Origin of the sequence: Thermosphaera sp., from assembly GCA_038827615.1 — an archaeon.
In the GTDB taxonomy this organism is placed as follows: Archaea; Thermoproteota; Thermoprotei_A; order Sulfolobales; family Desulfurococcaceae; genus Thermosphaera.
Genome location: JAWBNK010000001.1, coordinates 224658 through 337661 on the forward strand (window position 1 = coordinate 224658; position 113004 = coordinate 337661).

Sequence of the window (113004 nt, forward strand, 5' to 3'; positions counted from 1 at the left end):
AACAGAGAACTATTTCTTCTTTAATGCTCTTCCCCTCAATAATTCGTCAACAAGGACGAGGACTCCATTGATTATTAGATATATTGCTATCAAGATCGCAACTAGATCCGGCCAAATCCATATTATTATGCCGAACAATAGCATTATGATACCGATCAACAGTCTCGGGGCGCTAATACCTAAGTACTTTCTTAGCATCTCGTCAACGGCCCTCTCAGCCAATACACATCCCCTCGTTTTCAACTACTCCAGTATTTTAATTAATGTTTTGCATGGTTATATATATCTGTCAACGGCCCTTAGCATGTCGTCAATGGAGGAGAGGAGTGAGTGAACCACGGTAAACGTAGCTAAGGCGTACACCAGTATCGAGAAATTGATTCGGACTACCAAGCCATCAAAAAGGTGTTCAATTAACCCGTGGTTCAGAGCTGTTAAAAAGACGTATACGATAATAACGCTCCTGAGTAGTTTGAAACCAATTGAGATGGGATGATGTTTCAACCAGCCAGTGATTACGGAGAGAATTATAACTATTGTGAAGTACAAGGATATCCAGGCAGCATCCAGCCCTAAGTCAAGCCCCAGACTCCTTAAAACCGCGGGGATCAATATTAAGTATACAGTGTATTGAACTGCTCCAACAAAAACCTCCTTGAATGCGTTGACCGCGATCTGCTTAGTTTGCTTCATTGACTTTTTCAAACACTCTCACCGCTTCTTTTGAACTCTAATTCAACAGGATATAGTCCCCCTATCGTGAACGACAATTTATTCGGCTCCTCCATATAACTACAGTCCACGGTTACGTTTTTCACGGAGCCCTTTTCCAAGTCTCCGATCAGGATGCTATGATTCCCCATCCATAATGTGAAATTCTTCAACAATACAGTACCCTCGTAGTGCACATTTATTTGGCAATGGTCTGCACCTCTAACGGGTTCTATTTTGAAGATCTCACTGCTTGCGCTTGAAACATCCTGTACAAACGCTACTAGGGGATAGGTTAATCCGACGATCGTAAAAGACAGCAGTATCATTAGCCCTGCTTTGAAGACTCCATACGTATTGAAACACCTTTTTCAATCCTGCGGAGCTCGAGAAGCGTGTGGACCCCGTTTTTCAGGGTTAAACCCCCAGCGTATATGATTAGTCCTATGAAGCCAAGCCTTGCCACTAGGCTAAGTAGCTCGGTTAGAATGCTCGTCATCGCTTCATCAATATTGGATTGAGAGATTATGGGTGTATAAGTATAAAATTGTATTATGGCCAGGGATACGCCGAGTCCGACTAGAATTATCCCAATCGCGATCAATAGAATGCTTAAATTCTCGGGTTTCAAGATTTCACTCTCGAGTCTCTTATATATGGAGTCGAGTATTTAAACGGGGTTGAAAGATTTTAACCCCTGGGAAGCATCATTAAATCTTGACTCGGATAGAGGGCCCGTCGTCTAGCCTGGTAAGGACGCCGCCCTTACAAGCCCTGCTGGGAGAGGCGGAGGCCCGGGGTTCAAGTCCCCGCGGGCCCATTCAAGGTGTTCGGCCTTGCTCGGGCAAAAAGATCCTGAGGGATATTATATCGTGAAAATCAGAATAGACGACTTCAACAGGATAATCAAGCACTTAGATGACAAATGTCTAATCCAAGAACACGGAGGCTTCGTCTTGGTGAGGACAAAATCCAGGAGAACAGCTTTTAAGATTTTGAAAGCGACCTCAGAAAAGCCCTAAAACTATTCACCAAACCACGCCGAAGAATGCGATTTAAAGGATCCCGCGGGGGGGAATTGAACCCCCGGCCACCCGGTGCCTGCGGCTCCCACTACAGCCGGGCGCTCTGCCGCTGAGCTACCGCGGGATCCATTTTAAATGTAGATTTAGGGTTTCTTATAAGTTTTACCAAGATATAATCTACAATGGTGCGGGTCTTGGGTCTCGAGTTGCAAGTACTACAGGTTTTAAGAGTTGACATGGAGTTTGTAGCAAAAACACTCGATGAGAAGGACAGGGTTAGAGAGGAGGCTATTAGATTGTCGAGGGAGATCGTGAGGAGGGCAGGGGACTTGATTTCAATGGTGCACAACAGGAGATTCAATGAAGCCGATGAGACCTTACAAATCCTGAATTTAAGGAAGGAGGAGCTGATGAGGCTCCTCTTAAACCACACTGACCTCCTCTATTCCGGGTTAGCGTATAATGCTTTCAGCGAGTATGCTGAGGCATTGGTCGTTTATAGTTTGATTTTAAAGAAGAAAATGCCTTCTATTACCGAGATAGGGGTTCCTGTCCCAGCATATCTTCAAGGGCTTGGTGACGTCGTGGGAGAGCTGAGGAGACATGTTGTAGACTTGTTGGACGAAGCAAAGGTGGAGGAGGCCTCTAATTTTCTGAAGGTGATGGAGCTGATATATGAGAATCTAAAACGCCTCGACTATCCCGATGCAATAACACCTGGTTTGAGACACAAGGTCGATGTTGCGGCGAGGCTTATTGAGGATACAAGAGTATTGATACTTTCGACGAAGAACTCGCTCCGATGTCAGAAAGATTAGAGAGCGGTATAAGACCCAAGACTTTCTTACTTGGCAGGATTTAATCCAAAATTACTCTCTAGTATAATACGGGATTCATTGAAAATTGATTAGAGCCTAAGGCGTTTCCTCCTACTCTGAACGCGAGCTCGTCGCATATGTATCGGGATATTATTCAATACACGTGCGCCGTCCTCTCTGTCTTCGTTCATAATGAAGGAACGCTATCTCATAGCCCGCGTAACAGTCGAGTTGTTTACGAGATTTTTACTCCATGAGTGAAGATCCGTGATTTGCCTCCTCTTCAGCCAACTCTGATGTTTAACCTCAAGATTAGGCTCAGCTTCGTTTTATCAGCTTCCGCAATTACGATGAGGCTGTTTCGATACAGGTGTCCTGAAAGGGTCCGTATGCTACTCTTTTAATGTCGGCGTCTTACGAGATCTCAAGTTACAGCTGAAGCAGTCTACGGTCCGAACGGCTCTTCTTCATCACGGTTCAGGTCCGCAATTTATCTTCATTCCTTCAAAACGTATCTCCGCAGGGCCTGATATACTTTGAAATGGAAGGATTCCCTGTCGAAGAAGAAAGCCCTAGTTCTAGCATTAGCGCTTAATTTCTCCCATTCCCTTTGATCTCTACTCAAGCTGATTAGTATCTGGACGACCTCTTTGAGAGTATCATAGGGTTTCACTATATTGCTATTATACTCTCCAATATCAGTCCAACCACCACTGTCTGAGGGAGCGATAACGGGGGTTGCGGCGGCCATTGCTTCAACAATCGATATACCGAAGTGCTCCTTAGGTGTTAGATGTACGTATGCGAAGGACTCTCGATAAAGCCTAAGGAGGTCTTGTCTAGAAATATTCGGTATAATCTCGATATGATCCTCAAGCCCGCCGGTTTCTATGGATCTCTCCAGATCCTTGTACAAGTCATCGTTGTGTTTTGATAATGAACCAGCTAGGATTACTTTGAAATTGACTCCACTGTTTTTAAGCAGAGTGGCCAACTTAATGGCTCTCTCAGGCATTTTCTCGGGGCTGATCCTCGATACTGTTATAACTTGAGGTTTTCTCTCGTTAAACCCTATGGGTTTCGCTAAGAGTAGTTGCTTTAGATTCGCCGGCGGGTGAATTATGATGGGGCTGATCCCATAGTACTTCTTCAAAAATTCAGCTGTGAACGTTGAATTCGCAATATGACCTTTAGCTCTTCTAAAAACGTATGGGAAGGCTACAGCGTTAAGCAACGAGTATGTTTTACCTATCAAGCGGCCGATCCCTTTGAGTCCCGGATAATACGTGTCGTGGGGTAGTAGGCTCGGGTAATGGAAATATATTATATCTCCCACACCGGACAAAGCATCTCCGCTAGTGTTGATCGTTAATACTGGTTTTTCGCTCGGTTCTCCAAGACCTATATCATAGTTTTCCAGCTCATCGGGCTCTATTCCAAAAAATTTTGAAATATTCAGCAAGTCGTGGGGGTTTCGAAGAGTCCACGAATCAATGTAAACTTGAAAACCCTTCTTAGCGAAAGCAATTGCGGTTTCAAGAGTAACGTACTCGCTTCCCCCAGGTCCCATGATCATCGTGTTGATCATGTGGTGTTTCACAACTATTGTACGACTCATGTACACAGCTCCTCCACTTGTGTCTCGCCGTTGCCTGGGAGAATTATCGTGCAATATCCTCTTTCCCTCAAGGATTTGGCAAGGGAGTAAGGATCTCCATCCCTCGATGCGTCAACAGCGACTAGGTTGGGTTTAGCTAGCTCAACGTATTTTACCAAGTCGTCGAAATCACTGTGATCACTTAAGGCAACCAAGTAGCTGTGATCATCTATTCGTTTGAAAGGTTCACGAAACTCCCAGCCACTGAGAACAACGTGAAGTGCAGAGCCGTCTAGTCTTCTTTTAGAAGCAGCCATCATATGTTTAAAAACAATGTACCTTTCGCGTTCCCTATAACTTCCCTCTTTAAACACGTTTTCTATCTTTATTCCATACTTCTCAAGGGCTTTAGTGATCTCGAATACTTTCTCGGTCAACACGAATGGCTCATTAATTCCCTTAGCCCTGAGGATCCTCATCGCCTCCTGTAGCTTGCCGTGGTAACCGTAAATCACGACTCTTCCGTAATACGATAATCCGTAGTCGACGAGCTCATACAGTATGTCAGGAACGTGGTCTTTGAATGGTCTTCTATGATTGGGATTCCCATAAGTAGCTTCGATGACGAGGAGATCGAGGTTCTTCATTATGGGAGTATCGCTGGTTAGCTTGAAGTCTCCCGTGTATCCTAACTTGAACCCATTATATTCCACTAATACTTGTGCAGAGCCCACAATGTGTTCAGCGGGCAAGAGAGTGATTTTTTCAACATCAGTGGAGTAAACCGTGTAGTAGTTTAATGCTTTAGCCTTGGATTTGAATAATGGGATGTATGATCTGCTCACGTATCCCAATAATTGGATCATTTCGAGCGTTATAGGGGTGGCTAAAATGACTTCCGACTCCCTCACGCTTTCAACAAGCTGATTTAAATGGTCTGAGTGTGCGTGAGTCACTACCCTTATACGCTTGCCGCCATGACCATCAACAGATATATTCTTGCCTAGAAGGATAGCTCCGTTATCAAGTATATCTACCATTTTCAATAGTTCACGATAATAGTATTTTTTCAACAATGATTTTCCCCTATGCAGGGTCCTTGAATAATTGTCTCCAAGCCTTGGTCTTGGGGTCAAAGATTATGAGGTTGTCATCGTAAAGCGCTCTCCACAACGCGTAGCCTTTCTCACCAAGAACTTGCTTGATCTCTTCATCCTTATTGCTCGTCAAGGCCTGGAATAACCTTCCTTTGAACTCGTTCCAGAATTCCCTGTCGACTGCTATTCTCTCTCGGCTGAGCTTTAACACTACAGCTCCCTCCCTTTCGAGATATGAGAAGAAAGCATCTCGCTGAATCCTCGGGGGCAGGGTGCTCTCGAATAAGATTTTATCCTCGCGCAGTCTTTCTATCCCTGTCTTATAAGCCTTACCCCGCTGAACCATCCCAGACGGTTTAGCTTCAAGTTGCTTAGCGGAGAGGTCTTTCACGAGTGATTCAACATGGTCAAGCCTCTCGTAGAGCTCGGAGACTTGCCTTCTAAGGGAATCTATGACTGATAAGGACTTGTTTAGCTCGTCTTGAATCCTTCGTTCAATCCTTGGCCACATCTTCTCTAAATCGTATTCTTTCGGAGATTCAACGCCGGTAGCGTGACGCCTCAGGAGGTCCTCGATGTATGTTGAAACATCCTTGTATCCTTTTCTCTCGGCTAGAGATGCCAGCTTATCGAATACGTCTTTCGAAATCCTTATTCTGATCTCTAAAGCATCGCTCGACTCCATGATAGCATCCTAACCTATATTATGTCTTCAAACCCTCATTTAAACAGGGAGGTCTTAGGGCCTTGATCTTCGCAGATGCTCACTTGCACTCAAATCCTGTCTACGGTCTCGGCGCTGAAAAGATCGCTAAGAAGTTTAGGAAGGAGGGAGGCTGGTTCATAACTCTCGTGGCGCTTCCGCCACACTACTATGGTTTCAGCGATGCTTCACAGGAATCTTATAGAAAGGTTTTAGACTTAGTGGTTAGGGAGGCTGAAGCAGCCAGGCACGAGGGTTTAGTGGTGCGTGTCCTAGCCGGGTTTCACCCAAGCGAGATAGACGAGTATTTGAGAAGAGGGTTAAGCAAAAAAGAGGTTTATGAATTATCGGTTGAAGTGCTTAAGATTATAGAAGATTACTTGAAGAGGGGTTTGATAAACGGCATAGGCGAAGTAGGGAGGCAACACTATGGGACCAGCCCGGATAGAACCGTCCTCTCGGAATTAATCATGACGGAAGCTCTCGAGCTATCCTGTGACTACGGGTGTGTGGTTCACTTACACTTGGAACAGGGCGGCTGGGTTACCGTTTTCAGTGTTAAGAAAATCTTGGAGAGACTATCATGTAAGAATAATAAAGTGGTCCTCCATCACGTGAACTATGAGACAGGAGTGTGGAGCAGTAAGCTTGGACTGCCTGCTTCTATCCCAGTTAAAACGGGCTTGGAGAAGATACTGGCGACTCCCCAGTTGAGCTTTGAAAACTTTCTCGTGGAATCCGACTTCATTGACGATCCGAAGAGGCCCGGTGTCTCGGCCTACCCATGGGATATTCCCCGGTTTTTCAATGAAAAACTAGAAAGAAACGAGATATCCGAAGAGCTTGCCTTCAGGATTAACGTGGATAACGTCTCAAAGGTATACGAGGCGACCCCGCCGTGATTAGAGAGACAAGCGGTTACTGCGAGATCTGTGATGTTGAAAGGGCCGAGCTCGTCTGCAGGGTTTGTGGGAGAAAAGTATGCAAAAGCCACTTTGACACGGAAAGAGGCGTCTGCGCTATATGTGCTACAACATTATGCGAGTTCTGTAGAGCTCAGCTCTCAGTTGGGTATTGTATTTCATGTGGAAGAATGGGGTGTGAAGACTGTATGATACAATTATCTAATGTAGCATACATATGTAAGAAGTGTTTTTCTACGAACCCTAATTATAAAACACTATATAGGCTTAAACGACTGAACGAGGCTGCGCGATAAGGTGATTTCATGACGGGGAAAACCGGAAAGCTCGATTGGAGGACAATGTCGATCCTGCTGAACAGTCTTCCCATCAGAGACCCTGATCTAGTCATGGGGCCTTCCCAGGGCGAGGACGCCGGTGTGGTCAGAGTTGGAGAGGGCTTCATGGTGGTCCACTCTGATCCAATAACGACCGGGGTTAAACACGCTGGTTACTTATCTATTCACGTGGCGGCTAATGACCTCGCCGTGAGGGGCGTTCGCCCTCGGTGGTTTCTCCCAACAGTTCTGGTTTCTCCCAAAGCAAGTAGGGAGGAGCTTGAGTTAATCTTCAAGGACATGGGCAGAGCCCTGGAAGAATTAGAGGGGGTCGCAGTTGGAGGACATACAGAGGTAACCCCCGGACTCGATAGGACGATAATCATAGTAACGGCTATAGGTTACACTAATGGAAGAGTCATCATGACAAGGGATGCTACGCCGGGCGACGTAATAGTATCCATTGGTAGGATCGGCGGAGAAGGAGCAGGAGTTCTTGCATGGGATTGGGAGAATGAGTTGGTGAGGAGGAATGTTTCGCTCGAAGTCATCGCTAAGGCGAGGGAGTTTGTATACGACGTCAGCGTGGTTAAGGTCGCTCTGGAGCTTAGGAGCATTGTAAATTCGATGCACGATGTTACTGAGGGAGGCTTGATCCAAGCCTTGAGAGAACTTGCAATAGCTAGTGGAAGCAAGGTCGTGATCAATACTTCAATGATCAAACTTGACCCTGTCGTTGAAAAAGTTGTGAAGACCATGGGGCTTGATCCTTTGAGAATATTGAGCAGTGGATGCTTAATCGCTACTCTCCCAGAGAACAAGGTTGACCAAGCTAGGCAGATAGCCGAGAAGCATGGGAAAGATTTCAGCGTCCTTGGGAGAGTGGAATCCTCTGGAGAACCGATCCTTTTGCTTGTAGATGGTGGGAAGATTTCTACGATAGATAGCGATGTTGTTGATGAGATTTATAAGGTGTGGGAATTATTCTAAAACCATTGGTGTGTATGATGGGGAAAATATCAAGCGAGTTGTTGAAGGCGTCTAATACCCTGTTAGACATCGCCGATAAAATATCCAGCGAAGCGTTAAAGGATACTGGTCGAATGAACCCGAAGATGGTTAGTCTTATCTCAAGAGTTAGAAGCGACATCGAGAGATTAGGGACTATCGTTAAGGCTATCGGAGAAAGAGCTCAATCAATCTCAGAGATAGAAGAGGGGTTAAAGCTGGCACAATACCTATATGCTTTCTCGATTAAGGATAAACTGGTCGTAGCCAAGGTGACTCCTAGAAAATTCGTGATAACTTATGACCCAGCTAATCGTCAAGTGGAAGTCTCATCGAGCAGGTTCAAAGCGATATTCGCTCCAGGATCGGTGAAGATGGTTCACAGAGGATTTTCAATCGAGTTCAACCCTTATGAGAAAGAAGAGTATGTCAAACATTATAACGAGATAAAAATTCTTGTCAATGAGCTAGAGAATGTTTTAAACCAAAAACTTGTTCAAAGTTTGAATGTGAAGCTTGGAAAAATCGTAGCGTAGGTGTTTTAAGGAGCGGCAGTGGTTTTAGAGGCCTCTCCTTCTCCAAGCCCGACGGTCCTAGGTAGCTCTGCGAAGCGCTCTTTAATCTTCTGCTCAGCTACGACCTTTGCCTCTTCGAGCACCTTCTTAGCTTCGCTGTCGAGACCCGTTCCGACTTCTAGGGTTAAGTCGACCATTCCAGCACCCATGGCGCTTTCAAGCTCTCTTACCGCGTACTGTAGATCAATCCATATGTCGGGTGCAACTCCCTTGAGTATGCCTAAAGCCTCCTTCATTACGCCGAGTACGGGTGCAACTTCATTTACGGCTCCACCATATATCACGAAAGTCTCGAGCTTTAGTGAAGCATGTTCAAGCGCGTATTGAACAGTGAGCAATTGCTTCGAGATCTTTCTTATCTCGGCGACTTCGCGAGCATACATTCTAGCTCTAGTCTCATCCCTCCTGGAGAGCGAGTCAACTATCATTTCGAAGAGTTCTCTATCCCTCTCAGCTAACTTTTCAATGTAACCGTTGATTCTCCCTATCGCTGTCTTAACCCTGTACTGAGCCACTATGGCCTTCTTCTCAACGGGCTCTCTGTCGTTAGTGAACAGTTTTCTCAGCTTGTCTCCAATGGTTTCCTCACGCCTGATTCCAGCCCAACTCATATGTTCCACCAAGATTGAAGTCCAGAACTCTTATCGCAATTGAAATGTTTTTAAAGAATAGGGCTTATCGCAGATGAATATTAATAATTGATGCAACCGATAAATGGTTGAGGAGGTAAGTTGAGAATGAGCTCTAAGAATCAGCTTGATGCTTATATAGTCTGCGAGAGAGAGTGCTCCCTTCGATACATTGAAGCCTTAGCCATGATTGGATTGCTGGAAAAAGCGGGTATCCTCGAATGTGAAAAGCCAAGGTTTAAGAGGATAAGTGGAGTAACGATCACGGGAAAAAGAGTTGAATCCAAATGCTTCTTTGACGAGGAGGTTGAACAATCTTTGAGAATCATAAACATTTATATAGGATTTGCACGTAGACACGAGGCTTCGAAACAATTAACAATTGCCGAGACCACGAAAGAGTTGGGCGAAGCATAATAAGGTAGAAGGAGTAGAGGATTAATAAGGGAATGATGAATGGTATTACCGGGGAGCCTAAGCGATGAACGGGGCCCAGAACTGACTTCTGGGTGGGGGTCCATGGAAGGGGGTTGGATTCTAGTTTTAATCACTACGAGTAATTATGAGGAAGCATCGAAGATAGCGAGGACTCTTGTCGAGTCGAAGCTTGCGGCATGCGTGAATATCGTTAGAGAAGTTTCAAGCATCTATTGGTGGGAGGGGAAGATAGAACAAAGCGGTGAATCCCTCTTATTAGTTAAAACTACTATTGAGAGATTAGAAAACCTTGTAAGAAAGGTTAAAGAAGAACATTCCTATTCTGTCCCTGAGATAATTGCTGTTCCAATAATCGGCGGGAACAAAGACTATCTCAGCTGGATCCGCGCCTCAACGAGTTGAAGTCTTTGGAAGAGACTCTAACCAGGGTTACTCAGCCTCTTGGGGCGCAGGGAGCAGGTGAGAACTTCTTAAGGCTGGATGATTTCGTGGTAGTGGCCTTATTAATCATCATAGCGGTTTTTCTGGCTTTGTATATTTCAGAGCTTAAGACGAAAGAATTCTCCACCCCTTCAAGAAGCAATTAACCCTCTAAGGCTCAGCGACCTCTCAGCGTTTATCAACGCTTTAACAGGAGTATCGCCTTCTCCCACCCCGATTTTGACTTCGAAATCATATCCTTTCAAGTCCTGGATTCTCAAAGGGTCCAGTAGGATTATCGAGCGCGAGTAGCCGCATTCGAGGAAAATACCACCTAACTTATAGGATAGCTTAGATATTTCTCCGCAGTACTTTTTACTGATGAAAACGCTGGAAGCGATATCACTTTGAGATAGCTCGTGACTGTAGTCGAGTATTCCAATAACGTATTTATCGAGAGGCCCATCTATGTATGTAAAGCCGGGTTTCCTTGTTAACATTCGTGAAGCAATTAGTAGAGTAGTAAATGGTCTCTCGTGTGATACTGAGACAAAACTAACACCATGGGGGGCTATCTGGTTAATAACCAAGTATATTTCTTTTTCAATGCTGGAAGTCGTCTTACCCGAGAGTATAGTCAGGATCCCTGGAACAGTTTGAAAAACTAAGCCTTCATAATCGCGATAGTATTCACTGAGGACTTGGCGAATCTTGTTTGATAATTCATTCAACTTTTCAAACCCTAGATAACCGTTGAACAGGAGTATTCTTTCGGCTTCAAGTATTTTTACATAAGATACCCTGGGCAAGTTGACCATTCTCCCTTTGTCGCGTAGTACTTTAGACAATAATAATATATGCTCTTCTGATATATATCTTGGGGATTTTATGGGCGGCATATTCGCCGTAGTTTGTAGGGAGAAAATCAAGGACAATTCCCTATACACGGGGTTGAAGAGGCTATTGTATAGAGGGTATGATGGAGCTGGTGTCGCGTTTTTCAGGGGAGAAAAGCTCGTAGTTTTAAAAGCCCCTGGTCATCTCGAGAAGGTTGCCCCTCAATTGAACTACTTAAACGTGGATTCCGAGATCGCTGTTGCTCATACAAGATATGCTAGTAGAGGCTGGCCTGTTTTTGAAAACACTCACCCTCTTCAAGACTGTACTGGGAGAATAGCGGTCGTGGGCGATGGTATAATAGAGAACTATGAAGAGGTGAAGAAAAAACTAGAGGAGAGGGGACACGTTTTCAAGGGAAGGACCGATACAGAGGTCGCAGCGCATTTTCTCGAAGAAGAACTTTCCAAGGGCTCTAATGTTGCCGGCGCACTTCAAGAATTAGGCAGGAATTTGAGAGGGCTTTACTCCTTAGTAATTTTGGTAGAATCATATAAGAAAGTATTTTTCGTGGCAAATGGACAGCCTCTTGTTCTTGGATTGGGTGAGGCATGTTCGTACATATCTAGCGATATCTCATCTCTCCACGGGTTCGCCGAGACAGCATACCTGATAGAGGATGGCACGGTAGGCTGGGTTGATCAAAACGGCTTTTCAAGCATAAGAATGAGCGACGGCAGCACTATCACGCTTGCAGAACTCCTAGCTAAGAGGGTTAAGTTCGTTGCGGAGGCAGGTGACAAAGGGGGATTTCCCCATTTCATGCTGAAAGAAATATATGAATCCCCCGAGGCTCTTAACAGGGTTCTTTTAACAGTGATGGAAAAGTACTTAAGACTCGCATCGATGATAGTTTACGGTGCGAAGAACACGTATATATTGGCTAATGGGACCAGCCTTCATGCTGGAATGATAGGCTCCTATTATTTCAGTGATCTTGCTGGGGTAACAGTTGACACGGTTTCAGCGGCAGAATTTCCATATTACTTATTGGACACTGTTGAAACTGGAACTGTCATAATAGCGATAAGCCAGAGTGGGGAAACCTCGGACGTGATATCCAGTATAAAGCAGGCTAAGCAAAGAGGCGCAGTGATCGTGGGGATCACTAATAACGTTGGCTCTAAGCTTGCATTGGAGTCTAATGTTTACCTGCCAATCGGGGCTGGACCTGAGATAGCCGTTCCAGCGACTAAGTCCTTCACGACCACGCTGGCGACTCTCTTGTTGCTTGCCGCATACACTGGGATGTTCACTGGTAGAATAAACACAGGTGAATACAAGGGAATCGTTGAGGAGATTAAAAGCGCTTCTGCCTTAATGAAGGAAAGAATCATTGAGTTTGACAAGAAGGCGTCCGAGATCGTGCAGATGAGTTATAATTGGGACAGTGTGTATGTTGCTAGTAGCGGGATCAATTATCCATTAGCATTGGAGTCAGCATTGAAGCTAAAGGAGGCAGCAATCATTCATGCGGAAGGTTTCCAACTCGGCGAGATGAGGCATGGACCAATGGTCCTGTTGACTAAAGATTTCCCAGTTGTGTTAATAGAACCGGCTGAGGAACAGGCTAAACCTCTTTACGTGAAGGTCTTGGAGGAGGCTAGGAACAAAGGTGCTAAGCCGATAGTTATCGGACCTGGAAGATTCGGCGATACAGTGATGATCCAAACCCCAGAGGTCTCCCGATACCTCTCTCCTATAGTGCTTAGCCTTCCTATACAGCTATTGGCTTACAGGCTTGGAGTGGCGTTCAAGAGACCCATTGACACTCCTCCGGGACTGGCTAAAGCGATCATTGCGTAAGGCTTATACTTGCTACTCAACATTTTAAATAGCGATGAAGGCAATGAAGTCTCCTAGTCCAGGATGAGTGGTGATGAGGAATCTCCGGGGCTGAGCCCGACTGCTTTCTTTATTCAGTATCAACGTTAGTTATAACTCTTTTTAGGAATATAATAATCTAGAGACAATGTTTTAGAAAAGGAGAGCTTCAATGGGCACGCGGCTCGACCCGTGGGGTCATTTCGCAATCGAGAATTATGAGAAATTACTAAGCGAGTTCGGGATTCGCCCCATAAGTGAAGTATTTGTCTTAATGAGTAAGATGCATCCGTATTTTACTCGAAAAGTGGTTTTCGGGCACAGGGATTTCGACAAGTGGCTTGAAGCGTTAAAATCCAACGGTAGAACAGCTGTCCTCACAGGCTTCATGCCAAGCGGTAGGCCACACTTGGGCACAGCCATGGTTTACGAGGAGTTAAGGTTCTTTCAAGAGATTGGCGCTCACGTCAAGGTTGCTATCGCGGATGCTGAGGCTTATGTCGTGAGGAGAGAAGATAGGAGAACTACTATATTGAATGGAGTTGACTTCATCGCCCACGCCATCGCATGGGGGCTCGACCCGGAGAAGACGGAGTTCTATTTTCAAACTTCCATGAGTGACGACTACTATAGACTTATGCAAATGTTTTCGAGAAAAATCACCATGGCTGAAATGGAGGCTATATACGGGGAGCTGTCTCCGGGGAAAATAATCGCGTCACTGACTCAGGCGGCAGACATCCTCCACTTGCAACTCGACTCTTATGGTTCGTTTAAACACGTGCTTGTCCCCGTTGGTGCCGATCAAGATCCCCACTTGAGGTTGACGAGGGACTTAGCCGACAGGTTCGAGGGAGAGCTCGGATTAACCCGACCCGCCTCCATCTACCATAAACTACTAAGAGGGTTGGATGGCAATAAGATGAGCAAGAGCAGGCCAGACTTCGCGATTCATTTAGATGACAGCGAAGAAGTGGTGAGGAAAAAATTTATTAATGCTCTAACAGGTGGACGCGCTACAGCAGAGGAACAGAAGAGGCTTGGGGGAGAGCCTTGGAAGTGCGTGGTCTACGAAACCTACTTGTATCACCTAGCTCCTGAGGATAAGATGTTGAAGGAGGTTTACGAGGACTGTGTGAGCGGTAGAGTACTGTGTGGAGAGTGTAAGAGAAGGGCTCTCGAAATTCTCACGAATCGCTTGAAAGAGCACAGGAAAAGGTACTTGGAGGTCAAGGAATCGGGAATTGTTGAAAAAGTTGTCAAAACCCCTTCATTCTAGCTTATAACCTATCTCCATGAGGAGCTGTTTAACAACGTTCTCGGGCTCAGGACTCTTTGTCACAGCTCCTCCCACAACGACCACGTCAACGCCCAGCTCTACTAGCTCCCTTACGTCTCCTGGTTTCAAACCACCGGCCACAGCTATTTTGACTGGGACCAGTTTTCTCAGTTCAGCTATCTCGTTCTTCAAGTCTTTTGCCGAAATGCCCCTCGCTTTTTGGACGCTGATACCCACATGGTATAATAAGACATCTGCGCCGTACTCGGCGAGTTTGACAGCTCTATTCAATGGATTCGGATGATTGATTAAATCAATAATCACTGTTTTGTCTTTTTCACGAGCATATCTTACTCCATCTTTAACAACCTCGTCGTCGGCAACCGCGAGTATTGTGTAGGCATCGGCTCCTGCTCCGAAGACCGTGGCCCCCTCAATCTCGGGGACATCCATGATCTTTGTATCGGCGACGAGGAAGCAGTCAGTAATATTTTTCAAAGCCTTAATCGCGATTTTCCCCCAGGACTTCAATAAGGGAGTGCCAACTTCTATCCAAATATTGTCACACTTCACTGCTGAAACCACTCTAGTAGCTATTTCAACTGCCTTCGTAAGCTCCAAGAGGTCAAGAGCTATTTGAAGCTTAGCCGTCATCCAGACCACAACAACCATTATCCGCATTTTCGTAATTAAATAAATGGGGTCGTTATTGAGCGTTGGTTGTAATATGGAGGTTAAGAAGCTTAAGCAACAAATACGTGAGAGAATATGGAGGGGTTCGGGTTTTATGTTGGTTGATATTGTTTGATCTCAACCCTTGGCTTCACAGACCTTGGGGCACCTTTCATCGGTGCCCATGTCATTGGTCTCCACCCGTTCAGGGTAACCCCAATCCACAGCTCACCCTTATCCAGCTCGGGTTCATTGCTGTGGGGGAACCCCCACATCTTGGTGTACTTGAAGTAGATGTTTACGGATGCGAGCTTCTGCCTATCCAGTTCGAGACCACACCTCGGGCATTTGAATACCCTGCCCGCTCGGATCTTTACCACGTACCCGCATCGTGGGCAGGTTCGAGAGGTGTTGTGTGGAGAAACCTTAACCACTAGTGCTTTCTCTGAGAGCTTTCTGTGTATTGTTTCCCATGGTGTTCTAGCGTTTCTCTTCCTTCTCTCTTTACGGGTTCTTCCTCTAGCAACCATGTCCTTTTTCTCGAGGTTTTCGACGACATGAACAGCGTTGGGGAACATGGTGGTTATCTGCTTAACGAGCTTGTTTATGTAGTCCCTCTCCCCGTTTCTCTCTCGCTTAGCGTACTTCTCGAACAGCTCTTTCTTACCAATTGATTGAGCAGTAGCTTTCTTCTTCTCGTAAACAATCTTCAAGCTCTGCAGGTACCTCAGGTCAACCTTGATGAACCCGATTTCTGGGGAGTAGCCGTCGAGAGATAGCTCGTTCGAATCCCATGCAACAACTCTCTCAACACTGTAGACCTCGGTCTTCTTGAACGGAATAAGCACTCTGTCATCCTTGAGGATCACTTCTCCAATTCTCCAGCCCTCAACCCTTTTACTAAACCACTTCCCACTCCACGAAACCTCAAGGTACTCACCTGGCTTCAGAGTTATCCTCACCGCTTTCCTCCCGTAGTCGACCTTCATGAGCGTTATCTTGCATCTAGCGAACCTCCTCTTAATCCTCGGTTTAACCTTCCTGTATTCTCCCTTCAGGTACCTCTTCCTCCATGACTCGATAACAGAGTACGCTGTTCTGATAACAGCATCAACCCAGTGCTTAGCATATGGGCACTCTGCGAGCAAAGAGTCTCTAAGCATCTTCTTGAACTTCCTATCAGCAGGTACTCTTGGAGCCTTGACCCTGTACCCTAGTTCAACGCTAACTCTCCTTCCTCTCCTGGATAGCTCTGGGAACCTGTACTCCCATATAATGTTCTCCCATATCGTGTCAACTGCTCTCTGGAGCGTTTTAGTGTACCACGTTATCAGCTCTCTAACTCTCAAGTCTCTTACTGGAATACTGTACATTCTGACTACTTCACGGGTCTTCAACAAGTTTTCTCACACCTTCAACCACTTTCTCGTACTTATGACTCCTCATACCATAGAGTTTTCCAGCGAAGTGAGATATGGTGGTGATCAAATCCTCCACGAGCTCTTCTTTTGGGTCTTTGTCCTCGTGGTTTATCACAACCACCTCTACTCCAAATGCTCTAAGGAGTTCTGCCAGCGTTTTGAACCCGAATCTGGTGAGTCTATCTGGGTACGCTACTACGATCTTGGATATCTTCCTCTCGGTTGCAAGTCTCAGTATTCTCTTGTATCCTTTTCTATCCTCGTTGAGACCGCTACCAATGTCCGTGACGACCTCGTACTTCTCTACGTTGTTCTGTTTAGCCCACTCCTCGAGGACCTTCACTTGTCTCTCGAGATCGTCCTTCTGCGTATGAGAGGAGGTACGAGCGTAGAGGATAACGGTCTTCGGTTTAACGATACCCATCAGCTTCTCAACGTCTTCCTCTCTGAACCTCCACTTACCGCTCTCGAGAACAACTGGTTTAATCCAACCTCTTAACGTACTCTCTCAGAGTAGTGTAGCTGATACCGAGCCTCTCGCAAACCTCCCTTGGTCGAAGCACCTACATCTCAACGAATAAAATGATACCAGCCCTTATAAACCTATATGAAACCCGAAACAGTTGCACGAGGCTGGTGAAATTTGAAGGTGAAAAAATTAGACCCAGGGGGGTATACTGGGGTCTTCTCGGCGAGAAAGAGAATCTTGAGGTGATTAAAGAGCTTCGAAGGATTCTGAGGAGGTAATTTAATATTAACGTGATATCATTTTATAATAGACGGTGCGTTAAATGGAAGAAGATTTCTCTCAACTACTCGAGTACAGTGTCAAGCTGGTGGAGTCTAGACTGAGGGAGTTTTTTAATGAACTAGAGGAAGAATCCCAACAGGTTTCACCGTATTTGAAGAGCATTCCATTCGTCTCCAGGGATTATACGTTAAGAGGGGGTAAGAGGATTAGGGCATTCTTAGCTCTGATAGGTTATTGGAGCAAGGTGTGGAGTGCGGGAGACGTCAACACGATTTCGAGACTGATGGCCTCCCTTGAATTACTCCAGAGCTATCTTCTCATTCACGATGACATTATGGATATGGATGAGCTTAGAAGAGGTGGTCCCACGGTTCATGTGTGGTTCAGGGATGCTTGTGCTAACGATGGATTTTCAGCAGATTGCGTCCACTATGGCGTGTCGCAAGCGATAACGGTTGGAGACTACTTGGAAGCATCAGCAGTCGAGAACTTGGCGTTACTTGAGCTACCGGGAGAGGATTTAAAGAGGCTAATTGCAACCTACTCTAGGGGTTTGAGGAGAGTTGCTTACGGTCAATATTTAGACGTATTATTCTCCTCCCTACCTTTAGAGAAAATCGGCGAGAATGAAATTCTTCTTGTTCACAAATTGAAGACTGCTTCCTACACTATAGAACTACCTCTACATCTCGGCGCAATCGCTTCGTTGAGATACAGCCAAAAGCTTCTTGAAGAGCTCTCGGCTTTTGCTATCCCGGCTGGGATTGCATTCCAGCTGAGGGATGATATAATTGGGCTATACGGGGATCCAAGGGTCACTGGAAAACCAAGCGGAAGCGATGTTAGAGGAAAAAAGAAAACTCTATTAATTATTAAAGCCCATCAGCTCTCATCTAGGCAGGAGAGAGAATTCCTTGAATTGGTTTACGACAAGCTACCGAGTAATGATATCACAGAGGATCACGTAGAGAGGGTCAGAGAGATCGTTAAATCTACCGGCAGTTTGGATTACAATTTGAGACTTATTGAATCATTTGTCTCACAGGCGCTCTCGGGACTCGAGGCTTCTCTGGAAATAAGTGATGAAGCGAAGAAAGTACTTAAGTGGTTGCTTTACAAGCTGGCGTATAGGGAAAAGTAAAGATTAGAAAGGGCATTCTCCTTAATAGTCTTTCTCAACACTTTGATACTTAGTCTTCGTTAGTTTCTCTCTTACCTCATCAGGGGTAATACTAGGCGTTTTGAAGAAACCATAGCCTATTAGAAATATAGTAGCGGATAAAATAAGTACGAGCGCATATATCGTTGCTTTTAACGTAATCTCTTGTAGTCTTTTTTCCGAGAAGAACAACAAGTAGGTGTAAACTCCTGTGAAAACCGTAGTTGAAAACATGAGTAGTGCTCCCAGATTTCTTTTTCTCAAACCCTTCACCATCGTTGGGCATGCTTGAATAATATAATCTTGTCTTTGTTTTTAATGTATTCGAGGATGTTGTCCGTGAGAAAGAAGGGCGAGATCGAAGAGTGGTTGAAGAAAATATTTTTCGGGGGCAGAAGGAGCGAGTACATAGTATTCATTAAGTTTAGGGAAGGGGATGAGAGTGTTTTGAAGCCCATCCCTGGGGAACTCATAACGGATGTGAGAAAGGGTTACATATTCGTTGGAGAGGATCAAATTCCTTTTCACAGAGTTGTTGAAATAAGGCTAAAAAACGGAGTATTGGTTTACAAGAGGGGTGAAAAAGCTTAGAGCCATCCTCTATACTTCATTGCTCTTACTACTCTGTCGACGGCAATAGCATACGCCGCTATTCTCATTGGGTATTGAGAGAACCTCTTCTGCCAGTCGTCGAAGACTCTGTGGAAGTTGAGAGTCATCATTTTATCCAACCTGCCTAAAGCCTCCTCATCTGTCAGCCAACACCCCATTCTATTGTGGGCCCACTCTATCCAGCTCATCGTAACTCCTCCCGCATTGGCCAGAATATCGGGGACTACAACTACTCCCCTCTTGTGGAGTATTTCATCCGCCTCGGGTGTTGTAGGTCCGTTTGCTCCTTCTGAGATGACCTTGGCTTTAATTCTATCAACGTTTTCTTTAGTTATCACGTTTTCTGTAGCTGCAGGTATCAGTACGTCGACTGGTAGTTCTAGTACTTCTAAGTGGTTGGTGGAGACTTTTACATCCCCCTTCTTATAGTTAATGACTTTGCCTGTTTCGTTTTTGACTCTTATGGCTTCATCCACATCAATTCCCTTCGGATCGTAGACGTATCCGCTCGTATCGCTAACCGCTACAACTATTGCTCCCCATTCCTGGGCGTACTTCGCAGCGTACATGCCCACGTTGCCGAAACCGTGTATTGCCACGGTCCTTCCTTCGAAGCCTCCAAGCCACTTCTTTGCGGCTTCTCTAGCAGTTAAAGCTGTCCCGTATCCGGTCGACACTGTCCTAGCGTTTAATCCTCCCACGTCCACGGGCTTCGCCGTGACTACGCCCCATGCATTATAGCCTACGATCTTGCTGTACTCGTCAAAATACCATGCCATGGTCTGCGGATTCGTGTAGACGTCGGGCGCTGGGATGTCTACGTCGGGACCAACGTCCTTGGCTATTCCGGCGAAGAATTTCCTGCTCAACTCTTCAAGTTCTCGGGCGCTCAACGCCTTGGGGTTGACTCTAACTCCTCCCTTACCTCCACCATAGGGAATGCCGGCGAGCGAGGTCTTCCAAGTCATCCATATGGATAGAGCTACTACCTCTCCTGGAGTCACGTTCTCCCCGTATCTCACTCCGCCCTTATAGGGTCCTAAAGCACTATTGTGCTGGCTCCTCCAACCCAGGAATGTTTCTAGTTTCCCGTTGTCCCTTCTAATAGTTATTTTAACCTGTACGAGCTTTTCCGGGTGTCTGAGTATCTCCACGTATTCTTCAGGGTAGCCCAGGATTCTAATTGATTCTTTCAATTGTTTAACAGCCATTTGGTACACAGGATCGTTTTCATATAGTGATGCGAATGAATTCATAACACGCACCAATCGAATATATCCAATGGAGGATTTAAAAACATTAATAATCGGTACATACACTATATACTGATATATAGTTCCTATGGAGCAACAATCATTTCAGCCCTCACACGGTTCTTCATCGCTGATGCTCTTGACCGAAGTCGTTCATCATTCATAGAGATAATAAGTTTCTCAACCTAATAATTATAGGGTGCAACCCTTGAAGCCTGCGATACTCGTCATAGACATGATTGAAGAGTTTGTGCGAGGCAGGTTGCGGAGTGCACGTGCGGAGCAAATCGTCCCCGTGATAGCCAATATAGTTAGTGTTGCCCGGCGACGCGGAATACCAGTGATATATCTCATAGACCAGCATTTTCCTTTTGACAGGGAGTTCTCCATCTGGGGTCCTCACGCCTTACGGGAGCATCACGAGTCTAAGATCATAGATGAACTAGCTCCAGAGGCTGGAGACATCGTGCTCTACAAGCGATCCTACAGTGGATTCAGGGATACTGGGCTGGCCGGCGTGCTCAGAGATCTTGGCGTTGACACTGTAATTTTAACGGGCATTCACACGCATATTTGCGTTATGCATACAGCTATAGACGCCTTCTACGAGCGTTTCAACATCATTCTTGTATCTGATGCTATATCAGCATTCTCGGAGGGAGACCATGAGTATGCCGTCGAATACATGAAGAAGGTTCTAGGTGCGAGATTGATGTCGAGCACCGAGCTCGTGGAGAAGCTCCTGGGAGATTATTGATGAGCATTAGCTGTGAGGAATTATCGAGCTTACCGGTCTTGTTCGAGAAAACCTTAGGAGTCGACGCTTTAGTTGGGCTTCAAGTCGTTTTAGCTTATGGTTGGAAGAAACTGGGGAGAGTAGGGGCATCCAAGATTTTGAAGATGAGTGAGAGGAGAGTTAGGAGAATAATAGACTCTTTGAGAAAGTACGGGTTTGTAAAGAATGCGGGGTCTCCAGGACTCTTAGAGATCGTGCTCAGTGCCTTCCAGACCGATTTAATTTTTAAAGGAGAAGGATTATATCTGGTGGCTTACAAACCTTTTTCAAAGGCTGTGCTAGATCTCGTCAAGTCAAGGATAGTGGAGTTCAGAGACTACTTGGTTATCGGTTGTCGATCCCCGGCCGACTTGTTAATGATTGGCATATCCAGCGATAACGATGGAGGTGTCGAGTTTCCCCGGGTTCCCTCAAAGTATTCTCAACCTCTAATGAAAACGATCGCGTCGGGCGAGGTCAAAAACTCTCTGATAATAGCGTGGAGAACATATGAACCGATAAGATCAGACGCCCTCGTATTATATGCTTTATCGAGGCTGTGTAGCAGTGGTTGGCAAGAAAAGCAACTCTATTCATAAACGGGAATTATTAATTTCTCGCCCCCCTTACCGAGTAGGGTTTCAAACCTCACCCCGTAGACTCTGCTTAATATTTGAAGGTTCTCTATAAGATCCTTTTTTTCACCGGATAAAACCAACTCTCCTTTATTGAGAATTATAAAGTAGTCGCAACATTTAAAAGCAAACAATGGATCGTGCGTGGCTATGAGCACGGTTGAACTTTGGCTCAGCTTCCTGATCATCTTGATTAACTCGGGTTTAAAGCCGATGTCCAAGTGAGAGTCCGGCTCGTCGAGTAGATAGTATTGGGGGCTCCTGGCGATTATCAGGGCTAGAAATACTTTCTGAAGTTCTCCAGAGCTTAGCTCGTTGAGGCGCCTATCTAGCAAGTGCTCGATGCCCGCGTCACGAGATATTTCTTCAACGTATTTGTAATGCTCAGGGCTATCGAAGAACGAATTTGAAAAAGGATAAAAAGCAGTCATTAACACTTCTCGAACCTTTATGGAGAAAAAGTCCCTCGACGATACTGCCCCGGTATACCCCACTAACCTTGCTAATTCTCTTTTACTGTATTTTCTCAGCTCCCTAAAGTTGAGGTAAACCGATCCGCTGTAGGATGTTAAACCTGCTAGAGTTTTCAATAAGGTCGTCTTACCCGAAGCGTTTGGCCCCATTACGCAAGTTACCTTTCTAACAGGTATCTCGAAGTTTAGACTTCTCAAAGCTTGGATCGCCTTTCCATGTGTAACTGTCAGCTGTGAAACCCGTATCACATGGAAAACCTCTTGATGTTTTTGATCATAACTATGAGGAAAAATGGTGCCCCGATCAAGGATGCGATAGCACCCGATGGGACCTCACCAATGGGAGCAACCAGTACCTTTCTCGACAGGAAATCTGTTGCATAAAGTATCAACACCGAAGAGCTCATGGAGAGTGGTACTACAAGCCTGTTGTCGGATGTTCTTAAGATCATCCTAGCTAAATGAGGTGAAGCGAGGCCAACGAATCCGATAATGCCGAAGTTGGAAACTACTATGCTAGTCGAAATCCCTGCTACTAGGATTAGGAAAAGACGGATTTTTCTCGGGTTATACCCTAGTTGCTTAGAGTATTCATCGCTTATCAATATTGTATTTAGAGGTTTGGATAAAGCGATGAAGACAGTAGACGAGATTATCGCCGCAGGAAGCATAGCGTATATCTTCTCCGGTGTCGCTATTACAAAGCTTCCGGTCAAAAGTAGGACTGAATAAGGGTTTTTTGAAACAAGGAAGTATGATAGCAACATTGCTGATCCAGAAAATAATGAGGAGACACCAATACCTGAGAGAATGTAGGCAGTAACAGTTCCTCCAAACTTCTCGGCAATAGTGACCGTCATTGCAAGCGCTGCGAGCCCACCGAGAACTCCCGATAACATCAGCAGATAATATGAGGGTCTTCCCAATAGGCTTGCGACGTATACTGCAAACAATGCTCCCCCGCCGATCCCGAGGATGTGATGATCCAGTAAGGGGTTTCGAAGAGATGATTGCAGAACAGCCCCAGATCCTCCTATGATCAACCCGGAGAGGGTTACGTAGAGCACTCGGAAAATCCTATAGGTGTTGATGAGAGTTGAGTAATCACTTCTCTCGAGATCCCATAGAAGAGTTAGCCCTAACGGTAGAATCGCTAGGACTAACGCTGTGACAAACAATATTTTCTGATGCATATGCTGATACCTTTTTTCGCATTCATAGTAAAAGTAGAGTGGAAGTTGCTGAATACGAGTTGCCCATATCCTCATGCGGAATGAGCTTGTTGGGAAATTCAATCAACTCTCCCGACACGGATAAACTCAAGGGCGAGTCAGAACTATTTTGCGCCTCGTTGGGATGTTCCAATAGGGAGATCAACATTTGGGGAAGGTGTTTTAAGGACGAGCTAGGTCTATTGATCATGTTCAGCATCAATTTGTCCTCTATCACGAGGATTGATGAGTTAAGTTTTTCCAAACCCGATGCAGCAATGATATCCGGGGTAATGTTATCTGAGGCAATAATGATCACCGTTGGATTCCACTGGGCAATCATTTCAAGACTCGCTCCAACCCATGTGCCACTTCTGCAAGCGTTATTCACGCCTAACTTGCTAAGGACATCTCCTATGAACGTTTCAGGGCCAGCAACCCATATGGCTTGGTCAATGCCTACTACCACTAATACTGTTATATTCTCGAACCGGGATCCCGCATTCTCATACATTTGAAACTTCTGTTTTATTTGAGAAACAACTTCTTCCGCCTCAACCTGTTTGTTAAATATTCTTCCAATAAGCAGGATGTCCAGGTAAACCTCTTCAAGACTCCTTGCGCCTCCTCCGTTGAAGTAAACCGCCGTTATATTGTAGCTTTCGAAGAATTCTCTTAATGGCGCGTGTGCTCCCTTATCGACTAGGACGATATCGGGAGATAGACTAAGGATCTTTTCAAGATTGACGTCGGACCACCAGTAACCTCCGACATCGGTAATATTCCTTTCTATTAGCTTGCTTGATGCGTTTAAGTATGGTGTTTCCCTTAGTGATTGCCCGTCAACGGCGATCAGCAGATGGTCGAGTCCCAATTCAAACATTATTTCAGTTAGCGACGGGCTTAGGGATACCACTCTTGTAATATTACTTCTAACCGTTATTCTTCTACCCAGGGCATCGCGAATCTCATATGTCTGGGTTGTTTCCTCTTTACTGACCATGTTAGTAACGAGGATAATGCTCGAGGCCACTAGCATTAATGCAAATATTACTACGGTAATCTGAATTAGCTTGGACATTTTGTCCAACCTAAAAACTATGAAATCGTGGAAGCCTTTAAAACTTTATTCTTCCCGATATCCCCACATACTTATCAAACTCTCGAGTTCTACGGGTTGCGGATCTGAAACGACAACAATGGTGTGTGGAGGCGGAGGATAAGTATATGAAGCCAATCTTGCAAGGACATCCGCTTTCACAAACTCGTCTCTCCATGAGAGGCGGGCGACTCCCAGGGCTATGGTTTTTTCCAACCTGCCTTCTAGTTCCCTATCGAGATCTAAGAGTATTTTGACAGCCTCAGGTATGGTCATCATCCTCCCAGACTCCACCCTCAAGTCGAGGAGAACTATTGTATGTAGCCTTCTTTTCAGGTTTTCATAAATGGTCTCAATGGTTGAATAAGGTTTGAAATAATCTGGAAACACTAGAGTTACCGTTTTTCCAAATCTGTAAGTCTGTAATCCGAGCCTGCTGTGAATCAAGGTTATGATTGAGACAGAGTTGACGACCCTAACATCCAATCCTTTCTTAACCGCCTCAAGCCTTAGAGAGTCATGAGTCGTAGCTATAAACGGGTCCCCGGGTATCGCGATTACTATGTTCTTGCGGAATGCCTCGCTTATTATTTTATCCATGCTTTCTCCTTCTAGATCGTTTCTGGAAGCAAACACTATCTCTGCACTCGTGTATTCTCTCAAACCTTTAAGGTCGTCCTCGTAGAGTGAAGTATAGGTGTCCACGATTACCTTGTCCGCCTTTTTCAAGTAGTCAAGAGCCTCCATTGTTAAGTGTTTAAAGGAATACCCTATGCCGATGAAAACTAGCATTTTTTCACACACTTCTGCTCAATTTTTTCACTTTGATCCATACATAAGTAAGATATGCATTGTAGATTAATGTGAAAAATATTTGTGAAACAGGCTTGCTCCGGTTCATCATAGAGAAAAGTATGCTTAGCAATGGATTGGCCCTGCAGGCTTGCACAAGTGAATAAATCAATGAGGATGATCCAGAGCTTCTCAAGATTATTTCTTCGGCTGAAACCCAATTTAAATCTTCAACTATAAAAACTTCGTCGCTTGCCACCGCAGCTGCGAAGAGCGTTGAAGTGTTATATACGAAGTGTACTATTAACGGAATAGAGATGAAAAGGGTTTGAAAGACCCGCATCCCAGGATCTGTTGAACGCCTGGATATGAAAATTATTATGAAAGGTGCTAACCACGTGAAATAGTTGAAACCCCCTATTTTATTGAAGACTAGTAGTCCCGTTAGAAGGTAGATGAAATACTTCAAGAAGACTTCCTCTCCATATTCCCTCTCCTTTGCGAAGTAGAAGATTGCAAGGCCAGTGTAGATTGTAAAGGGCAGAATCCATATCCATGTTAGCCATGAAGGTAAAACGTTTACATTATACCATGTTACATATAATGGTATTGCGAACAAGCTGAGCTCCTGTGGATATCTTGATGCGTGGAAAAACAACACCTTCCCAATGAACGAGTACGGGTCTACAACTAGGAAAGGAAGAACGAATATGGAGCCTACGACTGCCACGTTTAACGCCATCCTAACCATTTCATCATATCTTTTACTCTTAAGTCTAACAATGAATGGAAGAAGCAGGAAGGGAGCTAGAATTTGCTTTACAAGAACAGCAAGAGTTAAATAAATGCACGCCTTCTCGAACTTGTTTCTGACTAGTTGGATGAAACCCAGCAGAAGGAATAGCGACGCAATCAAGTCGAACTGATATCCTATGAGAATTATGTAACCTGTAGCGTTGGCCAACCACAGGACTCCCGCTCTCCTCCCATATTCTCTCCTCAGGATGAAGTAAATCAAGTTGAATGATATGATCAAAGGTATTTTGTCTATTAACCTAATAATCTCTATATTACTGCTCAGAGTTACTGCCACATGGTGAGTGAAGACAAATAGTAGGATTGGAAGAGGAGGATACGCTATTTTATCATAAATCGATGAGCCATAAATATTGAGTATCCTCCCGGAGACGAAATGAGAATACCATTCTAGGAAGTATCTTACGTCATAGTAATTCCAACTTGAAGCAGCTAGAAACAATGCCACGGTGTTTGCAATAACCAGTTCTGCATGTGTCTTCAAAGACGCTATGACTTTATTCATCATTTCCCAGTGTGACACCGCTTAATCTATAAAAACGTAACAATATATTAACCTTCCCTGACGAGGGTATGGTGTTTGGAAAAGGATATCGTATTCCTAAAGGCTGGAGGAAGCCTTATAACATTCAAGGATAGGCCAGTATCGGTGAATTACGAAGCTTTAAAAACCCTGGCGGAGGCCTTGAAAAAAGTGCATGAAAACGTCACCATTGTCATGGGCAATGGAGGCGGTAGCTTTGCCCATTACACGGTATCTAAGTATGCTTCGGAGTCAATGCTAAAACTACTGGTTAAATGTCAGCAGTCAACGAGGTTGCTAAACAGGCTTATCGTAGATTATCTCGTGTTCCACGATATCCCGGCCACGGGATTGCAGACAAGCGCTATAATAGGTTATGGAAAAGAGACGATAAAAGTGTTTACGCCTCCAATAGTCAACTTGCTTAAAAACAACATAATACCCGTACTCTACGGTGAGTGCATCCCAAGCGATAGTGGATCGATCGAGATTTTCTCAACCGAAAAAGTATTTGAAGTCCTGAGTAGCGTTCTCAAGCCCTCGAGGATTGTCTTACTAGCAGACGTGGCTGGAGTTTATTCTTGTGACCCTAAAAAGTGTTCAAATCCTAAGCTGATCAGGCATATTAATGATAGTAATCTCAACGAAATCTTAAACTCCTTGGAGGAGGAGTTGGGGAGGGATGCAACTGGAGGCATGTTTTCAAAGGTTAAATCTATGAGCGAGTTATCAAGGAAGACGGGTGTTAAAGTCATATTAACCTCGGGCTTTAATGCCGAGTATATCGTGGACGCTGTCACCGGGAAGGTGCCGAAGGAGGCCACGGTCATAGAAGTCGGCGTAAGATATTGAAGCCTTTAGAGCTGATTAATGTAGCTATTTAAACTACATATATTGTGCAATATTCGTTAGCGGCCTCAGAATAAGCCCCTCGCCCACCTGGGATCTGTATATATGTCGTGTCCTCGCTGATGACGATGTAGTCGGCTAGAAAAGCTCCGGGCATCATGATCGTGACGTAGTTTCCAAGAGGGGTTGATGTAGCTTTAATGGCGAATTCTCCAGTATTCATCTCGGTGGCCGGAACACTACGGCATTGTTCTCCATTAAATAATTGAAGGAATGTGTGAGAGACGTAGATTCCTCTCTTTCTCCCTCTATCAATGGTTGTTACCTTAACGCTTAAGCATCCTTTGATGGTTATCGTTCTGGGCCTCACCTCTAGTTCGTAGTTAGAGGCCTTAATTCTCAAGAACCCTGACGAATACTCCATCAATAAGCAGGATTTATTTTGAACCAAGATAGGCTTCAGCAAGCCAAAAACACCTTTTCAACCGAGTTAAAATTAAAATCTCTTCATACACTAATAAGGATTGGTGATATCATGCCAAAGAACCCAACAATATTATTATCCGATGAATTGAGCAAGCATGGATTTGAACTGCTTGATGTTTACCACGGGCGCGATGGCGATGTTATTAGGGCTCTAGAAAAAACATCTGGGAGAGTTGTGATTTTAAAGAGTAAGATGCCAATATCCTCGGCAACCTCTCGGGAAGAGATATCATCGATTGCCGAAGAGATTGTAAAGAAGGCGAAGTGACGTTTTAAAAGGATCATAGTGTTTAAACGCTTCTTTGACAATGCTTTCTCGCCGACTCAGCAAAACTGTATGGATAATGATCTGTTCTCACATGAGATCCAAAGCCTATTATTCCCGATATTCTCGAATAACCTTTTCTCGTATGATTTAGTAATTAGCTCTTTCTCTCCGACGTAAAAGTTTTAACTACTTGAAAGAGCTTCCTACGCATTAGGGAAAAACTTATTAAGCTTTCAGCGTTATGAGTTCAGTTAGTGCACTAATTTATCAAAGAGGGTGCACCTATGGTTAGCTACGAATTATTAAGTATGGCTGAAAAAATACATGGGCATGTATGCCCATTTCTGGTTTTAGGTTTAAGGGCTTCCGAGATTGCGTTATCGAGGTTGGGATTGTATAAGCCTGGAGTATACGAGACTATTAATGAGGAGATACTAGCAGTGGTTGAGACGAACAATTGTTTTGCTGACGGAGTTCAAGTAGCTACAGGATGCACGTTCGGCAATAATTCCCTCATCTATCTCGATCTAGGAAAGAACGCCGTCACGCTAGTTAAGAGAGGATCAAGGAGAGGTGTTAGGGTTTATATCGACTCCGATAGGATAAAAAGGGATATTCCAGTTGAGGCGCGCGAATTATTTCACAAAGTAGTTGTCGAGAGAAAGGGGACTAGAGAAGAGGCTGAAAGGCTGAACAAGGTATGGAGGGAGATAGGACTTGGGATGATCGACCTCCCCGAGGAGATGTTCGACGTCATGGAAGTTGAGATCACGGAGGAGCTTGAGCGTGCCCCAGTATTCGAAAGCGTGAGGTGCAGTAAATGTGGAGAATTAGCAATGTCCACAAGAATAGTTTACGTGGGTGATAAACCATTTTGCAAGAGTTGCGCGAACGCTGGCGTGAATGCCGTTATTGGTAGGGGAATAGCTGTCAACGCGAGCCTACCCTACCGAATATTGAGGTAGCAGGAGGGATTAGCAGAGTTGACCGGTAAACCTTACGCGTTAATACTATTAATGATAACTCTCGCGTTTTTCGCGGCATTATCAGCAGTGCTACTCTCTTGGGAGAGATTTTCAACAATGTCGGGAGTAAATGAAGTTGGGGATAAAACAGAGTCTGACTACGTCACAATAGTTGATTCTCTCGGTAGAACCGTTAAGGTGGAAAAGTATCCTAAAAGAGTAGTAGCCATAGGTCCAGGAACTCTAAGATTGGTCGTGTATTTGAATGCTACCGGCTTACTCGCGGGAGTTGAGGAGGTAGAGTTGTCGTGGAGTCCCCTGGGCAGAGACTACGCCATGGCCTACGGGGAGTACTTGAAGAGCCTCCCAGTCATTGGGCCGGGAGGCCCGAGAAGCTCGCCAGACCCGGTTAGGATTAGGAGCGTCAGCCCTGACCTAGTCATAATGAGCTCTCTATACGCTCAATTATACGACCCAGATAGGCTGTCGACGGAGGTAGAAGCCCCCGTCATAGTTATTGACTACGGGGGCGCTGGCTACGTGGAGGTCGATGACTTGAAGAAAGCCCTCACGATCCTAGGCGATGTGCTGAATAGGAGTGAAAGAGCGCGGGAACTCTGCGACTTCATAGACTCGGTCATTAGAGATCTCGATGCACGAACAAGGAATATCACCACTAAGTCAAGCGTTTATGTGGGTGCAATATCGTATAAGGGTGCTCAACCCTTCACCTCCTCCCAGGCAAGATTTCCGCCTCTTGTATTGTTGAACACTAACTCGATCGTTGATAATTTAACATCTACTGTCGGATATGTGTCAGTAGATTTTGAATACATCTTGAGTGCACAGCCGAATTACATTTTCATCGACATTAACAATTTCAATATCGTTAAGGACGAGTTCAACAGGGATAAAGACAAGTTCTGCGCGCTAATGGCGTTTAAAGAACGAAGAGTCTACTCGGTGCTTCCATTCAACTATTATCATACCAACATAGCGACAAGCCTCGCTGATGCATACTTTATAGGTAAGATTCTCTACCCGGGCAACTTCGAGGACGTTGATCCAGTGGCGAAAGCAAACGAGATATTTAAAAAATTCCTGGGTAAGGAGCTCTATTTATTGTTTGAAGAAGGCTACGGGGTCGGGTTCGCTAATTTGTCGAGTGAGCTAGCTTGCTGAAATCGGTGCCGCGGAATGAGCTCTCATGTACTCTTCTTATCAAAGTTTTTAAGGCGAAAATTGATCATCCTTGCCACTCTCTTATTCATCCTCGTCCTGCTGATTCCATTAGCATCATCTATTGGGTTTGGAGGGATGGCTTTTCTAGATTTCTGGAGATTGGTTCTTGGACTTGAAGTCGCCGAGCTGGATAGGGTTGTACTCTGGCTTAGGCTCAGGCGTGTTTTAGTAGGTGTTTTAGTAGGGGGATTATTGGGTGGGGCCGGTGTGATTGCTCAAGCGGTCTATAGAAATCCGTTGGCATCTCCGTTTACTCTTGGAATTTCGCATGCGGCTGCGCTGGGTGTAGCAATAGCCTTGATAACTGGTTATGCTGGAAGATCCTATCCATTATTCTATATAGTATCAAGACCTTACATATTGCCAGTTATGGCTTTCATCTTTTCCCTGATTCAATCCCTAATAGTCTTGCTTCTTGCATTTAGAGTCGGCTTAACGCCGAACGCCCTTGTACTATCATCTATCGCTTTATCCTTCCTCTACCAATCACTCCTTTCTCTTATACAATATCTAGTGCTAAATGAGTTACAATTAGCGACAATTGTTTTCTGGAGTTTCGGCGACTTGAGCAGGCCCGGCGATATTGAACTGCTTATTTTAATCATCGGCTCCATCCCCATCATTCTAGCCTACATGTTGATCCATGTTGACCTAGACATCATCCTGCTGGGGGACGATTTAGCAATTTCTTCAGGCATAAACCCGAGGACGTTTAGGCTTGTGGCCACTATAACCGCCTCACTCGGAGCCTCCTTGGCAACCTCTTTCGTAGGGGTATTAGCATTCTTGTGTCTTCTCTCTCCACATATTGCAAGAGGGTTAGTGGGCGGAAGCCATAAGTATCTAATGCCTGCTTCCATAATCACCGGGTCAATACTAGTGGTTGTAGCAGATTTGTTCTCCCGGATTCTCCTATACCCTATTACACTACCTGTGGGGATAACGTTATCCATGATGGGCGCGCCATTACTGATAATACTACTAAGGGGAACTCGGTATGGCGGTCATAAAGATACTTGGAGTTGACGTCCACTACGAGGACTATGAAGCTCTAAGCAATATCACGCTAGACGTTTCTCCGGGGGAAGTAGTATCCATAATTGGTCCTAACGGTAGCGGGAAGACAACCCTCCTTAAAACTATAGATAAGATAGTAAAGCCATTCAAAGGTTCCATACTGATCGATGGGAAAAATATTAACAAGTTGAATTGGCGCGAGTTAGCTAAGAAAGTTAGCTACTGTCCCCAGAAAGTGAATACTCTGGGAACCACTACTGTCATTGATTTCGTGCTTACCGGTCGAAGACCATATGTTAATTTCGCGTATAGTAAGTTGGATTACGAGAAAGCATATGATGCACTACGCATGGTTAATTGCTGTGAATTAGCATTTAGGAGACTCGACCAGCTTAGTGGTGGGGAGTTGCAAAGGGTTTTGATAGCTAGAGCTATTGTTGCAGAACCGAAAGTATTATTAATGGATGAGCCAACCTCCAGTCTGGACCCTAGATACCAGGTTGAAATATTAGAGCTTGTTAAAAAATTCTCGAGAACTAGGAACCTCTCCGTAATAATGTCCCTTCACGATTTAACACACGCCTACAGGTTTTCTGATAAGATCGTCGTGCTTAAGAGAGGTAGAATAATAGCTGCAGGTCGACCGAGCGAAGTGTTGACCGAAGAGATCATACTTAAAGCGTTCGATGTAAAAGCAAAAGTGCTCGAGGATCTAAAGGTCGTCGTCATTGAAAGCGTTGTATAGCACCATTATCACTTATCCTCAATCATCTACGAACCGAAGATACGGCAAAAGATTAGTGCTGTCTCGGGACTTCTCCAATACTGATGTATTAATGGTTGACATATGCCTGGTCAAATACCTTTGTTCAACATTATGCGCGAGGCCTGTTGCGGCAACCACTGCAGTGTTTCGTAGAACTCTTAATTAGAGATTTCATCCTCCAACACCCAAGATTGTGTGAGAATGCGTTTGCCATACAAGCAGATGGCAGATATATTAGCTTCTTCTTGCTGGCTTGTTTCTCAATCAAGCTTTTAATATCGGATGTGTCAACCGTATATTGAACATTATCTTTCAGATCTTTTTCCCTTCCCTTAAGCCTTCTGATAATCTCGGAGGTATCCAAACCTACGTCTGTAAGCCTGTCCAATATTGACCTAGTAACTCGCAGGGAACCAGCCACCACACCATGGGCACCTGATTCGGCAGCGTATTCCAAGATCTCATCGATTTCCTTGTCAGTTACCCCTGGAATTATCGGTCGAAGAAAGAGGAAAGGTTTAAACCCGTATAGTCTCAAGAGGCTGATCGTTTCAAACCTTTTCTCAACTGGTGGGGCTAACGGTTCTAGTAGTTTCTGATGGCTCAATGTCGAAACACTTATTAACGGAGAGATCTCGGGATCAAGGGTTTTCAGCGTTTCAACGTCTCTATGGTCTAGGCTCATTTTCGTTGAAAACTGAACAGGGTTGCCCAAGTATTTCTTAATAAACTCGATGTACTCGAATGTTTTCTTTTTTGATAGCGGTAGGAAAGGTTCTGTAACGCTGCCGAGTGCGATCAGTGTTCCGCTCGGACCTGGGATGAAGTTTTCGTTTGAAACAAGCGCGTACACTAACTGTGCTCCGGACAAGGGATAATCTTTGAAGTTCGGTTTAAAACCCATGCTGTAGATGTAACAGTAGACGCATTGAAGAGGGCATCCAATGCCTGTGTGCACCGTTAATCCGCAGGGGCGAGGAGGCCTCCTAGCATGCGGGTCACGCAAAGCCTCTTTCAACTCTCTCTGTGTTAGAAACGCTTGAATTTTTTCGAGCAATACTCTCTTATACTTAATTACCTCGCCAATGTCTCCGAACTCCATGTTTTTAACCATGAATTCATGAATTATTTATAGGGATATAGGTTTAGAAAAATGATTCACCTATTATGTGATGAAGACGATTTGTTTTGTTGGAGGGTTAGCGAATTCCTCCAAAGATTAGGATTGAATTTTGAGAGGAAGGTTTTGAAAACGCCAATTGCATTAGATAAGTCCTCAGACAATATCTCGATTTATGCTGGATCCTTGAATGATGTATTTCTGGACTTTTTAAAATCGTATTTGCAGGTAACAAGTGGAAAAATTCTCGTATTCGTAAAGCCCGTTGAAAACTACCCCTACCAGGCTTCAAGCAATGTTAAAAAATTCTTGTCGCAGCTCTATAAGAAGAATCATCCAGTAATGTTTGTTGAGACCACGCCGGTGGAACACTATATAGCTTCATCCCTTTACCCAGAGTTTGAGCACATTATGCTCTCGGTGTTTGATGTGGAGAAAATAATCCTGCGGGATATCCTTCCAAAGGATGGAGCTATAGTTGTTAAGCTAGATAGATGCAGGATCTTGGAAGAATTGATCAACGAGCTAAATAAGATCGGGTTCACACCCCTCATGATAAATATCAATATCCCGGTTAACGCATGCTTTCATCCATTAATCATTAATGCTTTAGCAGAGAACCCCTTAAGCGTAATGGAAAAATCTATTATGGGGATAGTTGGAGCACACGATGCCTTGTCCAATATAGTTTTCCACTCTATGATAAGTGATTCTAGGCCGGTGATAGTTTGCGGCAATCCAACTAGGAATACTAGATATGATGAGACGGGATTGGTGTTTAAGATCAATAATTGTGACCCACTCGAATTAGCAAACGCGGTGGTCAGCGTGTACAATAATTTAGAATTGTTTAGGAAGAGAGGGACGAGGCGTTTCGAAGACGTATTCTATGAGAAAAGTGTTGAAAGAGTTAAACAATTCATTTCATAATCGAGCAGCGCGGGTTCAGCTCTTCGCTATTTGCTTCTTTACCCGTATCCATGTGGTCTCAGCACCCTTATCGGAAAGGACTACTCCAAGCTTGCCGAGCTCGCTCCTAATCATATCGGCTAGATCGTATAGCCTCCTCTCACGCAATTCTCTTCGGACGTCGACGAGTATTCTAATGTAAGAGTCTACATCCTCTTCTCCCGTTACGGCCTCAAATGGGGTTTCAAGGACTCCGAGAACGCTGTCGAACTCGCTTATGATTCTGAGAGCAGTATTCACAAGGACGTATTTAGGATTGTATTGTATGTCTCTAAACACTATAGTGGTGAATTCGTTAAGAGATGCTACTGCCTCTGGAGTGTTGAAGTCCTCGCTTAAAGCAGTGTGAAAGTCGTAGTGTATTTTTACGAGCTTCTTCAATATTTTAATGTCTTCATCAGATGCCTTGTGCGGGTCTACGGCCTCCTTTCCTAGTTTTTGGAGTAGTGCTGAAGCCTGATTAAGCCTCTTCAACTGTTCACTAGCAATCCTCAACGATTCTTCACTGAAGGAGACTGGTTTTCGATAATGACTCATCAAGTACCAGAAGCGTAGAGTTTTACCTCCCCATTTGTTGACGGCTTCTTTGATAGGAACAATATTTTTCAAGCTCTTGCTCATCTTGTCAGCGCCCACCATGAGCATTCCGACATGCATCCATATCGACACCCAGGGCCTACTACCTAGTGCCGCCTCACTCTGGGCTCTCTCATTCTCGTGGTGAGGAAAGATCAAATCTGTTCCGCCGCCATGGATGTCGAATCTCTCGCCAAGATACTTGGAGCTCATAACGCTGCACTCAATATGCCAACCTGGACGCCCCCTCCCCCAGGGGCTCTCCCAATAAGGTTCACCCGGCTTAGCAGCTTTCCACAGAGCGAAATCATAAGGATTCTTCTTTTCCGAGAGGAAATCGGGCTCTTGGCTCCAGGTCTCCTTTGATAATCTCCCCGATAATCTCCCATAGTCCTCATAAGTGTTAACGTCGAAGTATACGCTTCCGCTGGGTGCTACGTACGCATAACCTTTCTCAATTAGTTTTTGTATAAACTCGATGATCTCGCTTACGTGTTGAGTGACCCTTGGATGATGATCCACTTTAACATTCAAATGGTTTAGAGCTTCCATGTATTCGCGAGTGTAAGTTTCAACGATTTCCAACCAGTCGCGACCCTCCTCTTTAGACCTATTTATGATTTTATCATCAATATCCGTAATGTTCATGACGTGAAAAACGTGGTAACCCCTGATATTTAGATACCTTTTGAAAACGTCATACATGACGTAGGCTCTTCCATGCCCCACGTGGGTTGAATCGTAGACTGTTGGACCGCAAACGTACATTTTAACTAAGCCGGGTTCTACTGGTGTGATCTTCTCCATTGTCCGAGTCAAAGTATTATACACTCTAATCTCCGGCAACATGGTCACTCATCACCATAGTGTTTTTCAAATGCTTCCATAATGGCCCGCGCAACTTTGGAGAATGTTTCAGCCAACTCGGACGTGGTTAGAAAAACCTTTTTAGCATCCTCACCATGAAGGACATCGCTAATTATCACGGCGCACGCGGTCTCCCATCCTCTCATCCATCCCAGCGCGAATAATCCAGCCGCCTCCATCTCCACCGCTAGGATTCCAAGCTTACTCATCCTCGAAGCCAATTCGGGGTCTTCAGCGTAGAAGGCATCACTGGAGAACAAAGGTCCCCTCTTATACGGAATTCCATTATTCTCCAGCTCTTCCATAATTCTGTGAGTTAAAACAGGATCGGGAGAGGTTGGAGCACAATATCCCGGCATGTATTGCCCGAGACCGCATCCTCCCATAGCGTAGATAGCACCTGTTGCAACGATGACATCGCCTATTTGAACACTCTTGTGCATTCCGCCCGCCGTACCCAGTCTGACTATCCTCTTTGCACCAAGCATTCCGAGCTCTTCAAAGACTATGTTAGCGCTTGGACAACCCATGCCATGCGTCGCTATTGTCACTCTGGTATTTTTATAATATCCGGTTACTGTTTTCAAGCCTCGATGGGTGTTTACCACGACGGGCTCTTTTAGCAAAGAAGCTAGCAGCTCGACTCTTGCTGGGTCTCCTACTGCAATGACGTTCTTGCTTACGTCTCCTGGTTTAGCTTTTATATGCGGGAGGCTCATTTCCTAGTCCTCCTCTTTGCCTTTTTACGCTTACGACTTGTTTTGCTCTTTTTCGTTTTTCCAGATTTCTTTGAAGCATACGCCTTCCTCTTCCTAGAGGATTTCCTTGTTCTCTTTTTATCCTTGGATACCTCTTTAACCGGGGGAAGCATTATTTCACTGGGAAATAAGGGTCTCAAGTCCTCAGCCGTCTCGATCACTATGAAGTCATACTTAATCGATGCTGGTATGGATATGTATCCATCGTACACGAAAACTTCTCCCATCGGTTTAAACTCATGGGCTAGTACCGGCCTCCCCTCTGGGGTTATCTGATAGAGTTTAACAGATCTCAGGGTTGAGGGCTTCGGTGAGATTACGGTTTCAGATGATTCTACTCTCCCCTCCCCCAATGTTAGAAGGAGGCCTGGAGTCTCCACGTTTACGAAAAGGTAATTGTTTACCGGGCTGTGTTGCACAATAGTGTTTTGAGCCACCTCTAGCATTTTATTCATGATATTCGAGGCATCAGCCTCATATTCAACTTCATACCAATTCTCATTCTCCAGCTTATAAACCCTCAATCTAATCAAGTTGTCGCTAAGATCCACGGGAACTAAACTACTCTGTTTAACGATGAACTTCAAAGAGCACACCCACTAGGCAAATATTCCCGCTTTAGCAAATTTTATGAGATTAAAAGTTATTAAGTATGAGAATGGTGGAAGCATGTCCATAAGGCTTGAGCTAGTTTCCGTGAAAATCCCCGAGGGAGCTAACATTATCGTTGGGAGGAGTCACTTCATAAAGACTGTAGAGGATATTTATGAAGCATTGGTAACTTCTGTCCCCGGGATAAAGTTCGGCTTAGCCTTTAATGAGGCAAGTGGTAAGAGGTTGATCAGGTATGAAGGAAACGATCAGGAGCTTATACAGCAAGCCGTGGAGACCGCTAAGGCGATCGGTGCTGGACACACATTCGTCCTATATATTAGAGGCGCTTACCCGATAAACGTTCTCAACCAGATCAAGAACATCCAAGAAGTTGTGCACTTATATGTTGCCACAGCCAACCCTGTTCAAGCAATAGTCGCCGAGACCGATCAGGGAAGAACCGTCCTTGGATTCGTAGATGGATACTCTCCGCTAGGTGTCGAGGGTGAGGAAGAGAGAAAGGAGAGAAGGGAATTTCTTAGGAAGATAGGTTATAAAAAATGATTAATAGAGGTTTCAACTGCATTTAATAATGTTTTCCTCTAGAATCTCTCTAGCACTTTGCCACTCTTTTTCATCGTATTCCTTAAGGTATGCTAGTGATCTATCGCCAGCTTTAATTAAATAGAACAGATACCGAGGCTCCAAAAGAATTGCTAGCGAGTAGCATTCGACTTCATTTACTTCTTCGTCTTCAAATAGTATTTCATAGTCGTAGGCCTTGACTAGAATGTCTCGGACCTGCCAAGCGACTTCTCCTTCAACGGGCTCTCCGATTTTTAAAATTCCGGCGATTTCCACTCCCAGGGTTTTTGAGATGGTAAGAAATGGATTTCTTTCTGCTTTCTCAGTAGGTTTCATCAGCTTCACTCAGTGTTTCCACAATTTCAGCATATGCTGTGTCGCCAACAACCCTCGAAACCCTGACCTTAACTTTAGATCCGAGGCTTGCCCCATACACTATAATTTTCGAATCTCGATACGGGACGACGCCGTTTCCTCTTTGATCCACATCGCTAATATTCACGGTAAGAGTCATTCCAGGCTTCAACGCGTCATCCTTTGGTTGTTGAATCCTTGGATATATGCTAAATCTTTGAACATCGCTTGTGTATGGATTCCAACTGTGCTTTTTTTGTTGTCTAGTCAAACTCTTATCCCATTCTTCAGCTATGAACTATAATGTTTAATGTATTAAAAAGGTTTATAATATTATCTCTTACGGTGGTTCATTGAACATAGACTTCACGAGGCACATCGTCAACCCAATCCTGAGTAAGTTCATTGATGTCAAGAAGGGCGAACATGTGAAAATACTGAACGAGATAAGAAAGGTCTTAGGTGAAATGGAGGATAAATACAAGTTTAGCAGTTTTGGCGGCGAACCCGGTAGACTTTCAGGATTTCTAGCTGGCAGCGACTTCGACCTCTTTGCCAAGATTTTCAAGACTTATGGGTTACAAGAAGCATTGATTAAAATTCTCGAGGAGACTAAAGAGGCATATAAAAACGACGAAGAAATCGTGAAGGCAACGTCGTTAAGGCTGTTAGAATTGAAGAGAGATATTGCAAAGGAGGATGCTTCGAGTGAACAAATCCTTAATTTAGACAGGCTCCTAATTATGCTTAAAAACAAAATTCCGAGCGGAGAGATCACCTCTAAGGGAAACACAATCTCGGTGAAGCGAGGAGACGGCTTCTCTCTTAAGATAAGGTGGGGAAAGAAAGCAATAACTTTAAGCATCAAATCTGGGATCAACCCTGAAGACTGTGCCTCAGCCATGGAGAGGATCGAAAAAATCATAGATTGCTTTAAATAATCGCTATGTTTGGATAGTAATGTAAGCATTGCACGTGTTCAAAGGATTTCAACGAGATGAGTAGAACATGAAACCGCTGGTAATCTTTGATTGCGATGGTGTATTAACCGAGAACGATAGTAGCTGGAGAGTTATGCACGAATACTTCGGAAGCAGGGATAATACGTACTTTGCAAGGCTGTATGAGAAGGGCATCATAACTTACTTGGATTGGATGAAAATCGATATTGCTTTAATGATCCACAGTTTCGGGTCACCTATAAAAAGGCGACACGTGGAGGAGGCATTTTCGAAGGTGAAGTTGAGGAGTGAGGCTTACAAAGCGGTTCAAGCACTACTTAGTGAGGGTTTTGAAGTAGCCGTGGTAAGTAGCGGTGTCAACATTCTGGTTGAGAGAGTGTGCTCAGAGCTCGGCGTGAGAGACTGTCTTTATAATGATTTGATCTTCGTTGAAGACGAGCTTATTCCAGGAGGAATAGCTAGGGTTCCCTTGAAGGAAAAGTGGGTTGTCATAAAAGAGCTTGCAGGCTCGAAAGGGTATGATATGAGTGAGGTTGCTTACGTTGGGGATAGCAAGTGGGATATTATGGTGTTCGAGCATGTGGGAATTCCTATTGCCGTTAGACCATGTGGTGAAGCGTGTGACTACGCAAAGTACATAGTTGATAATCTTGAAGAAATTACACGGATTCTTGTTGAAGATTTGAGAAAAAATCAGTGAATGCTCTCTACAATATCCTTCCTACCAATTTTCACGGCAAGCTTTACCAACATGTCTTTGACCATTGCCTCGAAGCTCCAATCAGGACTCCAATTCCACTCCTCTCTAGCGACTGAGTCGTCTAAACTCTTAGGCCAAGAGTCAGCTATTTTCTGCCTGAAATCGGGCTTATACTCTACTTCTAATTGGGGAACATATTTTTTAATCTCCGTTTCTAGTTGTTTTGGAGTGAAACTGAACGCAGCTACGTTGTAGCCGCTCATTATTGTTAACCTGTTCCTATCCGCATTCATTAACTGGATGGCAGCCTTCACCGCGTCAGGCATGTACATCATGGGGAGCATGGTATCCTCTCGCAGGTAACAAGTGTACTTTTTCCCCTCTAAGGCATGATAGAATATCTCTACGGCGTAATCCGTCGTCCCGCCTCCCGGGAGTGCCTCGCTACTTATTATTCCCGGATATCTTACTCCTCGAACGTCGACGTCGAACTTGTAAGCATAATACCTTGTCAATAGCTCTCCAGCATATTTAGTGATACCGTACATAGTGGTCGGGTCCATGATTGTCACTTGAGGAGTGTTTACCTTGGGAGAATTAGGTCCAAATGCGGCGATCGAACTCGGCCAAAATATTCTGAAGCGATACTCTCTAGCTAGTTCCAGCACTATGTATAAGCCATCCATGTTGACTTTCCATGCCAGCTGAGGGTTTCTTTCCCCAGCCGCTGATAAAATGGCCGCCATGTGGTATACTTCGTTGATATCGTACTTTTTGATTACTTTTTCTACGGAGTTCTTGTCTAAGACGTCAACATGCTCAACGGGACCGTCGGTGAGAGGTCCTGTCGGCGGCTTGCTATGGTATCCAGCGATAACGTTCTCTTTACCGTAGAGTTTTCGCAGAGCAGGGACGAGTTCTGTCCCTATTTGACCGGTGGCGCCTATAACTAAGATTCTCTTCATGCTCGTCCCCTAAATCAAGCCGAGTTTTTTACCAGCTTTCTCGTATGCTTCTAGAGCCTTATTGAGGTCTTCGATGGTGTGCCCAGCATTGACTTGGTTTCTTATTCTCTCGGTACCCCTTGCGACCATCGGATATACGATAGGCACTACGAAAATGCCTTCATCCCACAGCATTTTCGCAAGCTCTCTAGCCTTCTTAGTGTCGCCAACTATTACTGGGATAATGGGCGTCTGACTCTTTCCAGTATTGAAGCCAAGCCTATCTAGCTCTTTTTTGAAATAATCCCTGTTATCCCAGAGCTTCCTGATTCTTTCTTTCTCAGTCATCACGATTTCAAGTGCTTTCAAGTTCGCGGCCGCCACGGCCGGCGGGAATCCGGTGCTGAGGAGCCACGTCCTAGCCTTATTCCTTATGAACTCTATAACCTCGTAGTCGCCGCCGATCATTCCGCCAGACGAACCGAGAGCCTTGGAGAACGTTCCAACGTGGAAATCTATTTTCTCGTCGACACCGAAGTGTGCAGGGCTACCATGCCCTTCTCCCAATACTCCTTCTCCGTGGGCATCGTCAACGTACACCATAGCGTTGAATTCCTCGGCAAGCTTCACTATCTTGTCCAACGGAGCTATGTCTCCGTCCATAGAGAAGACTCCGTCAGTTACAATTAGAATCTTGTTATACTTGCCGTGAACTTGTCTAAGCTTATCCTCTAAGTCGGAAACATCACAGTGTTTATAGACTATTTTCTCAGCCCTCGACAGCCTAATTCCATCTATGATGCTACCGTGGTTCAATTCATCCGATAGGATTACATCACCCTGTTCAACAATAGCGGGGATTGTTCCCGCGTTAACAGCAAACCCTGTTGGGAAAACCAATCCGGCCTCCGTCTTCTTGAACTCTGCTATCTTCTTGTGGAGTAAATCCAGTAGTTCGTGATATCCTGCTATAGCCCAGACAGCGCCAGGCCCCCATCCATACTTCTCCATTGCTTCAATAGCGGCCTTTTTCAAACGTGGATCGTTGGCTAGGTTTAGATAATTGTTCGAAGCCAATATGATCATTTCCCGTCCATTAACGACCGCTCGAGGTCCGGTAGGCCCGTTGAGCCGGCGTATCTCCCATATCTCCCCTCGCTCGATCATTTCACTGAGTTTTCTTGCATAGAATTCTTTAACCCATTTTCTACCCATATGTTTATCACCAAATTGTATATAGGTGTATCTAGAGTATAAAGAATTTTTATTATTAAAGCGAGAGACGGAGATGAATGGTTTCATGGAGAGCACTGATCTAACAACGAGAGAGAGGATTTACGAGTTGTTAAAGAGGTCTGAGAAACCCCTGACTGTTGATGAGATTATTTCGTTGCTCAACATCCCCGATTTAAATCCTCGGAATGTATACGAACACTTAGAGCATATTGCAAGAAGCGTTAAAGCCAGGTCAAAAGGGAGAGAATACCTCGCTATGGATCCACCTGTTTGCAGGAAATGCGGCTTCGTCTTTAAAGAGTTAAGGAAGCCGAAGAAGCCCACCAAATGTCCGAGGTGCAGAAGTGAATGGATAAGCCCTCCAAGATTTCTAATTATGGTAAAAGATTAGATGAGGCTGATTACCCTAGCCAACTTTTCAATAATCTTGTCAGGCGTTTCATCCATGATTAAAACCTTCTTCAACCTTTCTCTTTGACCATAAATGATATCGATCTTTGAAACAGGAATCCTGAGCTCTCTGGATAAGTATTTTATCAGAGCGGCATTGGCTCGTCCCCTCTCTGCAGGCTCCCCTGTTTTGAAAACCAATTCATCAGATTCTATGGTGAAACCTTCAGAACTAGATCTGGGTTCAACCCTGACTTGAAGAATGATGCCTTTTGAGGATTCAACCATATTTCTCTGCAATATATTTACAACCTGTTGGAGAATAGGATTCATCAACCTATCCCAATATTAACTATGTAATGGAGAGTAATAAGTGTTTAAACATCTTTTAACATATAACTCCGTGGTGGGGATGAGCTGAATCGTAAGATCCGAACTCGTGAGGAAGCCGGGCGCTGAATCGACCCTGCGGTTTTCAGACTTCATGTATTTTCAATCTAGGATTAATGAACCCCGTCTCGATCAAGTTGATAATGCCTTGTGAGATTTTTTCTTGATTGAGCCAGGAACCATACGCCTTTCCAGATCCAACCAGCCTGCTCCAAGCCCTTCTGACCTCAAATGGCAATGGAGTGGGTTTCCTCAATCCCAGCGGAGTTCCAGGTAGTGGAATATAGTAGTGCAAGTGTATTCTAGCACCTTTTAGAACAAGCTTCTCTGCAAATTGAAGAGTCATCATCATGTCCTCTCTAGTTTCCCCGGGGAAACCAATTATAAAGTCCACGCTGGGAGTAAACCCCGCGTTCAAGGCATAGTCTACTGCATTCTCAACGTCTTCGACTCCATGTCCTCTTTTCACCATGCTCAAAACTCTATCACTCCCGGATTGCCCCCCTATTATTAACTCCTGGTTGGAAACATATCTCCGCATCGCCTTGAGCAGGCTATGGTCGGCGTGCTCAGGCCTTATCTCGCTGGGGAAAGACCCGAAAAAGATTCTGCCGCCGAAATCTCTAACTTTTTTGTATAGCTCATCTAAAAGTGAAATTATTTTTTCAGAGTCAACGGGATCAGTGGTCCTTGATAGACCATACGATAAACTATCTGGTGTTATAAATCGTAGATCCCTAACTCCCAGCTTCAAAGACTCTAATGCGTAAAAGATTATTCTATCCAAGCTTCGATGTCTCAAACGGAACCCGTGAACGTATGAGACCTGGCAGTAATGGCACCCGTAAGAACAACCTCTCGTTATCTCAATAGGGTTGACTATCCCCTTCCAATAAGGGAATGGATCGTAATCGTCGAGATTGATAGGGCTCTCTCTTCCAGTGAAGACCAATCTATCCCTCGTCCTATAACCTATTCCTTTCACCGCGTAGACGTCGTCATTGTCCTCGAGGGCTTTGAGGAAGTCTTGAAGCGTCTTCTCGGCCTCACCTATGAAGGCGAAGTCAACTCCAATACGGTATAATGTTCCGATCGGGTCTCCTGAAACATGTGGCCCGCCTGCAATCGTCACGCAGCCAGCTTCTCGCATTTTGCGAACGGTTTCGATTAGGCTTACCCTGTAGAAATCGTCGACAAGCATCGTGGTGAGAAGTGATACAGCATACACGCATTTCTCCCCTGAATTCCTTGCCAAGGTTGCGTATTCAAGAGCCTGTTCGAAAGTTGTCGGCAGGAAAACTTTGGCGACTCCGATCTTTTCTACCGATGCGATCAGAGCATTCAAACTGTATTTGACCCTTCCATCATATTGTATCATTAAATTGATCATTTCGATCCCGGAGTGATAACATTTATACGGTTGTTTAAGGAATAATTTAAGTCTGAGACCGTTTAGGATCGTGGTGTTGGGATTGGGCAACATTTCAATAACCCAGGAGGAGATTGAAGAACTGGCGCGCCGCGTCCGTTTGAAGATACTTCATGAAGACGATGACATCGTATTGATGACTGCTCCAAACGAGGATCAGCTTGCTTCAATAATTAAGGAATTGATATCGATTAAACCCTTGAACTTAAGAGAGATCCACGCGGTCTTATCCGGAATAGCGAGCGAGGATAAGATTAGAAGGGCCCTGAATGATCTGTTAGAGTCAGGCGAGGCATACGTGAACAGCGAGGGACGCTACATCAGCACTTGAGAAATGGTAAGGAAGTTATGTACGAGAAGGCTTCTAGAAGATCCTTTGCCTGAAGTCGAACCCCCTTCCTCATCATTAATTTTCTTCTGGATTCACTTTGATTTACTCCAATAAAGAATACGCCGCTCTTGGTTGCGCTATAGTAGTCTGTTATGTAGTCTCCGAGAAAAACAGTCTCGCAGGGTTCAACTCCGTATTTTCTTATAACGTATTTTATGAGCCAGGTCTTGTCGAAAAGGGATTCTTCAACCCCGTTTAATACCTCTAAATCGTGCATAGTATATACTTCGTCTACGTACTCGTCAACGCCAAGCCTCCTGAGCTCCATCCATATATAATGGGGGCTCGACTCCCGCCCAGAAATGATGACTACCTTTGCATTGAAGAACGTCTTCAAAAATAGTAACAACTCCCTACAACCTCTCTTCAATACTCCATGTCTCGACACGTAAAGCTTCCTGAAGGTCCTCCAAAAATCGGTTTTTGGAATGCTTTTTGGAATACTGTCCTCAAGAGTATCATTCTCGAGCATGGCAACAAAATCGTTAAATCCTAACGGAGGAAGTCCGTATAGTTTGAGGGTCTGTGTGTATGCCTCGTAGAAGTCTATATAATTATCCACGAACGTAAGGTCGTAGTCGAATAAAACAAGCCTGAGCCTCATCTACACCACTTCCATCAGGTTTCGGGAGACACCACATGTGTGATGCTTCGGAAATCGGCAAACTCATCATCTGGGAGCGAATACTATTTGCATCCGACGATCCATTTTAACGTAGATATCTTTGGTTAACCTATTAATAATATTTCACTTTCAGTTTAATTGGCTTTTCGAGTAGATATGTATATAGTGGTGATATCGTGTTAATAGATATGCATGTTCACTGCCACGAGCTAGATGTAATTGACTCCTATGCACAAGGTTTCACGCTGGTTTGCGTCGCCGAGGACTTAGCGAGTAGTCGTGCCGTAGTTGAGCTAGCACGAAAATACAGTTACGTAAAGCCATGCGTTGGAATTCACCCGTGGAAAGTAGAACAGTGCGATTCATACCAGGTGAGGGAGTTACTGGAAACAGCCATATCAGAGGGTGTGGAATGCATTGGAGAAGTTGGATTGGACACTAGGTTTATGCCTCAAACTATTACGAGACAAAGAGAGATATTCAATATTTTCCTAGAGTATGCGAGAGAATATGACCTGATTCTGAACCTGCATACAGCTGGCACTCACAGAGAGGTTTTTCATCTATTAATTGAGAACAAGATTGAGCGAGCATATTTTCACTGGTATACTGGTCCGGAAGATATGATTAAACACTTGGTAGAAAACGATTACTTAATGGGTCTAAACCCCTCATGGATGGTTCAAGAAAATCATAAGAAAATAGTTTCTAAGATACCACTAACTCACGTCTTAACAGAAAGCGATGCGCCCTACGAGTATAGGGGAATGGTCTTAAAACCCGAGCTTATTTCAGAGTCGATCGATCTTCTCGCCAAGACTCACGGATTGGATAGGGAGTACGTTGAAAAAGCGCTTGAGAAGAATTTCAACAGGGTATTTAAGCAGTTACGCTAGGGCTCTCAGGACGATTGCTTAAGTGGGCATCCTTCATTGATGCGAAGACTAGAATGAATTTGGGCTTGAACACGATTGTAATTTCGTAGTTAATTGCATCTAATGATATGCTATGTGGTAGTGATCGTTTGAATCCCTTGGATAGGATAAGGTGTGCCAAGGCAGTGTCTTTTGCAACCTCCAGAATCTCCTCGACCTCGCCTTTAGAGATGCTGGATAAAGGCAAAACATCGATAGGCTGTCCATCGTAATTAAGACGTGCGATCATAACTCTCAAAATAACCCCTAAGAATTATAGCGTGCGGGTTCTTTAAAAACCGCTGGACTCTAAAAGCCTTTTTATATCAGAGATTATTCGGCCGGCTTTTTCCAACTTAAGCTTCAGCTCATTGTTTTCGGTTAACAATGAACTATTTTCTTCTCTTAAGGCCTGTATAGCCCTCTCTTTATCTTCAAGCTTCATTTTTAAATCCGTCATAGCCTTTTCCATCTCGCCTAATTGAGCCTCAAGCTTTGAACATCTTTCACGAGCTTCCGCTAACTCCTGCTCTAGCTTCTTCACCTTTTCATCCTCCACTTTTAACTCTCTCGCGAAAGGGATTGAGAGCATTAGCTGACCATTCTTCATTCTCTCATATGTTTCAATAACTAGCTTGCCGGCCTTAGTTTTACCTGATAGGTGCGCTCTAATCGTGGTTTCACTTCTCCCCAGCTCTTCGGCTATCTGGGCGACAGGCATGCCGGACTTGGACCTTGCGAGAGCCCCTGCAGCGATGGCTAGGCTATCAACCCATGTCGCTTTTTCAATCGGATCTTTCAACAACTCCATGATTTCAGGTCGGTACAACGTCCCAATGATTAGTGCAGCTTCCAGTTGTTGTGTTTCTCGTTTTCCAGTAGGTTTCAATGGAATCCTCGATAAATCAATCACTATTTCAAATCCCTCGTGCTTCCCTGAGGATTGCTCGCTCATTACACCACCAGGGAATATTTTGTATTTTAAGAATTAAACCTTTACTTTTTAAACCATCCATGAGGGATTGCAATACGGGTTCGAGGCTTGAAAGTGGAGCTCATCATCTCCGAGAACTTTTTATCTTACTTTACAGCAGAGATCGCTGAACAAGCCGTGAAAATTGTTGAGAGAAAATATAATACAAAGATAGACTTAAGTATTCTTCGTGACGAGGACGTCAAATACCCAGTCATCAAAGTCCCTGAATTTCCACCAATAGTAGTGAAAGCTCCTCCCAGCGTGAGCGAGCTTGTGAACATGATTAGCTTAGCGTTGGACATATCTAGACTGCTACCTCCAGCGTCACTTGGAGTTAACGATATTGGTAGAGCTGATACTATGGTATGACTTCAAGAGTTGGTGTTTCCACGTAATGAACAAAATTGTTTGAGACATCGGCTCTGAAAAATTACCCGCCTTTGACCACTCTCACAGCAATAGGTTGCGGTTAATCTTTCCGGCTTCTTATTCCATGGGCGCCGACTCCGGCGTTTTTAGCCTGCACGGTAAACATAGATGCATCAGAATCTTTCGATCCGTGGATCTCCTCTAGATTTGTTTCAACGCGCTTGCACCATCATTTGCTTGAGCTGAACGCGGTAAAGGAAATATGCTTGAAATGGCTTGGGTTTAAATTAATCAAGATAAACGTTGGTAGTATGCTGTGATATAAAGTAGAGTACTGGCACAGACCGGTAGTCCTCGGTTAGCGCTCCATACATCGCATGCGCGGTTCCAGAGTACGAGTGCAACCATATGTAGAAGTGGAGTGATTCCACGTTGTTGTATACAAAGTTCACACCTACTACTAGACCTATAATACTGGCTGCAGTAGCCGCTTTTAATGAGATCCTGCAGCAACCATAGTACGCTGACGAACTTCAGGGCGTCTATCGCGAAGGACGTATAGCCTAAGTTTGAGAGTGATTCATAGTAGTATGCTATGTAGGGACTTGACGCGTGGAACATTCCTTCGTAGATCCAGTGTCCACGGGTGGTAGTCGTGCACCGGGCGGTGGTTTAGGTCCACCCGAGATGGTCTCAGGGTAGAAGTCTCTAACGTAGACGTACTCCTCGTAGTAGTCAATCCTCGTTAAATCGCACCTTCCGTAGACGTGCCACTTCTAGTAGTGGTACCTGAAGTTCATCCAGACGTAGTACTGTTGTCCTGGAGAAAACTGACCGCCCCAGTTACCACCGGAGTTCTTGATTACTACGAGGAACCCTACGCTAGTCCACTCGGACTCTATAAAAACGCTAATTCTGAATCCTACTTGGCGATTAATAGAGTAACCGTAGGCTATAGTTCCCCATGTTATACTATCCGGTTCAACCTTCACGACTATGGTGGGTGCAGTCCACTCGTAGCTATCAACAAAGGTCTTAGCTATTCAGCAACCATCCAGAGGTTCCGGCTCCACTTCCGCTGGTGAGAGTTCATCTACTGTTGTTTGCCCCCTATTTACGTTGACGTTTCTCAGCGGTTTCAGTACTACGCTGAGGCTCTTCGGCAGCTCATCCCAGAAGACCTCAACTCCGTGCGCGAAGACCTCCCCTGACCCCGTGAACCCTGCTACAGCGATGAGGGGCTCAACGGAGGTCCCACTCTTCTCCCGCTCCTTTCTCCAGGCTTCTGAGGCTTAGGACCACCTTCTCCGCGGGCATGTTCTCCGGATCCACGACTGTTTTGATCACCTGTCTAAGGCCCTCGGGGTACATCAGCGATACGTGGACTTAGGCCTTCTCCCTCGAATCAGAAGGTAACTTGGGTTCGAGCCCAACAACGTCCTGTTGCGGGCTTCTTGTAATAGGTCCGGTCGAGTAGCCAGGATGCCGATAAACGCGGCGGTCAGCAGGGGGATGAGAATGCTAGCGGCTAAAAGGAGAGATGATAATTTAATACCCACGACCTACCCCTATCATTCTCCTTATTAAATAATTAGATATTTCCTTATATTTGATAAAATATTTATTATGTACTTGCGAGTGTATTGCTGAGCCGCGCTCCCTGCTCAAGCATGTTTTTAAATTCGGAAACAACCCGCAGTTGCGCTTGCACGGTGCTTGAAGCGTGTTATCAAGCATGCTACTAGACCACACAACGTTTCACTGAGGAGAGTTAATAAGGCTTCTTAGCGTCGCGCTTGATAGCACCCGTGACGGAGAAAAGCATGCCCCGTAGCGCTCTGCAGTTGTACAGAGTTCCGGGGCAACGTCCTCAATAAAATATATTTTTGAGTATATACCTGCAACTGCTACAGGCTTAACTCTGCTACAAGCTCTCGGGTTGAGGCTTGCGGACACCATAGTTTCAGCAGGTCCCGCGGATGCTAACTATGTAGTTCGTGTAACCGTGCTACCTGGGTGTACAGGAGTAGAGTAGGCCAGCAGAGCAGTTCACCTAGTGCGCTTGGTCCAGGGTCCGCGTACTTTACTTCAATTATCCTGTAATGCTTGTTACTTTGTCTATTGTGTAAAGAAGGTGTTTCAATAGAGTTATAGTCTAAATGAAACGGATTGATCAAGTTACTTGCTTCGTGATTACGATGCAGTGCCTCCTATCTACTCACGGATAAGAAAGGGCAGGTCTTCCACACCTCTACACACCTGGTAACGCTGTTTCTTGGAATGAACTTCTCCACTGCTCTGCAGTATGCAACACATTCTTCTTCGCCGACTCTCTTGATCATGAAATTTGGGCACTCGCTAAACGTAGTGCAAGAGATTTTATGGATTATCGGGTAAACTTCTTTAGCCGATTCCTGCTCCGGGGGATCCGCGAAGAAACTGCATTCTCTGTAATTTCCGGAAACACACAGCTCTTGCTTCACGACAGCACTCGAAGGTCTTCCATAAGCTGAGACAACTGCTGGATTATAACAGCGCCCGCTGAAGTAAAACGGACAATTCAAATATCTCACCAAGCTTTCAAATCTGTTAATAATACCTCTAAGTTTTAAACTGTTTTCAATCGAGTTCCCGAGCGAGGATTACGAGACCTATTAGAATCGTTGAATAATAAAACAATGTCCTATAACTTACAACGGTTGAAGGAGGTAAGACAAGGGATAGTGCATATTCTGATGAGATACTTCCACCAGGGGTTGGTAAAGACCCCATACTCATCATAAAGTAGTAAGCCATAATGCACTGGAGGATGCTACTAGAATCGGTGAAGAACCACGCCGCCACCCCCCATAGAGTGTTGTAAGACAGTGTCAACACTGCTATAAGGATTTTTCCATTAAGACTTATCCTTGACGAGATCTCGGCATACCTCGTTGAAAATTTTAGATATCTCTCCGTGAATTTGGGAAACTTCTTCGATAACCAGCCGATGAATCCTTTAGGGGAATTGTTTGAGGTTTGTTTGATGAAGAAGCCTATGTAAATCCATGAGGCAATCATAAAAGAGGAGACAAGCACGACTGGCAGAGAAACCGGTAGGTAGAAAAACGCGGGTATGAACGCCATCATGTTTACCAAGATTACATCATAGTATACTTCGTAGAGGGATAACGCGTATAATTCCTCAATCCCCCTATCCATCACTTTCCGCAGATAAGCTGCCCTTGCGGGTTCTCCTCCGATGGCTGATGGCGTAATATTCGCGAGTAATCCACCCAGGAATCTAGCTTTTAACGAGTCGGATAATTTGATCTTAAACCCGTAGACTCTATCTACGAGTAATCTGAGCCTTATAGCAGAGATAAACCATCCGGCTAGCAGAAACGCTAGGGAAGCGATTGTCCTAGGGGTTAATATGCTGGAGAAACCCTCGTATCCGCTTGTGAATATGCCGTACGCTACGATTACGATTGTAACGATGATCAAAGTGGCGGCTACTTTTCTCCACTCAATCCCAATAGCTAAAGACAACGGTCAACCCTTCTACGTTATCATTATCGTTATGTATTTAAAACCTGAAATATATACGTGGATTAGGTGTAAAAAGGGATGAGTCTTTAGCTACAATGAAGAACAGCTTGAATCAATGCGTGTTGACAGGCAAAGGCTCAGGGAAATTATTAGAGAGCTCAAAAAATGGAGGGCACATGCTACTATCTTATTGAGCCTTTACATACCTCCTGGGCGACCGGTAAGCGATGTTTTAAACATGCTGAGGCAGGAGCTATCCATTACAGACAACATCAAGCTCAAGAAAACTAAATCTGCAGTTCAGAGAGCTCTGACGATGGCGATAGATCGGTTGAGCAAGGTTCCCAAGGTTCCCGATAAGGGATTGGTATTATTTGCGGGAGAAAACCCTGATACTGGAGAGTCGATTTTAGTAATGCTTATTCCGCCCGAGGAAGTTCCCGTATACTTTTACAGGACAGATAAGTATTTTCACACGGAATTCCTTGAAGAAATGGTTAGCGAATCCAACACGATCGGACTCTTGATTATCGAGAGAGATGCTGCCACGATAGGAATGTTGAAGGGGAATAGGCTGAAGATTGTTGAAGAGCTGGAAGATTATATCCCTGGGAAGCATGAGAAGGGTGGGCAAAGCCAGCGAAGATATGATAGGATTATTGAGCAAATGGTGGACGAGTTCTACAAGAGGGTTGGAGAACACGCGAACAGGGTGTTTCTACCTCTTTACGAGCAAGGGAAGTTGAAAGGGATTCTTATAGGAGGCCCCGCCTATGCAAAGTATGATTTCCTCGAAAAAGACAATTTAGATTATAGGTTGAAGAAGATTGTTCTGCCGGAGCTCATCGACGTTGGTTATCAAGGTGAGGCAGGGTTAAGGGAGATGATATTGAAGGCTGGAGACCTTCTGAAGGAGCAAGAATATGCTGAGGTGTTGAAGTATATGGAGGAGTTTAAACTTCACATGGCGAAGGATGATGGAATGATAGTGTACGGTGAGGAAGAAGTTAAGAATGCTCTTGAGATGGGAATGGTTTCGATCCTATTCATAAGCGAGGAGCGCGAGGATGTTGAGAGATGGCTTGACCTAGCAAAGAAAAGTGGAGCAAAAACTCTCGTAATAAGCAACGATGTCCCGGAGGCGGAATGGTTTAGTAAAACGTTTAACGGTCTTGCAGGGATTCTTAGAGCGAGGATTTACGGTTAGCGCATGGTATTACGAATTCGATAATGTTATTAAGTTTTTCAATCAAATATAATTTTGGTGTCTTCTACATTGGGTGAATTACGGCTCGATCCTTCGATGAAAAGAGAATTGATCTCTCTCATAATAAACGCTGGATTGGAAGAGGATTTTATTGAGTGGTTAAAAATCCAGGGGAGAACTCATATAATTGGAAAAATGGATAATGTCCCCGATGAATTAATTTTAACGTACGTTAAAGAAAAGAAGCTGGTAGTCGAAGATGAATTAATTCTTCCAGAGACAATCGAAATGGGTCCAGGCGAAGACATTTATGTCAAAAGCAGAGCAACGAGAAAATAGGCTTGGATAGATTTTATGTACAAGGAATGCGGCCGGGAGTGACCCGACCCATGCTCACTCTTCCCCCGGTACTCGGGGATGTTGCATGGGCACCGGGGTCACGCGTTTCAAAAATAATTAGATTTGGGAAATATAAATTTACTTAACCTCGATTTCAGCTGACTTAGATGCCTTGATGTTTAACGAAGCTTCAGCTATTCCATTAGAGTATCTTACGATCCTTCTCAAGCTGTCGCAAACCATAACTAGAAATGCCTTCTCTCTATCGTCTATTTTCGCTGGAATTAATTTTTGATATAATACTCTATCTATCTCGTCGACAGTATCCTTAGCGCCTTGAATAACTTCTTCTGCCTCTCTTCTACTTTGACTATAGAGGGCATCCATCGATTTATTGAATATTTCAAGAGCTCTCTGCGCCAAGGTGATAACTAATTCTACGTTACTTATGTTATTATCTATTTTCATTAACCGTTTGGCAATATTCGTCGCATGGTCGGCGATTCTCTCGAGGTTTCTAGCGATTATTCTGTAGTTCATGGCTTCTATTATGTTGGAGAGGCCGAGCTCGTGTTGTATTCTAACATCAATTAAAGCCATTGAAAGCTCACGCACGATCATGTGGTGAAATCTGTCTGCTTCATCATCTCTCTGAATAACCGCCTCAGCCAGGTTTCTATTATTGGATGTTAAAGCCTCTACGACGTCGTTGAGCATATTATTTACTATTAAGTGGAGCCTTCTGAGGGCACTAACTATTGGGAGCTCCTTGATATTTAACAATATCTTGAAAGTTACCGTGTTGTAAGATTCTTCAACCACTTCTACGCCGGCGAGTTTAACCCTGGCCAGGTTTTTGATGTCACTTACTCTCTTGGCCAAATTAGATAGGCTGGGGTCGAATGTAATGGTGATGTTGGTATAGCCTGATAAGTAGGCTGCAACCAGCATTCTAAATACCTGCTCAGTTGACAGGTCGGAAGACACCTTAATATTGGATTGGGTCTGAAGCATTTCCATTTCTGGTGGGATTATTACAAGTTTTCCTTCGTATTCATAAACGTATACGTGGTCCCCACTCTTTAGTTTAACAGCGTCAACCCATTCTTTTGGTAAAGTAATTATGAAAGATGATGATCCTGTTTTTTGAACCTTTCTTCTCTCTATACTGGGCATAAATATATCACCACTTTTTTCATCCTAATTATCTTTATATCACAATATTTACATTATATACAGGAGGCTTTTATATACTTACATGCACTTTTATCGCAGTATAAATTTGAGACTTATCGTATGGTCGAGCAGTTAAATTGTGAGATAAAGGTTAATTAATCCTTTAAGAATAAACTCTTAGTGAGCCGGGGTGGCCGAGCGGTCTAAGGCGGCGGGCTGCAGGGCTTTGTGTATCCAAGGGTTCACGGAGACCCGTTTATTCGCGGGTTCGAATCCCGCCCCCGGCTCTCCTCTTTTTAGCCGTCTCAACTTCTGTTGAATATGTGTTTATCGACGTGTTAAAGACCATTTTTGTTAAGATAGATGCTGTAAGGAAGCTTAATGATACTAGTGTAAGATAAGTATTAGATTTTTCGATGTCGAGTAAGGTGTTCAATATCAAAATGACAACTCCTGAGATACTTGATATAGTCGATAGAAAGCCGGATACGGATGCTTCATAACCAGTCGTACCCCTGGAGACCATTGCATAGAGGCTTGTATCAAAAAATGGATATACGGGGAGTATCCACAATAGGAAAAATATCAATGGTGGTGTGAAAGGGAGAACGACGAATAGGATCAAATAGGATAATAGTGCCGCTAGAAAAGCCTCTCTGGCCTTCCCATAGTCTACTATTCTTCCAATGAACGGTCTCAGCGGGGTGCCTGCAAGTACGGGGAGGAATCCATATAGTACTCCGTAAAGAAACCTTCTGTGTGTGGCATCAAGCGAGTTGTTTATGATGGCGGTAATTTTTTTATCCATTAATATTGAATTATAGGTCCCTCCTATCGTTAATCCAATATAAGATAGGAGGATTATTGGGATTAAAGAGCGCAGGTTGTTTATTGTTGCCGATAACCCTTTCATAATGGCTTGGGCTTGCTCCCTCTCTTTTCCAGAGTATCCGGTTATTAGGAAAATTATTCCAGCAGCGTACATTATCGATACAAAACTTGGGAAACCACTCATCGATAGCAATGATAGAAGGGGCCAGGCAATAAGGGAGCCGATTCCCCACCCGAGGCCAGAGGCAACTCCAACTTTTGAGTACTTCCTACCCACGTTTGCTCGGTCCTCGATAACGTAGCTTAAGCCTATTGTGATAGCTAAAGTATGCGTAAAAGAATACAAGAACACAAACACTATCTTGAATATCCAGTTTTCGATTTGAAACAACATGAAGATGAAAAACGCACCCATTATGGAGACCGACATAACCCTTCTTCTTCCAATCGCATCGCTCAAGCTTCCCAGGGCAAAGGCCATTAGCGAGGGGGTGTACTCAGCACTAACGAGATAGAACACGAACCATTCTCCATAAACATCTGCACCATATAGAGGACGAGATACTACTACATACATTGAATAAACAATATTGAGTAAGCAAATACCTGCAAGGTATTGAAATCTAAGCCCCGATGTCATGCGTGAGGCGCCGAGAGAAAAAAATGCTAAAATGAGAATTTAAAAGTGCACATCTTTTACTAGCATGGTTCACTAAACTCTGTGGGCGATTACCTGTATTCTTGAATTATCTCCCATTGCTTCTGTGCAATTATATCGAGGGCTTCAGCAGGGGCGATCTCGCCCGCTACTGCCTTGTTCAGGTAAAGTTGTTGTTGTTCCAATAGTCTACCGTAATAGGGGACATTCCAGAAGTCCTTCGCGTATTTCACAGCCTCCGTGAATACCGGGGCCCATGGTTTAGAGTTCAGGAACTCAGGGTCCTGTGCCACGGACTTTCTAGCAGTGAATCCAACCCTGAGCGAATAGTCCTTGTAAGCAACCGTATAGAACCATTTCAGGAACAGCTTTGCCTCCTCTTTGTTTCTAGAGTAAGCGCTTATGACTAATGGTTGTCCCCCTAGAGTGGTGTATCGCGTGCCATTGTGGTGCGGCTGAATAGCAACTCCTGTAACATTAAATACTCTTGAAGTATTCGGATCGAATAGGGCAGGAGCCATGGAGGGCCACAGTATCGTCATCGCTACCTTGCCCTGAGCATACAACGTTATAACTTTATCATAGTCGAACGTTGCCGGGCCTGGAGGCATATAGTTAGTCAAGCCAACAAAGAAAGTCAAGGCTTCCTTAGCCCTTGAGCTGTTTATGTAATTTATCGGGTTCTTAGTGGCGGGATCCCATAATTCGGCTCCCCAGCTCCAGAATACGCTGAGGAAGAAACATGAGATATAGTCGTAATCTCTTGAGAGAACTAGAGCAAGCCCATAAAAGTCCTCAGTCAAGACTTGCCCAGCTAGAGTTTGACCAGCTCTTCTAGTGAAGAACTCTGCTATATCTTTGAACTGCAACCAGTCTAGGTTCTTCCACTCCTCTAATGTTCTGGGTAAATCATACCCATACCTCTCCCTAAAAGCGGCTCTTTCCTCCGGGTGATTGAATAAATCTGTCCTAAAGTATACCAATGGAGTTGCATCTGCGTATCCGGGGATTGCAACGTAATTATCGCTTCCCTGCGGATAAGCTGTGTAGAAGTACACTAGGTTCTCAAAGGTATCGTTCAATACCGCATATCTGAGGTCGGGGTCATTCAGTATGAAGTCCTTGAGCGAAATGATATGTCCTCCCTCATACAATTCTCCCAGCCACTGACTATCTGCAAATATAATGTCGACTTCGCTGCTCTTAGCTGTCACCACGCTTGTTACCCTAGTGTAGTATGTTCCCCATGGAGTGAAATCGAACTTAACGTTGACTTTATATCCGAGTTTTTCCTGGGCATACTTAGTGAAATCAGATGCCATTTGCTCCATAATTTTACCAGGCTCCCATTCTGGGCTTAATATCACAATTGTAACTTCTTTTGCAGGGGGTTGCATCAGAAAATATGCCGCTACACCAACGATTATTGCGATGATTATTAGAAGTCCCACTAGTAGAGTTTTATTCAATATACTCACCAATATAGATTAGTGTATTAAGAAGTATATATATTTATCAAGATGATAATTTTATTAAACGATTCAGTAATAAATAATTTTCAGGTCCTGAAGATTAAAGAGGTGTCTTAATTGTGAAGTCTTCAATTAGACGAGGTAAAATAATCAACCCTTGGGTTCTCATTTTGCCATCTTTCCTGATACTTTTGGTATTTAATATTTTCCCACTCATATGGAGCCTTGGTATATCATTTCACAGATTTTCAATTATAATTAGGGAGACGCCGAGATATGTTGGAGGTTACAATTACATAACAATCTTATCCAGTCCAGAGGCTTGGGACCGTATAATACGTACCGGCTCATTCCTGATTTACTCCCTTCTCTTCCAATTCAGCATCGCGCTGGTCGTTGCACTGTTGATGTTTGAAGATTTCAAGGGCAAGAGGATCATGCTGACGGTTTTCATGATTCCACTAATGATAGCTCCAATCGCGTCTGCCCTTTTCTTTAGATACTTGTTTGATGAAAATCTTGGACCAGTCAACAATTTCCTTCAATCAATTCTCGGAACCCGAGTTCTGTGGTTCAGCAATGAGATAAGTCCCCTAGGTATTCCCTATTCCCTGCTCACTGTGATATTGGTGGAAACGTGGATTTGGACTCCGTTCATTACTTTCCTCTTGGTGGCTGGGATAAGCTCTATACCACACGATTTAATAGAACAAAGCCGGGTTGACTCGCTTAAATTCATTCATAAATTTAGGTACGTAATTCTTCCATACATCAAACCTATGCTTGCGATAGCGCTGATATTCAGATTCATGGATGCGTTGAAAACTTTCGACTCAGTATATGTTTTAACGGCAGGAGGACCTGGCTCAACAACAGAGCTGATCTCGGTATACATCTACAAGCTTGCCTTTGAGAGGTGGGATTTTGGATCAGCCACTGCTATGAGCTATCTCGTATTAGTTGTGGTCATATTCATGACGAATGTCTTCATGAGGTACGTGCTAGGAGGTGAGAGGGAATGAAGAACTATAGAAGGGACACGCTCATTTACAGGTTGAAGAGATTTCTGAAAATGAGTGTACTAATAGCGATCATTGCAGTATACATCATGCCAATTTATGGTATGTTCAACCTAGCCTTCCGCTCCAGGGCCGAGATGTTTGCAAACTTCTTCCTAATTACACAACCTACTTTGGAAAACTTTGTAGAGGCTTATCAGTATGGTGCGTACTCCGCCATTGTAAACTCTATTGTGATCACGGCAGGAGGAGTGGGCTTAGCTCTCGGGTTATCAATTCTAGCGGCTTATGCCTTTTCCAGATTCAATATAAAAGGGAAAAACCTGCTAATGTTCTACATTCTTTCAACGAGAATGATGCCTCCAATTACACTGATCATACCCATATTCATAATGTATTATACCTTAGGATTGAAGGGAACTTACGTGGGCTTAATCCTAGTATATGGAATGATGGCTCTTCCATTGTCCGTTTGGATGACGAAGAGCTTCATAGATGATATTCCAAAGGATATCGATGATGCAGCAGTATTGGATGGTCATTCAACGATGTATATATTATTTAAAATAGTTTTACCGATGGTTGTCCCTGGGATTGCTGCTTCAGCGGCCTTCGCCGCGATTACGATATGGAATGAGTTCCTTTTTGCACTACTACTCAGCGGAATAGATACAAAGCCGACATCGGTGTTGTTGAGCAGTATTAGGGGGGAGAGAGGCTTCAATTGGGGAAGAGTAGCGGCGATCGAAGTAATATACATTCTCCCGATCATAATTCTAGTATTTTGGCTTCAAAAACACATGTTGCGGGGATTGACTTTTGGGACTGTGAGGAGGTAATTTCATTGGAGAAATCGATCATGGTTACCAATATTTCTAAAGAGATAAGGCGGAAGAAAATTCTAGACGGTGTATCTTTCGAAGCGAAAAAGGGCGAGCTAATAGTTATCCTGGGTCCACCCGGGTCTGGAAAAACGACCCTACTGAAGATCATAGCTGGTCTCGAGAAACAAGATGCTGGAAGTGTTTTCATCAATGGAGTCAAAGTGGATGAATTACCACCCTATGAAAGGAAAATATCCATGGTTTTCGAGACCTTGGCACTGTACTCCAATATGACAGTCTTCGACAATATCGCTTCGCCCTTGATAGCTGAGAAAAAACCCAAAGAGTATATTGAGAAGAGGGTCCTTGAAATAGCAAGGATACTTAAAATAGAAAACCTTCTTAACAGGAGGGCTGACAAGCTCAGTGGGGGAGAAAGGCAGAGAGTTGCAATTGCAAGAGCCCTGGCCAAAGAAGCCGAAATTTACCTTTTAGACGAACCATTCTCAAACCTCGACGCGAAAATAAGGTACGCTCTTAGAACCGAGTTTAAGAAACTGAAAACGATCTTGGGTAAGACTCTTGTTCTTGCCACTTCAGACCCTCTTGATGCTTTAGCGTTAGGGGATATGGTCGTGTTTATTGATCAGGGAAGAGTCGTCCAAGTAGGTTCTCCAAGGGATGTGTATTATAAGCCGGTTAGATTAGATATTGCACGATACATGACTGGAAAAATACTCAATGAAGTAATATTATCCAAGAGATTCGAAAATGGGGGTGTAGCCGTTACCAGCGACGTTGACGCATCGCTGTCGCAAAGCGTCTACACAACCATCCTAAGCGTTCCGGCTGAAAAAGTAGTAGTAACATCCTACCCTGATTCTACGATTATAGGGAAAACGGTGGGAGAGTGTTCTGGAATAAAGCTCAAAGGAAGGTACTTAGGGTACGAGTACAGGGGTAGCGAGTACCTCGTTTTCGCGGAGAATAAAGGACTTTTGTTCAAGTCCTTAATGTATGAGAAACCCTTGCTGGATTTCAATGAGCCTGTTGAAGTTTGCATCAGTGGTGGGGAATACTCAATTTACGACTACGATAACGGAGAATTGTTGAGGTGAGATAATTGGTCAGCGTGAAAGTAGATAGTGTTTCAAAATCGTTTGGAAACGTTCAAGCCTTGAAAAATGTTTCCCTTGATATAAAAAACGGAGAATTCTTCGCAATACTTGGGCCGAGCGGTTGCGGCAAGACCACTCTTCTAAGGATAATAGCAGGACTCGAGAAGCCTACGAAGGGAAGGATTTTCTTCGATGACTATGATGTAACTGATGTGCCAGCTGAAATCCGCGACGTCTCGATGGTTTTCCAGTTCTATGCTCTTTATCCTACTAGTGTTTACAATAATATTGTTCTACCGCTGAAATCCAGGGGATATAGTAGTGGAGAAGCACACAGACGAACTATTGAAATTGCAGAACTCCTTGGCATCGAACACTTGTTGAATACTCATATTGACAAGCTGAGTGTGGCGGAAAAACAAAAAGTAGCTCTTGCCCGAGCCATAGCTAAGGAGCCTCAGCTATATCTGCTCGATGAACCCCTCACCATATTAGACCCGGTCTCCAGGGTGATCATGAGGGCAGAGTTGAAAAGGATTCAGAGAGAGCTTCATCAAACGATAATCTATGTTACTCATGATCAGATCGAGGCATTAACCCTTGCTGATAGAATTGCCGTAATGAATTTCGGAGTTGTGGAACAAGTAGGTTCACCATATGATGTTTACAATTATCCTGGTTCGGTTTTTGTTGGATGGTTCTTAGGGGAGCCTGGCATGAATTTCGTGGAAGCCAAGATAGAGGGCGAATACTTGAAGGTAGCTGGTAAATCAATAATGAAGGATGGAAGTCTTGAAAAGCTATCTGCGAAGTATGGCTACGAAAGTGTTTTACTCGGTTTTAGAGCGGAGCATGCGAAGATTCTAAAACACCCCGTAGAGATTCCGAGTGAAAAATTTGTTTTGATCGAAGGAGTGGTCAGAGTTCTGGAGTTCATGGGAACTTATTATGTCGTCGACATAGAGTCTAACGATGCTGAGTTTAAAGTGAAGATCGATCCTAAGGGGTTCAATGAGTTATCGTTGAATGAGGGATCTCGGGTCTGGTGTATTATCCCTAAAGAAAGAGTATTACTGTTCGATCCGCACTCAAACAGAAGGTTGGAGCTGGGTGATTGGGTTGGTTAAGCTCACTAGGAGAATTATTGAGGAATTTCTGATACTGTTGGGACTACTCGCTCTTATCTTCATATTCCAGCCTTTTAGCTTGATAATTTACACTGTAGGCTGGATGATGATATTGATATGTACTCTTGTCTACGTTATACTAACGCTTGTTCCAAGTCATGTGAACTCGAGAAAGGAACTCTTTAAAATGTATTTCAGGACTCTTGTGATCGTGGTGGGAGTGGTGCTGGTGTTTCTGGTAGTATCAATAGCTCTAACACCGTATCTCGTGTGAGAACGCATCAAGGTTTTATAGTTTATTCACGAATATATATTTTGGGATGGCAATGAGTGGGAATAATATTCTTAGAATAGGGTTTCTTGGCTCGGGCTTTGTATCAAAATTCCATGCGCGAGCATTGAAGATGGTGAGAGGTGCCGAAATCGTAGCGGTGTATTCTAGAAGACTTGAGTCAGCAAAAAATCTATCCTCTTTCATAGAGTCGTTGGGTTTTAAGAAGCCTAGAGTTTACAATGAGATAACTGATTTCGTTTCCGATAAAGAATTAGACGCCGTATGGATAATGCTTCCTAATAATCTCCATCTCGAAGCCACTAGGATCATAGTGGAAGAAGTATTGCAAGGTAAATCCAACATAAGAGCGATCGCCATTGAAAAACCGCTCGCGCGAAACGTTATGGAGGCGAACGAGATGGTTAAACTTGTTGAAAAAGCAGGCTTATTACACGGATACTTGGAGAATCAAGTGTTCATGCCCTCGGTTGTCAGAGCTAAAGACGTGGTGTGGAATATAGGCGCCAAGTATTCTGGAAGACCATACCTCTCAAGGGCTGCTGAGGAACATTCTGGCCCGCATAATGCTTGGTTCTGGGTTCCTAGCATTTCTGGTGGTGGAGTTTTAATAGATATGGCGTGTCACAGTATAGAAGCATCTAGGTATTTACTGCTGGACCCTAAGTCTCCAAAGAATTCCCTAAGACCTGTTGAGATATTCGGGGAGACAGCATTCCTGAAATGGGTGAAGGAGGAATATCGTGAAGAACTCCGCAGGAGATTCAACATAGACTTTTCAAAGGAGCCTGCCGAGGATTATGCATTAACTATTGTAAAATATGAGGATGAAACCGGCGACATTGTCGTTAGTGAGGCGAGGACTTCCTGGTCTTTTGTGGGAGCGGGTTTAAGGCTCACGTTTGAGATTCTGGGACCAGAATACAGTGCTTCAATTAATACTCTGCAACCCGAGTTATTCACTTTTATAAGCAGGAACATTAGGATACCAGCAAGCGAAGAATTTGTGGAGAAGCAGAATGCTGAACAAGGCTTAATGCCAGTCCTCCCTGATGAAGCTTTCACATACGGTTACCAGGCCGAGGATGCTCACATGGTTGAGTCTTTTCTAGCTGGTAAACTACCTTTTGAAAACTGGTATGACGGTAAGCTTGTGGTTGAGTTAATGATGCACGCGTATCTCTCTGCTGAGAAGGGCGGTAAAGTCCGGTATGATCCGCAACAAGTTGAAAACTATACTCCACTCGTAGCTAGGAGGAAGGTTTAAACCCATACTTTTTAAAAAGAGCTTATTTTTAAATCCAGCATATTCCCTACTGCTTCGAGTTCCCTGCTATGATCTCCAATCAATAATGCGTAGTGATTCCCTATCGGTTCTTTAACCAACATCGTAGGATCCTTAACTTCGACCTTTATTTGAGTCCGACATAGAGAGCGACTCCACTCGTGTGAAGCGATTCTCCCCACACCTATTCTAAGCTCCTTTAAGTCGGAGTCTATTCTAAATATAGTGGCCGGAGCGCCGACTGGGAACTCCACTCTAATACCAACCCCCTCATTCGATTCAAAATGGGTGAACAACTCGAAAGGACCTATTAAGGGGGAAGAACAGTGAGCTATGATCAAACTTCGCCCCTCTATACTTGAAGGATTCCCCATGAATACTGGTTTACCGGTAACCCACGTTCCTATCGCCATTGAAATCAGCAGTGGCACGTCTCCCTCGCAAGATGCTGGGAAACCTTGGGAATTAAGTAGCGATACTGCGAGGCAAGCAGTGGTTCCCGTCGGCTTAATTATATCGAAGCATTTAATACTGAGAGCTTTCAATCCATGATTACTAATGATCCTGTTTAGAGCAACGTAGAGCCTACCTGCTTTCCTGACTTCGCTTACTGGAACATTAACTCTTAGCGCCTTACTCAATAAGTTCTCAACCTCTCCTGCTTCCAAAGTCTTCTCATACTCTTGAATCAACTCGCCGGCCGGGATCTCAACGATTTCTGAACCCAATCTCTCCCTGAGAAGGTTTGGGTCGACCCTACTGTAGACAAGCCAGTCGCTTACTCCTCCGATGAGACCGAACCTCGCTCCTCTAAGTAATTCCAAGACTCTCCCGGCTTTAACGTATGTCTCAACATAATTCACTACTTCGTCAAGAGAGTTAGCCGTCTTTAAGATGTATCTTAATCCAAGTTTTCTAAGATATGATGCGGTTTCAATTGCTGCTGGAAGACTGTTGTATTGATTATGGGATACCAGGATTGCCTTTCTCGTTTTCTCCGCTATTTTCGCTATCGCGTTCTCCGTTCCACCGGTTGCTATTATAATTATCCTAGTGGAACACGTGCCGAGGTTTTCAACACTGTCTGCATCTATTATCCCCTCATATTTCAATGTGGTAAGCGAATTTTTCAGACCCTCGTGTAGACGATTCTCGATTGATTCTGCATAAGATCTACCAAGGACTGATGATGCTACAGTTAGACAAAGATCGGCCAACGCTATTCCCTCTTGTAAGTCTTGCCTACAAACCTTGGAGGTCTCGCTCTTCCGATTACTCCGGCTGTCACGGCTAGGGTGGCTATGTAGGGGAAGGTCTCCATTAAAGGCAATGGTATGATTTCCTTGAGGGGGCTTAACTTTAGCCAACCGATTAGAACCCAGAAGAATCCGAAAAGATAGCTTCCTGCGACTCCCAGGATAGGATTCCAATTTGCAAAATTAACTATGGCAAGCGCAATGAAGCCCCTTCCAGCCGGAAGATTTTTGGTGATAGAAGATAACCAATCAATGGCGAGGAAAGCCCCGGCCAGACCCGTGAAGAGTCCAGTTATTATCGATGCGAGAGTTTGAGTCATCTCGATTCTGATGCCGGCCGACTCTGCGGCTCTGGGTTCCTCGCCGCATGCACGAAGCATTAAACCGTAAGGAGTCTTAAACATTACCAAATACGTAATCAGTGCAAGAGCTATACTGGTTATGAAAAGGGGCGATAAATCGGTCCCTGGGATTTTTGGCACCTTCAAGCTTGCTGGTATGGTGAAATATCCCCTAACTCCCCAAACAGCTTCGATTCCATATGGTACAAAGCCTGCGGCAAACAGGTTTATACCGATTCCACTGATCACATGGTCTCCCTTCAGGTAAGTTGCTATAATGGCGTGAAGCAGTCCGATTACTCCTCCGATCAATATTCCGCCAATGACGCCTATGAATGGTGATTGAAACGTATATGCGAGAACGATTGATACAAAGCCCGATATTAACATTATTCCCTCTAAACCAATGTTGACGATGCCGGCTCTTTCACCCACTATCTCTCCTACAGAGGCCAGTAATAATGGGGTAGCAGCGTAAGATGTTTGAACTAAGATATTAATAATCATTTGCGCATCCATCATTTCTTCTCCCTCCAGGCTTTCAATATTCTAACTAGTCCTGGGATGGCGAGAACCATAATAATTATACCCTGAACAGCCTTAACCATTTCAAGAGGGACCCCGCTTTCTATCTGCATCCCGCGCGAACCCGCAGTCAAAGCTCCAACGAAAATCGCCGCGGGGATTATCGCCAGGGGATGGTTTCGGCCAATCAATGATACAGCCAATCCATCGAACCCCAGCCCTACGAGGTTCGATGCACCGGTTGTTATGGCGTAGTGGGGAGGCCTCCCTGAAACCTCCATTACACCTGCCAGTCCCGCTAATGCTCCAGCGATGAAGAAGGAGTACAGCGTTGACTTCTTAACGTTGATTCCACCATATCTCGCGGCAATGGGGTTCATACCTGTCACTCTTATCTCATATCCTATGCTAGTATGCCACATGATCACATATACGATGAATGTGGCGATGATCGATATTATTATGCCTGCGTATAACTCGGTGCCCGGGACGAGTAGGGGTAGTCGCCCCTCCACGGGGATTTTGATCGTCCTCTGAGGCTCCAAACGGTCGAAGTAAACATAAGTCCTAGCATACTCTACTATCCAGAAGCCAATCCAGTTAAGCATTATAGTCGATACTACCTCGTTCACTCCTCTTTGTGATTTGAGGATCCCAGCTATTGAAGCCCATATGACGGCTAGAGAAACCCCGAGGACAAACTCTGCAAGCAAGTACAAGCCTTCGGGGAGAGGCAGTGAAGCAGCCATGATCGCCCCGAGCGCTGCCATGTAAACTTGCCCCTCTGCCCCTATGTTGAAGACCCCTGCTCTCACGCTCACGGCGAAGGCAAGCCCTGTCAGCAATAATGGTGTTGCAAAACTAAGGGTCGTTGAAATACCGTATAAGTCTCCGAAAGCGCTTTTAAACAATGAAATATAAGCCCGTAGAGGATCGTATCCTCCTAAGACCATTAACGCTCCTGAAATCAGAAATCCCGTTAAAACCGCTATTACGACTTCAACTATATCGTTCTCAACTCTACTTAAATCAGCGTTTTTAAACAAGGATTTAATTCCCATCGCCTCGCACCTCGCTCAACCTGTATCCTCCCATCATTAAGCCAAGCTCCTTTAGGGAAACCTCCTCAGGCCTAACTATACCCATGAGTTCTCCCTTATACATGACAGCAATCCTGTCGCTCAGATCTAGGACCTCGTCGAGATCACTTGAAACTAGAAGGATGGCTTTGCCCTCGTCTCGAAGTTGCAAAAGTAATTTGCGAATATATTCGGTAGCTGCAACGTCTAATCCTCGTGTAGGCTGATTGGCTACTATCAGAGTCGGCGTTTTCGAGAGCTCGCGAGCTAAAACGAGTTTCTGTTGATTTCCCCCACTCAGACTACGAACAGGGGTATAAATGCTTGGAGCAACTATTTCAAACTCGCTTATGATCTTACCTACGTAAGCGAATATTCTGGGATAATTGAAGATGTTGAAAGCTCTATTGTAATCTCTCCTCTTGTGCAATCCGAGAATACTATTTTCCCATAAGTTCATGTCGAGTATCAAACCCATCTTCTGACGGTCCTCAGGTATGTGAGCAAGTCCCATGTTGTACAACTCCAGCGGGTCGGGAGCTAGCAATTCTACCCCCTTGAAAACGATCCTTCCTTTCAAAGGCTTCCTCAAACCGGTTAATGCTTCAACCAATTCTACCTGACCATTACCTTCTACTCCGGCTATTCCAAAAACCTCACCTTCGTGGACTGTGAAGTTAACTCCCTTTACGGCCTCAAGCCCAAGATCGCTTAAGACCCATAAGTCTTCAACTTGCAGTAGAGGCTCTCCCCGCTCTCGCTTACTTTTTTCAATTTTGAGGAAAATTTCACGTCCAACCATTAAACGAGCAAGTTCTTCGGGGGTAGTAGTCTTTGTCTCAACCTCGCCAGCTACCTTTCCTCTTCTCAAGACAGTTACTCTGTCCGTTATACTCAATACTTCTTTGAGCTTGTGTGAAATAAAAACGATGGTCTTACCGATTTGCTTTAGTTTAATCAAACTTTTAAACAGTTCCTCAGTTTCCAAGGGAGTCATATTCGTAGTTGGTTCATCTAGAATTAAAACATCGACTCCACGATATAACATCTTCACTATTTCAACCTTCTGTCTTAATCCCAGTGACAAGTTTTCAACTTTCACATCAAGGGGTACTGTGAGACCGGAGTTTTTCATGACCTCTTCAAGTCTTTCCTCATCGATCATTTTGGATTTCAAGCCTAGGAATATGTTTTCTCTAACCGTGAAGACCGGGACTAGCGCTGGATGCTGGTGAACCATTCCAATACCAACGGATAAAGCTTCTGCGGAATTTTTAAACGAAACTCTCTTGCCTCTCACTATTATGGCTCCATGAGACGGCTTTATGAGTCCCGATAAGATTCTCATTAACGTAGTTTTTCCCGCACCATTCTCTCCTAAAAGCCCATGGATCTCGCCAGGTCTAAGCTTTATGCTTACTCCTTCTAAAGCCCTCACGCCGTCTGGATAAGTCTTCCAAATATCTATCATTTCAACAATATATTCTTGGCTTGACATGGAAACACCGTTGTGAAATCAAATTAAACTTAGAAGGTTAGATTAAAAAAAGATTTAGGCTCCGAGGGCTTGTCTAAATTGTTGAATCTCGGTGGAGTCTAAGGGTATTGCCTTCTCTATGTCTGAGAACTTAACCCCCCTCACTTCTATATCCTTGTTGGTTTTCAACTGGGTTGCCAAGTTTGCGACTTCCTCCCAGATCCAAGAGGGTATTGAGTCTCGCATCGCCTGAACCTTGTTAACTATGTCTGTCTTGTTAACGGTTCTTCCAGCTTGCTCAGCTATGCTTAAGAATGTATCAAGGTCTTCGATGCTACTTATTCCTACGCCCCCCTCGGCTAAGCCGAGCTCAAGGATGCCACCGTATGTTTGGATCTTTCCCTCTCTGTAGTCAAGTGCTCTCTTGACGGCTGTGTAAACGCCAACGTCTACTCTTTTCATCATGCTTGCTATTATGAAGCCTGGTTTAATCCAGTCTTGATCAGCATCTACTCCAATTCCAAACGGGGGTCCTTGCGTAGCTCCACGCGCTACACAATATTCTTCAACGGCTTCAAAGATACCTAATCCAGTAGCACCCGCTACATTGTAGACTAGGCCAGCACCCTGTGCAAGCTGTGCTTGAGTCGCCGTCTTTCCTCCAGCGGGGTCGTCGAAGCGACCCGTGTATGTCCAGAGGATTCTCAGCGGGGTAATATCAGTCCCTGTTCTCTCTGCAAACCGCGTCTCACCGTAACGAATACCCCAGTAGTATCCGGCTTCGAACTTGTATAGCACCGGTATTTCCATTCCTAACACTACTCCCACTGCTGAATAATTATGATAGTGGGCAACCATCGCTGCCAACGCTCCAACGAGAGCGCTTCCCTCGTGCTCCTTGAAGACCACGCTCAGCACATTGGGCTTGTCTACGACGGCGTCTATAATTGCAAACAACTGGTCTGGATACTCGCTTGCAACCTGACTTACAGCATCAGCCATTAGAAATCCAACTGCAACGATCACGACGTACTCGCCGGTCTTAGCTAGGTTTCTGAGGTTCGGCAAGTAGTCAGACTCACTCTTACTCTGAACCTCAACAAGCTTCAACCCGAAGTCTTTCGCTGCCCTATTGCCGCCTAGGTACGCCATATCGTTGAAGCTGAGGTCTCCCCTTCCACCAATATCGTATACTATCCCGATCTTTAACTCTGGACCCACCTGAGTCGTATAATAGTAGTATATTCCCCCTGCTACTACTGCTACAATTACGAGGATCAATAGAAGGGTTGTTCGCGCAATCGCCTTCAACACGACTCACCATGATATAATGTTATCTCCCTCTGGTATAAAACTGTATCTATAGAAATGCCGCCGCCGGGATTTGAACCCGGGGCAACCGGATCTCCCCTGGGCTACTCGACCACGGATCTGCGGAAACCCGTATGAGTCCGGCGCTCTAGCCGAGCTGAGCTACGGCGGCCTCAATCCTTATAATCTGAACCCAGCACCTTATAAATTTCAATCAAAAGGATTTCTCGATTCTCAATCAGTAAGATTAAGAAGCTATATAAACCATGTGGTATGTATAAGTATTGGTGTTGAAAGTGGAGGTTCCCACGTCCCAAAATCCTTTGGAAGCTTTCAAAAGGATGAGGGAAGGAGTAAGGCAAATAATACTTGGATGGGTGGTATTGGGCATCTCCCTGTTAGTATTCTTGATCGCAGTCGTTGGAGCTGGATACGGGGGAGTTAACGGGGGTGGAATTCTAGCTGGGCTCATATTAATGATTGTATTAATGATAGTTGGAGGATTAATCAGCTTGATCGGGCTCTATGGGAAGTTTATTCCCGGAGCGGGCGAGCTAGCGAGAATTGACCAGAGATATTCAACTGGTGTCTCCTTCATGAGAATCGGACTAGTATGGGGTCTCATTCTACTGATATTGGGGGCCATACTGACCCTGCTCGTAATTGGCATTCTCCTAGTACTCGCAGGATACATATTGTTGATCATAGGTTACATTGGACTAGTTATCTTATCCTTTAATCTAAATAGTCTTGAGGGGAATTCCAACTTCATGATCGCAGGCATATTTTATATTATAGGAATATTGATTCCAATCTTCACTATCATAGCATGGCTCCTCCTATATGCTGGATTAGGGGATTGTGTGAAGAAATACTCGCAGGCCCCGCCGTCACCCGCATCCCCTCTGCCTCTACCTCCTGTGTAAATTTTCTCAAACCCCTTCATTTCATCAAACGATTTTTATACACTGTTTCCAAATAATAGTGCCCGAGCTACTTTCATTAACCATCTTAGTAAACCCCCTTCATTCTTCGGATACACCCTTCTAACACTCTGTTGTAAAATTTTATTAGGATGGCGTTTAATTTGAAAACTAAGATGGTTGATGAAGATAGCTGTTAAGGTAAGCGGATTAACGAAAAGATTCGGCGAAAAAATTACAGTTAATAATGTCAGTTTCGACGTAAAATTCGGCGAGGTTTACGGCCTTCTAGGACCAAATGGTGCCGGGAAGTCAACCCTTCTTTCAATCATAATTGGTGTGTTAGAGGCTGATGAGGGGGTCGTTGAAATACTCGGTGGTGAGGCGAAAAACCCGGAAATTAGGTCTAGGATTAATTACTGTCCACAGGAACCCGCTCTTTACGATTCTCTAACTGGCATAGAGAATCTTATGTTTTACTCTGGACTGTATGGAATAACTGGGAGGAGGGCGGTTGAGAGAGCTAGGTATTTAATAAAGAGGGTTGGGCTGGAAGAGTACGCGAACAAGCCGGTAAAAACTTATTCTGGTGGGATGAAGAAAAGGCTGAATCTCGCTGCCGCGTTAGTAAATGATCCAAGTATCCTTATTTTGGATGAACCTACAACAGGAATGGATCCGCAGGTGAGGAGAGAGGTTTGGCAACTACTAAATGAAATCAAGGCCTCAGATAGGGCGATAATATTTTCGACGCATTATATGGATGAGGCAGAGATTTTATCCGATAGAGTAGCAATTATGAATTCCGGCAGAATAATCGCTGAGGGCCGGGCTGAGGACTTAAAGAAGCGTTATGCTCCTAAGCCCGTGATAAGCATTGAGCTTTTCAACCCGAGCGACCAGGATAAGGCAAGAAGTGTGCTGGATAAGTATCTCGAACCGAGAGACATCGTAGTAGTTGACTCCTCTATAAGAGTGTACCATGAGGATCCAGATATCCTCCTACCCCAGATATCTCTAGACTTCTTCAAGAATGGAATCAGAATAGTCTCCGTTAAAATCAATAAGCCAACACTCGAAGATGTTTTCTTAAAGTTAACTGGTAGGAGGATTGATGGAAATGAAGACCAGCGTGATTAAAGCGATTATTGTGAAAGATTTGAAGGAGACTTTTAGAGACAAGACTTTTGTCTTCTGGATGATTGCCTGGCCGCTAATATGGCTGGCTATAACAGCCTACGTTTTCATTCCCCCTGGAGTAGACCAGCCTATGACTATGAGTATTGGACTAGTTAATTACGATACATCCTCAGGTTTTCCAGTCAATGGCTCGATGCTTGTTGAGGCCCTGAAAGAGGCCCAGTATAAGGATGTAAAACTCTTTAATGTGAGAATATATGATAACAAGGTTTCCCTGCTCGAGGACATCAAGAGGGGAAGAATCGACGCGGGCATTATAATACCAGAGGGTTTTAGTGAACTCTTAACGATAGGACAGGCGACTCTAGAGGTTTATGTTGGCGCAAGGAGTGCGCAGTCCACCCAAATCAACCGCTACATGCTGGAAAAGTTTATAGAGGAATTTAGCAAGGCTTCTTCTGAGGAGAAGATCGCCTGGGTTATGAGTTATATTCCAGAGGAATACGCTCACTCAGAGATCGTTGAAAGATTTTTGAAGGGACTGGCGAACCCAATAAATGCGTCCTTCACTGAAGTTTTGCCTGAGGCCTTAATCTCTAGAGAAGCTTGGATCGGCTGGTATACTATCGGAGCCATAGGAATGACTTTTCTTTACAGCGGATTAGCCATGGGTTCCTCTGCGCTTCTAGAGGAAAAGCAGAAAGGTTGCTTGCGCAAGATACTTGCATCGCCGATCACACCATCTGAGTTAATACTTGGAAAGGTTTTATCTAACATTTTATCCCTGTCGATCACATCAATCGTCATAATCATCTCTGGCGTGTTCTTCTGCGGAGCGAAAATTTATTGGAGCCCATTCCGCATAGAACATTGGATAGTGCCAGCGATGTTCTTAGTTCTAGCCTTGTTATCCCTTGGAATGGGCTCAATATTGTCATTAGGGGTTAAGAGCGCTAGAGGAGCTTCAAATCTAGGCGTGTCTCTAGGTTTAATATTAGCTTTTCTAACGGGAATATGGTTTCCCAGAGAATGGTTTCCGGAATGGATGCGTGTATTGGCACATTACAGTCCGGCCACTTGGGCTGTAGACGTCGTAAGGTATGTGATTGTCTTTGAGGCCGAGCCAGGGGAGGTTATCCACTACATTATTGGAGCTGTGCTAGCAGCGGTTGCAGTCCTGTTAATTGGTATAGTAGTTTATGATAGGTCGTTGAGAAAATATCTAGAAAGATAACTAGCAGGATGCTCAATTAAATTGTTTTAGTTGATGAGATGAAAGGGGTAAAAACTTTGGAAGTCCCTGAAAACTATGGATTTGGTTGAAATGTAACCTGCAAAGGGTTGATGGACTACTCCGAAGCCCTGAGAGATCGGCGTCCAATAGTTTTGGATTGATGAGCTAAGCAACAACTCTACCTTATCTACGATCATTGAGCGAGAAGTGCTGAGGGTATTAAGCCCAGCTTGAAACAGTGTTAGTATCTTGAAAGATGACTTCGCATTGGTATGTACTTGGAGATACAGGTATCCATGAGGAGGATAATCGGGGGAGGGGTGTGAGCAGAAAACATCTGAAGCACTGGAGGTGCAATAAGGTTTTTGGTGCAGAAACAGTAGGAGAATATGGCGCTTTTTTCAAGGTGAAAACCACATCGCCGTTGCCTGGTCTACGTGAATTGGGGGTAAGGCGACTGGGAGCGGGTGGAGAGTTGAACCTAGCATGCGAAGGGAGTTTAGCCCTTAATCTCCCCGGAATCCTTTGCACTAAGGAGAGGTGAATAATCTCGGAGGATAGTGAAAATAAACAGTAAGGGCCCGGGCCGGGATTTGAACCCGGGACCTCCGGGTCTCTGCAAGCCCTTCATCGCGGGCTTCCACAGCCCGGCGCTCTATCCAGGCTGAGCTACCCGGGCCACTTTTAACAGGTGCGTGGCCTGGGATCATCATTGCCTACGGCTCTATGCTCGGGCCCTTCATGAGTATGAAGGTTGAAAAGGGCTTATATCTTTATTTATTTCCTCTTAAATCAACTATATAGAGATCGGGTCTGCGGGTGTTACAGAATTACGGACTCATTACTTCCCCGTGTAATCGGGGTCATCCACTTACCAAGGCTTCCTTATACCACGGTTAAAACCCAGGTCGATGTTTCATGGATGGCCGAATTAGCGTCTTCTGAGGCCAGGGCCCTTGAAAGAATCGGTTTTGAAGGAGTTCTAGTTGAGAATTTCGGGGATAAGCCTTACTTAAAGCGGGTTTTAGATCCGCTTGCTCTTTCCGCTATGACTGTCATCGTGAAAAGAGTTGTGGACTCTGTGAAGATCCCCGTAGGATTGAACATACTGAGGAATTCCGGGAGGGAGGCGTACTCGATTGCGTTGACCACTGGTGCCAAGTTTATAAGGGTGAACGCGCTCTCCGAGACAATAATCTCTGACTCCGGCGTGATAGAGCCTGAGGCACCGTTCATGAGGGATGTTCGATTAAACTACCCAGGCGTAATGATATTTGCTGATGTTCTCGTCAAACATGCTGGAAGTTTAACGATTTTGTCATTGAGGGCCAAAGAAACCATTAGGAGTCGTTCTCTCACTACTGCGTTAAAGGATATACTCGAGGATACCGTAGAGAGAGGAGGGGCAGACTCGGTCATAGTTACTGGAGAGAGGACTGGGAAACCTCCTAGCGTTGAAGTCCTTAAGATAATTAAGAAGTATTCTCCGGCTCCTGTATATGTGGGGAGTGGTGCATCAACGCACAATATAAAGTCTCTGATGGAAAATGCTGACGGAGTCATTGTAGGATCATTTATCAAAAAGAATGGCATTGCGGGAAACCCGTTGGATGAGAAGAGAGCTGAGGACTTCATAAGAGCTTTGAGAGAGGTCTTGAAATGAAAGTTGCTGTATTGGGTCATGCACTTGTCGACTATGTTTACCTAGTGGAGAGCATATCCACCATTGATGATGAATACAGAATAATTAGGGATGTAAGGTATCCCGGGGGTTCAGCTTTAAACACGGCTGTGGGCCTTATAAACCTGGGCTCGGAACCTTTGTTGATTGCAAACATAGGAAGCGATGATCGGGGATTGTTCCTCTTAACCTTTCTCAGAGAAAAGGGAATCTCTCTCAGTGGTGTGAGAACGGTAAAGGGAGAAAGCGGCTACTGCATAGTGATAAGAGACGTGATGGGAAACGTTTTACTTTATAGTAAGCTGAATGTCGCGGAGCCTTTGGTTATTGATGATCAAGTAGCATCATTACTGGTTGGCGTTGATCACATTCACGTAACATCTCTTTCAATAGCAAGCCTCAGGAACGCGCTGAGGGTAGTAGAAAATATGGGATTAAGGGTCACCATGTCATGGGATATTGGACGCGTGACGGCGAAAGAGGGCTGGGAGGCCGTTAATCAATATCTTCGATTCTTCGACATAGTCTTTGTGAGTCAGAGGGAACTTGAACATGTTTCTAAAAATATTGGCATAACCGATTTCCTCAAGATTATGAGGAACCATTTTAGGGGTGTTCTCATCGTCAAGAAAGGAAGGAGGGGAATAACGGTTTATTCGAGAGAAGGAAGGATTATCGAAGCCTATTTTTCCCAACCCGTGGTTGTTATAGACTCGTTGGGGGCCGGCGATGCATTTGCATCATGCTATCTTCACCACCGTCTCAAAGGTCTTGATGAAGAAGAAGTAATCAGGAAATCTGTAATTTTCTCGACGTTAAAGGTGGGTTACGAGGGAGGTAGCACGATGCCATTACTTGACGAGTTCGAAAAAGAGTTTAAAAGCCTAAGCGGAAAGGTTGTGGTTAAAAACTTCATGGTTGATTGAATTAAATTTAGATCACGCTAGTTCTTTAACGCCCCAGACTCTCACGCTAACCGGCATTCTCGATACCAGTGGGATTGTCCGCTCTAGATCAGGTAGCGGGCCTTTCACAGCCTTATTATCAATCATCCCCACGAATCCTAATAGGTCTCCTGTTCTCGACACAGGGATTGTGAGGCTTATTCTATTTGCAACATCCCTTATAGTGATCAATCCAAGCTTGAATTTAGCGATATCCTTGAGCGAATCCGTTGAAATCTTAACTATCTCGCTTATACTCCATCCTGGGGATAGATTCTTAGTAGTTATCAAGTCAGATTTGAGCATTAAAATGGCCAAGTATGTCTCATCCAATAGTTTCTCCAACGGATATTCTTCTTCGGGTTTAATGGGCTGGGGCTTGGGCGGCGGAGCCGGCAACTCGGGTTTTGCAGCTGGAACTGCTGGTACGGGGGTTGGTGCGGGAGCCGGCATTACCGGGGGTGGTTTAACGGATACTTTAGGCGGCTTCTCAAACAACTCCACCAATCCAGAGTACAATAAGGATATGAAGTTGTTGCATATCCCTCCTTCCTTTGATTCACAATTTAGATTTACATCGACAATAGAACCCTTGTCTGCAGGTTTGAGGTCAGCCTTCATTACGAAATCGGCTAGTTCACCCACTCCTTTTATCACTATGCTATTGCGTGTTATTGATTCTACTTTTAAGCTGAGATTAAGCTCGCGATCGAAGCCATGGAAAGTCTTTACTTTTGTTGAAAGCACAACGACACCTTCTTTGGTCACGTTGATTTTCACGTTTTTCACGTGCTTGAAGAAAGTTTGAAGATCGTACATGAATCCCAAAAGTGTTGCAGGATCCATTGAAACATTCGTAGTGAATATGACGTAGGCACCAATGATTGGCATTAGGTCCACGCTCCAATATAGTTAAATAATTCTCATCAAAGGAATATAAAGGTGTGAGTGAATGATACTATTTAACTCAATGAGACCGCTATCATTCTAAAGATGTCAGCTACTCTCTCCCCTCTATCAGTAGCCTCCTCTAATGTATCAATGATTTCCTTGGAGAGAATGCACCATTCTATTGATTTAGAATTGCATTTCTTGAGTATGACTCTATAAGCATCGAGCTTCAAGTCATCGACATCCTCTTCCAGCTTCTCAATCTCGTTGGCGTATTCTAGTGTTTCTTGAAAACTCCTTCCGAGGCTTTGGAGGGCGGAGACGATGAGTTCCATTATATGCCGTATTTTTGAAGCCACTGTGGATATGTAGGTCAACATGTATTCATCGATTTCCTCCGAGGCCTCCATTAAAATAAGAATTCTTTTACCTACGGCTTTGCAGTACCCTGCGATTTGATCAATCTGGAGTATAAGACTCATTAAATACTCTCTATCAACCGGATGGATTAAAATCTGGCTTATTTCCTTCATCAACGTCCTTTTCAAAACATCTGCTTCTCTTTCTAGAGAAGATATTTTATAGTAATTTCTACGAAATGCGTCAATGTCGAGGCTCTTAATACTAGCTACGGAGTCTTCAAGGGATTGCGCAGTCTGCAGTACCTTCTGAACATGTGCTAAGTAGTCTTCTATCAACTTTTTCTCTATCTGTTTAGAGGTCCAAAACCAAGTGCTCATATGTACCCCGCTACGAAGCTTAATATTAGATATGTTAGAATGCCCATTATAATGGTTGTGGGGAGGGTTAGTATCCACGACGTAAATATAGAAATGATCGTTGATTTGTCAATTGATGAAACGCTCTTATGCTTAGCTATTCCTACACCTATTATCGAAGATACTGAAGCATGAGTTGTCGATATGGGCATTCCATATCCTATCAGCATAGATGGCAACGTCGTAAATAACCATACAGTTAATGCGTTGGATACCTCAGCCGTCAGGCCTGATTTGTAATCCAGCTTGGTTATCTTAAACGCAACGGTCTCGATGACTCTCCGCCCAATGGTCCATCCTCCAGTTATGATACCGAGCGATCCTATTACGGAGAGGATCAGCATTGACGCGGAGTCTGGAAGACCAAAATATTGGGATGTCACTGACAAGTATACGCCGGTTGCATTAGCCACGTCGTTGGCGCCGAATGAGTATGCAGAGAAGAGGAGTGAGGCGATCATGAATATGCGGATGTATTTTCTGCCATTTTCCGCCTCCTCCAATCTAGATAGTCTCCTCCAAGTTAAACGATAGAGAGAGTAGGAGACGAATATGGCTGTTAGCGGTGATGATAGCCAGCTAAGGAATATGTTGGTCAATACTCCCAGTGATAACTGGGAGAATGGGATTTCATTTCTAAGAACCATGCCAAGCCCTACTCCGATCACGCCCCCCGTGATGCTCTGTGTTGTAGATACTGGCATTCCTTTTATTGTTGCAAGGAGTATCCACGCCCCTCCGGCTATCACTGCGGAGATCGCAGCTATCGCTGTCATAGACGGTATTATCCCTCTTCCAATTGTTTTAATTACGGAATGACCTTGCAGGACAGAGCCGATGAACACCCCGATAGAAAATAAAAGTAGTGCTTCCTTTAAGGATAGTACGCCTGAACCCACTGCGGTGTCTACTGGGTTTGCGGCATCGTTACCTCCTATGTTGAAAGCTATAAAAGCCGCAAGTATGTACCCGATGATAAGCAATATTACATCCATCGTGCCCTGTTTTCATTATCAAAGGAAAGCTTAAAATGTTTAGCGAGACACTCGGTGAGGTAAATGTTTTTAATCCATATAGTTTTAAAAGTAAGATAGGCCGCCGTAGCTCAGCCTGGTGGAGCGCTGCCCTGGTAAGGCAGAGGTCCCGGGTTCGAATCCCGGCGGCGGCTTTTCCACGAACCTTAGAGTTGACCGGGCCACGGGAGATCCTGATGGAAGAGATTGAAGAATTATTTATGCTTGTAAAAAAAGTTGCAGGAAACCTATCTGGCTTGCTGAGAGAACATTACGGAGTCTCCTACTTCTCTGAAAAAATAGGCTATGGAGTCACAGGGGATGTCACTAGGCGAATAGACTTGATAGCCGAGGATTATGCGGTTGAGGAGTTTAGAACTAGTGGTTTGAATGTTTGGGTGGTTAGCGAGGAGAAGGGTCTCTACCGGCTTGTCGAAGAGCCAGAGTATATCGCTCTCATCGACCCCTTAGACGGCAGTCTTAATTTCTCGATCGGAGTTCCACTGGCATCAGTTTCTATAGCATTGTTTCCGAGGGAAGGCCTCAAGAGTGCATGCGTCCCAGAAAAGATGGTGGGGATTGTGGAGAACATTTTCACCGGAGAGTGGTATGGTTTAGCAGGTCGGGAAGTATATGTTAACGGAAAACCACTACCTTCATACCATTACGAACCATCCGGGATAGCGTCAGTATACTTCGACTCAGTCGAAGATTTAAGAAACCTCAACGATGTTTTCAGGAATCGTGGATGGCAGCTGAAGCTTAGGGTATTTGGATCAGCCTCTCTCGAATCCGCGTATGCTTCAGTGGGTAAGATAGAGTATTTCATTTCTCTGACTAGGAAGTTGAGGAATACTGATATAGCCGTAGGATATGCTATCGCTGAAAGGCTTGGGGCAAGCATATCGGGAGATGCCATACCATCTTCCATCTTCTCAGATAGCGTGACAACTGTTGGAAGAGTTGTTATATCCCCGCCCAATAAAAAGCTAATGATATAGTGTTAGCTGTTTGCCGTAAAGATTAATGGGGTCTTATTCGAGAGAACCACGGCTCCCTTATTAGTTACCAATACGTCCTCCTCTAGTCTCACTCCGAATTTTCCTGGATAATAGAGTCCTGGTTCGATAGTAAACACCATACCTGGCTCCAAGATTGCATCGCTGCCTAGTCTTAGGTACGGCGGTTCGTGGACAACAACTCCTAATCCATGCCCAAGCCCGTGGATAAACCTGCTCTTAACTCCATTTTTCTCAAAGAATTCGACAACCTTCGAGGCAACATCTCCCGCTCTCACTCCTGGCTGTATGGCTTCTATCCCCAGGTAAAGAGCTTGCTCAACAAGCTCGAGGGCCTTTTTTTCCTCTTTGTTAAGCCTTCCATGCTTGACTATTCTAGTAATGTCACTGCATCTTCCCTCGTATTTAACCCCTACGTCCACTAAAATAATATCGTTTGATGCTAACCTCTTGGCCGTCGGAACATTGTGCGGATAGCTATTGTTTGGTTTGAAAGATATAATGGGGTCGAAAGCATACTGAGTTACTCCCTCCTTCCTAACTCTTCCCTCGAAATAACCAGCCAACTCCGCCTCGCTGACCCCGCTTGTGATCATTGAGACCAGCGTGTGGATGCCTCTGGAGGTAATGTCTAGCGCCTTCTTAATTGCGCGCAACTCCTCATCATTCTTGATCATTCTATCCTTCCAAATTCTATTTGAAACATCAACTATTTTCTCGCTTGGGAGGTCGCCAACGATATGAGCTAGAGGTGATTGAAAAGACCTGTCGAATCCTACTTTCCCTGTCTCCCTGAGAATATCGGCGATGATTTCACGCCAATCTTTATCTGTGACGAGAGCGTCCTCTGGTTTAATAGATTTGGATACTCCGTAGACTGATGCCTTGTCCCTTAAACCATCACGATACCTATAGTATTCAAGGATCGGAACATACAATCTAAGGCCTCCTTTTCTCTCGAAATATAGTATTTGAATAGAGTCCGCTATTGTTGGAATCCCCGTATAGTACTGCACGTTATCAGGTGCGGTCAGGACGAGCGCATCTATTTTGAATTCCTCGATGATGGCGCTTAGCTTAGACGTGAAATCCAAAGATAACACCACTTCTAGTTTAAATCCGACTTATATAAAAAGATAAAGATTTATTTCAAGATGTAAAAGGGGTGGACAACTTGGTAAGGGGTAAGTGCCCTAAGGATGGAAACGAGTTGCAGTTTAACCTAGAGTCTGAGAAGCTAAGTAATGGAGTTGTGAGGACAACGCTGATTATGAAGTGCCCAGTGTGCGGGTACAAGATCGTCGTCGAGCGAATAGAAGCTATTCGCGACAAGGACGGGAACATCATACTTAAGAGATTCTTTCCACCGGATAAAACTTGAGAGAACTTATCACTCTAAAATACTATCCATTAATTCCTTCACATCTTGAAGCTTTATTCCATGGACGTCTACCCTATATGTTTCAGGGTCAATAGGAGTTAGAACTATCACAGAGTCCTGGGGATTTTTCCTGTCGAGCAGCTTGATAATGAATTTATTTACTTTCCCGGATGGCATCGTCAAGGATTCAAACCTCTTATCGTCGATGACCGGCTCCTCCTTCAATGTTTCCCCTACTAAAACGTATCTGGTTGTTTTACGTCCCCCGCGTATTGTTACTTGTTTAAGTCTATCCCTTACTAATATCCATCTACTGTTTGGAAGCTTCAAGTATATCTTCACAAGTCTTCCCCAGTGGTTAAATACGCTGAGGTTAATAATATCTATATTCAAACTTATATATCAGGGATGACCGAGCAGAGACGTGCTGAATAGTGATGTAGGTGGAGCGACTGGGACCTTCCCAACCATATTTAAGCCAGGTGTGAAATATTCTAACTAGGTGGGGTATATTGAGGTATATTGACGTAGTGAAGGAAGTCGAAAAAATAGCTTGGCCTAAACCGATGAAGTTGTTCACCGCTGGACCCGTTGCATGCTTCCCCGAGGTTCTTGAAGCAATGAAGATACAAATGTTTAGTCATAGGTCCAAGGAGTATCAAGAGATTCACCGGGATACGGCTCTTAGGCTCGCGAGATTCCTCGAGGCTGAGAAGTCAACCATATTGTTGATTCCCTCAAGTGGAACAGGATTCATGGAGGCCAGTGTTAGGAACGCTGTCTCCCCTGGCGGAAAAGTATTAGTAACGATTATAGGAGAATTCGGAAACAGGTATAGGGAGGCCGTCGAAAGGAACGGTAGAAAACCTGTTATACTCGAGAAACCATTGGGAAAACCGGTCCTGCCAGAAGAACTGGATGAAGCATTAAAGAAGAATCCCGATGTCGAAGCAGTTACTATAACCTACAACGAGACAAGTACAGGTGTTTTGAACCCACTGCGGGAGCTGGCTAAGGTGGCTAAGGAGAGAGGTAAAATGGTATTCGTGGACGCGGTTTCAGCTATGGGTGCTGCTGATATAAAAGTAGATGCATGGGAGATAGACCTGGTATTTTCAAGTAGCCAAAAAGCCTTCGGTGTGCCACCAGGTTTAGCGATGGCTGCTGTAAGCGAAGGTGTTTTCGAGAAAGCGAAAGCCATACCGGATAGAGGATTATACTTCGACCTTCTAGAGATGAAGGATGTATTGGTGAAGCAATGGTCAACTCCCACTACGCCTCCTATGCCGCAGATTATTGGATTGAACGTCGTTCTAAGAATAATAGAAAGAATGGGTGGCAAGGACGCCTGGCTGAAAATGTACGCCGAGCGAGCAGAGAGAATCAGGAGGGGAGCTCTCGACCTCGGGTTAAGGCTTTTCGCAGAGCCGGGTTACTATAGTCCAACCATCACTGTAATATATAATCCACCTGGGATAAAAGGTCCTGTGATATACGAGGAGCTCAGGAAGAGGGGAATAGAGATTGCCAAAGGATACGGGAAAGTCAAAGATGATACTTTCAGAATAGGTCATATGGGGTACATTACCGATGAAGACATCGAACTTCTATTCTCAACTCTTCGGGAAGTCTTATCCACCATTAAGAGTAAGAGTTGAGATGTTCTAAACCTTCAACATATTTTTAATTATACAACATCATAAAAACCAGTGGTGGAGCAGATGAGAGTCCTGGTTGCAAGCCACATCCACGAGAAAGCTCTCCAGCTCCTAAGGGAAAAGGGGTTCGAGGTCACCTCTGTGGAAGAGCCCTCTGAGGAACAGTTGGCTACAATGATCAAGGGTTACGACGTTCTCATAGTCAGAAGTAAACCCCTTGTGACGAGGAAAGTTATAGAATCAGCGGATAACCTTAAGGTTATAGCTCGGGCGGGGGTTGGACTAGACAACATAGATGTTGAAGCGGCTAAGCAGAAAGGTATAGCGTTGATTAATGCTCCCGAATCCTCCACGTTGAGTGTTGCCGAGCTCGCTATTGCCTTAATGCTTGCTGTTGCCAGAAAAATAGCTTATAGCGATAGGAGGATGAGGGAGGGGTACTGGGCTAAGAAGGAGGCAATGGGGGTAGAGCTGAGTGGGAAAACCATAGGGATCATTGGCGCAGGCCGAATTGGGTCTGCCGTGGCGAGAATAGCAAGATACGGATTTAACATGCATGTGTTATATCACGATGTAAGATGTAGCGAGGAGTTAAACAGGGAGCTTGGAGCCGAGTGTGTGAGCCTAGAGGAAGTGTTGAGGAGATCCGACGTGGTTTCAATACACGTGCCGTTGCTACCTGAGACGAAATACTTGATAAATGAGGAGAGACTCAAGCTTATGAAGAAAACAGCTATATTAATAAACACTTCAAGAGGGGCTGTAATTGATACAAAGGCTCTCGTAAAGGCTCTCAGAGAGGGGTGGATAGCCGGAGCTGGTTTAGACGTGTTCGAAGAGGAACCCCTACCGAAGGACCATCCTTTGTTGAGCTTGGATAACGTCGTCCTAACTCCTCATATTGGTGCTAGTACTAGGGAGGCTCAGGAAAAAGCCGGTATTGAGGTGGCTAGGAAGATAATAGAATATTTCAAAAAGTGAGCCTGTATGTCGTACTTCGAGATAAAAACTAAGCACTTGACCTTGAAGATAACGCTCGAAGAAGTGTCCAAACTACATATTCACGAGGAAATCATTCCCGAGATGTATGAAAAGCTTGTTGAAAAGATAAAGCAAGACGGCTTCTTCAAAGATCCAGTTATCGTCGATGAGAAGACGCTAGTGGTATTAGATGGAATGCATAGAGTGGCGGCGGCTCAAACATTAAGGTTTCCTTACATGCCGGTATGTCTCATTGACTACGACAACCCTGAGGTAAAGCTTAAATCGTGGTGTAGAGCAGTCGTAAAAGCGTCTGGAAAAATCGATGAAGTATTGTCAGCAATAAGGGAGGTTGGATTAGAGGTTGACGGATTAAATGATATTAGTGTTGCGTTTGATTTGTTGAAGTCGAGGAAAATAATTGTTGCGGTGGTAGACGGTAAAAGCCTATTTGTGGTCAAATCTCCTGTTAATGACATTAAATCAATATACGATTGGATTAAGAGAGTGGAGAACGCTCTAAAAGACAAGGGTTATGAGGTAAAGTACATTACGGAAGAGGAGGCTTTCGAGCTCGCGAAAAGTGGTCAAGTTGTGGCGTCACTGATAACTCCGGTTATTACGAAGGAGGAAGTGCGTAGCGTAGCATTGAGGGGGGAGGTATTTATTCATAAAGCTACTCGCCACATAGTTCCCGCTAGACCAATGAATGTAAGGGTGCCCCTAGAATGGCTTGATGGTTCGATACCGTTAGACAGAGCTAGGAAGCTGTTGACGGATTACCTTGAGAGAAGAAGGATTAGAACCCTGCCACCAGGGACTGTTCTCGATAGGAGATATGATGAAGAGTTGTTTGTTTTTGAATAGGTTTTCGTCTTCTATGTAAATCCCTAATACGTGAAACCCTCGTGTTAATCTTTATAAGGAATGTTTAGTAATCAAATAGAATTGGCGGGGCTAATCAGCGGGGTAGGGCAGCCTGGTAGCCCGCGGGAGACAGGCTTAGCCTGTCCGCGAAGCTCATAAGGCGCCAGGCGGCCCAGCCCATTTCATTTTTCCCGGTTGCGCGACACCATATTCCTGGTCAGTATTCAGGTAGGATCGGCGTGAGGATATTGAAACAAGCTTTTTCAAGACTTGCCACTTTAATCAATTAATCAATTGGGTTCTGACCAGTAGGTAGTTCCTGCAATCGTTTACTCTAACAGAGTCTTCCACGGTAAGGTATTTAAGGATGTTCAAGTAGTAAATAATGAATGGGCTGGGCCGCTCTCGGGGAAACCCCGAGGTCGGTGGTTCAAAACGGGCTGTGCGCCCGTGAGAGTCCACCCCCCGCTATCATGCCCGCGTAACAGCGGGCCCCGCCACTTATTTTAGAAGTTTTCTAATTATCAAAGGTAATCGTTTTTATAATTAGCCTCAAATAAATTTTAAACGGTGGTTGAATGAGGCGCCTAAGGGTTCTCCTTATACTGTTATTGGTGGTGCCTCTATTAACAGTCTTCGTTGAAAATATGACTCCTATACATGGTCAGTCTGGTGGAGTCATTGTGATCAAAGGGCCAACTCCTATAATGGAGGGTGAAGCCAAGGGTCCTGAAGACGTAACGATAATGAACGAGTACTTAGCCGCAGCCTTCGGCATCTCAACGACTCCACCCTGGGGAATCCCGCCTGGACACATTATTGACTTAGCGCCGGTCGCTGCGGGGGCATCTGATGTTCTAGCTCAGTTCAGTCTGCCCTTGAATGACTGGGCTAACTGGGCTACAATCACCAGTTTTAAAATAGTTGAAAACTCTACGAGCAGGGCAATTATAGAGGCGATCGGGCAATGGAAGGGTTTGGTGGTTAATTACACCTACATATTAGAGTCGGGCAAACCGTACTTGAGGGTTATCGTCACGGTAACGAACAATGATACGATCACTTATTCCAATCATATAATGGGTCCAGCGATATCTTTGAAGAGGGGTTGGGCTTACGCGCCTGGGTTCGGCTCTGGAAGGATAGTAACTGCGCCAAAGAGTAACTACGGAATAACGGAAGATTGGGTTGCTTCATACCACCAGGATTATGCGCTTGGACTCTACGCTCCAAACTATACTCACATCGCCCTCCACAGTAGCTTCGTGGATGCATTTTACCAAGTAACACTTGCTCCTGGTGATAGTCGAGTCTTCGATGCCTACATCATAGTCTTTCCAGAGGGCGATTTATGCAAGATAGCTGAAACAGTGCAGTCAATAAAGGGAGAGGGGTTGGCTTCGGTGCATGGAAACGTTCTCACGACGACGGGGAACCAGCTTCCCAGCGGGGTAGTAATGGTTGAATCACAAGGGAGGCCTTACTGTTGGAGCCTGGTGAGAAACGGCTCTTACAGCTTCTCCCTGCCGGCGCCCCGCTCCTACAGCATTTATGCATTGGCGAAAGCCCATGCGCCCAGCACTAAAGCGAACTTAACTCTAAACCCCGGTGACGATGTGGAGTATAACTTTACAGACGTCATTCCTCCCGGGAGGATCATCTTAAGAGTGTTCAGGAATGATACTGGTGAACCAACCGATGCAAGAATACTTATAAGTGGAGGATATGTCCCGCCCGTGATGTATTTGGCAACGACTACAGTATACACCGATGTCTTCAACGTGGGGACAGCCCTCATAGACTTGGCCCCGGGAACATATAACTTGACGGTGGATAAAGGAAGCGGATTCATCAGCACTAATAAAACAGTATCAGTAAGCGTAGCTAGCGAGCAGACGCTCGAGATCAACGTTACCGTTGACATTCTCTTCAAACCTTGGGAGCGAGGATGGTATATGGTTGATCTTCACCATCACTCAGACTGGATGGATGGGAGAACGCCGCCTGACCAGCTAGTAGTTGCTCAACTGGCCTCCGCCCTTGACATACTGTTTGTAAGCGACCACGATTATGTTGGCAACTGCCCTGTAATCCAAGCTATTGCTCAAGCGAGGAGTGTTCCATTTGTATGCGGCGTCGAGATATCACCCGACTGGGCTCATTTCAACGTATACCCTATTCTCGATCCCTCGAAGCTCCTATACAGAGGTACCATGAGGGAAATAATTACTTCAGCAAGGGCTGCTGGAGCTATTGTGGTGAGAGCAAACCACCCGTATATAGGCGGATTGTTCATAGCTCAGGAAATGAATAATATACCCGGCGGCTATTATGAAGACTGGGATGCAGCAGAGATCAACGGGCCGTGGGGCAGTAATAATCAGAGAACACTTACTAAGATGTTCACATTATGGGACTTTAACATTAGAAAATATTTAACGGCTGGAAGTGACGTGCACGACGTTGTAATGCAAACCTATACGGGTAAACCGAGAGTTGTCGCATACTTGCCCAACGGACCTGATCCGATATCTCTAGCGCTTGCTGAAAAATATGGAAGGACGTTCATAACCTACGGACCCTTCGTCTTCACAAATCCGCTGCCTGGTTCCACGGTTGGAGCAGTATCGTTGTCGAGCAATATCTCAATAACGGTTGAACTCTATTCAGCATTAGGATTGAGCAGGTTGGAAGTGTATGGGAAAGGAGGTAGACTCATTCAAAACATACCTCTTGGCGGCGTAGCATCCACCGTGTTAGACCTATCCATACCGGCATCCACGATAACAAACGGAACGGAGAGCGGCTATATTGTCGTTATAGCATATGATCTATCGGGTAATAGAGCGATAAACAACCCGATATGGATCGATGTGAATACCTATCCTGTAACGACTACTGAGAGGATCACGGAGACTGAAACTATTACTCAAACACAAATCTCCACGGTGACCACGACGCAGACTGCAACCGTTACTACGACCTCGATCAGGACGGAGACAACTACATTTACCAGCGAGACAACCCTCACTACAACACAAGTATATACTACGACTCATACTACAGAGAAAACTGAAACCCTGACGACAACTATCACGCAAACCGACATGCTATCTATAGGAGTCGTAGCCGTCGTATTCTTGGCAACTGGAGTGCTCGCGAGCAAATTCGTATTGAGAAAATAATACTTTAATATTTTTTCATCCTCGTTTTTATAAGTCCTGAATAAATAAACTCATATCTGATGCGGGGGTGCCCGAGCTTGGTCAAAGGGGTCGGGCTTAGGACCCGATGGCGTAGGCCTGCGTGGGTTCAAATCCCACCCCCCGCATCCCCGTTCTCGTAGAAAGTTATCGGCGATTTACTTGGCTAGTCGATGCAAAACGCGTTTGCTATATTGGTCACACAGATTTGTGCGAGTGTAACGTTAAAAGCTGCCTTGTCAGGTAGGGACGATGTGGTGATCTCGCCTCATCCGTATGCTGGTATTTGAAGCACGACTTACTCGGTGACCCCGTTGATGCCTTCAATAGTGTCAATAATCTTACTCCTAATGGTCGTGAAACATGTGTTTAAGCTGTTGGAGAGAATTGTTTAAACTTTTCCCCTCTTCACTCATTATAATTTAAGTGGTGGGGAATGGTTAGGGAAGCCGTCACCGTCTCGGTCTTGCTCATGCTACTTCCCCTCCTTGTCGTAGTGGGGGACGTGGGTCCTGAGAGATATTTAATGCTCCAGTTTCTCAGGTCCCAGTATGTTGAGGAGGTTGGACTGATCCGAGCTTCCACGGTTTCGTATCCAGATAACACTATATACATAGCAAACGATAACCTGTTGGCCTCACGCGCTCTCGCCGTGCTGGGAGACCGCGAGTTGTCGAGCAAGATACTTAGTAAGCTTAATAATGAATACAGTGGAGGGTTTAACGGTAAGGTAGAAATACTCTTCGGTGTCGACATACCAGACGTATTCTACACTACGAGATACGAGTACATCGGAGAAGTGAACGGATATATAATACTCTATGAGAAGCCTGGGGATCAAGTCATCGATGACTGGTATGAGTATGCTGACCTCCTGGTTTACAGAGCTCTCGATAGACTGCTCCTGGGTTCTAGGTCGCACGCGGAGCTTTTGTTAATAAACTTGACCATGATGTGGGATGGTTATGGATTCAGAGACAAGGCTTTTAACGCCACGGGAGTCTACGCTACTTATAAGTGTGCACTATTTATCTATCTTTACCGTGCTCTCGATTCAGCTGGATCAGATGTTGTCAAAGACTACTCCCGCATCAGAGACAAGTGTCTCGAGATAATAGCATTATCCCAAGACGAGGCAACAGGCGGGATAAGAACAGACTATAGAGTCATCGATGGAAGAATAATACCCGAGGGAGACGTGAATGTTGAGACGACTAGCATAACAGTCTTAGCATTATTTTCCGGCTATCCTTTAATTATTGCGGGAGAATCCAGAGGCGCGCAGTACACCCCGAATACTCAGGAGTATTCTATCACATTAGTCGTGTTTGGAATGGTAATCGTGATAATCTTAGTGGTTTTAACGCTTTTGACTGAGAAAATCAAGCTACGCGCTGATAACCCAACCCAGGATTAAAACGAGGAACCAGCCAGACACTTTTATCCTTTAACACTAGGGAAGCGTAAGCATGATTGGATACTCATTGCCGAGTATAGTGTGAAATCTAATCTCGATGAGGTCTCCCGAGGAATAACCCGCGATCAGTGTTATAATCACAACTTTTTCCTCCCCAGACGAGAAAGTCATGGGGTACGAGAGAGATATTGAGGCACCGGCTTTGTCTAATGTTTTACCATTAATTAGGACCTGGTCTATAGTCGTGGGCCGATTCATCTTGTTTTTTATTCTAAATTCGATCTTCCAAACTCCAATATGATTTATCTCGGATACTTCAATGTTCAAGTCTTCCATACACGAATATCTAGCGATCTTCACAGAAGTTTTGTGTTTAATGCCCTCGCTCATATGGAATTCCAGGAAGATTTCTTCCCCCTGTTGACGAGTTGTGTTTAATTCGATAATAGTTACAAAAGCGTCATCGAAGAAGTCTTTTTCATAATCAACTCTTACATAAGTGTTATCGTTCATGCCTGAGCCAATCTTATGAATAACCACTTCCTTGCCTTCAACGCTTACCCTTTCTATGGAAACGGGTTTTCCAAGCCTATCTCTCACCACTATTTTCATGTAAAGATTCTTGCAGGATAGTGCTCCATCGGATGATAATATTTCAAACCTCGCGGAGTAGCCCATACCTGTATTTAAGAATAGGAAATATGCTAACACGAGCAAAGAAATGACAAGCAACCCTATGATTAGGTAAAGCTTCCGCACGACGCTCATCCCAACTTACTCAAGAATATCATATTGCTAACATATTAAGCCTTAAATCAAAGTTTAGATTTTGCCAAAGTTAGTTAAACCAGTAGTAAATCCATCTAAAACCATGGTGTTGACACACCATACAGGTTTTTACAGAAAATTCTAGAAGCTAGTTATCTCGTGGATCGCCAGAAGCGACTTATCATTCAATACAAGACTCGGCTCGATTAAACTCGGTGCAGATGTAAGAGTTAGTATTATTCACGACGTGTTCAACAATCTTCCTACTTAACTCGTGTAATTCCGGAGTGATAACTCCTTGTTGATAGAGATGATTCAACTTCTCCAGATCGAGTACTTGAGGTTGCTCGCCGGGCCTAACAACTACGTCGACTTCTAAATCATGATATTTTACTATGCCTGGCGCTATCTCTGGCGGAGTATTTATGTTGATATAACTACCTAACCATTTCTCACGCCTGAAGTAGTTGTGGCTTAAGACGTAGGAGCCTTCCTTGATGATCAATAAGTCGAGGTCCCCTGGTAATCTCTCAGAACCTAGTCCGTCGTAAGTTCCTCTCGACCTGAAAACTCTCTCCACCATCATTTGAATTCTCCCATTCTCTAATTTTAGAAATCGTATTATTCCAGGCGTTAGCTCGCGATATCCCTTGCTTATTGAGCAGTGCAGAAGCCTTATCTTCCTCTCTTCACGGATTTTCTTCACTACCCATTCCTTTAAACCCTGGCCAATGGTCGCATCCTTACACCCTTTTTCAATGATGATCTCGGCTAAGTCTAGTTCACGATCTAGACCAATACTTTTCAACTCATGATGCATCTGAACAGTAGGTGTAACTCTACGCCTCTCTCTATCCAGGATTTTCTTTGCGAGACTAGTTAGGTAGACAATACCAATAAAGTCTCCATCCCTAAGCATGCCTGGATCCACTCTATTGTTCGCCTGTTCAATCAGTGTTCTATATTCTTTTAAGAGTGCGTCTATCTCTAGCTCAATCTCACTAGGACTCGCGAACCTTGCACTGCTTCTGAACTTGACTCCTAATCCTGAGCCTACGAGCTTCGACACGGCTAGCGCGGACAGACGCGTTCTCAATCCCGAATCTCTTATGTGTTCTGAGAACGATATTCTCGGGCTTCCATGAATCAATGAGGCATATTCACCAGTAACTCTGAAGTTTCTAGTAAGTTCTATTTGCTCATTGTTTGTGAAAGCGGTTTTTGAAACACCCACTACGACTTTGTCGTTTTCTCTCAGTCCTCTGCAATCTTTAAGAACTCCTTTAAACTCTCCAAGGTTAACGATGCAATAAGAGGGTTCAACTCTCTCAACTCTTCCAACGTAGACAGAGTGTAGGTGGACTCGTGGATTGAGTTTAAAAACATATTTCAAATGGCTGATTAACCGGTCGAACACGATCCTTGATTCCTCTGGTTTTCCCATGACGAGGATTGAATCGTCTTCTCCATCCTTCACAGTTACGTGTGGAGGAGAGGGGTCGAAAGCTATTTTCAAACGTTGTACGATAATGTCACTTGCCTGGACGATCGTATAGTTATTTTTTAAAAATATATGAGATAATGCTGTAGCGTAAATACCTCTAACGCGTACTCTTATCAAGCCCGAGGCTCCTCAGTCATGTATGGTTTCGAGTATCGCTATTATTTGCCAAATCTTGGTTCGAGTGTTAAGCGGCATGTTGGGGTCCTGGCTTACTTGGTCCAAGAGGCTGATCGCGTTGGCTGCTTTAACGCCCGGGGTTAGTCGTTCATCCCTTAACTGGTTTAAAGCTTCAGTTGCAGCTCTCCTAATATTTCGCGGCACTGCCGTATCGTTAACGATGCTAACCAGAAGATATATCGCATTCTTCAGTTTCACCTCGTTGTCAGGCACCTTAGCCATCATAATCACCTCATCAGTCTCTTGATAAACATATATGGGTGTAATAAATAAACTCTACCATGATAAGGGAGAGAGTTATGAGCGAGAGAAAGGATTACACGAAAATGATGGCAGAGTATTTAAAGGCAGGTGCGACAATGCTTTCTCTAACGTGTCCTGTAGAAGGCTGCGGCCTCCCTCTTTTCAAGTTGAGAACTGGCGAGACCGTATGTGCTGTACATGGAAAAGTTCACTTGGTCAGGAGCGATGAAGAAATAAAAGAAATCAGAGAGAGGCTTTCAATCCTAAGTGTTCTAGACAAGTTGGAGGAGAAGACCTTGAGTATTATTCGAGAGCAGAGTGAGAGTAATGATATAGATCCTCGCGAGATAATAAGCTGGCTAGAAGTGTTGGAGAGGGTGAGGAGATTGAAGGAGATGAGCCGGGAAAAACATCCCCAGCCAAGATCCCAATAACAACAGGAAGGTTCTTTTAACTTACTCAGAGATCACTTTTCAAGATTGAATAAATGTGAGAAGTTATCTTCGAGTACACTGTCTTAAGGTTTTCCGTGGCGTCGACTTCTATCAACCATCCGTTCGAGACCATCCGCTTATAATTGTCTCTCACTCTCGATAGGAAGCTGACTTCTTCGAACTCAGGGAATCTTGATTCAAGTCCTTTCCTCCTAGCAATAGCCACCTCAGGCGGTATATCTAGGTAAATGGCTAGGTCAGGCTTGAGCGCAAACTTGTTTAACTCTACAACCCACTCGAATGGAGCTCCCATGGCTGACTGGTATGCGATGCTGCTATAGTAATACCTGTCTGAAACCACGATCACCCCCTTCTCAAGAAGTGGGTTAACCATAGATTTCACATGAATCAAACGGTCTAAGGCGAACGCCAGGGCATCTATATAAGCGTCCCTTAGCGAATTGTACTCTCCCTTGACAGCCTTCACGATCAGCGAGTCGGTCGGCTCGTAAGTGTATGCAGATTCGAATCCGAGAGCGCTCAATTCTTTTATGAGTAGGTTAGCAATAGTTGTTTTTCCAGCCCCATCAATTCCTTCCAAAACGATAAACCTACCCCTCTTCGAAGACAGCATAGTTCTCCCCCTTATTGTGAATTATTACTCCTCCTTTCAAAAATAGTCCTACCAAATCATCGAAGCCTTCGGCAACCAATAAAGGAATTTCTGCGAGCACGCATCCAGCGATGAGGATGGGTTCAACTTCTCTTACAACCATGCATGCGGGAGCCACTCCATTCTTTTTCAACGCGTAAATAACGTATGAGCCCACAGTGCTTCCTCGCGATCCTTTAAAAACTAGTACTTTGCCGCTTATCTCTACTTCCCCATTATCCGTTTTTACAATGCCCCGTGAGGAGTCGACTTCACCGAAGAAGCTTAAATATTGGTTTAAAACAATGACCCTGCCCCTGCAGTCTCCATCGATTAATGGTTTCACTTTAAATCTAACGCTCAACGATAAACACTCTCAACTATCTGTCTAATACCAGTTATTCCAACTCTCAAGCCATGAATTTTTCTCAAATAAAAATACGCCTTTCCGCTATTTGTCAGTACTATGTCGAAACGTCTACTCAGCGTTGATACGACTGGGCAGGTGCCGGAAGCGATGTCAACACCTCGCGAAACTAAGAACTTGATCAATGGTTCATATGTGCTTAGGAATTCAACCGGTATTGTAACAAGAAGCCTCCCCCTCCTTGGAGACTTATATTTTTCAATAAGCTTTTTCAAAAGGATCAACTCTGAGGGATGCGTATGAGGGCATCCAATATAGCCTAACACCTCATCGTCCCCGCTGGGTTTTTCAGCGATGTATCGCTCCACGTCACCCACCTCTATGGTTAAGGTTTCTTCAATCTCTATGCCGTAGGTATTCCTCGGCGTTATATTCTCCAGGACAGCCATGGCGTGGAAACCGGATGCAGCCATGGATGCCAGTAGCGTTTTAACCTCCTCCAAGGGTTTTCTTTCAAGAGTTATAAAGGGTATTTTCCTCACGTTTTCGCCAACCCATAGACCGGTCAGGGATAAAGGCATATCAGCGACCTTAGGGGAGAGCTTAACCAGGACCCTTGCAACCCGGTTTTCATCCTTATGTAGACCGTAATAGTATGTGAGCCCAGTTATGGCTGAGGCGAGTGCTAAGGGGCCTCCTTCACGATTGGTCCTTGCTCCGAAGAACGAGTTAGCGAATATTACTGCACTGCTCTCCCCCCATGACAAGTTTTCGTGAGGCATGGGAGGGCGGTGATAGTATGGTATACAAGTAAATACTGGTCTAGCCCCCATTCCAACTAAAACATCATCGATTTGCCGTTGCTTCTCTACGAATTTGTTATCAATTACTTTAGAGAGCATGCCGTAGTCTACGCAGCCGGGATTTATGGTCGTGTAGACTCTAAATCTGGGTTTCTCCCTGTGAAAATCCCGTAAAAACTCTAACCCAGCTTCGCCAATGTTTGAGTAGGAGACCCCGGATATGTGTGCGTGTGAAATACTTATTAGTCGGTCTGCGCCGAGGCTTTCACCGACCTTAACAATTATTTCAAGGGCTTTCGCGTAGGCCCATCCGAACTCTCCGTTCAAAGCCCTCTCTTGTTCCCGGGTAAGGTGCATTCCTAGTATGCAACCCTCCTATATTTTTCCCATGGCTCGTTGAAAGGTTTAACTGCGAGGAAGATTACTTTATCGCCAACCCCGTCCCTGCTACGGGGCTCAAGAGTGCTACCCTTCACGTTCTTTAATACTATTATATCGTCGCCTCCTTTCAACCTTGTAGCTATAGCCCACTCCACTTCTAAGGGATTGTCAACGTCTATGTCCTCATCGACTATGAAGACATGCTTTACACTGGGGTGAGCTGTTATCGCGGCGAAGGCGGCTAGTCTTGCCTCCCCCGGTGATGACTGCTTCAGCGAGATCGCTACGTGCAACCACCCACCTCCTCCCTCGGTCAATCTCACCTTTACTACTCCTGGAGCCACTTTCCTAACTTCTTCAAATATCAGGGGCTCTCTTGGAAAACCCATGAGAAACTGGTGTTCCCATGAGCCTGGAACAATAGCGTGGAAAAACGGGGGGAATAGCTTGTTCACGTAGAATCGTAATGGTTTGAAGACTGGTTGATTCCTCTTACCATCAAGTAGCATTAGGATATCTGTGAAGGGGCCCTCCTCGGAATACTCTCTTGAAATATATCCCTCAACAACTACGCTAGCGTTCGCCGGCACTGGAATACCAAACAATGGGGTTTTAACGACCTTGTTGTAGCCGGATAATGAAGCCGCTACGGCTAGTTCGAAGACGCCCAGAGGTGGAGTCATCGCAGAAGCGAGCTCGAAATAGGGATCTGCCCCCAGTATTAAGGCTACAGGAGCATCCTGGCCCCTCTCATGGTATTTATTCATTAAATAGTGAAGCTGTCTTGGCACGACTCTTATAGGTGCTTCCTCAGGAGATTTGTACATTGTACGGTGGTAGCTGGCATTGCAAATGTTCTCGTAGCAGATTATGTAGATAGAGCTCGTAAGGTATCGGGAGCCGTCATCCCTGTAAAACCTTATGAAGGGGAGCGACTCGAGAGTATAATCTATCTGGGAATAGTAATCGTTGAAATCCACGATATCCAGCTTGGCAGGATTTCTCAAAGCGTTTAATACTGTTTCGTAGATTGATTGGTCGTTATCGGCGTTAAACAAGCCATATATATCTTTCCTTGAAGTCACTAGATTCACGTACCCGGTAAAATCGCTCTCCGAGAGCTCGAATAGTATCAGAGAATCCCTGTTTGAAAGAGCGACCTTAGTAGCTTCATAGTCCCTGTTAACCTTGCCAACCCTCTTAACTGGCTTACCAGACCTACGGGCTAATTCTTCGATCATGGATAAAGTGTTCAATAAAACCCCTCCAGGAATTCCTCGGCGAAGTCTTCCCTGAGTCTAATGCTCGAAACCCTTATCTCGCTTATCTTATCATCGAATCTAGTCTTTAAAATAATTTTCATGTCTTTGAAGTCTATTTTGTCGATAATTGCAGGGTAGTCGGCATCCCCGTTTGAAACTGATGAGTAAATGTTTCTCTCGCTACCGGGTTCAAAGACTTCGACCTTGTTGACCCCTAGCTCCTGCTGTAGAACCTCATGGTTGATCTTACGGATGAACCCTGCAACATACAGTTTATCCGATAATATGGAAGCGTAAAGTATTTTTCCTTCAAAATACTCCTCGATTTTATCTACGGCAACCGGTACTCCCTCGAGGAGCGGGAGCCCAATCACGACTAGATCTTCAAGGCTGAGCTTTACGATCGGTGCGTTATAAAGGTACTCTCTATAACTCATACTTCTAAGCATTCTCCTCTCATCCCGGCTTCTCACTCTTCTTGTAGGGGAGACCTCGAATTCGAAGATTGATATTCCCAGTTTTTCCAGCCTTCTGAAATAGGGGGCGATGTCTCCGCCGAAAACAATTAGGATATCGGGTTTCAACGTTGATGCAAAAGCCAGTTTATATCTCAGACCTTTTTCATCCTTGACCCAGCCGTCTGTGTCGACGATTACAACTCTCCCGCCTCCGGGTTGATATCGATTAACAAGTTCTTTCGAACCATATATGATCTTCCAGGTATTAACGTGTGGCTTAACGTCTCCTATGAACCTCATCGCCTCGGGTTTAACTTCCCCTATCCATAGAACTGGCTCTCTCACTTTTCCTATTGAAATAAACGCTGGAGGACCGATATTGGATTGACCTACATCGGCGTCAAGGACCGCTGGTTCTTTGCCAGCTTTAATTAAGTGGTTGGAGAGTAGTGTTGCGAAAGATGATTTTCCGCTGTCTGTGCCCCCCACTAACATGACCACACCACTCAGCTTGCCAGCTATCTCCTGACATAAGCGGTATTTTCTCAAGTAGGGGTCATTTTCATCTACGGGCAATACGGATGATTCAGGTGTAGTTGTCATGTCGAGTTCTGAATCTTCTATCGCGTGGATGATGAAGTTTTTCGTCTTGTGAACTATTATCCTACTGTTTTCTTCAAATATTTTCCCCAATACGTCGACAACGCCTTTTCTAACTGTAATGCTCATAGGTCCATAGACTTTAATACTTTCACCTTTTAATAGGGGGATTATAGAGGTCATACGACCTCGACACCTTTCTTCATTGCGATACGATAGGCTGCGTATACGTCTTTAAATCTGAAGGGCCTTAAACCTCTCTTCATCTTCTCGGAAAGGTAGCGTATTTCATCTCTGCTTTCAAGAGAAGGCGTGGTTTTTTCCTCGGGAACCATCTCTAAGGGGATTGTAAGTTCTCTTTTTAAGATCTTGATCAACTCAAACCCCTTTGGGGAGCCCCCGATTTTAACACGAGCGTTGAGATAAGGTATGCATTCTAAAAAGTACTTGAGTTCTCTTGTAAACCCGAGAAGATCTGCTTTACCGTAATCTATTAGCAAGCCGTCTCCTAGCGCGACGTAAGTCAGGTATTTCCCAGGGTCAACTCCTATGATCAGCTCCCTGTATTCTTCGATCAGATATGCTGCTAGGACTGCTCGCTCGATTTTTCGGCAATCGTGAGCGGGGTCGTAAATTATCTCTAAATCCTTTCGCTCGATCACGTCTTTCACGAGATCCCAGTAGTCGGTGTAAAACACTGCAAAGTATGGTATGTTTTCAGGTTCATAGTAGTGGCTGAATAATACTCCTCTCTTCTTCAGGAGTCTCTGCACGTTTAGAAACCAGTCTGGGTCATAGATTGCTATTACTAATGGCTTTTTCTGCAATCCTTTAACCATTATAATGGTTAATATTCTCTACCTTATAATAACTAATGGGGGTCATCATAGGAAAGGAGCATTTAGAGTTGTTGAAGATTGTTGAGAAATCCGACATGAGCTTATTTTACGGTGTAGCTGGTGCTGGAAAGACAACGCTCCTTTTAACAATGGCTAGGTATTTTTGTAAGCAGAAAGGACCTTGCCTTTATGTTTCAACCGAGGAGACTTTGCACTATGAGAAAGTTAGTAGATTCGCCGAGGAGTACCAGGAGACATTGTTCACCGAGATATACGATTTGGATAAACTCGTTGAACTCTCTTTTTTCCTCGGCTTATTGAACTTCAAGATTGTGTTTATAGATAGCATAAACTCTTTGTATAGAGTCGTCGCCTACCAGGAGGCAGCTCTTCCCAAGTTTTCTTTTCTAATGGGTTTAATGAAATACTTGGCACATAAAGGCGTGTTGAAAGTTCTTGCATCAGCCCAGGTGCGGGCAGGGGATGAGGATATTGAAGCATCCGGAATGTCTCTACTTGATTACTATTTTGATATCATATTTCAAGTCGGGCTAGAGGAGGGGAAGAGGTTTTTGAAACTCGTCAAGCCAATGCATAAAAAACCCGTTGTTGGATACTTTGAGATAAGCGATAAGGGGGTTGAGTGGGTTTAGCGTGTTCGAGGAATTCGCCTTTTGGATTGTAAAATACTATGTCCCAGTCATGGTTGCTAATGGAGTCCCGGTGCTTGTAAAGGGTTCTCATAGAGTGGATTTCGGTAAGGAGTTCTTTGACGGTAAACCCGTATTCGGGTCTAATAAGACGTGGGAAGGGTTGCTTGTTGGAGTATGTTACGCGTTTGTCGCCGGCTCACTGATATCTATTGCTACTGGCGAGGAAGTGATCGCGTTGCTTGGAGGGTTTGCGGGTTTATTCGCTTTGCTGGGTGACTTGGCAGGAGCATTCGTCAAGAGGAGATTGAATATTAAACCGGGCGATCCCCTGCCTATTATTGATCAATTGGACTTTGTGTTTTCTTCGACATTATTATATCTTGCATTACGCGTGGAGGAAGTCGTTTCGAAGCCTTACTACGTGCTTATCACATTTTCCATAATACTGGCTCTTCACGTGGTAGCGAATAACATTGCCTTCTATATGGGTTTAAAAGATAAGAGATGGTAATATTTTTAACAGGATTATAACGTTAGAATGGTTAATTGATGGGAAAGGTGTTTACGGATGAAGATACCTAAAGTGATAACGACGTATTGTCCAAAGTGCAGGACGCACACGGATCACTCGGTAGCGATATACAAGCATGGTAAAAGAAGGAGTCTTGCAGAGGGAGAGAGAAGATATGCTAGGAAGAAGAAAGGATATGGTTCAAAGAGGAAACCAGAGCAGAAGAGATTTGCCAAGGTAACAAAGAAAACAGTGTTGAAGCTCAAGTGCACTAAGTGTGGCTACACATTCCACACCGAAGGTATTAGGTTGAAGAAAGCAGAGCTCGTAGAGGTGGGTAAGTAGTCATGAGGAAGAGAAAGCTCCTTATCCCTCAGCCTAAGAGCAGGTTTTACAAGGTCATATGCAAAACATGCGGTGCTGAAAATGTGGTTTTCAGCCATGCATCCTTCCCCACTAGGTGCAAAGTTTGTGGAACTCAGCTAGTACAGCCGACAGGAGGACGAGCGCTCATATTAAAGGATAAATCAGAGATAATCGCCGAACTCGGCTAACTTTTCTCTCGTCAACACGTAGCCACTATTATCTTACATTATTACCATTGTAAAGTAATGCGGGGGTGCCCGAGCTTGGTCAAAGGGGTCGGGCTCAGGACCCGATGGCGTAGGCCTGCGTGGGTTCAAATCCCACCCCCCGCACTCACTACTCCCGGTTCGTAGGAATCCGTCTATAAAAGGCTTAGCAGTTATGTCGATTTCTGCTTCCGTCAAGTCGTAGAAGTTTAGGATTGTTCTTCTGACGGGGACTCACGGTTAGTCGACCTAGTAGAACCTTCTTTTCTCGCTCTGTTTGCTTTCTGCTGCATGCTATGCTTCAATTCCTCTAATTCACGTTCCAAATTGCTGAGCTTGTTTCTTAACCCCTCCAGCTCCCTCTCTTTTTCGTTCAATTTCTCAATAGGATCGAATATCACATGGTCTCCAACACTACATCGTAGTCTTCCTTCTTCATCTATCCTGAAGGACTGCCATCCATGCTGGGGACACTTGATTTTTCCACTCTCTCTCGAGAATTCCAAACCAGACATTCTCTCGTAGATTTTGTAAATAGTTTCGTCAGCCCTTTCACTCCCTGCATCAGCGGCTTTGTCCTGCCCATGCACTATCCATGGAGGAATTCCCAGGGTCTTAAGGAAATCCGGAAGCCGTTCGTAGGGTATTGATATCCTGCCGAGCAGACCCGGTAATTCGATATCAACTCTCCTTGCCCGATCGAGGTTTTCAATAATCCTCAACCCTTTGAACTCTTCCACACTCTTGTGAACTTGTTTCAATACAATTATTAGGTAAATGAATAGCCCAAGGGCTATTGTAACTATAACTCCTGCTGCTATTATGATTGTAGGAAGGAGTTCTCCGATCGCCCCATCCATTAGCTCTCACCCCATCCATAACCTAGCTTGAAGATAAAGCATGAGAGATACGGCATGATGTCTTGAGACTAAATAGATATGGTGAATCCATATTCATATAAAAAGTATACATTAGAGACCCACCGTTATTATTTTAATATTTCATGGAACGAGTATATAAGTATTCATGTAAAAGTATTTTCGAGAAATTAGCGCCGGGGGCGGGATTCGAACCCGCGTGCCCCGCAGGGGGCAGTGGGTCTCCCGGGAGAGCCGGAAAGTCTCGAGCCCACCCCCTTGGACCACTCGGGCACCCCGGCTTCACGAATTAATATGGTCATAGGCTTTATTAACATTAAAATCTTGGCGGAGTTAAAAACCGTCTAAGTGCTGGGCCTCTCTTAAAAATACCGCCTTTTTCCTCACTAAACAATTTAATTCGTGTCAACGTTGGAAGCCAAGTGCCTTATAAAGTACTTGTAGACCGGGCTCGGTCTCAACGGCCTACTCTTGAACTCCGGATGTGCCTGAGTTCCAATGTAGAGCTTCCGAGTATCGTTGAGTTCAATTATCTCTGCAAACCCCTCTTCGCTCCATCCGCTAATTCTAAACCCTGCCTTCTCCAATAGCTCCACGTACCGTGGATTCACCCCGTACCTATGTCTGTGCCTCTCGTAGACCTCGGGTGCGCCGTATATTTTCCAGGCCCACGAGTTCTTCTCAACAATGATCTTCTGGTCACCTAGTCTTAGAGTTCCCCCGATCGTTGAAACACTCTTCTGGCTCGGTAGTAAATCGATCACCGGGTAGGGAGTGGCTGGGTCCAGTTCCGTGCTGTTCGCCCCAGTCAAACCAAGCACATTTCTAGCAGCCTCAACAACCATCAATTGCATCCCGAAGCAAATGCCCAGTACGGGCTTTCCCTCTTCCCTCAGCTTTTTGATAGCCTGGATTTTCCCCTCACTTCCTCGCTTGCCGAAGCCGGGCAGTAGCACTGCTCCATCGTTATTCAGCACCTCATCAGGGCTTTTAACACCGTGTTCAATCTCGGTTGCTTCATACCAATTTAAAGTAAGCTTGACCCTCTCCCATGCTGCTGCATGTCTTAATGCTTCAACAATGCTGATGTAACTATCCCTTACTTTGGTATACTTTCCTATCAAGGCTATTCTAACTTGCCTGACGGATTCCTCGTAGTGCTTTATAAACTCCTTCCACTCATCGAGTCTAATATTTCTTCTCTTTGGCAATCCCAGCCTGTTTAACACATAGTCGGCAACTCCCTGCTGATGAAGAATCAGGGGAACCTTATACACGAAGTCGACATCAGGACTACTGAAAACCGCATTCAACGGTACATTTCCAAATAGGGCTATCTTATACTTAGCTTCCTCATCTAAAGGTGAAACAGACCTTACTATGATACCATCGGGTTGAATACCTATCCTCCTCACTTCTTGAATACTGTGCTGGACAGGTTTGGTTTTCACTTCACCGCTTGAAATGACGGGAGCTAGTGCTACATGAAGGAATAAAGTGTTTGAAAACCCCTCCTCAACTCTAAGTTGCCTAATAGCCTCGAGGAAGGGCAGTCCTTCAATATCACCCACCGTTCCACCGATCTCCACTAACACTACATCGGCCCCTGAATCCTTCGCAACAGATTTTATTCGGTCTTTTATTTCATCAGTAATGTGTGGAATTACTTGAACGCACTGACCCAAGTAGGATCCTTTCCTCTCCTTATTGATAACTGCGTAATAGATTTGGCCGGAGGTTATGTTATTCGCCTTCGACAAATCCGTGTTTAAAAACCTCTCGTAGTGTCCGATGTCTAGATCCGTTTCCCCCCCATCATAAGTGACAAAGACCTCTCCATGCATGTAGGGGTTCATCGTCCCTGCGTCGACATTCAAATACGGATCGATCTTAATTGCGGTAACGTTGAATCCGGCATCTTTCAATAATAAGGCTATTGAGGCGGTGGTGATTCCCTTCCCCAGACCCGATAGGACACCGCCAGTAATGAATACATACTTGACCATGAGCCCACGCGATCCTATGGGGATTATTAATTTATAAATTTACCCTTTCATAGAAAAATCTATGGCTGCTTCATTGAAATATAGATATATAGGTTGGCTTGAGATTCATAGAGCTCTATCAGTCTTAGCGGAACAGGTGCGCCGAAATTACCAACCAGACACTATAATAACAATAGTAAAGGGAGGATTAATTCCCGCTAGAATAATCGGCGATTTACTAGGAATTGATGAAATAGGCTACGTTGGAGTGAAATTCTATAAGGGAGTTGAAAAAAGGGGTGAAAAACCATTCGTAACCTTCACCGCCCTCCCGAGGCTTGACTACAAGAAAATTCTCATAGTGGACGATGTCATTGAATCTGGGAGGACAATCAACACAGTGGTTGACTTGGTTTCAAAGTATAACTACTCTGGGTTGAAAGCCCTTGCGCTGTTCGTAAAGCCATGGAGCCCGGTCAAACCCGACTATTATTACGAGGTCGTTGATAAATGGGTCGTGTTTCCCTGGGAGGTTTGCGAGACTCTCAGAGAGGGCTTGAACATATCCCAGGTTATGGAAGACCCTACAGTTCTTGATTACTGCACGGTCTCCGCGGGTGGAGGAGAGCAGTAATAGTAATGTATCCGAAGAAAGTTAGAATGATGCTGTACAAGAGATAGGCTTCGTCTGGAAACACCATCAACGATATTGAATCCAGGAATTTGATCAGCGAGTAATTGGGATGCTCTATGTGTGCGTGAGCCCACCAGCTGATGGGAAACATGAAAAACCATACTATAGTGAGTAAGTGATGAGTTACAACTAAGGATTTCTCTTCCAGCCGATTCTCCATTGAAAATAGGTATATAAAAATGTAAGCCACCATTGGCGTGAAGTACTGATAGTTAACTCTCCAATAAGTCGTTAAGAATATCAAATAGGAGACGAGAATATTTTCGAGCAAGAATTTATCGTTGATTTTTTCCACGGCGATCTTCTGTGCCAGGAATCCGTGGAGGATGAGTGCGGGAATCCACCAGTATTCAGTGATCCATGCGAAGTCTCCGCCACTCGTTTTGTTTAAATAAGTTGCAATATTTGAGAATCCATTGAAACTATAGCAAAGGGGCAGAGTGTAGCCGGGGGAACTCGTGGAAAATAAAACTTCGAGATGGATGTACAAGCTCCCGGGGCAGAATAACTCAAATGGCAGGTAAGGTGTAAGCAAGCCGGTTAAGAAACCCAAAATTCCTGCGGCCAGGTTCCGATATGTCTTGATGAATGGTTTAGACGTGTAGATTAGGATGACAATGGCTGGGAATAAAACATTGGGCTTTATGGAGACTGAAACTCCGGCCAACATTGCGGGAATGAACGCGTTAAACACCACTCTATTATCCTCTTTAAACCTCAGGTATGCTATTATTGATGTTAATTGAATTGAGAGAGCAACAGAGTCGAACATTCCATATATGGATGAGACGTAAATAGTAACAGGGTTTAAGAAGTATAGAAATGCGGCGATCAGAGCCTTTCTGATCGAATAATACTTAACTATTGAGAATATCAACACCATCGACAGCGTGTCGAAAAATATGAAGACTGATTTCGACGCCACTATCCAGTCTATCGGAGCATAAACATAGTAGACGCCACTTCTCCAGAACGTTACCACGGGGGAGGGAGCAAGCATTCTAGGGATTGAGAGGAGAACGACTAGAAAAGGCCCATAAGGATACGGCCACGGGTAAGGCCAATTCTCCGAGATTGCATTTTCGGATGTAGTGTGCTTGAAGAAGCAAAGGGTTTTTGATAGAAAAGTATCAGTGAAACCCGCAAACTGCGGTATATCGCTACCTGTAGTGTATGGGGCTAGCGAGTATCTGACAACTAATCCAAGAATAATAATAACTATTAGGCAAACAACAGGGGATTCTCTGAGATTTTTCAAAATCAAATACCCCGCATCACGGAGACGAGTATCTTCTGGAAGAGCCGAGGAATAGAGACTAGGGGAGTGGGCTGGCGGTATTCTAAACCCCAGTAGCCGATATATTTCTGGGATACGTTATTTAGAGGGATTAAGTCTTCTTCACTGAGGCTAAGAGATAATGCCTTAGAGTACTCGATCACTCTAGAGGGATTCGAAGTGCCTACCACAGGAACAGCGCCTTGATGAATAAGCCATGATAAGGCCATTGTAGCCTTCGTAACACCGTACTTAAGGGCTAATCCCTCCAAGGCGTTCTGGAGATCCACGTCCGTCGATGCAGCCTTGAATACTTTATCGGTTTTCTGTGCAAGAGTCTTAGCTCGAGCAACTCCGGCCAAGGCCCCCTTGGCTAATGGACTCCACGCCATCAGTGTCATATTATGCTTTAGTAAAAAGTCCTTCAGCCCGTTTTCAACTACTCTGTATGCAAGACTATATTGGACTTGATCCGCTATGGGATCTGTCTTCTTAACGCATTCCAACGCCTTATCTAGTTCCTTTAGACCGTAGTTGGAGAAACCATATGCATAAACATACCCCTGGTTAACCAGGCCTTCTAAGGCTTGAGTAGCCCTGCAGACTTGCTCTCTATCCCTTGGGGGCCAGTGGTGAAGTATAATATCCGGGCGAAACCCCAGTCTTTTATGGCTATTTCTAAAGGCCTTAAGGAACTCCTCGAAACAGGGCTTTCTGAACCCGGCGATCTTAGTTATAACTACGAATTCTTCTCGCGCTTCCAACTTGTGAATAGCTTCCCCGACAAGCCTCTCTGAGCTGCCGTTTCCATAGATTTCCGCAGTATCGATAAGATTTATACCGTTACTTCTTGCAGCCTCTAAAATCCTTGCAGCCTGTGCAACGCTGAGGGACTGCCCCCATAATCTCGATGAAAACTGCCAGGTGCCAAGTCCTAGACGACTCGCTTTAACTCCGTGTAAGTCGAGCACTGTTATGCCCAAGACACCACCCTATGGTTTTACTGTGAAATACAGCCTCTTCTTGTTTTTCCCCTTGTTTTCGAACTTGAGTATTACTATCTCTCCTATCTCCAACGTGTTCTTAACATGTGGCCCCCCATCGGCTTGAATATCTACGCCCGGTATTTCCACTATTCGTAGCTTTTCAATACTAGGCGGCATTTTTGACGCTAGCTTTACTATGCCAGGTATCTTTAAGGCTTCATCCCTGGGCAACCAATAAATCTTGACTTCAAACCCTCGCGAAGCAATTTCATTGGCTTTTTTCACAGCTTGTTCGAAAAGCTCCTTTTCAAAAGACTCTAGACTATAATCGTCATAGCCGTATTCTTCCGTTATATTGCCTCCCGTGATTAAGGCTTTATAATCATTGTACATGATGGCGGAGAGAATATGGGCGGCAGTGTGAAGTCTCATGAGCTTATATCTTCTGTTCCAATTCAGTCTCAGATGAACTTTGCATCCCACCGGTATATCTACTTCCTTTTCAAGCTCGTGAATAACTTCACCTGTCTCCTTGTCGATAAACACGTTAGTGACGAGTTTTTCAACGTCATCGTATATAATCCACCCGGTGTCATTGTCTACACCACCGCTTCTTGGATGAAAAATAGTTTGGTTCAGGATGATCTTATTTCCCTGAACCCTTATTACGTCGGCTTCTATTTCTTTAAGGTATGAATCATACTGGTACAGCAACTCGGTCAAAACGATACCCCATTCATTATAATATGTGGTAAATATTATAATTTAAGAATATAGCCGGGCGGGGATTCGAACCCCGGTCGCGGGGTATCTCCCCTTCTGGACCAAAGCCCCGCATCCTTGGCCGCTAGACGACCCGGCTGTCAATAGAAAATATATATGAAAAGGGTTTATAATCTTCATTTTCAGGCAGATTATTTAAAAATCCTTTCCACGAGAAATTTTTTAAGTATTGCTAAAGGTTTATAAGGGGATTTTTGAAAAAGTTATTAGAGCTGGTGTTTCTTTATGGAAGATAAACCCGTAGAAAGCAATTCTACAGAGACTGAGAAGAATATGAAGCAAAAAGGAGAGTGTCCCCAGGAGAAACTTGTTTATGACAGCGAGCACGGAGAATACGTTTGCCTAGAGACCGGTGAGGTCGTTGAGGAGAAAATAATTGATGAGCGTCCTGAATGGAGGGCTTTTACTCCAGAGGAGAGGGGGCGTAGGGCTAGGACGGGAGGTCCATTGACGACAACTGTTCACGACATGGGATTTGCTACCGCGATTGACTACTCTAACAAGGATGCCGCTGGAAGGAAATTGATGGGTAAGAGACAGGAGTTAATCAAACTAAGGAAGTGGCAAGCCAGGACGAGGATATTAACTAGCATGGATAGAAACCTGGCTCAAGCGATGAATGAGCTTGAAAGATTAGGTGATCTCTTAAACCTTCCATCCCACGTTAAAGAGGAAGCCGCTAGAATCTACAGAGAAGCGGTTGAGAAGGGGCTTGTCAGGGGTCGAAGCATTGAGAGTGTCATCGCCGCGGCCGTTTATGTCGCATGCAGGGAACTGAAGGTCCCCCGATCTCTCGACGAAGTTTCAAAGCATACGAGGATAGGGAGAAAGGATATCGCCAGGTGTTATAGACTACTCCTCAGAGAACTCGACATCAAGGTGGGTACGACGGACCCCGTTGACTACGTACCGAGGATTGTACATGCGCTAGGGCTTCCGGGCACGGTTGTTAAGAGGGCTACTGAACTCTTGAATATTGCGAGAGAGCACGGGGTAACGGGGGGTAAGGATCCAGCCGGCCTCGCCGCAGCAGCTGTATATGTTGCTGCTTTGGAGATAGGAGAGAAAAGAACACAGAAAGAAGTAGCTCATGTTGCAGGTGTAACAGAGGTCACCGTGAGGAACAGGTATAAGGAACTTGCGAAAATATTTGGATTAGACGCCAACGCTATTTAAAGCCTTCAGTCTAGAATCAATATGTTCTCGGGTTGAAAACCGAACTCTTCAATCAGTATTTGTTTCACCCTATGCCTATGGTCTCCTTGGAGCTCTACTCTTCCCTCCTTAAAGGTTCCACCTGTTGCCAGTTTTGTTTTCAAAGTCTTAGCTATCTGCTTGAGAAGATTCTTATCGTTTGGCAACCCCTCTATGATTGTGACCTCTTTACCAAACTTTCTCTCATCCAGTCTAATCTTAATAACCTGTTGCTCTATAGAGAGTTGCTCACATAACTCTGGAGGTAAACCACCACATAGGGATTCATCAAGACTCGAGCACATCACCATATCCAACCTATTCCGAGTTGTGTCTATTAATAATATCTGGCACTCCCTTAAAAATTTATAATAGGTTCTCGCATTCTGGATAGCTTGGGTGAGCATTTGGTAAAGTATAAGTGTGGAAAATGCGGATACGTCTTCGATCCTGAGGAGATGAGGGTTTTCGGGCGCGGGAAAGTCAAATGTCCGAAATGCACTTACGAAATAGTGTATAAGCTTGCCAAACCATACAGGCTCGTAAAGGCTATATAGAGCGGTTATAGGTTTTTTCTAGGGCAGATATCTCGAGAATGATCTTACTAGCTAATATACTCGTAACATCGTTTACATCTACTAATGGGTTAACCTCTACTATATCAAAGCCGACAACCTTATTGCTTTTCTCATATATTATCTTTAGGAGCGAGAGCAGCGTAAGCGGATTCAATCCCAGAGATTCTGGGTTTCCAACACCTGGAGCGAAGGAGGGGTCAATCACGTCAATATCCACGCTTATGTAAGTGCGCCCGAGTCCTATGGTATCAAGTCTCTTAACCACTTCTTCCTGCTTCATGGCTTCTAAAACGTTGAGAACCGTCACCTCCCCATCCTTCAAGAATTCAAGTTCTTCTTTACTATACGCTCTTGAACCGATATGTATTACATTGACATCCAGGTTCTCCACGATTCTCCTTAGAAATGTTGCATGGTTAAGTTTTGAGTTCAAATACTCGTCTCTTAAATCTAAGTGTGCATCGAAGACTACTAAAGAATCTATTTCTTTTCTCAGCCCTCTGATGATTGGGTATGTTAAGAGGTGTTCTCCCCCGATGAAGATTAAGAGGCTTCTCGGGTATCGGCTCCTGATACCTTTTGCGGCGTCTTCGATCAACTCAAGACTCTTCAGTGTATCCCCAGGTGGAAGTATCAGATTTCCCAGATCGTTAAAACAGTCTTCCTCCAAGAGTAAGCCTGTTAGAATACTGTAAAATTCTATATTGCATGCGACTGTTCGAATGTGGTCTGGAGCGAATCGGGATCCTGGCTTAAAGGTTGTCGTCGAGTCAAACGGGATGCCTAATAGGGTCCACATGGATTCTCCTCTAGGGAGGCAGGCGAAAGGGATTGACTCTTGTATAAATATTTTCCATGGCTCCATAATCTTCCCGTGTTGGTATAAATGCTTTTATAAAGTTAATTAAATTATTCTTCAAAAAATGGAGGGTTTTAGGTGAAAAACGAGGAAGTGTTTGATATCGTAATGGATCTCGCGAGAAGAAGAGGGTTCTTCTGGGGTTCCTTCGAAATATATGGTGGAGTAGCAGGTTTTTACGATTATGGTCCGTTGGGAGTTTTGCTCAAGAGAAGGATCCAAGACCTCTGGTTAAGGTATTTCGTCTATTCGAACGACATGGTAGTCGAGATCGAAACTCCCATAATCAATCCACGTGTAGTTTTCAAGGCAAGTGGGCATGAAGAGAGCTTCACCGACCCTGTCACTGAGTGTTTAAAATGCGGACGAGTTTACAGAGTTGACCACTTGTTGAAGGAAGTCCTTGGAGTCGAGACTGAGGGCCTCTCTCCCGAGGAATATTATAGGATTATGTCAGAGAACAAAGTTAAGTGTCCAGTTTGCAACGGGGACCTCTCTCGACCTTCATATACTCTTCTCTTATTCAAGACCGAGATAGGACCCTATAAAGGCCTCCCGGCTTATCTGAGGCCTGAAAACGCTCAAGGAATGTTTATTAATTTTTCAAACATATTGAGGATCGCTAGGAACAGACTTCCTCTTGGAATAGCTCAAGTTGGGAAGGTAGCTAGGAATGAAATCTCCCCTAGGCAAGGATTACTCAGGCTTAGAGAGTTCACGATAATGGAAATCGAGTTCTTTTTCGATCCGGAATCATTCGATGACGTGAAAGAGTATTTGAACAAATACGTTTTAGAGGAAAAAATAAACGTTCTAACCGCTGAAGAAAGGGAGAAAGGTGTGACGGAGGCCAAAACCATTACCATTGGAGAACTCGTCGATAGCGGCGTTGTGAAAACGCCTTGGCTAGCATTTTGGATGAGTATTGGGAACAAGTTCCTCAGGGAGCTAGGGATTGACCCGGGGAGGATACGCTTCATAGAGAAGCTATCGAAAGAGCGGGCTCACTATTCAGCACAAACATTCGATCAGGAAGTTAAAACCGAGAAATATGGGTGGATAGAAATAGCTGGCTATGCCTATAGGACAACGTACGATCTTCAAAGGCACATAATGTTTAGTAATGCTGATCTAACATTCTTTAAGAAGTTCGAAAAGCCCATTGAGAAGATCGTGAGAAAGGCTGTTCCCAACGTTTCAAAATTGCGAGAGACTTTGGGTGATAAGTATCCTGAAGTCATGAGAGAGTTAATGGAGAGAGACCCTGTCGAGCTTCTCGAGGAGCTGGAGAAAAGAGGCTTTGTTGAGTCCAACGAAATGAGGCTTGGAAGAGATCTATTCATAATCAAGGAAGAGATCGAGAAAGTACATGGGGTGAAGATCATTCCACATGTAGTAGAGCCGTCATTTGGACTTGAGAGGTTACTGTACGTTGTCCTAGAAAACTCGATAAAGATCAGAGAGGGGAAAACTATTCTTTCCCTCTCTCCTAAGATAGCACCCTACCATGTTGCAGTTTTTCCCCTCGTAACAGGTTCTCGACCAGAGCATAGAAAGATAGTTGAGCTCTCTCGAAGCGTCTTTAAAGAACTCTTGGATGCGGGATTGAACTGTATCTATGATGACGACGGAAGCATTGGGAAAAGGTATGCAAGAGTTGACGAGATAGGGGTACCATATGCTGTAACGATTGATTATCAGAGCATTGAAGATGGAACAGTGACTGTTAGAGATAGAGATACTATGCTTCAAGAAAGAGTTCATTTAAACGATTTGAGGAAGTACTTGTTTGAGAAACTCCGGCTTACTGTTTTTTAACCAGCTTTTTCTAATCTATTTATGAATGATACATAAGCTGAATGGTGGATCATCATGAGCGAGGGTGAGTCTACTAAAAATGTTCAAGAACCGCAATCCAAACCGGATATCTCGAAATTAGTATCAATAATACCTCCTGCCTCGGAGCTGAAGAAGAAGAAAAAAGTTCTAACTGAGAAAAGACTGAGAATAAGGTATGACGAGACGTTAAGGGAGCCCATTGCCAAGATTCCGAAACCGATCGCTGAGATGCTCAGTATTACCGATGGAGACTCGGTAGAAATCGTTGTCGCAGGCAAGAAAAAGTTCATGTTCAAGGCAATTCTAATAGATTCTCAGGAAGAGAACACTATATATGTATACCCTGAAGAGCTGAAACTGAATGGGGTGGCAGATAATAGCATCGCAACCCTCAGAAAGTCGAAATGACAGTTTCAGCGAAGAATCAATTTATTCTAGGATAAAACTACTAGTGGATAAGTATGAAGAAATCCTATCCCAAGCCAAAGTCGCGCCAGGATATGTTGGAGTAGATGACAATAGGATCAGGATCTTCCTGTCGCAGCTTGACAAGCTATTGGAGGATTCGAAAACCCTGGCGTCGGATATTGTGGAACACGTTGGCAACTACTCTTCGAGCGAAGTAGGAAGGCTTATCCGAGCCTACTACAATTACTTACGAGTCGTTGGCGTGCCTTACCTAGTGGATTTGTTAGAGGAGCTCCGGAATAAACTAGTCGAATCCAATTGTAAGGATTGTGTGGAGAAGGCTGAAAGCCTAATAACCGGGTTTCGCTCGCTTATGGACACTCTAAGACCTCGAGTATAACTCCCTTAACAAATCTTGGAGCCACATCTGTGATTAAAACCCTAGCCTTGCATCCATTAATAGCCTCAATACTCGAGAGAGCTTTTTCGACAAATATGACTGGACCATGTCTAACGGGATAACCATATATTTTCCCATCTTTCTCCAACATGTATGCCTCTAAAACCTCACCGAGAAACCTCTGTTTACTCATGAAGTTGTATCGTTCAATAGCTTTCTTCATTGCGAGCGTGATTTCCTTATTGAACGAGGGACGTAGGTTCTTGACCGCGAAGGAGGTCTTGGGCAATTGAACATACTTGTAAAGCGTGATTTTCTCCACGCCAGCCCCAGCTAGGTCATTTATAATGCTTAACGTTTTACGATAAACTCTCGAGTTCATCAAAGGCAAACCATACATTAAGTAAACATATGGCCTCAGTCCATGTTCATGTAATAGTTTTGATGCTTTAATCACATCCCTGGGATCTATGGGTTTACCCAGCACGCGTTGGTTATATTCAGCGTCGCCGGTTTCACAACCTATATGGATAGTTGTCCCCTTCAAGTACTTGCCCAGTGTGGATGCTACCTCCTCGTTTACGAGGCAAGCTTTAATATTTTCAACACTGATCACAACTTTTCCACTCTCGACTTCTTTGATAGAGAATAATTCGTTCAGAAGAGCCTCTATGGCTTCTATGTTGGCCGGCGGGGAACAGGGATCGGTCATGGGAAGGATATGAGCGATTTCGCCTCTTTTATAATCTAGAAAATCAGGCGCACTTAAAACTATTCTTCTCGCCCCATTACCAATAAGCTCTTCGACCTCATGTCTAATCGCGTTGGGGCTTCTAGACCTTGGGGGACCGAATAGACTTGGCACGTTGCAGAAACCGCAACCCGGGGGGATGTTGGCAGGGCACTCCAATCTTAAAGCGTAAGTCCCTTTCCTGCATCTCATACATTTTAGGCAACCCAGGGTCTGCAGAAGGGGTCTATAGAAGTTGCTACATCCCCTGACTGCTTCAACATAAATCCTGTAGATAGACGGCGGATTGTACGACAAGTGGAGCTTTGTCCACGGCTTGATCTCGTTGATCAACTCTAACGGGGCGGGAACCGGTCCAGTTGTCTCAACTATCTTTGACCCATTCCTGTAAATCAGGGATGGGACGCGGCTCTCGTCGCATTTCTCTTTAATTACGCAATCTAGGAATTTCTGCAGCGGGACTTCGCCCTCTCCCACTATGATGTAGTCGGCCCCAGGGATTTCCTTCAACAATTGATGGCCTTCAACACTTATAGGTCCGCCTATTATTATTTTTCCTTTGAAACCTTTTCTCCGCATTTTTGAAACCAGTTTTTGAATTGCATGCTTGTCGCTCGTCATACCAGAAATGAATACATAGTCGAAATGGAGATATTCGCGAGTTTTATTGAAAACTTCTTCAAAAGGCTTCAGAGAAACGTTGTTTTCTTCCTCTAGGATCCCTGCCACTATTCTAGGACCTGCTCCAACTACGTCGAATGTCGAATATCTCTCGCCTTTTGCCCTGGCCAGCGCATCAACTACTAGAAGATTTTTCAAAACGGATCACTCTTTAAAATGCTATTCTTAAATACCCTCAAATAAATTAGTAGAAAACGGGGAGAGGTAATGAGTGAGGTTGAAAACGGTTCATTGGCAGAGTTAACGGCGATCGAGTATTTAACAAATTTTTCGAGGATCATAGATGAAGCGGCAAGGCTCATAGACCACCTAGTTAACGCTTACGTGGAAGGCAACGATATCCACAAGCTTTACGAGAGGTTTAGAGAGGTTAAGACAAAAGGCGAGGAGATGAGAACAATAGTCATGGAGTATCTTGTGAAAAGCAGTGAAGTGATGAGGTATTCGCGAAGCTATATCGAGGTAGTCTATATTTTCGAGAGGATAATTCAGCACTTAGACGGCGTAGCCTACAGAATAGTTCTTTTGAAAGACAACAATGTTATCCTTGACAAGGATCTCGTATCTACAATACGAGTCATGGGTAGCATTATTAGAAAACAAAGAGATATACTGGAGACGGCTTTGTCGAAACTAACTGGTGCTCCCAGAAAAATCATGGCCGATTTGAACGAGATAATCAAATTGGAGGAAGAGGCCGACGACTTATTCAGGAAAAGTACCTTTCAAGTGTATTCTAAGCTATCGAACAATCTGACAGGCTTGATGGTTCTGAAAGATATTATTGAGTATCTTGAAGACGTGTGCGATGATTTAAGAAGTATCGGTGAGGAAATACGCTACCTGGCGCTAGTGAGGGGAGTCTAAAAGGAGAGTTATGCAGGGCCTTTCTACTACATAATAGAGCTGTGATTTTAGATTACAAATGTGCTAACGAAATATATTGGAATGGGTATTACGGCTCCTTCTTGGGAGTCGTGAAGCCTAGGGAGAAAGATATCAACAGTCCTCTAGAGTTATCACTTATCGAGGCAACGTACCTCTTGGAGACAGGCAGGATTGAATTAATTTACTCGAACAGTAAACTTGATTACAATAGACTATATGAATGGAGTCGTGATAGGATAGAACGGTTTGAAGAACTCTACACTGTTTACCGAGATCTGAGGAAAAAAGGGTTCATAATCAGGAGAGGCTTGAAGTTTGGATGCGACTATCTCCTATACAGGCTCGGACCAGGGATTGATCATGCGCCTTTCGGAGTCCAGGTTTACAAGTCTGGGGAGCAGATAGATCCTATCGAGCTGGTTCGCATGGGCCGGCTTCTCCACTCTGTTAGAAAAAAACTCATAGTGGCAATAGTTGATGATAAGGGTGAAGTTTATTATCATATCTTTAACTGGTGGAAACCATAGGCTAACCTATTTAAATGTTTTTGGAAATAACATAACAGCGGTAGAATCTAGGACTGAAACCGCTTAAAGAGGGGTATGCCATTTGAGTAGCCACCGTGGAGGCGAGAGGAGGGAAGGGCAATATTATAAGGGTCACTATAGGCCTCGCGAGGAGTATCCGAGACAACCGTATCGGAGGGATTTTGAAAACAAGGAGAGAGTCCTGCAACCCCAGCCTTTAGGAGACCGTTGCAATCCTTTGTGCCCATTCTTTCTGTGCAATAAGACAGCATTGTTCACTCTCAACAAGCCATTCCGTGGAAAATACATTAGAGTAGCATATTGTAGGCTGACCGGCGGCGAATGCATAGGTAGCGAGTGTCAGTATTCGGGATGTAAGATAAACGCTCTACTGCCAGATGGAAGGTGTGCTAAAGCATTAGAGAAAAAGACACGACATGTGAGCGATGATGAATTATTCAAGGAGCTTCAATCGATCGAGGATTATGATGTCTCTGATTTTGCTAGATGAGACTTTAAACGCTATCCTGTTGGGATCTCATTTCAAAGGATCTTCTAGTTTTTCAGCAATTCTATCGTTTCTCGTATTGAGGGAGACTCTTCCACTTCGCGTATAAACTGTGGTCAACCCCTAAAAGATCAAGAATTTTCCCCACAATAAAGTTAATTAAATCATCAATACTCTCTGGGCGGTGGTAGTAAGCTGGCGATGCTGGCATGATGATCGCACCGCTCATGCTCAGCTCATACATGTTCCGTAAGTCTATGGTGGAGAGGGGTGTTTCTCTTGGCACGATGATAAGTTTCCCCCTTAGTCTTAGTATCGACGACGCCACTCTTAACAACAGGTTTTCCTGAA

131 protein-coding genes, 11 tRNA genes and 2 pseudogenes (1 of these 144 cut by a window edge) are annotated in these 113004 nt (G+C 44.5%); 70 read left to right on the forward strand and 74 right to left on the reverse strand.

Annotated elements, in window-relative coordinates:
• Positions 1-9: 9 nt before the first annotated feature.
• The 4 genes from QXH45_01340 to QXH45_01355 are packed head-to-tail and all read right to left on the reverse strand — an operon-like array spanning position 10 to position 1342.
• Positions 10-222 carry a DUF3096 domain-containing protein gene (locus QXH45_01340; GenBank protein ID MEM2077894.1) on the reverse strand — a complete coding sequence of 71 codons (213 nt, stop codon included), beginning with the start codon at positions 220-222 and terminating at the stop codon, positions 10-12.
• A 54-nt stretch (positions 223-276) separates the two neighbouring features.
• Positions 277-705, reverse strand: a complete 429-nt coding sequence (locus QXH45_01345; protein MEM2077895.1) for a hypothetical protein — start codon at positions 703-705, stop codon at positions 277-279.
• On the reverse strand, positions 702-1040 hold the full coding sequence (locus tag QXH45_01350; GenBank protein MEM2077896.1) for a hypothetical protein: 339 nt from the start codon (positions 1038-1040) through the stop codon (positions 702-704). Before QXH45_01350 ends, QXH45_01345 begins: the two co-directional genes overlap by 4 nt.
• A complete protein-coding gene (locus QXH45_01355; protein ID MEM2077897.1) occupies positions 1040-1342 on the reverse strand; it encodes a hypothetical protein in 303 nt (100 codons plus the stop codon). Before QXH45_01355 ends, QXH45_01350 begins: the two co-directional genes overlap by 1 nt.
• 100 nt (positions 1343-1442) lie before the next feature.
• On the opposite strand from QXH45_01355, the gene QXH45_01360 reads away from it, so the two are divergent.
• Both QXH45_01360 and QXH45_01365 read left to right on the forward strand, forming a co-directional pair.
• Positions 1443-1531, forward strand: a tRNA-Val gene (locus QXH45_01360).
• Between the two features lie 16 nt (positions 1532-1547).
• The gene (locus QXH45_01365; protein ID MEM2077898.1) at positions 1548-1733 is read left to right on the forward strand and encodes a hypothetical protein; all 186 of its coding nucleotides are present in this window, start codon (positions 1548-1550) and stop codon (positions 1731-1733) included.
• A gap of 41 nt (positions 1734-1774) precedes the next feature.
• On the opposite strand, the gene QXH45_01370 is transcribed toward QXH45_01365, so the two are convergent.
• Positions 1775-1860, reverse strand: a tRNA-Tyr gene (locus QXH45_01370).
• Between the two features lie 70 nt (positions 1861-1930).
• On the opposite strand from QXH45_01370, the gene QXH45_01375 reads away from it, so the two are divergent.
• Complete coding sequence (locus tag QXH45_01375) at positions 1931-2554, forward strand: haloacid dehalogenase (GenBank protein ID MEM2077899.1); 624 nt, start codon at positions 1931-1933, stop codon at positions 2552-2554.
• Positions 2555-3050: 496 nt separating this feature from the next.
• Here the strand turns inward: QXH45_01375 and QXH45_01380 are convergent, their stop codons facing one another.
• Genes QXH45_01380 through QXH45_01390 form a run of 3 tightly spaced genes read right to left on the reverse strand, consistent with a single transcriptional unit; the run spans position 3051 to position 5933 of the window.
• A complete protein-coding gene (locus QXH45_01380; protein ID MEM2077900.1) occupies positions 3051-4172 on the reverse strand; it encodes a glycosyltransferase family 4 protein in 1122 nt (373 codons plus the stop codon).
• Positions 4169-5287 (reverse strand): MBL fold metallo-hydrolase, encoded by a 1119-nt coding sequence (locus tag QXH45_01385; GenBank protein ID MEM2077901.1) that lies wholly within the window; start codon positions 5285-5287, stop codon positions 4169-4171. Before QXH45_01385 ends, QXH45_01380 begins: the two co-directional genes overlap by 4 nt.
• Positions 5238-5933 carry a CopG family transcriptional regulator gene (locus QXH45_01390; GenBank protein MEM2077902.1) on the reverse strand — a complete coding sequence of 232 codons (696 nt, stop codon included), beginning with the start codon at positions 5931-5933 and terminating at the stop codon, positions 5238-5240. The genes QXH45_01385 and QXH45_01390 overlap by 50 nt, the downstream gene beginning before the upstream one ends.
• A 62-nt stretch (positions 5934-5995) precedes the next feature.
• Between QXH45_01390 and QXH45_01395 the strand changes: the two genes are divergently transcribed.
• From QXH45_01395 to QXH45_01405, 3 genes are all read left to right on the forward strand, one after another.
• Positions 5996-6853, forward strand: a complete 858-nt coding sequence (locus QXH45_01395; GenBank protein MEM2077903.1) for a TatD family hydrolase — start codon at positions 5996-5998, stop codon at positions 6851-6853.
• A 326-nt stretch (positions 6854-7179) separates the two neighbouring features.
• On the forward strand, positions 7180-8181 hold the full coding sequence (locus QXH45_01400; protein ID MEM2077904.1) for an AIR synthase-related protein: 1002 nt from the start codon (positions 7180-7182) through the stop codon (positions 8179-8181).
• 17 nt (positions 8182-8198) lie between these two features.
• Positions 8199-8735: a hypothetical protein gene (locus QXH45_01405; protein MEM2077905.1), complete on the forward strand. Its 537-nt coding sequence runs from the start codon at positions 8199-8201 to the stop codon at positions 8733-8735.
• Between the two features lie 5 nt (positions 8736-8740).
• Here the strand turns inward: QXH45_01405 and QXH45_01410 are convergent, their stop codons facing one another.
• Positions 8741-9385 (reverse strand): Snf7 family protein, encoded by a 645-nt coding sequence (locus tag QXH45_01410; GenBank protein MEM2077906.1) that lies wholly within the window; start codon positions 9383-9385, stop codon positions 8741-8743.
• A 126-nt stretch (positions 9386-9511) separates the two neighbouring features.
• Here QXH45_01410 and QXH45_01415 point away from each other — a divergent pair, with 126 nt between their 5' ends.
• The 3 genes from QXH45_01415 (at position 9512) to QXH45_01425 (ending at position 10428) form a co-directional block, all read left to right on the forward strand.
• Positions 9512-9820, forward strand: coding sequence for a hypothetical protein (locus tag QXH45_01415; GenBank protein MEM2077907.1), 309 nt, complete (start codon positions 9512-9514; stop codon positions 9818-9820).
• Positions 9821-9922: 102 nt separating this feature from the next.
• Complete coding sequence (gene cutA, locus QXH45_01420) at positions 9923-10243, forward strand: divalent-cation tolerance protein CutA (GenBank protein MEM2077908.1); 321 nt, start codon at positions 9923-9925, stop codon at positions 10241-10243.
• A complete protein-coding gene (locus QXH45_01425) occupies positions 10240-10428 on the forward strand; it encodes a hypothetical protein (GenBank protein ID MEM2077909.1) in 189 nt (62 codons plus the stop codon). Before cutA ends, QXH45_01425 begins: the two co-directional genes overlap by 4 nt.
• Here the strand turns inward: QXH45_01425 and QXH45_01430 are convergent.
• On the reverse strand, positions 10414-11109 hold the full coding sequence (locus QXH45_01430) for a hypothetical protein (GenBank protein ID MEM2077910.1): 696 nt from the start codon (positions 11107-11109) through the stop codon (positions 10414-10416). The genes QXH45_01425 and QXH45_01430 overlap by 15 nt on opposite strands.
• A 40-nt stretch (positions 11110-11149) precedes the next feature.
• Here QXH45_01430 and glmS point away from each other — a divergent pair, with 40 nt between their 5' ends.
• Both glmS and QXH45_01440 read left to right on the forward strand, forming a co-directional pair.
• Entirely contained in the window at positions 11150-12964 is a 1815-nt protein-coding gene (gene glmS, locus QXH45_01435; GenBank protein ID MEM2077911.1) for a glutamine--fructose-6-phosphate transaminase (isomerizing), read from the forward strand.
• Positions 12965-13154: 190 nt separating this feature from the next.
• Entirely contained in the window at positions 13155-14261 is a 1107-nt protein-coding gene (locus QXH45_01440; protein ID MEM2077912.1) for a tryptophan--tRNA ligase, read from the forward strand.
• Here the strand turns inward: QXH45_01440 and QXH45_01445 are convergent.
• The 3 genes and pseudogenes from QXH45_01445 to QXH45_01455 all read right to left on the reverse strand — a co-directional run bounded on the left by QXH45_01445 (position 14253) and on the right by QXH45_01455 (position 16917).
• Positions 14253-14942: an orotidine 5'-phosphate decarboxylase / HUMPS family protein gene (locus tag QXH45_01445; GenBank protein MEM2077913.1), complete on the reverse strand. Its 690-nt coding sequence runs from the start codon at positions 14940-14942 to the stop codon at positions 14253-14255. The two genes, QXH45_01440 and QXH45_01445, sit on opposite strands and share 9 nt — an antisense overlap.
• 104 nt (positions 14943-15046) lie before the next feature.
• Positions 15047-16333 (reverse strand): zinc ribbon domain-containing protein, encoded by a 1287-nt coding sequence (locus QXH45_01450; GenBank protein ID MEM2077914.1) that lies wholly within the window; start codon positions 16331-16333, stop codon positions 15047-15049.
• Positions 16317-16917: pseudogene (locus tag QXH45_01455) on the reverse strand (IS607 family transposase). Before QXH45_01455 ends, QXH45_01450 begins: the two are co-directional and overlap by 17 nt.
• Before the next feature lie 228 nt (positions 16918-17145).
• Here QXH45_01455 and QXH45_01460 point away from each other — a divergent pair.
• On the forward strand, positions 17146-18246 hold the full coding sequence (locus QXH45_01460) for a polyprenyl synthetase family protein (protein MEM2077915.1): 1101 nt from the start codon (positions 17146-17148) through the stop codon (positions 18244-18246).
• A 21-nt stretch (positions 18247-18267) separates the two neighbouring features.
• On the opposite strand, the gene QXH45_01465 is transcribed toward QXH45_01460, so the two are convergent.
• Positions 18268-18528: a hypothetical protein gene (locus QXH45_01465; GenBank protein MEM2077916.1), complete on the reverse strand. Its 261-nt coding sequence runs from the start codon at positions 18526-18528 to the stop codon at positions 18268-18270.
• A gap of 54 nt (positions 18529-18582) precedes the next feature.
• Here QXH45_01465 and QXH45_01470 point away from each other — a divergent pair, with 54 nt between their 5' ends.
• Positions 18583-18855 (forward strand): RNA repair domain-containing protein, encoded by a 273-nt coding sequence (locus tag QXH45_01470; GenBank protein ID MEM2077917.1) that lies wholly within the window; start codon positions 18583-18585, stop codon positions 18853-18855.
• Here the strand turns inward: QXH45_01470 and QXH45_01475 are convergent.
• Positions 18852-20132 (reverse strand): Glu/Leu/Phe/Val dehydrogenase, encoded by a 1281-nt coding sequence (locus tag QXH45_01475; protein ID MEM2077918.1) that lies wholly within the window; start codon positions 20130-20132, stop codon positions 18852-18854. The genes QXH45_01470 and QXH45_01475 overlap by 4 nt on opposite strands.
• A gap of 196 nt (positions 20133-20328) precedes the next feature.
• Between QXH45_01475 and QXH45_01480 the strand changes: the two genes are divergently transcribed.
• Entirely contained in the window at positions 20329-20886 is a 558-nt protein-coding gene (locus QXH45_01480) for an isochorismatase family cysteine hydrolase (GenBank protein MEM2077919.1), read from the forward strand.
• Positions 20886-21503: a hypothetical protein gene (locus QXH45_01485; protein MEM2077920.1), complete on the forward strand. Its 618-nt coding sequence runs from the start codon at positions 20886-20888 to the stop codon at positions 21501-21503. Before QXH45_01480 ends, QXH45_01485 begins: the two co-directional genes overlap by 1 nt.
• Here QXH45_01485 and QXH45_01490 read toward each other — a convergent pair.
• From QXH45_01490 to QXH45_01510, 5 genes are read right to left on the reverse strand one after another with little or no spacing between them, the layout of a single operon-like run.
• Positions 21494-22261, reverse strand: coding sequence for an ABC transporter ATP-binding protein (locus QXH45_01490; GenBank protein MEM2077921.1), 768 nt, complete (start codon positions 22259-22261; stop codon positions 21494-21496). The genes QXH45_01485 and QXH45_01490 overlap by 10 nt on opposite strands.
• Complete coding sequence (locus QXH45_01495) at positions 22258-23205, reverse strand: iron ABC transporter permease (protein ID MEM2077922.1); 948 nt, start codon at positions 23203-23205, stop codon at positions 22258-22260. The genes QXH45_01490 and QXH45_01495 overlap by 4 nt, the downstream gene beginning before the upstream one ends.
• A 22-nt stretch (positions 23206-23227) precedes the next feature.
• The gene (locus tag QXH45_01500; GenBank protein MEM2077923.1) at positions 23228-24304 is read right to left on the reverse strand and encodes an ABC transporter substrate-binding protein; all 1077 of its coding nucleotides are present in this window, start codon (positions 24302-24304) and stop codon (positions 23228-23230) included.
• A 45-nt stretch (positions 24305-24349) separates the two neighbouring features.
• Positions 24350-25114, reverse strand: coding sequence for a diphthine synthase (gene dph5 / locus QXH45_01505; protein MEM2077924.1), 765 nt, complete (start codon positions 25112-25114; stop codon positions 24350-24352).
• Positions 25115-25118: 4 nt separating this feature from the next.
• Positions 25119-26438 carry a hypothetical protein gene (locus tag QXH45_01510; GenBank protein ID MEM2077925.1) on the reverse strand — a complete coding sequence of 440 codons (1320 nt, stop codon included), beginning with the start codon at positions 26436-26438 and terminating at the stop codon, positions 25119-25121.
• Between the two features lie 72 nt (positions 26439-26510).
• Here QXH45_01510 and QXH45_01515 point away from each other — a divergent pair, with 72 nt between their 5' ends.
• Positions 26511-27305: an isopentenyl phosphate kinase gene (locus QXH45_01515; GenBank protein ID MEM2077926.1), complete on the forward strand. Its 795-nt coding sequence runs from the start codon at positions 26511-26513 to the stop codon at positions 27303-27305.
• 28 nt (positions 27306-27333) lie between these two features.
• Here QXH45_01515 and QXH45_01520 read toward each other — a convergent pair whose 3' ends face one another.
• Positions 27334-27768: a hypothetical protein gene (locus tag QXH45_01520; protein ID MEM2077927.1), complete on the reverse strand. Its 435-nt coding sequence runs from the start codon at positions 27766-27768 to the stop codon at positions 27334-27336.
• A 69-nt stretch (positions 27769-27837) separates the two neighbouring features.
• Here QXH45_01520 and QXH45_01525 point away from each other — a divergent pair, with 69 nt between their 5' ends.
• The 5 genes from QXH45_01525 (at position 27838) to QXH45_01545 (ending at position 32025) form a co-directional block, all read left to right on the forward strand.
• A complete protein-coding gene (locus QXH45_01525; GenBank protein ID MEM2077928.1) occupies positions 27838-28056 on the forward strand; it encodes a hypothetical protein in 219 nt (72 codons plus the stop codon).
• Between the two features lie 284 nt (positions 28057-28340).
• Positions 28341-29021 (forward strand): FmdE family protein, encoded by a 681-nt coding sequence (locus tag QXH45_01530; protein MEM2077929.1) that lies wholly within the window; start codon positions 28341-28343, stop codon positions 29019-29021.
• An 18-nt stretch (positions 29022-29039) separates the two neighbouring features.
• Positions 29040-30203 (forward strand): ABC transporter substrate-binding protein, encoded by a 1164-nt coding sequence (locus QXH45_01535; GenBank protein MEM2077930.1) that lies wholly within the window; start codon positions 29040-29042, stop codon positions 30201-30203.
• A gap of 15 nt (positions 30204-30218) precedes the next feature.
• Entirely contained in the window at positions 30219-31289 is a 1071-nt protein-coding gene (locus QXH45_01540) for an iron ABC transporter permease (protein ID MEM2077931.1), read from the forward strand.
• Positions 31261-32025, forward strand: coding sequence for an ABC transporter ATP-binding protein (locus QXH45_01545; protein ID MEM2077932.1), 765 nt, complete (start codon positions 31261-31263; stop codon positions 32023-32025). The genes QXH45_01540 and QXH45_01545 overlap by 29 nt, the downstream gene beginning before the upstream one ends.
• Positions 32026-32155: 130 nt before the next feature.
• On the opposite strand, the gene QXH45_01550 is transcribed toward QXH45_01545, so the two are convergent.
• The gene (locus tag QXH45_01550; protein MEM2077933.1) at positions 32156-33160 is read right to left on the reverse strand and encodes a radical SAM protein; all 1005 of its coding nucleotides are present in this window, start codon (positions 33158-33160) and stop codon (positions 32156-32158) included.
• Between the two features lie 39 nt (positions 33161-33199).
• On the opposite strand from QXH45_01550, the gene QXH45_01555 reads away from it, so the two are divergent.
• The gene (locus QXH45_01555) at positions 33200-34096 is read left to right on the forward strand and encodes a hypothetical protein (GenBank protein ID MEM2077934.1); all 897 of its coding nucleotides are present in this window, start codon (positions 33200-33202) and stop codon (positions 34094-34096) included.
• A gap of 15 nt (positions 34097-34111) precedes the next feature.
• Here the strand turns inward: QXH45_01555 and cysS are convergent, their stop codons facing one another.
• The 3 genes from cysS to QXH45_01570 are packed head-to-tail and all read right to left on the reverse strand — an operon-like array spanning position 34112 to position 36923.
• A complete protein-coding gene (gene cysS, locus QXH45_01560) occupies positions 34112-35560 on the reverse strand; it encodes a cysteine--tRNA ligase (protein ID MEM2077935.1) in 1449 nt (482 codons plus the stop codon).
• A 2-nt stretch (positions 35561-35562) separates the two neighbouring features.
• Positions 35563-36297 (reverse strand): purine-nucleoside phosphorylase, encoded by a 735-nt coding sequence (locus QXH45_01565; protein MEM2077936.1) that lies wholly within the window; start codon positions 36295-36297, stop codon positions 35563-35565.
• Entirely contained in the window at positions 36294-36923 is a 630-nt protein-coding gene (locus QXH45_01570) for a hypothetical protein (GenBank protein ID MEM2077937.1), read from the reverse strand. The genes QXH45_01565 and QXH45_01570 overlap by 4 nt, the downstream gene beginning before the upstream one ends.
• An 82-nt stretch (positions 36924-37005) precedes the next feature.
• Between QXH45_01570 and QXH45_01575 the strand changes: the two genes are divergently transcribed.
• On the forward strand, positions 37006-37494 hold the full coding sequence (locus tag QXH45_01575) for an adenosine-specific kinase (protein MEM2077938.1): 489 nt from the start codon (positions 37006-37008) through the stop codon (positions 37492-37494).
• Between the two features lie 12 nt (positions 37495-37506).
• Here the strand turns inward: QXH45_01575 and QXH45_01580 are convergent, their stop codons facing one another.
• Together QXH45_01580 and QXH45_01585 are read right to left on the reverse strand one after the other, a co-directional pair.
• Positions 37507-37851 carry a hypothetical protein gene (locus QXH45_01580; protein ID MEM2077939.1) on the reverse strand — a complete coding sequence of 115 codons (345 nt, stop codon included), beginning with the start codon at positions 37849-37851 and terminating at the stop codon, positions 37507-37509.
• Positions 37838-38140 carry a deoxyribonuclease gene (locus QXH45_01585; protein ID MEM2077940.1) on the reverse strand — a complete coding sequence of 101 codons (303 nt, stop codon included), beginning with the start codon at positions 38138-38140 and terminating at the stop codon, positions 37838-37840. The genes QXH45_01580 and QXH45_01585 overlap by 14 nt, the downstream gene beginning before the upstream one ends.
• Positions 38141-38222: 82 nt before the next feature.
• On the opposite strand from QXH45_01585, the gene QXH45_01590 reads away from it, so the two are divergent.
• Positions 38223-38810 carry a hypothetical protein gene (locus QXH45_01590; GenBank protein ID MEM2077941.1) on the forward strand — a complete coding sequence of 196 codons (588 nt, stop codon included), beginning with the start codon at positions 38223-38225 and terminating at the stop codon, positions 38808-38810.
• Positions 38811-38877: 67 nt separating this feature from the next.
• A complete protein-coding gene (locus QXH45_01595; protein MEM2077942.1) occupies positions 38878-39531 on the forward strand; it encodes an HAD-IB family phosphatase in 654 nt (217 codons plus the stop codon).
• Here the strand turns inward: QXH45_01595 and QXH45_01600 are convergent.
• Positions 39525-40496, reverse strand: a complete 972-nt coding sequence (locus QXH45_01600; GenBank protein ID MEM2077943.1) for an NAD-dependent epimerase/dehydratase family protein — start codon at positions 40494-40496, stop codon at positions 39525-39527. The genes QXH45_01595 and QXH45_01600 overlap by 7 nt on opposite strands.
• Positions 40497-40505: 9 nt before the next feature.
• The gene (locus QXH45_01605) at positions 40506-41690 is read right to left on the reverse strand and encodes an aminotransferase class I/II-fold pyridoxal phosphate-dependent enzyme (GenBank protein MEM2077944.1); all 1185 of its coding nucleotides are present in this window, start codon (positions 41688-41690) and stop codon (positions 40506-40508) included.
• A gap of 85 nt (positions 41691-41775) precedes the next feature.
• On the opposite strand from QXH45_01605, the gene QXH45_01610 reads away from it, so the two are divergent.
• On the forward strand, positions 41776-42102 hold the full coding sequence (locus tag QXH45_01610) for a transcriptional regulator (protein MEM2077945.1): 327 nt from the start codon (positions 41776-41778) through the stop codon (positions 42100-42102).
• On the opposite strand, the gene QXH45_01615 is transcribed toward QXH45_01610, so the two are convergent.
• Positions 42099-42401: a DUF167 domain-containing protein gene (locus QXH45_01615; GenBank protein ID MEM2077946.1), complete on the reverse strand. Its 303-nt coding sequence runs from the start codon at positions 42399-42401 to the stop codon at positions 42099-42101. The two genes, QXH45_01610 and QXH45_01615, sit on opposite strands and share 4 nt — an antisense overlap.
• A gap of 175 nt (positions 42402-42576) precedes the next feature.
• Positions 42577-43881 carry a TIGR04013 family B12-binding domain/radical SAM domain-containing protein gene (locus tag QXH45_01620; GenBank protein MEM2077947.1) on the reverse strand — a complete coding sequence of 435 codons (1305 nt, stop codon included), beginning with the start codon at positions 43879-43881 and terminating at the stop codon, positions 42577-42579.
• Between the two features lie 82 nt (positions 43882-43963).
• On the opposite strand from QXH45_01620, the gene QXH45_01625 reads away from it, so the two are divergent.
• Entirely contained in the window at positions 43964-44251 is a 288-nt protein-coding gene (locus tag QXH45_01625; GenBank protein ID MEM2077948.1) for an ArsR family transcriptional regulator, read from the forward strand.
• Here the strand turns inward: QXH45_01625 and QXH45_01630 are convergent.
• On the reverse strand, positions 44241-44915 hold the full coding sequence (locus tag QXH45_01630; GenBank protein ID MEM2077949.1) for an HAD hydrolase-like protein: 675 nt from the start codon (positions 44913-44915) through the stop codon (positions 44241-44243). The two genes, QXH45_01625 and QXH45_01630, sit on opposite strands and share 11 nt — an antisense overlap.
• A 197-nt stretch (positions 44916-45112) precedes the next feature.
• On the opposite strand from QXH45_01630, the gene QXH45_01635 reads away from it, so the two are divergent.
• Complete coding sequence (locus QXH45_01635; GenBank protein MEM2077950.1) at positions 45113-45832, forward strand: TatD family hydrolase; 720 nt, start codon at positions 45113-45115, stop codon at positions 45830-45832.
• Here the strand turns inward: QXH45_01635 and QXH45_01640 are convergent.
• Together QXH45_01640 and QXH45_01645 are read right to left on the reverse strand one after the other, a co-directional pair.
• Positions 45816-46109: a hypothetical protein gene (locus QXH45_01640; protein ID MEM2077951.1), complete on the reverse strand. Its 294-nt coding sequence runs from the start codon at positions 46107-46109 to the stop codon at positions 45816-45818. The two genes, QXH45_01635 and QXH45_01640, sit on opposite strands and share 17 nt — an antisense overlap.
• 33 nt (positions 46110-46142) lie before the next feature.
• Positions 46143-46805, reverse strand: coding sequence for a transcriptional regulator (locus tag QXH45_01645; protein ID MEM2077952.1), 663 nt, complete (start codon positions 46803-46805; stop codon positions 46143-46145).
• An 87-nt stretch (positions 46806-46892) separates the two neighbouring features.
• Here QXH45_01645 and QXH45_01650 point away from each other — a divergent pair, with 87 nt between their 5' ends.
• Entirely contained in the window at positions 46893-47195 is a 303-nt protein-coding gene (locus QXH45_01650) for a hypothetical protein (protein ID MEM2077953.1), read from the forward strand.
• A gap of 287 nt (positions 47196-47482) precedes the next feature.
• Here the strand turns inward: QXH45_01650 and QXH45_01655 are convergent, their stop codons facing one another.
• From QXH45_01655 to QXH45_01675, 5 genes are all read right to left on the reverse strand, one after another.
• Complete coding sequence (locus QXH45_01655; GenBank protein ID MEM2077954.1) at positions 47483-47647, reverse strand: hypothetical protein; 165 nt, start codon at positions 47645-47647, stop codon at positions 47483-47485.
• 324 nt (positions 47648-47971) lie between these two features.
• On the reverse strand, positions 47972-48187 hold the full coding sequence (locus QXH45_01660) for a hypothetical protein (GenBank protein MEM2077955.1): 216 nt from the start codon (positions 48185-48187) through the stop codon (positions 47972-47974).
• A gap of 250 nt (positions 48188-48437) precedes the next feature.
• Entirely contained in the window at positions 48438-48566 is a 129-nt protein-coding gene (locus QXH45_01665; protein ID MEM2077956.1) for a hypothetical protein, read from the reverse strand.
• Between the two features lie 839 nt (positions 48567-49405).
• Complete coding sequence (locus tag QXH45_01670; protein ID MEM2077957.1) at positions 49406-49759, reverse strand: hypothetical protein; 354 nt, start codon at positions 49757-49759, stop codon at positions 49406-49408.
• A gap of 55 nt (positions 49760-49814) precedes the next feature.
• Entirely contained in the window at positions 49815-50726 is a 912-nt protein-coding gene (locus QXH45_01675) for a lysylphosphatidylglycerol synthase domain-containing protein (GenBank protein MEM2077958.1), read from the reverse strand.
• Between the two features lie 115 nt (positions 50727-50841).
• On the opposite strand from QXH45_01675, the gene prf1 reads away from it, so the two are divergent.
• Together prf1 and QXH45_01685 are read left to right on the forward strand one after the other, a co-directional pair.
• Complete coding sequence (gene prf1, locus QXH45_01680; protein ID MEM2077959.1) at positions 50842-51933, forward strand: peptide chain release factor aRF-1; 1092 nt, start codon at positions 50842-50844, stop codon at positions 51931-51933.
• Positions 51934-51990: 57 nt separating this feature from the next.
• The gene (locus QXH45_01685; protein ID MEM2077960.1) at positions 51991-52272 is read left to right on the forward strand and encodes a hypothetical protein; all 282 of its coding nucleotides are present in this window, start codon (positions 51991-51993) and stop codon (positions 52270-52272) included.
• Between the two features lie 138 nt (positions 52273-52410).
• On the opposite strand, the gene QXH45_01690 is transcribed toward QXH45_01685, so the two are convergent.
• The gene (locus tag QXH45_01690; GenBank protein MEM2077961.1) at positions 52411-53448 is read right to left on the reverse strand and encodes a PhoU domain-containing protein; all 1038 of its coding nucleotides are present in this window, start codon (positions 53446-53448) and stop codon (positions 52411-52413) included.
• A 184-nt stretch (positions 53449-53632) separates the two neighbouring features.
• On the opposite strand from QXH45_01690, the gene QXH45_01695 reads away from it, so the two are divergent.
• Positions 53633-53735: transfer RNA gene (locus tag QXH45_01695), tRNA-Cys, on the forward strand.
• Between the two features lie 627 nt (positions 53736-54362).
• Complete coding sequence (locus QXH45_01700) at positions 54363-54581, forward strand: hypothetical protein (protein MEM2077962.1); 219 nt, start codon at positions 54363-54365, stop codon at positions 54579-54581.
• Positions 54582-55008: 427 nt separating this feature from the next.
• On the opposite strand, the gene QXH45_01705 is transcribed toward QXH45_01700, so the two are convergent.
• Positions 55009-56415, reverse strand: coding sequence for an extracellular solute-binding protein (locus QXH45_01705; protein MEM2077963.1), 1407 nt, complete (start codon positions 56413-56415; stop codon positions 55009-55011).
• A 113-nt stretch (positions 56416-56528) separates the two neighbouring features.
• On the opposite strand from QXH45_01705, the gene QXH45_01710 reads away from it, so the two are divergent.
• From QXH45_01710 to QXH45_01735, 6 genes are read left to right on the forward strand one after another with little or no spacing between them, the layout of a single operon-like run.
• Positions 56529-57431 carry a sugar ABC transporter permease gene (locus QXH45_01710; GenBank protein MEM2077964.1) on the forward strand — a complete coding sequence of 301 codons (903 nt, stop codon included), beginning with the start codon at positions 56529-56531 and terminating at the stop codon, positions 57429-57431.
• The gene (locus tag QXH45_01715; protein MEM2077965.1) at positions 57428-58267 is read left to right on the forward strand and encodes a carbohydrate ABC transporter permease; all 840 of its coding nucleotides are present in this window, start codon (positions 57428-57430) and stop codon (positions 58265-58267) included. Before QXH45_01710 ends, QXH45_01715 begins: the two co-directional genes overlap by 4 nt.
• Before the next feature lie 5 nt (positions 58268-58272).
• Positions 58273-59370, forward strand: a complete 1098-nt coding sequence (locus QXH45_01720; protein ID MEM2077966.1) for an ABC transporter ATP-binding protein — start codon at positions 58273-58275, stop codon at positions 59368-59370.
• Between the two features lie 14 nt (positions 59371-59384).
• Entirely contained in the window at positions 59385-60497 is a 1113-nt protein-coding gene (locus tag QXH45_01725) for an ABC transporter ATP-binding protein (protein MEM2077967.1), read from the forward strand.
• Positions 60490-60771: a hypothetical protein gene (locus tag QXH45_01730; GenBank protein MEM2077968.1), complete on the forward strand. Its 282-nt coding sequence runs from the start codon at positions 60490-60492 to the stop codon at positions 60769-60771. The genes QXH45_01725 and QXH45_01730 overlap by 8 nt, the downstream gene beginning before the upstream one ends.
• 52 nt (positions 60772-60823) lie before the next feature.
• Positions 60824-62056: a Gfo/Idh/MocA family oxidoreductase gene (locus QXH45_01735; protein MEM2077969.1), complete on the forward strand. Its 1233-nt coding sequence runs from the start codon at positions 60824-60826 to the stop codon at positions 62054-62056.
• An 11-nt stretch (positions 62057-62067) separates the two neighbouring features.
• On the opposite strand, the gene QXH45_01740 is transcribed toward QXH45_01735, so the two are convergent.
• The 6 genes from QXH45_01740 to QXH45_01765 all read right to left on the reverse strand — a co-directional run bounded on the left by QXH45_01740 (position 62068) and on the right by QXH45_01765 (position 68235).
• Positions 62068-63291: a hypothetical protein gene (locus QXH45_01740; protein ID MEM2077970.1), complete on the reverse strand. Its 1224-nt coding sequence runs from the start codon at positions 63289-63291 to the stop codon at positions 62068-62070.
• A gap of 2 nt (positions 63292-63293) precedes the next feature.
• Entirely contained in the window at positions 63294-64193 is a 900-nt protein-coding gene (locus QXH45_01745; protein MEM2077971.1) for an ABC transporter permease, read from the reverse strand.
• Complete coding sequence (locus QXH45_01750) at positions 64190-65257, reverse strand: ABC transporter permease (GenBank protein ID MEM2077972.1); 1068 nt, start codon at positions 65255-65257, stop codon at positions 64190-64192. The genes QXH45_01745 and QXH45_01750 overlap by 4 nt, the downstream gene beginning before the upstream one ends.
• Complete coding sequence (locus QXH45_01755; protein MEM2077973.1) at positions 65247-66773, reverse strand: ABC transporter ATP-binding protein; 1527 nt, start codon at positions 66771-66773, stop codon at positions 65247-65249. Before QXH45_01755 ends, QXH45_01750 begins: the two co-directional genes overlap by 11 nt.
• A gap of 54 nt (positions 66774-66827) precedes the next feature.
• The gene (locus tag QXH45_01760) at positions 66828-68063 is read right to left on the reverse strand and encodes a BMP family ABC transporter substrate-binding protein (protein ID MEM2077974.1); all 1236 of its coding nucleotides are present in this window, start codon (positions 68061-68063) and stop codon (positions 66828-66830) included.
• A 58-nt stretch (positions 68064-68121) separates the two neighbouring features.
• Positions 68122-68235: transfer RNA gene (locus QXH45_01765), tRNA-Met, on the reverse strand.
• Between the two features lie 124 nt (positions 68236-68359).
• Here QXH45_01765 and QXH45_01770 point away from each other — a divergent pair.
• The 3 genes from QXH45_01770 to QXH45_01780 all read left to right on the forward strand — a co-directional run bounded on the left by QXH45_01770 (position 68360) and on the right by QXH45_01780 (position 71360).
• The gene (locus QXH45_01770; GenBank protein ID MEM2077975.1) at positions 68360-68989 is read left to right on the forward strand and encodes a DUF973 family protein; all 630 of its coding nucleotides are present in this window, start codon (positions 68360-68362) and stop codon (positions 68987-68989) included.
• Between the two features lie 180 nt (positions 68990-69169).
• On the forward strand, positions 69170-70126 hold the full coding sequence (locus tag QXH45_01775; protein ID MEM2077976.1) for an ABC transporter ATP-binding protein: 957 nt from the start codon (positions 69170-69172) through the stop codon (positions 70124-70126).
• On the forward strand, positions 70107-71360 hold the full coding sequence (locus QXH45_01780) for an ABC transporter permease (protein ID MEM2077977.1): 1254 nt from the start codon (positions 70107-70109) through the stop codon (positions 71358-71360). Before QXH45_01775 ends, QXH45_01780 begins: the two co-directional genes overlap by 20 nt.
• A gap of 26 nt (positions 71361-71386) precedes the next feature.
• On the opposite strand, the gene QXH45_01785 is transcribed toward QXH45_01780, so the two are convergent.
• Positions 71387-71557 carry a hypothetical protein gene (locus QXH45_01785; GenBank protein ID MEM2077978.1) on the reverse strand — a complete coding sequence of 57 codons (171 nt, stop codon included), beginning with the start codon at positions 71555-71557 and terminating at the stop codon, positions 71387-71389.
• A 125-nt stretch (positions 71558-71682) separates the two neighbouring features.
• On the opposite strand from QXH45_01785, the gene QXH45_01790 reads away from it, so the two are divergent.
• Entirely contained in the window at positions 71683-71904 is a 222-nt protein-coding gene (locus QXH45_01790; protein ID MEM2077979.1) for a hypothetical protein, read from the forward strand.
• A gap of 34 nt (positions 71905-71938) precedes the next feature.
• On the opposite strand, the gene QXH45_01795 is transcribed toward QXH45_01790, so the two are convergent.
• Positions 71939-72039, reverse strand: a tRNA-His gene (locus tag QXH45_01795).
• 186 nt (positions 72040-72225) lie between these two features.
• Here QXH45_01795 and QXH45_01800 point away from each other — a divergent pair.
• On the forward strand, positions 72226-73023 hold the full coding sequence (locus tag QXH45_01800; protein ID MEM2077980.1) for a BtpA/SgcQ family protein: 798 nt from the start codon (positions 72226-72228) through the stop codon (positions 73021-73023).
• Positions 73020-73967, forward strand: a complete 948-nt coding sequence (locus QXH45_01805; protein ID MEM2077981.1) for a carbohydrate kinase family protein — start codon at positions 73020-73022, stop codon at positions 73965-73967. The genes QXH45_01800 and QXH45_01805 overlap by 4 nt, the downstream gene beginning before the upstream one ends.
• Before the next feature lie 12 nt (positions 73968-73979).
• On the opposite strand, the gene QXH45_01810 is transcribed toward QXH45_01805, so the two are convergent.
• From QXH45_01810 to QXH45_01820, 3 genes are all read right to left on the reverse strand, one after another.
• Positions 73980-74876 (reverse strand): hypothetical protein, encoded by an 897-nt coding sequence (locus QXH45_01810; GenBank protein ID MEM2077982.1) that lies wholly within the window; start codon positions 74874-74876, stop codon positions 73980-73982.
• Positions 74877-74947: 71 nt separating this feature from the next.
• On the reverse strand, positions 74948-75616 hold the full coding sequence (locus QXH45_01815; protein ID MEM2077983.1) for a DUF47 family protein: 669 nt from the start codon (positions 75614-75616) through the stop codon (positions 74948-74950).
• Positions 75613-76638 carry an inorganic phosphate transporter gene (locus QXH45_01820; protein ID MEM2077984.1) on the reverse strand — a complete coding sequence of 342 codons (1026 nt, stop codon included), beginning with the start codon at positions 76636-76638 and terminating at the stop codon, positions 75613-75615. The genes QXH45_01815 and QXH45_01820 overlap by 4 nt, the downstream gene beginning before the upstream one ends.
• A gap of 111 nt (positions 76639-76749) precedes the next feature.
• Between QXH45_01820 and QXH45_01825 the strand changes: the two genes are divergently transcribed.
• Together QXH45_01825 and QXH45_01830 are read left to right on the forward strand one after the other, a co-directional pair.
• Positions 76750-76823 (forward strand) — tRNA-Thr (locus tag QXH45_01825).
• 42 nt (positions 76824-76865) lie between these two features.
• Positions 76866-77669, forward strand: coding sequence for an inositol monophosphatase family protein (locus QXH45_01830; protein ID MEM2077985.1), 804 nt, complete (start codon positions 76866-76868; stop codon positions 77667-77669).
• A gap of 2 nt (positions 77670-77671) precedes the next feature.
• Here QXH45_01830 and QXH45_01835 read toward each other — a convergent pair whose 3' ends face one another.
• Entirely contained in the window at positions 77672-78781 is a 1110-nt protein-coding gene (locus QXH45_01835) for a Xaa-Pro peptidase family protein (GenBank protein ID MEM2077986.1), read from the reverse strand.
• Between the two features lie 80 nt (positions 78782-78861).
• On the opposite strand from QXH45_01835, the gene QXH45_01840 reads away from it, so the two are divergent.
• Positions 78862-79068 carry a hypothetical protein gene (locus QXH45_01840; protein MEM2077987.1) on the forward strand — a complete coding sequence of 69 codons (207 nt, stop codon included), beginning with the start codon at positions 78862-78864 and terminating at the stop codon, positions 79066-79068.
• A 9-nt stretch (positions 79069-79077) separates the two neighbouring features.
• Here QXH45_01840 and QXH45_01845 read toward each other — a convergent pair whose 3' ends face one another.
• On the reverse strand, positions 79078-79461 hold the full coding sequence (locus tag QXH45_01845) for a hypothetical protein (protein ID MEM2077988.1): 384 nt from the start codon (positions 79459-79461) through the stop codon (positions 79078-79080).
• Between the two features lie 116 nt (positions 79462-79577).
• On the opposite strand from QXH45_01845, the gene QXH45_01850 reads away from it, so the two are divergent.
• From QXH45_01850 to QXH45_01880, 7 genes are all read left to right on the forward strand, one after another.
• The gene (locus QXH45_01850; protein MEM2077989.1) at positions 79578-80726 is read left to right on the forward strand and encodes an alanine--glyoxylate aminotransferase family protein; all 1149 of its coding nucleotides are present in this window, start codon (positions 79578-79580) and stop codon (positions 80724-80726) included.
• A gap of 63 nt (positions 80727-80789) precedes the next feature.
• Positions 80790-81707 (forward strand): D-2-hydroxyacid dehydrogenase, encoded by a 918-nt coding sequence (locus tag QXH45_01855; GenBank protein ID MEM2077990.1) that lies wholly within the window; start codon positions 80790-80792, stop codon positions 81705-81707.
• 6 nt (positions 81708-81713) lie between these two features.
• Positions 81714-82574, forward strand: a complete 861-nt coding sequence (locus QXH45_01860; protein MEM2077991.1) for a ParB N-terminal domain-containing protein — start codon at positions 81714-81716, stop codon at positions 82572-82574.
• A 96-nt stretch (positions 82575-82670) separates the two neighbouring features.
• A tRNA-Met gene (locus QXH45_01865) sits at positions 82671-83045 on the forward strand.
• 107 nt (positions 83046-83152) lie between these two features.
• Entirely contained in the window at positions 83153-85759 is a 2607-nt protein-coding gene (locus QXH45_01870; protein MEM2077992.1) for a CehA/McbA family metallohydrolase, read from the forward strand.
• A gap of 61 nt (positions 85760-85820) precedes the next feature.
• Positions 85821-85905 (forward strand) — tRNA-Leu (locus tag QXH45_01875).
• Positions 85906-86213: 308 nt separating this feature from the next.
• Complete coding sequence (locus QXH45_01880; GenBank protein ID MEM2077993.1) at positions 86214-87194, forward strand: hypothetical protein; 981 nt, start codon at positions 86214-86216, stop codon at positions 87192-87194.
• 36 nt (positions 87195-87230) lie between these two features.
• Here the strand turns inward: QXH45_01880 and QXH45_01885 are convergent, their stop codons facing one another.
• The 3 genes from QXH45_01885 to QXH45_01895 form a co-directional block, all read right to left on the reverse strand.
• The gene (locus QXH45_01885; protein MEM2077994.1) at positions 87231-87962 is read right to left on the reverse strand and encodes a hypothetical protein; all 732 of its coding nucleotides are present in this window, start codon (positions 87960-87962) and stop codon (positions 87231-87233) included.
• 181 nt (positions 87963-88143) lie between these two features.
• Positions 88144-89478, reverse strand: coding sequence for a DUF402 domain-containing protein (locus tag QXH45_01890; GenBank protein MEM2077995.1), 1335 nt, complete (start codon positions 89476-89478; stop codon positions 88144-88146).
• Between the two features lie 117 nt (positions 89479-89595).
• A complete protein-coding gene (locus tag QXH45_01895; protein MEM2077996.1) occupies positions 89596-89868 on the reverse strand; it encodes a UPF0147 family protein in 273 nt (90 codons plus the stop codon).
• A gap of 74 nt (positions 89869-89942) precedes the next feature.
• On the opposite strand from QXH45_01895, the gene QXH45_01900 reads away from it, so the two are divergent.
• Entirely contained in the window at positions 89943-90320 is a 378-nt protein-coding gene (locus QXH45_01900) for an Sjogren's syndrome/scleroderma autoantigen 1 family protein (GenBank protein MEM2077997.1), read from the forward strand.
• A gap of 25 nt (positions 90321-90345) precedes the next feature.
• Here QXH45_01900 and tmk read toward each other — a convergent pair whose 3' ends face one another.
• Genes tmk through QXH45_01930 form a run of 6 tightly spaced genes read right to left on the reverse strand, consistent with a single transcriptional unit; the run spans position 90346 to position 95670 of the window.
• Positions 90346-90954 (reverse strand): dTMP kinase, encoded by a 609-nt coding sequence (tmk, locus tag QXH45_01905; GenBank protein MEM2077998.1) that lies wholly within the window; start codon positions 90952-90954, stop codon positions 90346-90348.
• The gene (locus QXH45_01910; GenBank protein MEM2077999.1) at positions 90932-91336 is read right to left on the reverse strand and encodes a DUF126 domain-containing protein; all 405 of its coding nucleotides are present in this window, start codon (positions 91334-91336) and stop codon (positions 90932-90934) included. The genes tmk and QXH45_01910 overlap by 23 nt, the downstream gene beginning before the upstream one ends.
• Positions 91333-92499, reverse strand: coding sequence for an aconitase X catalytic domain-containing protein (locus QXH45_01915; GenBank protein ID MEM2078000.1), 1167 nt, complete (start codon positions 92497-92499; stop codon positions 91333-91335). The genes QXH45_01910 and QXH45_01915 overlap by 4 nt, the downstream gene beginning before the upstream one ends.
• Positions 92500-92501: 2 nt before the next feature.
• Positions 92502-93779 carry a UbiD family decarboxylase gene (locus QXH45_01920; GenBank protein ID MEM2078001.1) on the reverse strand — a complete coding sequence of 426 codons (1278 nt, stop codon included), beginning with the start codon at positions 93777-93779 and terminating at the stop codon, positions 92502-92504.
• Positions 93776-95026, reverse strand: a complete 1251-nt coding sequence (locus tag QXH45_01925; protein ID MEM2078002.1) for a Clp1/GlmU family protein — start codon at positions 95024-95026, stop codon at positions 93776-93778. The genes QXH45_01920 and QXH45_01925 overlap by 4 nt, the downstream gene beginning before the upstream one ends.
• On the reverse strand, positions 95023-95670 hold the full coding sequence (locus tag QXH45_01930; GenBank protein ID MEM2078003.1) for a hypothetical protein: 648 nt from the start codon (positions 95668-95670) through the stop codon (positions 95023-95025). The genes QXH45_01925 and QXH45_01930 overlap by 4 nt, the downstream gene beginning before the upstream one ends.
• Positions 95671-95717: 47 nt before the next feature.
• Here QXH45_01930 and QXH45_01935 point away from each other — a divergent pair, with 47 nt between their 5' ends.
• The 5 genes from QXH45_01935 to QXH45_01955 all read left to right on the forward strand — a co-directional run bounded on the left by QXH45_01935 (position 95718) and on the right by QXH45_01955 (position 97544).
• Positions 95718-96335: an AAA family ATPase gene (locus QXH45_01935; GenBank protein MEM2078004.1), complete on the forward strand. Its 618-nt coding sequence runs from the start codon at positions 95718-95720 to the stop codon at positions 96333-96335.
• 1 nt (position 96336) lies between these two features.
• On the forward strand, positions 96337-96846 hold the full coding sequence (locus QXH45_01940) for a CDP-archaeol synthase (protein MEM2078005.1): 510 nt from the start codon (positions 96337-96339) through the stop codon (positions 96844-96846).
• 57 nt (positions 96847-96903) lie between these two features.
• Positions 96904-97191, forward strand: a complete 288-nt coding sequence (locus tag QXH45_01945; protein MEM2078006.1) for a 50S ribosomal protein L44e — start codon at positions 96904-96906, stop codon at positions 97189-97191.
• A 2-nt stretch (positions 97192-97193) separates the two neighbouring features.
• On the forward strand, positions 97194-97400 hold the full coding sequence (locus QXH45_01950) for a 30S ribosomal protein S27e (GenBank protein MEM2078007.1): 207 nt from the start codon (positions 97194-97196) through the stop codon (positions 97398-97400).
• A gap of 59 nt (positions 97401-97459) precedes the next feature.
• Positions 97460-97544, forward strand: a tRNA-Leu gene (locus tag QXH45_01955).
• A gap of 83 nt (positions 97545-97627) precedes the next feature.
• Here QXH45_01955 and QXH45_01960 read toward each other — a convergent pair.
• The 3 genes from QXH45_01960 to QXH45_01970 all read right to left on the reverse strand — a co-directional run bounded on the left by QXH45_01960 (position 97628) and on the right by QXH45_01970 (position 100302).
• Positions 97628-98278, reverse strand: coding sequence for a hypothetical protein (locus tag QXH45_01960; GenBank protein MEM2078008.1), 651 nt, complete (start codon positions 98276-98278; stop codon positions 97628-97630).
• 192 nt (positions 98279-98470) lie between these two features.
• A tRNA-Ser gene (locus QXH45_01965) sits at positions 98471-98577 on the reverse strand.
• A 114-nt stretch (positions 98578-98691) separates the two neighbouring features.
• Positions 98692-100302 (reverse strand): CTP synthase, encoded by a 1611-nt coding sequence (locus QXH45_01970; protein ID MEM2078009.1) that lies wholly within the window; start codon positions 100300-100302, stop codon positions 98692-98694.
• A gap of 73 nt (positions 100303-100375) precedes the next feature.
• Between QXH45_01970 and QXH45_01975 the strand changes: the two genes are divergently transcribed.
• Positions 100376-100915 carry a phosphoribosyltransferase gene (locus QXH45_01975; GenBank protein MEM2078010.1) on the forward strand — a complete coding sequence of 180 codons (540 nt, stop codon included), beginning with the start codon at positions 100376-100378 and terminating at the stop codon, positions 100913-100915.
• Here the strand turns inward: QXH45_01975 and QXH45_01980 are convergent.
• The 4 genes from QXH45_01980 to QXH45_01995 all read right to left on the reverse strand — a co-directional run bounded on the left by QXH45_01980 (position 100866) and on the right by QXH45_01995 (position 104099).
• Positions 100866-102233 carry a hypothetical protein gene (locus QXH45_01980; GenBank protein ID MEM2078011.1) on the reverse strand — a complete coding sequence of 456 codons (1368 nt, stop codon included), beginning with the start codon at positions 102231-102233 and terminating at the stop codon, positions 100866-100868. The genes QXH45_01975 and QXH45_01980 overlap by 50 nt on opposite strands.
• Positions 102234-102235: 2 nt before the next feature.
• A complete protein-coding gene (locus tag QXH45_01985; protein MEM2078012.1) occupies positions 102236-103234 on the reverse strand; it encodes an aldo/keto reductase in 999 nt (332 codons plus the stop codon).
• A gap of 9 nt (positions 103235-103243) precedes the next feature.
• Positions 103244-103960, reverse strand: coding sequence for an alanyl-tRNA editing protein AlaXM (gene alaXM / locus QXH45_01990; GenBank protein MEM2078013.1), 717 nt, complete (start codon positions 103958-103960; stop codon positions 103244-103246).
• 51 nt (positions 103961-104011) lie between these two features.
• Positions 104012-104099: transfer RNA gene (locus QXH45_01995), tRNA-Gln, on the reverse strand.
• A 146-nt stretch (positions 104100-104245) separates the two neighbouring features.
• On the opposite strand from QXH45_01995, the gene QXH45_02000 reads away from it, so the two are divergent.
• Entirely contained in the window at positions 104246-105196 is a 951-nt protein-coding gene (locus QXH45_02000; protein MEM2078014.1) for a transcription initiation factor IIB, read from the forward strand.
• 5 nt (positions 105197-105201) lie between these two features.
• Here the strand turns inward: QXH45_02000 and QXH45_02005 are convergent, their stop codons facing one another.
• On the reverse strand, positions 105202-105519 hold the full coding sequence (locus tag QXH45_02005; GenBank protein ID MEM2078015.1) for a translation initiation factor: 318 nt from the start codon (positions 105517-105519) through the stop codon (positions 105202-105204).
• Positions 105520-105621: 102 nt separating this feature from the next.
• Here QXH45_02005 and QXH45_02010 point away from each other — a divergent pair, with 102 nt between their 5' ends.
• The gene (locus QXH45_02010; protein ID MEM2078016.1) at positions 105622-105771 is read left to right on the forward strand and encodes a DNA-directed RNA polymerase subunit P; all 150 of its coding nucleotides are present in this window, start codon (positions 105622-105624) and stop codon (positions 105769-105771) included.
• Here the strand turns inward: QXH45_02010 and speB are convergent.
• On the reverse strand, positions 105764-106591 hold the full coding sequence (gene speB, locus QXH45_02015; GenBank protein MEM2078017.1) for an agmatinase: 828 nt from the start codon (positions 106589-106591) through the stop codon (positions 105764-105766). The genes QXH45_02010 and speB overlap by 8 nt on opposite strands.
• Before the next feature lie 138 nt (positions 106592-106729).
• Here speB and glyS point away from each other — a divergent pair, with 138 nt between their 5' ends.
• The 3 genes from glyS to QXH45_02030 are packed head-to-tail and all read left to right on the forward strand — an operon-like array spanning position 106730 to position 109298.
• Complete coding sequence (gene glyS / locus QXH45_02020) at positions 106730-108469, forward strand: glycine--tRNA ligase (protein ID MEM2078018.1); 1740 nt, start codon at positions 106730-106732, stop codon at positions 108467-108469.
• A 54-nt stretch (positions 108470-108523) separates the two neighbouring features.
• Positions 108524-108898 carry a hypothetical protein gene (locus tag QXH45_02025; protein ID MEM2078019.1) on the forward strand — a complete coding sequence of 125 codons (375 nt, stop codon included), beginning with the start codon at positions 108524-108526 and terminating at the stop codon, positions 108896-108898.
• Complete coding sequence (locus QXH45_02030; protein MEM2078020.1) at positions 108852-109298, forward strand: hypothetical protein; 447 nt, start codon at positions 108852-108854, stop codon at positions 109296-109298. The genes QXH45_02025 and QXH45_02030 overlap by 47 nt, the downstream gene beginning before the upstream one ends.
• On the opposite strand, the gene QXH45_02035 is transcribed toward QXH45_02030, so the two are convergent.
• Positions 109270-110868, reverse strand: coding sequence for a radical SAM protein (locus QXH45_02035; GenBank protein ID MEM2078021.1), 1599 nt, complete (start codon positions 110866-110868; stop codon positions 109270-109272). The two genes, QXH45_02030 and QXH45_02035, sit on opposite strands and share 29 nt — an antisense overlap.
• A 69-nt stretch (positions 110869-110937) precedes the next feature.
• On the opposite strand from QXH45_02035, the gene QXH45_02040 reads away from it, so the two are divergent.
• From QXH45_02040 to QXH45_02050, 3 genes and pseudogenes are all read left to right on the forward strand, one after another.
• Complete coding sequence (locus QXH45_02040; GenBank protein ID MEM2078022.1) at positions 110938-111597, forward strand: DUF47 family protein; 660 nt, start codon at positions 110938-110940, stop codon at positions 111595-111597.
• A 29-nt stretch (positions 111598-111626) separates the two neighbouring features.
• A pseudogene (endA, locus tag QXH45_02045) lies at positions 111627-112145 on the forward strand (tRNA-intron lyase).
• A gap of 82 nt (positions 112146-112227) precedes the next feature.
• The gene (locus tag QXH45_02050; protein MEM2078023.1) at positions 112228-112656 is read left to right on the forward strand and encodes a hypothetical protein; all 429 of its coding nucleotides are present in this window, start codon (positions 112228-112230) and stop codon (positions 112654-112656) included.
• Between the two features lie 61 nt (positions 112657-112717).
• Here the strand turns inward: QXH45_02050 and QXH45_02055 are convergent, their stop codons facing one another.
• Positions 112718-113004 carry the final stretch of a UbiX family flavin prenyltransferase gene (locus QXH45_02055; protein MEM2078024.1) on the reverse strand. It continues 313 nt past the right edge of the window, so only the last 287 of its 600 coding nucleotides appear in the window; its start codon lies beyond the right edge, outside the window; its stop codon occupies positions 112718-112720.

Coding starts and splice junctions, on each gene's coding strand:
- QXH45_01545 (MEM2077932.1), top strand. CDS start 31,261: ATGGCGGTCATAAAGATACTTGGAGTTGACGTCCACTACGAGGACTAT.
- QXH45_01380 (MEM2077900.1), bottom strand. CDS start 4,172: ATGAGTCGTACAATAGTTGTGAAACACCACATGATCAACACGATGATC.
- QXH45_01950 (MEM2078007.1), top strand. CDS start 97,194: ATGAGGAAGAGAAAGCTCCTTATCCCTCAGCCTAAGAGCAGGTTTTAC.
- cysS (MEM2077935.1), bottom strand. CDS start 35,560: ATGTTGCCGGAGATTAGAGTGTATAATACTTTGACTCGGACAATGGAG.
- QXH45_01945 (MEM2078006.1), top strand. CDS start 96,904: ATGAAGATACCTAAAGTGATAACGACGTATTGTCCAAAGTGCAGGACG.
- QXH45_01445 (MEM2077913.1), bottom strand. CDS start 14,942: ATGCGGATAATGGTTGTTGTGGTCTGGATGACGGCTAAGCTTCAAATA.
- QXH45_02005 (MEM2078015.1), bottom strand. CDS start 105,519: ATGTGCTCGAGTCTTGATGAATCCCTATGTGGTGGTTTACCTCCAGAG.
- QXH45_01565 (MEM2077936.1), bottom strand. CDS start 36,297: ATGAGCCTCCCGCATATAAAAGCTAAACCAGGAGACGTAAGCAAGAAC.
- cutA (MEM2077908.1), top strand. CDS start 9,923: ATGGAAGGGGGTTGGATTCTAGTTTTAATCACTACGAGTAATTATGAG.
- QXH45_01665 (MEM2077956.1), bottom strand. CDS start 48,566: ATGTACCCCGAGGGCCTTAGACAGGTGATCAAAACAGTCGTGGATCCG.
- QXH45_02000 (MEM2078014.1), top strand. CDS start 104,246: ATGGAAGATAAACCCGTAGAAAGCAATTCTACAGAGACTGAGAAGAAT.
- QXH45_01530 (MEM2077929.1), top strand. CDS start 28,341: ATGGTTAGCTACGAATTATTAAGTATGGCTGAAAAAATACATGGGCAT.
- QXH45_01630 (MEM2077949.1), bottom strand. CDS start 44,915: ATGAGGCTCAGGCTTGTTTTATTCGACTACGACCTTACGTTCGTGGAT.
- QXH45_01410 (MEM2077906.1), bottom strand. CDS start 9,385: ATGAGTTGGGCTGGAATCAGGCGTGAGGAAACCATTGGAGACAAGCTG.
- QXH45_01390 (MEM2077902.1), bottom strand. CDS start 5,933: ATGGAGTCGAGCGATGCTTTAGAGATCAGAATAAGGATTTCGAAAGAC.
- QXH45_01815 (MEM2077983.1), bottom strand. CDS start 75,616: ATGAGCACTTGGTTTTGGACCTCTAAACAGATAGAGAAAAAGTTGATA.
- QXH45_02025 (MEM2078019.1), top strand. CDS start 108,524: ATGAGCGAGGGTGAGTCTACTAAAAATGTTCAAGAACCGCAATCCAAA.
- QXH45_01500 (MEM2077923.1), bottom strand. CDS start 24,304: ATGTCCAAGCTAATTCAGATTACCGTAGTAATATTTGCATTAATGCTA.
- QXH45_01550 (MEM2077933.1), bottom strand. CDS start 33,160: ATGGTTAAAAACATGGAGTTCGGAGACATTGGCGAGGTAATTAAGTAT.
- QXH45_01915 (MEM2078000.1), bottom strand. CDS start 92,499: ATGCACCTTACCCGGGAACAAGAGAGGGCTTTGAACGGAGAGTTCGGA.
- QXH45_01970 (MEM2078009.1), bottom strand. CDS start 100,302: ATGGTCAAGTATGTATTCATTACTGGCGGTGTCCTATCGGGTCTGGGG.
- QXH45_01555 (MEM2077934.1), top strand. CDS start 33,200: ATGATTCACCTATTATGTGATGAAGACGATTTGTTTTGTTGGAGGGTT.
- QXH45_01785 (MEM2077978.1), bottom strand. CDS start 71,557: ATGATCGTAGATAAGGTAGAGTTGTTGCTTAGCTCATCAATCCAAAAC.
- QXH45_01715 (MEM2077965.1), top strand. CDS start 57,428: ATGAAGAACTATAGAAGGGACACGCTCATTTACAGGTTGAAGAGATTT.
- QXH45_01645 (MEM2077952.1), bottom strand. CDS start 46,805: ATGAGCGAGCAATCCTCAGGGAAGCACGAGGGATTTGAAATAGTGATT.
- QXH45_01510 (MEM2077925.1), bottom strand. CDS start 26,438: ATGATGAATAAAGTCATAGCGTCTTTGAAGACACATGCAGAACTGGTT.
- QXH45_01880 (MEM2077993.1), top strand. CDS start 86,214: ATGGTTAGGGAAGCCGTCACCGTCTCGGTCTTGCTCATGCTACTTCCC.
- QXH45_01925 (MEM2078002.1), bottom strand. CDS start 95,026: ATGACCTCTATAATCCCCCTATTAAAAGGTGAAAGTATTAAAGTCTAT.
- QXH45_01595 (MEM2077942.1), top strand. CDS start 38,878: ATGAAACCGCTGGTAATCTTTGATTGCGATGGTGTATTAACCGAGAAC.
- QXH45_01620 (MEM2077947.1), bottom strand. CDS start 43,881: ATGATCAATTTAATGATACAATATGATGGAAGGGTCAAATACAGTTTG.
- tmk (MEM2077998.1), bottom strand. CDS start 90,954: ATGCTGTCTTCGAAGAGGGGTAGGTTTATCGTTTTGGAAGGAATTGAT.
- QXH45_01860 (MEM2077991.1), top strand. CDS start 81,714: ATGTCGTACTTCGAGATAAAAACTAAGCACTTGACCTTGAAGATAACG.
- QXH45_01415 (MEM2077907.1), top strand. CDS start 9,512: ATGAGCTCTAAGAATCAGCTTGATGCTTATATAGTCTGCGAGAGAGAG.
- QXH45_02030 (MEM2078020.1), top strand. CDS start 108,852: ATGGGGTGGCAGATAATAGCATCGCAACCCTCAGAAAGTCGAAATGAC.
- QXH45_01470 (MEM2077917.1), top strand. CDS start 18,583: ATGTATTCGAGGATGTTGTCCGTGAGAAAGAAGGGCGAGATCGAAGAG.
- QXH45_01900 (MEM2077997.1), top strand. CDS start 89,943: ATGAGCGAGAGAAAGGATTACACGAAAATGATGGCAGAGTATTTAAAG.
- QXH45_01485 (MEM2077920.1), top strand. CDS start 20,886: ATGAGCATTAGCTGTGAGGAATTATCGAGCTTACCGGTCTTGTTCGAG.
- QXH45_01700 (MEM2077962.1), top strand. CDS start 54,363: ATGGCTTGGGCTTGCTCCCTCTCTTTTCCAGAGTATCCGGTTATTAGG.
- QXH45_01895 (MEM2077996.1), bottom strand. CDS start 89,868: ATGATGGCTAAGGTGCCTGACAACGAGGTGAAACTGAAGAATGCGATA.
- QXH45_01810 (MEM2077982.1), bottom strand. CDS start 74,876: ATGCCAATCATTGGTGCCTACGTCATATTCACTACGAATGTTTCAATG.
- QXH45_01830 (MEM2077985.1), top strand. CDS start 76,866: ATGGAAGAGATTGAAGAATTATTTATGCTTGTAAAAAAAGTTGCAGGA.
- QXH45_02040 (MEM2078022.1), top strand. CDS start 110,938: ATGAGTGAGGTTGAAAACGGTTCATTGGCAGAGTTAACGGCGATCGAG.
- QXH45_01750 (MEM2077972.1), bottom strand. CDS start 65,257: ATGGGAATTAAATCCTTGTTTAAAAACGCTGATTTAAGTAGAGTTGAG.
- QXH45_01780 (MEM2077977.1), top strand. CDS start 70,107: ATGAAGACCAGCGTGATTAAAGCGATTATTGTGAAAGATTTGAAGGAG.
- QXH45_01960 (MEM2078008.1), bottom strand. CDS start 98,278: ATGGATGGGGCGATCGGAGAACTCCTTCCTACAATCATAATAGCAGCA.
- QXH45_01405 (MEM2077905.1), top strand. CDS start 8,199: ATGGGGAAAATATCAAGCGAGTTGTTGAAGGCGTCTAATACCCTGTTA.
- QXH45_01755 (MEM2077973.1), bottom strand. CDS start 66,773: ATGTCAAGCCAAGAATATATTGTTGAAATGATAGATATTTGGAAGACT.
- QXH45_01400 (MEM2077904.1), top strand. CDS start 7,180: ATGACGGGGAAAACCGGAAAGCTCGATTGGAGGACAATGTCGATCCTG.
- QXH45_01525 (MEM2077928.1), top strand. CDS start 27,838: ATGCCAAAGAACCCAACAATATTATTATCCGATGAATTGAGCAAGCAT.
- QXH45_01460 (MEM2077915.1), top strand. CDS start 17,146: ATGGAAGAAGATTTCTCTCAACTACTCGAGTACAGTGTCAAGCTGGTG.
- QXH45_01870 (MEM2077992.1), top strand. CDS start 83,153: ATGAGGCGCCTAAGGGTTCTCCTTATACTGTTATTGGTGGTGCCTCTA.
- QXH45_01745 (MEM2077971.1), bottom strand. CDS start 64,193: ATGATGGATGCGCAAATGATTATTAATATCTTAGTTCAAACATCTTAC.
- QXH45_01540 (MEM2077931.1), top strand. CDS start 30,219: ATGAGCTCTCATGTACTCTTCTTATCAAAGTTTTTAAGGCGAAAATTG.
- speB (MEM2078017.1), bottom strand. CDS start 106,591: ATGTGGACCCTATTAGGCATCCCGTTTGACTCGACGACAACCTTTAAG.
- QXH45_01885 (MEM2077994.1), bottom strand. CDS start 87,962: ATGAGCGTCGTGCGGAAGCTTTACCTAATCATAGGGTTGCTTGTCATT.
- QXH45_01775 (MEM2077976.1), top strand. CDS start 69,170: ATGAAGATAGCTGTTAAGGTAAGCGGATTAACGAAAAGATTCGGCGAA.
- QXH45_01580 (MEM2077939.1), bottom strand. CDS start 37,851: ATGAAACCTACTGAGAAAGCAGAAAGAAATCCATTTCTTACCATCTCA.
- QXH45_01350 (MEM2077896.1), bottom strand. CDS start 1,040: ATGATACTGCTGTCTTTTACGATCGTCGGATTAACCTATCCCCTAGTA.
- QXH45_01735 (MEM2077969.1), top strand. CDS start 60,824: ATGAGTGGGAATAATATTCTTAGAATAGGGTTTCTTGGCTCGGGCTTT.
- QXH45_01690 (MEM2077961.1), bottom strand. CDS start 53,448: ATGCCCAGTATAGAGAGAAGAAAGGTTCAAAAAACAGGATCATCATCT.
- prf1 (MEM2077959.1), top strand. CDS start 50,842: ATGCGTGTTGACAGGCAAAGGCTCAGGGAAATTATTAGAGAGCTCAAA.
- QXH45_01605 (MEM2077944.1), bottom strand. CDS start 41,690: ATGGGTAGAAAATGGGTTAAAGAATTCTATGCAAGAAAACTCAGTGAA.
- dph5 (MEM2077924.1), bottom strand. CDS start 25,114: ATGCTAGTTTTCATCGGCATAGGGTATTCCTTTAAACACTTAACAATG.
- QXH45_01600 (MEM2077943.1), bottom strand. CDS start 40,496: ATGAAGAGAATCTTAGTTATAGGCGCCACCGGTCAAATAGGGACAGAA.
- QXH45_01805 (MEM2077981.1), top strand. CDS start 73,020: ATGAAAGTTGCTGTATTGGGTCATGCACTTGTCGACTATGTTTACCTA.
- QXH45_01610 (MEM2077945.1), top strand. CDS start 41,776: ATGGAGAGCACTGATCTAACAACGAGAGAGAGGATTTACGAGTTGTTA.
- QXH45_01935 (MEM2078004.1), top strand. CDS start 95,718: ATGGGGGTCATCATAGGAAAGGAGCATTTAGAGTTGTTGAAGATTGTT.
- QXH45_01440 (MEM2077912.1), top strand. CDS start 13,155: ATGGGCACGCGGCTCGACCCGTGGGGTCATTTCGCAATCGAGAATTAT.
- QXH45_01575 (MEM2077938.1), top strand. CDS start 37,006: ATGTCCATAAGGCTTGAGCTAGTTTCCGTGAAAATCCCCGAGGGAGCT.
- QXH45_01855 (MEM2077990.1), top strand. CDS start 80,790: ATGAGAGTCCTGGTTGCAAGCCACATCCACGAGAAAGCTCTCCAGCTC.
- QXH45_01475 (MEM2077918.1), bottom strand. CDS start 20,132: ATGAATTCATTCGCATCACTATATGAAAACGATCCTGTGTACCAAATG.
- QXH45_01495 (MEM2077922.1), bottom strand. CDS start 23,205: ATGCATCAGAAAATATTGTTTGTCACAGCGTTAGTCCTAGCGATTCTA.
- glmS (MEM2077911.1), top strand. CDS start 11,150: ATGGGCGGCATATTCGCCGTAGTTTGTAGGGAGAAAATCAAGGACAAT.